Annotated in this window: 106 protein-coding genes, 1 tRNA gene, 3 rRNA genes and 2 pseudogenes (1 of these 112 running past the window's edge); 22 read left to right on the top strand and 90 right to left on the bottom strand. The window is 70.6% G+C overall.

Annotation, left to right across the window (positions count from 1 at the left end; genetic code table 11):
* Positions 1 to 190, bottom strand: partial view of an ATP-binding cassette domain-containing protein gene (locus J1M46_RS02520; RefSeq protein WP_342384236.1) — the start only. Its footprint begins 551 nt before the window's first position; 190 of the gene's 741 nt are visible here — the first part of the coding sequence; it begins with the start codon at positions 188 to 190; its stop codon lies beyond the left edge, outside the window.
* 115 nt (positions 191 to 305) lie between these two features.
* Between J1M46_RS02520 and J1M46_RS02515 the strand changes: the two genes are divergently transcribed.
* On the top strand, positions 306 to 770 hold the full coding sequence (locus J1M46_RS02515) for a DUF3054 domain-containing protein (protein ID WP_206446384.1): 465 nt from the start codon (positions 306 to 308) through the stop codon (positions 768 to 770).
* A complete protein-coding gene (locus J1M46_RS02510; RefSeq protein ID WP_206446383.1) occupies positions 767 to 1,255 on the top strand; it encodes a GrpB family protein in 489 nt (162 codons plus the stop codon). The genes J1M46_RS02515 and J1M46_RS02510 overlap by 4 nt, the downstream gene beginning before the upstream one ends.
* A gap of 16 nt (positions 1,256 to 1,271) precedes the next feature.
* Here the strand turns inward: J1M46_RS02510 and J1M46_RS02505 are convergent, their stop codons facing one another.
* On the bottom strand, positions 1,272 to 4,067 hold the full coding sequence (locus J1M46_RS02505; RefSeq protein ID WP_342384235.1) for a DNA methyltransferase: 2,796 nt from the start codon (positions 4,065 to 4,067) through the stop codon (positions 1,272 to 1,274).
* A gap of 145 nt (positions 4,068 to 4,212) precedes the next feature.
* On the opposite strand from J1M46_RS02505, the gene J1M46_RS02500 reads away from it, so the two are divergent.
* Both J1M46_RS02500 and J1M46_RS02495 read left to right on the top strand, forming a co-directional pair.
* Positions 4,213 to 5,031, top strand: coding sequence for a MetQ/NlpA family ABC transporter substrate-binding protein (locus tag J1M46_RS02500; protein WP_206446382.1), 819 nt, complete (start codon positions 4,213 to 4,215; stop codon positions 5,029 to 5,031).
* Between the two features lie 37 nt (positions 5,032 to 5,068).
* Positions 5,069 to 5,983: an alpha/beta fold hydrolase gene (locus J1M46_RS02495; RefSeq protein WP_206446381.1), complete on the top strand. Its 915-nt coding sequence runs from the start codon at positions 5,069 to 5,071 to the stop codon at positions 5,981 to 5,983.
* Positions 5,984 to 6,423: 440 nt separating this feature from the next.
* On the opposite strand, the gene J1M46_RS02490 is transcribed toward J1M46_RS02495, so the two are convergent.
* From J1M46_RS02490 to J1M46_RS02460, 7 genes are all read right to left on the bottom strand, one after another.
* Positions 6,424 to 7,389 carry an ArsA family ATPase gene (locus tag J1M46_RS02490; protein ID WP_206446380.1) on the bottom strand — a complete coding sequence of 322 codons (966 nt, stop codon included), beginning with the start codon at positions 7,387 to 7,389 and terminating at the stop codon, positions 6,424 to 6,426.
* Complete coding sequence (locus tag J1M46_RS02485) at positions 7,380 to 7,673, bottom strand: cory-CC-star protein (protein ID WP_342384234.1); 294 nt, start codon at positions 7,671 to 7,673, stop codon at positions 7,380 to 7,382. Before J1M46_RS02485 ends, J1M46_RS02490 begins: the two co-directional genes overlap by 10 nt.
* Before the next feature lie 3 nt (positions 7,674 to 7,676).
* Entirely contained in the window at positions 7,677 to 9,404 is a 1,728-nt protein-coding gene (locus tag J1M46_RS02480) for a carbon starvation CstA family protein (protein WP_206446379.1), read from the bottom strand.
* A 180-nt stretch (positions 9,405 to 9,584) separates the two neighbouring features.
* Positions 9,585 to 11,150 (bottom strand): molybdopterin-dependent oxidoreductase, encoded by a 1,566-nt coding sequence (locus tag J1M46_RS02475; RefSeq protein ID WP_206446378.1) that lies wholly within the window; start codon positions 11,148 to 11,150, stop codon positions 9,585 to 9,587.
* Positions 11,151 to 11,262: 112 nt separating this feature from the next.
* A complete protein-coding gene (locus J1M46_RS02470) occupies positions 11,263 to 12,018 on the bottom strand; it encodes a group I intron-associated PD-(D/E)XK endonuclease (RefSeq protein ID WP_206446377.1) in 756 nt (251 codons plus the stop codon).
* Positions 12,019 to 12,155: 137 nt separating this feature from the next.
* Positions 12,156 to 12,229, bottom strand: a tRNA-Pro gene (locus tag J1M46_RS02465).
* A gap of 124 nt (positions 12,230 to 12,353) precedes the next feature.
* On the bottom strand, positions 12,354 to 13,838 hold the full coding sequence (locus tag J1M46_RS02460) for a S10 family serine carboxypeptidase-like protein (RefSeq protein WP_206446376.1): 1,485 nt from the start codon (positions 13,836 to 13,838) through the stop codon (positions 12,354 to 12,356).
* 64 nt (positions 13,839 to 13,902) lie between these two features.
* Here J1M46_RS02460 and J1M46_RS15890 point away from each other — a divergent pair.
* Positions 13,903 to 14,079 (top strand): annotated as a pseudogene (locus tag J1M46_RS15890) (MmcQ/YjbR family DNA-binding protein); the annotation flags it as partial.
* Between the two features lie 54 nt (positions 14,080 to 14,133).
* Here J1M46_RS15890 and J1M46_RS02455 read toward each other — a convergent pair.
* From J1M46_RS02455 to J1M46_RS02440, 4 genes are all read right to left on the bottom strand, one after another.
* Complete coding sequence (locus J1M46_RS02455; RefSeq protein WP_206446375.1) at positions 14,134 to 15,330, bottom strand: acetyl-CoA C-acetyltransferase; 1,197 nt, start codon at positions 15,328 to 15,330, stop codon at positions 14,134 to 14,136.
* A gap of 75 nt (positions 15,331 to 15,405) precedes the next feature.
* Positions 15,406 to 15,897 carry an FBP domain-containing protein gene (locus J1M46_RS02450; protein ID WP_206446374.1) on the bottom strand — a complete coding sequence of 164 codons (492 nt, stop codon included), beginning with the start codon at positions 15,895 to 15,897 and terminating at the stop codon, positions 15,406 to 15,408.
* 93 nt (positions 15,898 to 15,990) lie between these two features.
* Entirely contained in the window at positions 15,991 to 17,466 is a 1,476-nt protein-coding gene (locus J1M46_RS02445) for a glyceraldehyde-3-phosphate dehydrogenase (protein WP_206446373.1), read from the bottom strand.
* 73 nt (positions 17,467 to 17,539) lie between these two features.
* Positions 17,540 to 18,337: a siderophore-interacting protein gene (locus J1M46_RS02440; RefSeq protein WP_206446372.1), complete on the bottom strand. Its 798-nt coding sequence runs from the start codon at positions 18,335 to 18,337 to the stop codon at positions 17,540 to 17,542.
* 110 nt (positions 18,338 to 18,447) lie between these two features.
* Here J1M46_RS02440 and J1M46_RS02435 point away from each other — a divergent pair, with 110 nt between their 5' ends.
* From J1M46_RS02435 to J1M46_RS02415, 5 genes and pseudogenes are all read left to right on the top strand, one after another.
* Complete coding sequence (locus J1M46_RS02435; protein ID WP_206446371.1) at positions 18,448 to 19,722, top strand: MFS transporter; 1,275 nt, start codon at positions 18,448 to 18,450, stop codon at positions 19,720 to 19,722.
* A complete protein-coding gene (locus J1M46_RS02430) occupies positions 19,709 to 20,044 on the top strand; it encodes an ATP-dependent Clp protease adaptor ClpS (protein ID WP_206446370.1) in 336 nt (111 codons plus the stop codon). The genes J1M46_RS02435 and J1M46_RS02430 overlap by 14 nt, the downstream gene beginning before the upstream one ends.
* A gap of 27 nt (positions 20,045 to 20,071) precedes the next feature.
* Positions 20,072 to 20,608, top strand: a complete 537-nt coding sequence (locus J1M46_RS02425) for a DUF2017 family protein (protein ID WP_206446369.1) — start codon at positions 20,072 to 20,074, stop codon at positions 20,606 to 20,608.
* A 63-nt stretch (positions 20,609 to 20,671) separates the two neighbouring features.
* Entirely contained in the window at positions 20,672 to 21,550 is an 879-nt protein-coding gene (gene pdxY, locus J1M46_RS02420; RefSeq protein WP_206446368.1) for a pyridoxal kinase PdxY, read from the top strand.
* A gap of 159 nt (positions 21,551 to 21,709) precedes the next feature.
* Positions 21,710 to 21,901 (top strand): annotated as a pseudogene (locus tag J1M46_RS02415) (transposase); the annotation flags it as partial.
* Between the two features lie 143 nt (positions 21,902 to 22,044).
* Here the strand turns inward: J1M46_RS02415 and J1M46_RS02410 are convergent.
* From J1M46_RS02410 to dapA, 12 genes are all read right to left on the bottom strand, one after another.
* Positions 22,045 to 22,692 (bottom strand): RecX family transcriptional regulator, encoded by a 648-nt coding sequence (locus J1M46_RS02410; protein ID WP_206446367.1) that lies wholly within the window; start codon positions 22,690 to 22,692, stop codon positions 22,045 to 22,047.
* Entirely contained in the window at positions 22,689 to 23,759 is a 1,071-nt protein-coding gene (recA, locus tag J1M46_RS02405; RefSeq protein WP_206446366.1) for a recombinase RecA, read from the bottom strand. Before recA ends, J1M46_RS02410 begins: the two co-directional genes overlap by 4 nt.
* Before the next feature lie 172 nt (positions 23,760 to 23,931).
* Positions 23,932 to 24,153: a DUF3046 domain-containing protein gene (locus tag J1M46_RS02400; protein ID WP_206446365.1), complete on the bottom strand. Its 222-nt coding sequence runs from the start codon at positions 24,151 to 24,153 to the stop codon at positions 23,932 to 23,934.
* 12 nt (positions 24,154 to 24,165) lie between these two features.
* Positions 24,166 to 24,495, bottom strand: a complete 330-nt coding sequence (locus tag J1M46_RS02395) for a helix-turn-helix domain-containing protein (RefSeq protein ID WP_092914849.1) — start codon at positions 24,493 to 24,495, stop codon at positions 24,166 to 24,168.
* 120 nt (positions 24,496 to 24,615) lie between these two features.
* Positions 24,616 to 25,185, bottom strand: coding sequence for a CinA family protein (locus J1M46_RS02390; RefSeq protein WP_206446364.1), 570 nt, complete (start codon positions 25,183 to 25,185; stop codon positions 24,616 to 24,618).
* Positions 25,182 to 25,781 (bottom strand): CDP-diacylglycerol--glycerol-3-phosphate 3-phosphatidyltransferase, encoded by a 600-nt coding sequence (pgsA, locus tag J1M46_RS02385; protein ID WP_206446363.1) that lies wholly within the window; start codon positions 25,779 to 25,781, stop codon positions 25,182 to 25,184. Before pgsA ends, J1M46_RS02390 begins: the two co-directional genes overlap by 4 nt.
* A gap of 62 nt (positions 25,782 to 25,843) precedes the next feature.
* Positions 25,844 to 28,819: an FtsK/SpoIIIE family DNA translocase gene (locus J1M46_RS02380; RefSeq protein WP_206446362.1), complete on the bottom strand. Its 2,976-nt coding sequence runs from the start codon at positions 28,817 to 28,819 to the stop codon at positions 25,844 to 25,846.
* A 79-nt stretch (positions 28,820 to 28,898) separates the two neighbouring features.
* Positions 28,899 to 30,143, bottom strand: coding sequence for an ABC transporter permease (locus J1M46_RS02375; protein ID WP_206446361.1), 1,245 nt, complete (start codon positions 30,141 to 30,143; stop codon positions 28,899 to 28,901).
* Positions 30,140 to 30,835, bottom strand: a complete 696-nt coding sequence (locus J1M46_RS02370; protein WP_206446360.1) for an ABC transporter ATP-binding protein — start codon at positions 30,833 to 30,835, stop codon at positions 30,140 to 30,142. The genes J1M46_RS02375 and J1M46_RS02370 overlap by 4 nt, the downstream gene beginning before the upstream one ends.
* The gene (locus J1M46_RS02365) at positions 30,835 to 32,034 is read right to left on the bottom strand and encodes an efflux RND transporter periplasmic adaptor subunit (RefSeq protein ID WP_206446359.1); all 1,200 of its coding nucleotides are present in this window, start codon (positions 32,032 to 32,034) and stop codon (positions 30,835 to 30,837) included. Before J1M46_RS02365 ends, J1M46_RS02370 begins: the two co-directional genes overlap by 1 nt.
* 374 nt (positions 32,035 to 32,408) lie before the next feature.
* Positions 32,409 to 34,082: a ribonuclease J gene (locus J1M46_RS02360; RefSeq protein ID WP_241248982.1), complete on the bottom strand. Its 1,674-nt coding sequence runs from the start codon at positions 34,080 to 34,082 to the stop codon at positions 32,409 to 32,411.
* Between the two features lie 134 nt (positions 34,083 to 34,216).
* Positions 34,217 to 35,188, bottom strand: a complete 972-nt coding sequence (gene dapA, locus J1M46_RS02355; protein WP_206446358.1) for a 4-hydroxy-tetrahydrodipicolinate synthase — start codon at positions 35,186 to 35,188, stop codon at positions 34,217 to 34,219.
* Positions 35,189 to 35,322: 134 nt separating this feature from the next.
* On the opposite strand from dapA, the gene J1M46_RS02350 reads away from it, so the two are divergent.
* Entirely contained in the window at positions 35,323 to 35,868 is a 546-nt protein-coding gene (locus tag J1M46_RS02350) for a GNAT family N-acetyltransferase (protein WP_206446357.1), read from the top strand.
* 84 nt (positions 35,869 to 35,952) lie between these two features.
* On the opposite strand, the gene J1M46_RS02345 is transcribed toward J1M46_RS02350, so the two are convergent.
* Genes J1M46_RS02345 through dapB form a run of 4 tightly spaced genes read right to left on the bottom strand, consistent with a single transcriptional unit; the run spans position 35,953 to position 38,672 of the window.
* A complete protein-coding gene (locus tag J1M46_RS02345) occupies positions 35,953 to 36,492 on the bottom strand; it encodes a dihydrofolate reductase (RefSeq protein WP_206446356.1) in 540 nt (179 codons plus the stop codon).
* Positions 36,493 to 36,520: 28 nt separating this feature from the next.
* Positions 36,521 to 37,366 carry a thymidylate synthase gene (locus J1M46_RS02340; RefSeq protein ID WP_206446355.1) on the bottom strand — a complete coding sequence of 282 codons (846 nt, stop codon included), beginning with the start codon at positions 37,364 to 37,366 and terminating at the stop codon, positions 36,521 to 36,523.
* On the bottom strand, positions 37,363 to 37,971 hold the full coding sequence (locus J1M46_RS02335) for a hypothetical protein (protein ID WP_241248981.1): 609 nt from the start codon (positions 37,969 to 37,971) through the stop codon (positions 37,363 to 37,365). The genes J1M46_RS02340 and J1M46_RS02335 overlap by 4 nt, the downstream gene beginning before the upstream one ends.
* Positions 37,968 to 38,672, bottom strand: coding sequence for a 4-hydroxy-tetrahydrodipicolinate reductase (gene dapB, locus J1M46_RS02330; RefSeq protein ID WP_206446354.1), 705 nt, complete (start codon positions 38,670 to 38,672; stop codon positions 37,968 to 37,970). Before dapB ends, J1M46_RS02335 begins: the two co-directional genes overlap by 4 nt.
* Positions 38,673 to 38,727: 55 nt before the next feature.
* Here dapB and J1M46_RS02325 point away from each other — a divergent pair, with 55 nt between their 5' ends.
* Positions 38,728 to 39,189, top strand: a complete 462-nt coding sequence (locus J1M46_RS02325; protein ID WP_342384232.1) for a GNAT family N-acetyltransferase — start codon at positions 38,728 to 38,730, stop codon at positions 39,187 to 39,189.
* Here J1M46_RS02325 and J1M46_RS02320 read toward each other — a convergent pair.
* The 10 genes from J1M46_RS02320 to J1M46_RS02275 all read right to left on the bottom strand — a co-directional run bounded on the left by J1M46_RS02320 (position 39,183) and on the right by J1M46_RS02275 (position 51,460).
* The gene (locus J1M46_RS02320) at positions 39,183 to 39,785 is read right to left on the bottom strand and encodes a histidine phosphatase family protein (protein WP_206446353.1); all 603 of its coding nucleotides are present in this window, start codon (positions 39,783 to 39,785) and stop codon (positions 39,183 to 39,185) included. The genes J1M46_RS02325 and J1M46_RS02320 overlap by 7 nt on opposite strands.
* 71 nt (positions 39,786 to 39,856) lie before the next feature.
* On the bottom strand, positions 39,857 to 41,230 hold the full coding sequence (locus tag J1M46_RS02315) for a M16 family metallopeptidase (protein ID WP_206446352.1): 1,374 nt from the start codon (positions 41,228 to 41,230) through the stop codon (positions 39,857 to 39,859).
* Positions 41,231 to 41,315: 85 nt separating this feature from the next.
* The gene (locus J1M46_RS02310; protein WP_206446351.1) at positions 41,316 to 43,604 is read right to left on the bottom strand and encodes a polyribonucleotide nucleotidyltransferase; all 2,289 of its coding nucleotides are present in this window, start codon (positions 43,602 to 43,604) and stop codon (positions 41,316 to 41,318) included.
* A gap of 252 nt (positions 43,605 to 43,856) precedes the next feature.
* Entirely contained in the window at positions 43,857 to 44,126 is a 270-nt protein-coding gene (rpsO, locus tag J1M46_RS02305) for a 30S ribosomal protein S15 (RefSeq protein ID WP_092914884.1), read from the bottom strand.
* A gap of 135 nt (positions 44,127 to 44,261) precedes the next feature.
* Positions 44,262 to 45,509: a PrsW family glutamic-type intramembrane protease gene (locus tag J1M46_RS02300; protein WP_206446350.1), complete on the bottom strand. Its 1,248-nt coding sequence runs from the start codon at positions 45,507 to 45,509 to the stop codon at positions 44,262 to 44,264.
* Positions 45,510 to 45,567: 58 nt separating this feature from the next.
* The gene (locus J1M46_RS02295) at positions 45,568 to 47,079 is read right to left on the bottom strand and encodes an aspartate ammonia-lyase (RefSeq protein WP_206446349.1); all 1,512 of its coding nucleotides are present in this window, start codon (positions 47,077 to 47,079) and stop codon (positions 45,568 to 45,570) included.
* A 91-nt stretch (positions 47,080 to 47,170) separates the two neighbouring features.
* Positions 47,171 to 48,463, bottom strand: a complete 1,293-nt coding sequence (locus tag J1M46_RS02290) for a kynureninase (RefSeq protein WP_206446348.1) — start codon at positions 48,461 to 48,463, stop codon at positions 47,171 to 47,173.
* Positions 48,460 to 49,524 (bottom strand): hypothetical protein, encoded by a 1,065-nt coding sequence (locus J1M46_RS02285; RefSeq protein ID WP_206446347.1) that lies wholly within the window; start codon positions 49,522 to 49,524, stop codon positions 48,460 to 48,462. Before J1M46_RS02285 ends, J1M46_RS02290 begins: the two co-directional genes overlap by 4 nt.
* Positions 49,521 to 50,390 carry a tryptophan 2,3-dioxygenase family protein gene (locus J1M46_RS02280; RefSeq protein ID WP_206446346.1) on the bottom strand — a complete coding sequence of 290 codons (870 nt, stop codon included), beginning with the start codon at positions 50,388 to 50,390 and terminating at the stop codon, positions 49,521 to 49,523. Before J1M46_RS02280 ends, J1M46_RS02285 begins: the two co-directional genes overlap by 4 nt.
* Positions 50,391 to 50,518: 128 nt before the next feature.
* Complete coding sequence (locus J1M46_RS02275) at positions 50,519 to 51,460, bottom strand: N5-glutamine methyltransferase family protein (RefSeq protein WP_206446345.1); 942 nt, start codon at positions 51,458 to 51,460, stop codon at positions 50,519 to 50,521.
* A 24-nt stretch (positions 51,461 to 51,484) separates the two neighbouring features.
* On the opposite strand from J1M46_RS02275, the gene J1M46_RS02270 reads away from it, so the two are divergent.
* The gene (locus J1M46_RS02270; protein WP_206446344.1) at positions 51,485 to 52,798 is read left to right on the top strand and encodes a M20/M25/M40 family metallo-hydrolase; all 1,314 of its coding nucleotides are present in this window, start codon (positions 51,485 to 51,487) and stop codon (positions 52,796 to 52,798) included.
* A gap of 4 nt (positions 52,799 to 52,802) precedes the next feature.
* Here J1M46_RS02270 and J1M46_RS02265 read toward each other — a convergent pair whose 3' ends face one another.
* The 8 genes from J1M46_RS02265 to J1M46_RS02230 all read right to left on the bottom strand — a co-directional run bounded on the left by J1M46_RS02265 (position 52,803) and on the right by J1M46_RS02230 (position 60,271).
* Positions 52,803 to 53,216, bottom strand: a complete 414-nt coding sequence (locus J1M46_RS02265; protein ID WP_206446343.1) for a hypothetical protein — start codon at positions 53,214 to 53,216, stop codon at positions 52,803 to 52,805.
* A 573-nt stretch (positions 53,217 to 53,789) separates the two neighbouring features.
* A complete protein-coding gene (gene der, locus J1M46_RS02260) occupies positions 53,790 to 55,346 on the bottom strand; it encodes a ribosome biogenesis GTPase Der (protein WP_206446342.1) in 1,557 nt (518 codons plus the stop codon).
* Positions 55,339 to 56,025, bottom strand: coding sequence for a (d)CMP kinase (cmk, locus tag J1M46_RS02255; RefSeq protein ID WP_206446341.1), 687 nt, complete (start codon positions 56,023 to 56,025; stop codon positions 55,339 to 55,341). The genes der and cmk overlap by 8 nt, the downstream gene beginning before the upstream one ends.
* Positions 56,022 to 57,101, bottom strand: coding sequence for a prephenate dehydrogenase (locus J1M46_RS02250; protein ID WP_342384231.1), 1,080 nt, complete (start codon positions 57,099 to 57,101; stop codon positions 56,022 to 56,024). The genes cmk and J1M46_RS02250 overlap by 4 nt, the downstream gene beginning before the upstream one ends.
* Positions 57,102 to 57,140: 39 nt before the next feature.
* Positions 57,141 to 57,908, bottom strand: a complete 768-nt coding sequence (locus J1M46_RS02245) for a pseudouridine synthase (RefSeq protein ID WP_206446340.1) — start codon at positions 57,906 to 57,908, stop codon at positions 57,141 to 57,143.
* On the bottom strand, positions 57,905 to 58,576 hold the full coding sequence (gene scpB / locus J1M46_RS02240) for an SMC-Scp complex subunit ScpB (protein ID WP_206446339.1): 672 nt from the start codon (positions 58,574 to 58,576) through the stop codon (positions 57,905 to 57,907). Before scpB ends, J1M46_RS02245 begins: the two co-directional genes overlap by 4 nt.
* Positions 58,563 to 59,414, bottom strand: a complete 852-nt coding sequence (locus J1M46_RS02235; RefSeq protein ID WP_206446338.1) for a segregation/condensation protein A — start codon at positions 59,412 to 59,414, stop codon at positions 58,563 to 58,565. The genes scpB and J1M46_RS02235 overlap by 14 nt, the downstream gene beginning before the upstream one ends.
* Before the next feature lie 8 nt (positions 59,415 to 59,422).
* Positions 59,423 to 60,271 (bottom strand): ParA family protein, encoded by an 849-nt coding sequence (locus tag J1M46_RS02230; RefSeq protein WP_206448532.1) that lies wholly within the window; start codon positions 60,269 to 60,271, stop codon positions 59,423 to 59,425.
* 527 nt (positions 60,272 to 60,798) lie between these two features.
* Here J1M46_RS02230 and J1M46_RS02225 point away from each other — a divergent pair.
* The 3 genes from J1M46_RS02225 to J1M46_RS02215 are packed head-to-tail and all read left to right on the top strand — an operon-like array spanning position 60,799 to position 63,003.
* On the top strand, positions 60,799 to 61,395 hold the full coding sequence (locus J1M46_RS02225) for a hypothetical protein (protein ID WP_206446337.1): 597 nt from the start codon (positions 60,799 to 60,801) through the stop codon (positions 61,393 to 61,395).
* Positions 61,383 to 62,081, top strand: a complete 699-nt coding sequence (locus J1M46_RS02220; RefSeq protein WP_206446336.1) for an ATP-binding cassette domain-containing protein — start codon at positions 61,383 to 61,385, stop codon at positions 62,079 to 62,081. The genes J1M46_RS02225 and J1M46_RS02220 overlap by 13 nt, the downstream gene beginning before the upstream one ends.
* Positions 62,074 to 63,003, top strand: coding sequence for a hypothetical protein (locus J1M46_RS02215; RefSeq protein ID WP_206446335.1), 930 nt, complete (start codon positions 62,074 to 62,076; stop codon positions 63,001 to 63,003). The genes J1M46_RS02220 and J1M46_RS02215 overlap by 8 nt, the downstream gene beginning before the upstream one ends.
* Positions 63,004 to 63,086: 83 nt before the next feature.
* Here the strand turns inward: J1M46_RS02215 and J1M46_RS02210 are convergent, their stop codons facing one another.
* Positions 63,087 to 64,112, bottom strand: a complete 1,026-nt coding sequence (locus J1M46_RS02210) for a 1-aminocyclopropane-1-carboxylate deaminase (RefSeq protein ID WP_206446334.1) — start codon at positions 64,110 to 64,112, stop codon at positions 63,087 to 63,089.
* A 33-nt stretch (positions 64,113 to 64,145) separates the two neighbouring features.
* Positions 64,146 to 64,529: a VOC family protein gene (locus tag J1M46_RS02205; RefSeq protein ID WP_206446333.1), complete on the bottom strand. Its 384-nt coding sequence runs from the start codon at positions 64,527 to 64,529 to the stop codon at positions 64,146 to 64,148.
* Positions 64,530 to 64,559: 30 nt separating this feature from the next.
* On the opposite strand from J1M46_RS02205, the gene J1M46_RS02200 reads away from it, so the two are divergent.
* A complete protein-coding gene (locus J1M46_RS02200) occupies positions 64,560 to 65,249 on the top strand; it encodes a nucleotidyltransferase domain-containing protein (RefSeq protein WP_206446332.1) in 690 nt (229 codons plus the stop codon).
* A gap of 3 nt (positions 65,250 to 65,252) precedes the next feature.
* On the opposite strand, the gene J1M46_RS02195 is transcribed toward J1M46_RS02200, so the two are convergent.
* The 8 genes from J1M46_RS02195 to J1M46_RS02160 form a co-directional block, all read right to left on the bottom strand.
* A complete protein-coding gene (locus J1M46_RS02195) occupies positions 65,253 to 66,218 on the bottom strand; it encodes a tyrosine recombinase (RefSeq protein WP_206446331.1) in 966 nt (321 codons plus the stop codon).
* 24 nt (positions 66,219 to 66,242) lie between these two features.
* A complete protein-coding gene (locus J1M46_RS02190; protein WP_206446330.1) occupies positions 66,243 to 66,857 on the bottom strand; it encodes an NUDIX domain-containing protein in 615 nt (204 codons plus the stop codon).
* A gap of 4 nt (positions 66,858 to 66,861) precedes the next feature.
* On the bottom strand, positions 66,862 to 68,532 hold the full coding sequence (locus J1M46_RS02185) for a CTP synthase (RefSeq protein WP_206446329.1): 1,671 nt from the start codon (positions 68,530 to 68,532) through the stop codon (positions 66,862 to 66,864).
* A gap of 92 nt (positions 68,533 to 68,624) precedes the next feature.
* Entirely contained in the window at positions 68,625 to 70,334 is a 1,710-nt protein-coding gene (gene recN / locus J1M46_RS02180; RefSeq protein ID WP_206446328.1) for a DNA repair protein RecN, read from the bottom strand.
* On the bottom strand, positions 70,331 to 71,233 hold the full coding sequence (locus tag J1M46_RS02175; protein ID WP_342384230.1) for an NAD kinase: 903 nt from the start codon (positions 71,231 to 71,233) through the stop codon (positions 70,331 to 70,333). Before J1M46_RS02175 ends, recN begins: the two co-directional genes overlap by 4 nt.
* Positions 71,230 to 72,012 (bottom strand): TlyA family RNA methyltransferase, encoded by a 783-nt coding sequence (locus J1M46_RS02170; protein WP_206448531.1) that lies wholly within the window; start codon positions 72,010 to 72,012, stop codon positions 71,230 to 71,232. The genes J1M46_RS02175 and J1M46_RS02170 overlap by 4 nt, the downstream gene beginning before the upstream one ends.
* 19 nt (positions 72,013 to 72,031) lie before the next feature.
* A complete protein-coding gene (locus J1M46_RS02165) occupies positions 72,032 to 72,199 on the bottom strand; it encodes a hypothetical protein (RefSeq protein ID WP_206446326.1) in 168 nt (55 codons plus the stop codon).
* The gene (locus J1M46_RS02160) at positions 72,196 to 73,191 is read right to left on the bottom strand and encodes an NAD-dependent epimerase/dehydratase family protein (protein WP_206446325.1); all 996 of its coding nucleotides are present in this window, start codon (positions 73,189 to 73,191) and stop codon (positions 72,196 to 72,198) included. The genes J1M46_RS02165 and J1M46_RS02160 overlap by 4 nt, the downstream gene beginning before the upstream one ends.
* Positions 73,192 to 73,272: 81 nt before the next feature.
* Here J1M46_RS02160 and J1M46_RS02155 point away from each other — a divergent pair, with 81 nt between their 5' ends.
* On the top strand, positions 73,273 to 74,013 hold the full coding sequence (locus J1M46_RS02155; protein ID WP_206446324.1) for a phosphotransferase: 741 nt from the start codon (positions 73,273 to 73,275) through the stop codon (positions 74,011 to 74,013).
* 85 nt (positions 74,014 to 74,098) lie between these two features.
* On the opposite strand, the gene J1M46_RS02150 is transcribed toward J1M46_RS02155, so the two are convergent.
* Entirely contained in the window at positions 74,099 to 75,121 is a 1,023-nt protein-coding gene (locus tag J1M46_RS02150) for an HAD-IIA family hydrolase (protein WP_206446323.1), read from the bottom strand.
* A complete protein-coding gene (locus J1M46_RS02145) occupies positions 75,121 to 76,098 on the bottom strand; it encodes a hypothetical protein (protein WP_241248980.1) in 978 nt (325 codons plus the stop codon). The genes J1M46_RS02150 and J1M46_RS02145 overlap by 1 nt, the downstream gene beginning before the upstream one ends.
* Here J1M46_RS02145 and J1M46_RS02140 point away from each other — a divergent pair.
* On the top strand, positions 76,051 to 77,238 hold the full coding sequence (locus tag J1M46_RS02140; RefSeq protein ID WP_206448761.1) for a hypothetical protein: 1,188 nt from the start codon (positions 76,051 to 76,053) through the stop codon (positions 77,236 to 77,238). The two genes, J1M46_RS02145 and J1M46_RS02140, sit on opposite strands and share 48 nt — an antisense overlap.
* Before the next feature lie 52 nt (positions 77,239 to 77,290).
* Here J1M46_RS02140 and rrf read toward each other — a convergent pair.
* The 20 genes from rrf to infC form a co-directional block, all read right to left on the bottom strand.
* Positions 77,291 to 77,407 (bottom strand): 5S ribosomal RNA (gene rrf / locus J1M46_RS02135).
* Between the two features lie 112 nt (positions 77,408 to 77,519).
* Positions 77,520 to 80,630: ribosomal RNA gene (locus J1M46_RS02130) — 23S ribosomal RNA — on the bottom strand.
* A 403-nt stretch (positions 80,631 to 81,033) separates the two neighbouring features.
* Positions 81,034 to 82,556, bottom strand: a 16S ribosomal RNA gene (locus tag J1M46_RS02125).
* The 16S, 23S and 5S rRNA genes sit together here, the layout of an rRNA operon.
* Before the next feature lie 752 nt (positions 82,557 to 83,308).
* Positions 83,309 to 84,607: a tyrosine--tRNA ligase gene (tyrS, locus tag J1M46_RS02120; RefSeq protein WP_342384229.1), complete on the bottom strand. Its 1,299-nt coding sequence runs from the start codon at positions 84,605 to 84,607 to the stop codon at positions 83,309 to 83,311.
* 10 nt (positions 84,608 to 84,617) lie between these two features.
* Positions 84,618 to 86,105 (bottom strand): argininosuccinate lyase, encoded by a 1,488-nt coding sequence (gene argH / locus J1M46_RS02115; protein WP_342384228.1) that lies wholly within the window; start codon positions 86,103 to 86,105, stop codon positions 84,618 to 84,620.
* Positions 86,102 to 87,031, bottom strand: coding sequence for an ornithine carbamoyltransferase (argF, locus tag J1M46_RS02110; protein WP_206446321.1), 930 nt, complete (start codon positions 87,029 to 87,031; stop codon positions 86,102 to 86,104). Before argF ends, argH begins: the two co-directional genes overlap by 4 nt.
* Positions 87,028 to 88,005 carry an acetylglutamate kinase gene (argB, locus tag J1M46_RS02105; RefSeq protein ID WP_206446320.1) on the bottom strand — a complete coding sequence of 326 codons (978 nt, stop codon included), beginning with the start codon at positions 88,003 to 88,005 and terminating at the stop codon, positions 87,028 to 87,030. Before argB ends, argF begins: the two co-directional genes overlap by 4 nt.
* The gene (gene argJ, locus J1M46_RS02100; protein ID WP_206446319.1) at positions 87,995 to 89,185 is read right to left on the bottom strand and encodes a bifunctional glutamate N-acetyltransferase/amino-acid acetyltransferase ArgJ; all 1,191 of its coding nucleotides are present in this window, start codon (positions 89,183 to 89,185) and stop codon (positions 87,995 to 87,997) included. The genes argB and argJ overlap by 11 nt, the downstream gene beginning before the upstream one ends.
* Positions 89,182 to 90,228, bottom strand: coding sequence for an N-acetyl-gamma-glutamyl-phosphate reductase (gene argC, locus J1M46_RS02095; RefSeq protein ID WP_206446318.1), 1,047 nt, complete (start codon positions 90,226 to 90,228; stop codon positions 89,182 to 89,184). Before argC ends, argJ begins: the two co-directional genes overlap by 4 nt.
* A gap of 42 nt (positions 90,229 to 90,270) precedes the next feature.
* Positions 90,271 to 90,939 (bottom strand): SIMPL domain-containing protein, encoded by a 669-nt coding sequence (locus J1M46_RS02090; RefSeq protein WP_206446317.1) that lies wholly within the window; start codon positions 90,937 to 90,939, stop codon positions 90,271 to 90,273.
* Positions 90,940 to 91,255: 316 nt separating this feature from the next.
* Complete coding sequence (gene pheT, locus J1M46_RS02085) at positions 91,256 to 93,775, bottom strand: phenylalanine--tRNA ligase subunit beta (RefSeq protein WP_206446316.1); 2,520 nt, start codon at positions 93,773 to 93,775, stop codon at positions 91,256 to 91,258.
* Positions 93,775 to 94,821 (bottom strand): phenylalanine--tRNA ligase subunit alpha, encoded by a 1,047-nt coding sequence (pheS, locus tag J1M46_RS02080; RefSeq protein ID WP_206446315.1) that lies wholly within the window; start codon positions 94,819 to 94,821, stop codon positions 93,775 to 93,777. Before pheS ends, pheT begins: the two co-directional genes overlap by 1 nt.
* A gap of 28 nt (positions 94,822 to 94,849) precedes the next feature.
* Complete coding sequence (locus tag J1M46_RS02075; RefSeq protein ID WP_206446314.1) at positions 94,850 to 95,791, bottom strand: amino acid ABC transporter permease; 942 nt, start codon at positions 95,789 to 95,791, stop codon at positions 94,850 to 94,852.
* Entirely contained in the window at positions 95,788 to 96,435 is a 648-nt protein-coding gene (locus J1M46_RS02070) for an amino acid ABC transporter permease (protein ID WP_206446313.1), read from the bottom strand. The genes J1M46_RS02075 and J1M46_RS02070 overlap by 4 nt, the downstream gene beginning before the upstream one ends.
* A 63-nt stretch (positions 96,436 to 96,498) precedes the next feature.
* Positions 96,499 to 97,431, bottom strand: a complete 933-nt coding sequence (locus tag J1M46_RS02065; protein WP_206446312.1) for a glutamate ABC transporter substrate-binding protein — start codon at positions 97,429 to 97,431, stop codon at positions 96,499 to 96,501.
* 40 nt (positions 97,432 to 97,471) lie between these two features.
* Positions 97,472 to 98,209 (bottom strand): amino acid ABC transporter ATP-binding protein, encoded by a 738-nt coding sequence (locus tag J1M46_RS02060; protein WP_274606902.1) that lies wholly within the window; start codon positions 98,207 to 98,209, stop codon positions 97,472 to 97,474.
* 77 nt (positions 98,210 to 98,286) lie between these two features.
* On the bottom strand, positions 98,287 to 99,099 hold the full coding sequence (locus J1M46_RS02055) for a TrmH family RNA methyltransferase (protein ID WP_206446311.1): 813 nt from the start codon (positions 99,097 to 99,099) through the stop codon (positions 98,287 to 98,289).
* Position 99,100: 1 nt separating this feature from the next.
* Positions 99,101 to 99,487 (bottom strand): 50S ribosomal protein L20, encoded by a 387-nt coding sequence (rplT, locus tag J1M46_RS02050; RefSeq protein ID WP_092914815.1) that lies wholly within the window; start codon positions 99,485 to 99,487, stop codon positions 99,101 to 99,103.
* 36 nt (positions 99,488 to 99,523) lie between these two features.
* Entirely contained in the window at positions 99,524 to 99,718 is a 195-nt protein-coding gene (rpmI, locus tag J1M46_RS02045) for a 50S ribosomal protein L35 (RefSeq protein WP_206446310.1), read from the bottom strand.
* Positions 99,719 to 99,727: 9 nt separating this feature from the next.
* Positions 99,728 to 100,912, bottom strand: coding sequence for a translation initiation factor IF-3 (gene infC / locus J1M46_RS02040; RefSeq protein WP_342384227.1), 1,185 nt, complete (start codon positions 100,910 to 100,912; stop codon positions 99,728 to 99,730).
* Positions 100,913 to 101,078: 166 nt separating this feature from the next.
* On the opposite strand from infC, the gene J1M46_RS02035 reads away from it, so the two are divergent.
* Positions 101,079 to 101,438, top strand: coding sequence for a DUF1844 domain-containing protein (locus J1M46_RS02035; RefSeq protein WP_206446309.1), 360 nt, complete (start codon positions 101,079 to 101,081; stop codon positions 101,436 to 101,438).
* A gap of 8 nt (positions 101,439 to 101,446) precedes the next feature.
* Here J1M46_RS02035 and J1M46_RS02030 read toward each other — a convergent pair whose 3' ends face one another.
* From J1M46_RS02030 to J1M46_RS02005, 6 genes are all read right to left on the bottom strand, one after another.
* Positions 101,447 to 102,274 (bottom strand): SseB family protein, encoded by an 828-nt coding sequence (locus tag J1M46_RS02030; protein WP_206446308.1) that lies wholly within the window; start codon positions 102,272 to 102,274, stop codon positions 101,447 to 101,449.
* A gap of 8 nt (positions 102,275 to 102,282) precedes the next feature.
* Positions 102,283 to 103,032, bottom strand: a complete 750-nt coding sequence (priA, locus tag J1M46_RS02025) for a bifunctional 1-(5-phosphoribosyl)-5-((5-phosphoribosylamino)methylideneamino)imidazole-4-carboxamide isomerase/phosphoribosylanthranilate isomerase PriA (RefSeq protein ID WP_206446307.1) — start codon at positions 103,030 to 103,032, stop codon at positions 102,283 to 102,285.
* 88 nt (positions 103,033 to 103,120) lie between these two features.
* Complete coding sequence (gene hisH, locus J1M46_RS02020) at positions 103,121 to 103,759, bottom strand: imidazole glycerol phosphate synthase subunit HisH (RefSeq protein ID WP_206446306.1); 639 nt, start codon at positions 103,757 to 103,759, stop codon at positions 103,121 to 103,123.
* 28 nt (positions 103,760 to 103,787) lie between these two features.
* The gene (hisB, locus tag J1M46_RS02015) at positions 103,788 to 104,387 is read right to left on the bottom strand and encodes an imidazoleglycerol-phosphate dehydratase HisB (protein WP_206446305.1); all 600 of its coding nucleotides are present in this window, start codon (positions 104,385 to 104,387) and stop codon (positions 103,788 to 103,790) included.
* Positions 104,388 to 104,396: 9 nt separating this feature from the next.
* Positions 104,397 to 105,476 (bottom strand): histidinol-phosphate transaminase, encoded by a 1,080-nt coding sequence (locus tag J1M46_RS02010; RefSeq protein ID WP_206446304.1) that lies wholly within the window; start codon positions 105,474 to 105,476, stop codon positions 104,397 to 104,399.
* A 73-nt stretch (positions 105,477 to 105,549) separates the two neighbouring features.
* Positions 105,550 to 105,903: a hypothetical protein gene (locus tag J1M46_RS02005; protein WP_206446303.1), complete on the bottom strand. Its 354-nt coding sequence runs from the start codon at positions 105,901 to 105,903 to the stop codon at positions 105,550 to 105,552.
* A 234-nt stretch (positions 105,904 to 106,137) separates the two neighbouring features.
* Between J1M46_RS02005 and lexA the strand changes: the two genes are divergently transcribed.
* Entirely contained in the window at positions 106,138 to 106,764 is a 627-nt protein-coding gene (lexA, locus tag J1M46_RS02000) for a transcriptional repressor LexA (protein ID WP_206446302.1), read from the top strand.
* A 2-nt stretch (positions 106,765 to 106,766) separates the two neighbouring features.
* Here lexA and hflX read toward each other — a convergent pair whose 3' ends face one another.
* A complete protein-coding gene (gene hflX, locus J1M46_RS01995; RefSeq protein WP_206446301.1) occupies positions 106,767 to 108,266 on the bottom strand; it encodes a GTPase HflX in 1,500 nt (499 codons plus the stop codon).
* A 27-nt stretch (positions 108,267 to 108,293) separates the two neighbouring features.
* Here hflX and J1M46_RS01990 point away from each other — a divergent pair, with 27 nt between their 5' ends.
* Complete coding sequence (locus J1M46_RS01990) at positions 108,294 to 108,899, top strand: class I SAM-dependent methyltransferase (protein ID WP_342384226.1); 606 nt, start codon at positions 108,294 to 108,296, stop codon at positions 108,897 to 108,899.
* On the opposite strand, the gene dapF is transcribed toward J1M46_RS01990, so the two are convergent.
* The 4 genes from dapF to J1M46_RS01970 all read right to left on the bottom strand — a co-directional run bounded on the left by dapF (position 108,883) and on the right by J1M46_RS01970 (position 112,623).
* Positions 108,883 to 109,740, bottom strand: coding sequence for a diaminopimelate epimerase (dapF, locus tag J1M46_RS01985; protein ID WP_446698587.1), 858 nt, complete (start codon positions 109,738 to 109,740; stop codon positions 108,883 to 108,885). The two genes, J1M46_RS01990 and dapF, sit on opposite strands and share 17 nt — an antisense overlap.
* Before the next feature lie 12 nt (positions 109,741 to 109,752).
* Positions 109,753 to 110,655: a tRNA (adenosine(37)-N6)-dimethylallyltransferase MiaA gene (miaA, locus tag J1M46_RS01980; RefSeq protein WP_206446299.1), complete on the bottom strand. Its 903-nt coding sequence runs from the start codon at positions 110,653 to 110,655 to the stop codon at positions 109,753 to 109,755.
* Positions 110,656 to 110,668: 13 nt separating this feature from the next.
* Positions 110,669 to 112,162: a tRNA (N6-isopentenyl adenosine(37)-C2)-methylthiotransferase MiaB gene (gene miaB / locus J1M46_RS01975; protein WP_206446298.1), complete on the bottom strand. Its 1,494-nt coding sequence runs from the start codon at positions 112,160 to 112,162 to the stop codon at positions 110,669 to 110,671.
* A 74-nt stretch (positions 112,163 to 112,236) separates the two neighbouring features.
* Positions 112,237 to 112,623, bottom strand: coding sequence for a hypothetical protein (locus tag J1M46_RS01970; protein WP_206446297.1), 387 nt, complete (start codon positions 112,621 to 112,623; stop codon positions 112,237 to 112,239).
* Between the last annotated feature and the right edge of the window lie 198 nt (positions 112,624 to 112,821).

Below are 112,821 nucleotides of genomic sequence, written 5' to 3'. Positions count from 1 at the left end.
CACGCCCGTCGGTGGGATGCGTCGCAGCATCGAGCAGGTTCAGCAGCGTCGACTTGCCGGCGCCCGACTCCCCCACGATGCCGATGATCTCGCCGCGCTCGATCTCGAGCGTGACCTCGTCGAGCGCGGTGACGTTGCCGTACTGCACCGAGACGCCCTCGAAGGCGGCGATGGGGCCGGACGACTGCACAGGAGTGCCTCTCTCGCGAGCATGGTGGGGTTGTTGCGCTGAGTACAACAATACCGGCCCGACATGCTTCCCCGCGCCACGCGCAGTGCGCCGATGTGATCGATACGGTCGACGTATGGCCCCGACGAACTCCCACGCGCGCGGGCGAGCCGGCGCCGCCCACCGGCGCCCCGCATCCGTCGCCTTCATCTGGAGCGCGCTCGCGGCCGACGCCGTGCTGGTCGTCGCCTTCGCAGCGATCGGACGGGCGACGCACGACGAGGGCGTGCTCGGGCCACTCGGCCTGGGCCTGGCCACGACGGCATGGCCGTTCCTCGCGGCGCTCGGCCTCGGCTGGCTGCTGTGCCTCGGCTGGCGCGCTCCCCTGGCTCCGCTGCGCGCCGGTGTGCCGATCTGGCTCGTGACGGTGGTGGGCGGGATGCTGCTGCGCGCGCTGAGCGGGCAGGGCACGGCGGTGCCATTCATCGTCGTGGCGACGCTGACCCTGCTCGCGCTACTGGTCGGCTGGCGCGCCATCGCGGTCTTCGTGCGGCGCGGCGGGCGCAATCGGGCCGCGACGGACGGCAGGGTCTCCTCATGACATCGGAGCAGCGCGTCGTCCTCGCCGCGAGCGAGCACGAGGAGTGGAGCCGCTTGGCGCGTGACATGGCGGGCCGGATCTCGAGGCTGCTGCCGGAGGCAGTAATCGAGCACATCGGCTCGACCTCCGTGCCCGACCTCCCCGCGAAGCCGGTGGTAGACCTCGCCGTCGGCATGCCCGCCGACCGCGTCGACGAGGCAACCGAGGTCTTGGCGCAGCACGGGTTCGACCATGAAGGTGGCCGGGCCGGCCATACCTGGCTGAGTTCGCCCGATCGCTCAGCTCGCGCCTACGTGATCCACGTCCTCGATCTCGACGGCACCGGCTGGGAACGGCGCCTGCGCTTCCGCGACATCCTTCGCACCGATGCGTCGGCTCGAGCCAAGTACCTCGCGGTCAAGCAGCGGTCTGCGGCCTCCTCCGTCGGATGGGACGACTACACGCAGTCGAAGACCGCGATCGTGTCGGAGCTGCTCGGGTCATGATGCGAAGAGCGCTCGGTCAAGCTTTGACGGCGGCGCGCTTGGTGCGAGGCTTCGGCTGAGTCGCAAGCTGGCCGGCAGCGATCATCCGCTCGTAGCTCTCGAAGAGGGCGCGCTGCCGATCGAGTTCATCGACGCTGCCCTTGAGGCCGAGCACCGCGTCGACCGCGGCGTCGAGCTTCCGGTGCGCCTGCAGCAGCTCCGGCGCCATCGCCAGCGGGTTGTAGTGATCGGCGAGCGACCGCTCGGGCCGGAGCGCACGGGCATCGAGCACGGTCTGACCGCCCGCGATCATCGCGGAACGTTGCGCGCTGCTCAGCGCAGGCAGCGGGAACGTGTTCCAGACCTGGGTGTTGGAAAAGCGCAGCCGAGATTCCAGCTTGCCACCGGTCGTGCGCAACCACGTCATGAAGAGCGACGACGAGATGACGGCGAACGCAAGCCCATCAGGATCCTCGGCGGTGTAGTTCAGATTGCTGCTGATGACCTCCGGACCGAAGCGCCCCGCGGGCAGGAACAGACGGTTCTCACTGGAGACGCTCGGCACCATCAGATGCGGAATCTCAGCGTGCGAGCGATACCAGAAGAGGTGCGGCGTCGCCGCGGCGTCTCTGGCCTGCTTCGCCTTGCTCTCCAGCCGCCAGGTCCGCACGGCATCGATCCGCGACTTGAGCCGCTGCGACTTCGCGAGGTCACCGGGATCGAGATCGACCAGCCATAGGCACCATCGCATCTCGCTGTGGATCAGCTCCCTCGCTCCCAAGTAGCGGCGCAGGTACTTCGTCGCGACAGGGTCCGATGCGAACTCCTGCGCCACATCCCGTTCGATGATCAGGTGCCCGCCGTCCCGAGGCACGTTGCCGAACACCATCGGCGGCAGGTCTGAGCCGATCGGCCCGCGGCTACGCTGCTCGACGAGCACTCTTGGACCGTCGACCAGATACCCGTTGATGCCGTGCTTCACCGGCACACGATGCGGTTCACCACGAAGCTCGTCATAGTCGAAGAGCCATGCGGCGCTGCTGGTGGCCCGGTCGAAGCCGACGACCACGCAGTGGACAGCTGCGGCGCCGGGCGCCTCGCTCGTCCAGGCGAACGTACGGTGCGCGAACTTGATGCGCCATCCGGCGCCGAACACAGCACCGAAGAGGGCGGGCACCGGCTCACCCTGCGTGATCGAGTTCGTGGAGACGAACGCGAACTGCCCGTCGTAGCCGTCACGCGCGAACAGGTCGAGCGACTTCGCATACCAGCCCGTTACGTAGTCGAGGCGTCCGATGTCCTTGCGGTGCCACGCGTCGCGGAGGTCTTGAGCCTGCTCCTCGCTGCGACTGGCATGCCCCAGGAACGGGGGGTTGCCCATGACGTGGAGCGACGTCGTCGGCGGCACCACAGACGTCCAGTCGACGCGCAGCGCGTTGCCGACGACGATCGTCTCGATCTTGTCGAGCGGCAGTGCCTCCGGCGCCTGGCCGAGCGCGAGCTCCATCGCCTTGTTCGCCTGGTGGTCGACCAGGTGCATCGCGGTGGCGGCGATGCGTGCCGGCCACTCCTCCAGTTCGATGCCGTGGAAGCTGCTGAGCCGCACCGGCAGGTCCTCATCGACGAAGGCCAGCGTCACGTCGGCGCTGCCCAACTGCTGGAGTCGCTGCAGGATCTCGAGATCGAGCGCGCGCATGTCGCGGTAGGTGACGACCAGGAAGTTTCCGCACCCGCACGCGGGGTCGAGGAGCCGCATCCGACCCATGTCGTCACGCAGCTTGCGCAGCCCCTTCGCATCGTGGAACCCGTCGGCGAAGCGCTGACGCAACTCGTCGAGGAACATCGGCCCAATGAGCTTCTGGATGTTGGTCTCGGTCGTGTAGTGCTCGCCGAGCTCGCGCCTCGCCTTCTTGTCCTTCACCGCCTGGAACAGCGAACCGAAGATGGCGGGCGAGATCTCAGACCAGTTGAACATCGCCGCCGCCAGCAGCCGCTCGCGCATCGTGCGCTCGAAGCTCGGGATGCTCAGCGGCTCCTCGAAGATGCCGCCGTTGACATAGGGGAACCGCTTGATCAGCTCGTCGAGGTTCGTCTGGCGCCGCTGCGGCTCGCGCCCCATCACCTGGTAGAGCAGGGACAACTGCGGCCCGAGGTCGCTGCCGTCCTCTGCAGTGCGGGTCTCGAGGAACTCGAGGAAGAGGTCGCGCTCCCATACGCCCGCGTCGTCGGCGTACAACGCGAACAGCGTGCGCACCAGGAAGACGCTCGCCTCGTGATCGTCGTAACCCGAGCCGCCGAGCGCCTCGTACAGCGAGGCCATGAGCCGGGCGGCGTCGATCGACGCCCGCTCCTGCTCCTTCGAGCCGAAGGCGCGCTGGCCGTAGCCGGCGAAGAAGGCCAGCCGGTCCGCGTGGTCGCGCAGCTCGGCGAGATCGAACTCGAGCACGTCGTCGCCCTCGGCGGCCAGGTCGAGGATCCGGAAGCGGCGGAAGTCCGAGGTGATGACCCAGTTCGGCACCTCTGGGTCGGAGAGCGCGTCGATGTAGTCGAGCGCCTGCCGCTCGGCCTCGGCGAGATCCTTGCCGGCGCTCTTCATCTCGATCAGCGCAACACCTGGGATGAGCGCGTCGATGTAGCCCTGGGCGCCTGTCGAGGAGCGGCGCGAGCGCTTCTCGTAGAACGCCGCGCGCGTCTTGGTGATGCCATAGACGCCGAGCAGGTCCCGCACGAACGACTGCGCATCCTGCCTCTCGTCACCCGGCGCATCCGCCCACTCGAGCGCGAAGCGCGCGGCGCGGTTGCGGATCTCGTTCAGCGAGAGGGATTTGGCCACAGCCCGACCCTATGCGAGCGCACCGACGGGGAGGTCGCCGCGCCGCGGCCGCTCGAACCAGCGCCCACCAGTCGCCTATACTGGACTGAGTTCAACAATCCCTCCAGCGCGCTGACCGCGCCGTCGAGCAGAGAGCAGCATCCCCATGAAGCACACCCGAATCGGCGCGCTCGCCGGCACCATCGTCGCCGCACTGGCACTGGCAGGCTGCAGCGCGGCCGCGCCGACCGAGAACACCGATGCGGCCGCCGAGCCGACCGTGCTCCAGGTCGCCGCGGTGCAGTCGCCGATGACCGACGTGGTGCTCGCCGCTGCCGAGGCGATCGAGGACGGCTATGAGATCGAGATGGTCGAGATCGCCGACTACATCACCGCCAACGTGGTGCTGCAGCAGGGTGAGGTCGACGCGAACTTCTCGCAGCACGAGCCCTACATGCAGGAGTTCAACGCCGGCAACGACGGCTCGCTCGTGGCAGTGCAGCCGGTGTACAACTTCGTGATCGCCTTCTACTCGAGCTCGATCGACGACATCGCCGACCTGCCGCAGGGCGCGACGATCGCCGTGCCGAACGACGGCTCGAACCTCGGCCGGGCGCTCGCGCTGCTCGACGCCGAGGGTGTCATCGGCCTCGACCCCGAGATCGACCCCTACCAGGCGACGATCGTCGACATCGCCGAGAACCCTAAGGACGTCGAGTTCCTGGAGGTGCCGATCTCGTCGCTGAACACCGCGTACGAGGAGGCCGACCTGACGTTCCAGTGGCCCTCGCACATCGCCGCTCTCGGCCTCAACCCCCAGGACGACGGCCTCATCACCGAGCTCGACGACCGCTTCACCCTGCAGCTCGCCGTGCTTGAGGAGAATGCGGACAGCGCGGCGACCGAAGCGCTGCGTGCTGCGTTCACGAGCGACGAGGTGCGCCAGGTGATCGAGGCGAACGAGACGATCGAGGTCAGCTTCTGAGCGACGCGCGCTCCCAGCAGGCGAGTACCCTCGCGGCGTGAAGCATGAGCCCACTGTGCCACTGCCTCTCGTCGCGCGCAGCGGCGGGGTCGCCCTGGCCGGCAGCCTCTGGGTGCCGGCCGGCGACCCGCTCGCGCTGCTCGTGATGCATCCCGGCTCGGGTCCCGCCGACCGCGACAACGGCGACCTCTTCCCGCGCATCCGCACTCCCCTGCTGCGCGCGGGCATCGCCGTCGCCTCGTTCGACAAGCGCGGCGTCGGCGGCTCCGAAGGCTCATGGCTCGAAGCAGGCATCGAGCGGCAGGCCGCCGATCTGCTCGCCGGCCTCGGGTCCGCCGCAGCGCACGTGCCCGGCGTGCCATGCGGCACCTTCGGCCACAGCGAGGGCGGATGGGTCGTGGTCGATGCAGCCGATCGCGCGGCGCTGGGCGAGATCGCTTTCGTCATCACGAGTGCCGGACCCGCCGTGCGCGCCGGCGTCGCCGAGCGATTCGCCAGCACACGCACACTCGACCGGATCGCGCGCAGCGATGCGGACCGTGCCCGAGCCGAAGCAGCGGTCGACGCGTTCTTCGCGCTCGCCGAGGCCGGTGCGACGCACGCGCAGATGCTCGCGCTCGTCGACGAGCGCGGCGACGAGCTGGCGCATCTGCTCGAGGGCGATGTCCCCGACGAGCGCCTCTGGAGCCTGTTCGTGCAGTTGGCCGCCTTCGACCCGCTGCCGCGCATGCGTTCCCTGCGCGTGCCGATGCTCGCGATCTTCGGCGCCGACGATGCGCTGACGCCCACCGCGGCGAGCGTCGAGGCGCTGCGCGCGGCCGTCGATCCGGCGCTGCTGCAGCTGGCCGTGCTGCCCGGCGCAGGCCACCGCATGGCGCACGCGGGCGAGCACGACTTCGCGGCCGGCTACCTCGAGACGATCATCGCCTTCGTGCTCACGCACAGCCGCTGACGCCGCCATCACGCCGCGTCTGCGTCGCTGCGAAGGTTCAGCCGTTCGATGCCCCACGAACTCATCGACCAGCGCCGCCAGCGCGCCGCTGCCGACGAGGTTTCCAGGCAGCCGCGGCACCTCTGCGATCGGCGCGCTCGCGTGCGCCAGGTCATCGAGACGAACGACACCCTCGAGGTACGTTTCCGAGCCGAACCGAGCGATCGGCGCGCCGCGCCTGGCTGAGCGCGCCTGGCGCTGCGCGCTTGCGTTCCATTTTCGATTCAACCGTGCCGGAATCGTCACATGAAGGCGAAGTTCTCGGATACAAGATGAGCGCTCAGTCTCGTCGGGCCGCCATCAACGCGCTTCGCAGGGCGTCGAGCGCAAGCACCGCGAAGCATCTCGACGCAGCCACAGCCATCGTCAGCACCTGAGACCGCGGTGCCGGCTCGGCTCGGCTAATCGATGAGCTGATCGGCGAGCGCCGCCAGCGCGTCGCCGCCGGCGAGGTCGCCGGGCAGCAGGGGGATCTGCGTGATCGGGATGCCCTCCGCGGCAGCGCGCAGCACCGCGAGGTGCTCTTCCTCGCGCTCGCGGCGCTCGGCGAGCACCGGCCCCGCATCGCTCGGCGACCGCCGGTTCACGACGATCGCGGCCGGGGCGATGCCGAGCGCGTCGAGCTGGCGCACGACCTCGATCGACTCCGCGACCGGCAGCCGCTCGGCGATGCCCACGACGATGAACGAGGTCTGCTCGGGGTCGGTGATGCTGGTGCGCATGTGCGCGAAGCGATCGCGGCGCGCGATCAGGGTGCGCCGCAGCTCACTGTCGGCGGTCGGCTCGGGATCCTTCGTGCCGACGACGCTGCGCGCCGCGGCGGCGAATCGCTCCGAGCGGTCGCGGCTGGCCAGCAGCGTCTCGGTCCAGCCGGTCAGCTGCTGCGGCAGTGCCAGCAGGCGCAGGGTGTGCCCGGAGGGCGCGGTGTCGAAGATCACGAGATCGTGCGTGTCGGCGCTGCTCTCGATCAGCTGCGCGATGCGCTCGAGCACGGCCGACTCATGGCTGCCGGGCGCGGAACGCGCCTGATCCAGGTGATCCCGGGCCGACTGGTGCAGGCGATCGGGCAGCAGCCGCGTCATCGTGTCGGCGACCGTCGCGAAGTGCCGGTCGATCGTCGACTGCGGGTCGATCTCGACCGCATCGACGAAGCCGGCACCGGCCTCGTAGACGCGCGTGGACGCATCCGAGAGCCTGTGATCCCACGCCTCGCCGAGGCTGTGCGCCGGGTCGGTCGAGACCACCAGCACCCGAGCGCCGTCCCGCGCACGGGCCAGGGCAAGCGCGGCAGCGACCGAGGTCTTCCCGACCCCGCCCTTGCCGCCGACGAACAGGATGCGCCGTGAGCGCGCGAGGTCTAGCAGCATGCGACGTGATCCAGGGGTGAGTCGGGGATGCCGATGCGGCGGTGCCAGGCGTGGAAATCCTGCCAGACGGCGGGCATCAGCTCGGCGGAGTAGTACGCCGCGGGGTCGGGAACGCCGAGCGCCTCCCCCAGCACGACGATCATGAACAGGTCGTCCTCATCGCGCTTCTCGCGCAGGAAGGTGTCGCGGTACGGGCCGACGTAGAACTCGTGCAGTCCGTCGCGCAGCGCGGCCCAGCGCCGGGAGAACTCCCCCCGGCGCTGGGTCGCGATGCTGTGCTTCACGCGTCAGACGTTCTCACGGACGGCCGTGAGCTCGGCATCCTCGTCCTCAGGCTCGGGCGGGTCCTTGAGCGCCCGTCGCATCGCGCCGACCGCCTCGACGGCGACCCAGACGCTCGCCACGATGATGATGACGTCGAGCGCGAACAGCAGCCAGTCCTCGTTGCCGGGCGCGGTGAAGCTGAACAGCTGCTCGATCGCCGCCCAGAACGACAGCACGAACACCAGCACGAGCGGGATGATGGCGGGCCACGGATTGCGCCGCTTGCGGATGAGCATCACCGCGATGATCGACAGCGTCAGCGACGCCATGATCTGGTTCGTGGTGCCGAACAGCGGCCAGATGCGCAGGCCGCCCTCGCCGCCGAGCCCCTGCGAGAAGGTGAGGCCGAGGCCGACCACGACGACCACCAGTGTCGCCGGGATCTTCGTGATCTTGACCTTCACCGCGTCGCCGATCTCCTGCACGATGAAGCGCAGCAGTCGCATGCCGGTGTCCATCGTCGTGGCGGCGAACAGCACCGCCATGGTGGCGAGCACGGTGGCGCTGAGCGATGCAGGCAGGCCGAGGCCGTTCTCCATCAGCGCGCCGCCACCCTGGACGAACGCGGTGACGCCGCCCGCGCCGAACTCGCTGTAGATCTCATTCCATTCGCCGACCGACTGGATGCCGCCGATCACGGCGAGGATGGTGCCGAGCGAGAGCATGCCCTCGCCGACTGCGCCGAAGTAGCCGACGAAGCGGGCGTCGGTCTCCTTGTCGATCTGCTTCGAGCTCGTGCCCGAGGAGACCATGCCGTGGAAGCCGGAGATCGCGCCGCACGCGATGGTGACGAACAGCAGCGGCACCATGCTCGGCGTGCCCTCAGGCAGGTTGCCGTTGATCATCGGGGCGACGATGTCGGGCGGGTTGGCCGAGAAGAGCGCACCGATGAGCACTGCGCCGAAGAGCAGGATCAGGCCGATGAACAGCTGCACGCCGTTGATGTAGTCGCGCGGCTGCAGCAGCACCCACACCGGCAGCAGCGAGGCGATCGCGCCGTAGATGAACAGCGCCAGGATCCAGAACGTCGCCGGCGACATGCCGAGGAAGGACTCCGGCAGCACGACCGGCACGCTGTCGCCCAGCAGGATCAGGGCGTACAGCGCGATGACGCCGACCACCGTGACGGGGATCAGCGGCCACTTCATCCGGTAGACGGCGACGCCGACGAGCAGCGCGACGATGATCGCGCCCCAGGCGGGGATGACGGCGCTGGGCGTGCTGATGAGCAGGTTCTTGATGACGACCGCGAAGGCGGCGATCACCATGAGCAGCAGCAGGAAGATGACGACCAGGAAGAGGTTCGCGCCGCGCTTGCCGATGTAGCGGCCGGAGAGTGCGCCGATCGACTTGCCCTTGTTGCGCAGCGATGCCCACAGCGCCCCGAGGTCGTGCATGCCCGCGAAGAAGACGGTGCCGATCGTCACCCAGAGGAGCGCGGGGAGCCAGCCCCAGATGACGGCGATCGCGGGACCCACGATCGGGGCGGCGCCCGCGACCGAGGTGAAGTGGTGGCCCCAGAGGATGAACTTGTTCGTCGGCACGTAGTCGATGCCGTCGTTCAGCTCGTGCGCCGGGGTCTTGAAGCCGGCGTTCAGCCGGTAGACCCGCTTGGAGAGGTATTTCGAGTAGAAGATGTATCCGCCGGCGAACATCGCCAGGCCAATGATCATGAGCACAAGGGAACCCATTGAGCTCTCCCCTTTCGCGGCGTGCGCCAATGCATGTCGTGAGCGGCACCTGGTGGTGCTTCCTATGAATGAGCCTAGCCTGACTCAGCCGTCGCTCAGGATCTCCCACGCCCGCGTTCCAGTTTCAGCGCCTGCATCGCGTTCATCCGCAACCCGCCGCGCGCTGACGCGGCTGATCGCTCAGCCCACCGTCACCGCGATCGTGTGCCAGCCCTCGGCGCCGTCGGGGACGACGGGCACGCGCGCTCCGGACTGCACCGTGCCCGCCGCATCCGTCGCCCGCACCGCCAGCTGGTGCTCGCCCGGCGCCGCATCCCACTCGTAGACCCACTGCACCCAGGTGTCGCTCGAGATCGCGCTGGCGAGGCGCGCTGGCTGCCATGCGCCGTCGTCGACGCGCACCTCGACGCCAGCGATGCCGGTGTGCTGCGCCCACGCGACGCCCGCGACCGGGATGACTCCCGCATCCGCTCGCCTGCCGGACCCTGGCACATCGATGCGCGAGCCGATCTTCACCGGTCCGCGCTCCGCCCAGCCGCGATTCGTCCAGTAGGCGCTCTCACGCTCGAAGGTGGTGACCTGCAGCTCGGTCACCCACTTGGTGGCGGAGACGTAGCCGAAGAGGCCGGGCACGACCATCCGCACCGGGAAGCCGTGCTCGGGCGGCAGCGGCTCGCCGTTCATGCCGACGGCGAGCAGGCAGTCGCGATCCTCCTCGAGCAGGATCTCGAGCGGCGTGCTGGCCGTGAACCCGTCGACGCTGCGCGAGAGCACCATGTCGGCGCCCGCCTGCGGCCGCGCCCGTGCCAGCAGCTCGCGGATCGGGTAGCCGAGCCAGACGGCGTTGCCGATCAGGTCGCCGCCGACCTCGTTCGAGACGCACGCGAGCGTGATCGCCGTCTCGGTCAGCGGCAGCGCGAGCAGCTCGTCGAACGACAGCTCGACCTCCTGCTCGACCATGCCGGTCACCCGCAGACGCCACTCGGCCGGGTCGACGGCGGGTACGCGCAGCGCCGTGTCGATCCGGTAGAACGCGTCGTTCGGCGTGATCAGCGGCGACAGGCCTTCGATGTCGAGCGATGCGGCCGGCGGGATCGGCGGGGCGGGCGTCGCGGGCGCCGGCAGGGCGATCGCCTCGCGGACGGCATCGACGGCGACGCTCGCGGCGTTGGCCAGGCGCGAGCCGATGCCGACGACGACCGCGGCAGCAGCGGTGCCGCCGACCAGCACGAGGAAGCCGCGACGGCTGACGGCGGTTCCGGATGCGTGCAGTCCGGAATCCTCCGTGTCCCGTTCGGCGCGTGCCGACCAGGTGCGGAGCCGGCCGATGGCCATGCGCAGCAGCAGGCACGAGCCGATCGTCCCCAGGACGGCCGGCACCGCCCACAGCGCGCTCGCCTCTGCCCTGGTGGTGACCGCGAGCGTGCCGACGCCGCCGACGACCAGCAGGAGCACGGCGCCCCACGGCGGTGCGACGAGCTCGAGCACCCCCGCGCCGGCCGCGAGCGCCGCGACGAGCAGCGCAAGCACGATCAACAGGAACACCTTGTCGCCGGTGCCGAACAGCGCGATGACCGCGTCCTTGACGCCCGCCGGCGCGAGGTCGATGACCAGCGAGCCCACCGCGAGGAACGGGCTGGCTTGCGGTGCGACGATGAGCGCCGCCAGCTCGGCCAGGGCGAGCCCGGCGGCGGCGCTCGTCAACCCCGCGAGCATCGCCCAGAGCGACCTCCGCTGCACGGTCATGCTGTGATCGTACGCGCCGGTCCTCACCGGGCACGGCGCGAGGCCGCTCGCCGTGCTGCGCGACCGCATCCAACTGAAACCGATCGACCGTGAGGAGTTCCAGGGTCGGTCGTCATGCGATGCCGCCCGACGCCGGCGGCGACCCGGTGAACCGCGTCGGTACGCGGAAGCGTTCATAGCCGCTCAGATGGATCATATGGAACCCGCCGACTTCGTCGATCGGTAGCAAGTAGAAATTGCAGTCACCATCGATGACGAAGAAGTCATCGATCTCGTCAGGGCTGTAGGTCGTGCGGCCACCGCGGCTGGTGGACAGATACACCTTCCAGGTGTCACCAGTCCGCGTGCGAGTCGATTTCACCTGCACACGCCGGAGGTCCGTCCGCGCGTTCGTGAGCAAGTCGTAGCGACAGGGCTCGAGCGGCCACGATACGTCGTAGCCGGAGAGCGTGAACCACGCCGCAGCGAGCATCGGCGCGGCGCGGCTCAGGTTGCCGATCATCGGCTCCGGCGGCGTGCGTTCGGCAGTCTCCCACTCCGACAGGTGAGCAGTATCCAGGCCAAGGCGAAGCGCATGGCCCTTCATGCGGGCCAGCTCGGAAGCGCTGTCACCGGAGAGCCCGGCTGCAACGTCTCTCCACGTGCTTCCAGAGGCAATCGCAGCTGCCAACTGCGCTTTGCTCCACCGCTGTTGCGACTCGAAGTGCGAGTACTCGATGCCGAGCAGGTCAGCACGTGCCCGGATCGATCGCATCGCACCGGCCGAAGTTCCCTGGAGCCCGAGCAGTCGAAGCGCTCCGCGCCATGAGCGGGCGTCACCGATCGCACGGTGGAGATCCTGATCGTTATAGCTGCGTTGACGAGACATAGGCGGACACTAGATCGTGCCGCAGACATCGATGGAGGACGACCCGCGAGTCGTGGCCTGCAGGACAGGCTTCCGAAACCACGAAGAAGTCCTGAGTCGCGACATCGTGTCAACGATGTCGCGACTCAGGACAACGGTCGGGCTGACAGGATTTGAACCTGCGACCCCATCACCCCCAGTGATGTGCGCTACCAAGCTGCGCCACAGCCCGTCGATCTCACGATCGAGTTGCCCGAAGGCAACCAAGAAAGACTACCGCATGTGGGGCGCGCCTCGGCACGCGCGGGGCGGGTCTCGATGCGCGGCCTTCGGCCGCTACTCGACCAGCAGCGGGGTCAGGAGCGCCGCCGCACGAAGTCGGCCAGGTCGGCCGACTGCGCGATGCGCGAGGGCTCGTGCACGTACATCATGTGGCCCGCCTCGTAGTAGCGGTGCTCGACGTTCTCGCGCAGCGCATCCGGGATCTGCAGGTGCGCGACCGACTCCTCCGCCGCCGAGAACGGGGTGGCGCCGTCGAACCAGCCGTAGGCGAAGTGCACCGCCAGGTGCGGGTTCTGCCGCATGGCGCGCGAGAGCTTGTCGATCACGAACACCGGCGCGTTCTCGAACTCCTTGTAGCTCCAATGCTCGTTGACGCCCAGGCCGAACACGTGGAAGGGCCCCGAGTCGCGCACCGCGAGCTCGTGGTGCAAGTAGTGCTGGTACGCGGCGGAGTACGGGCCGAGGATGGCGTCCATCGACGGATCGGCATCCATGTGCTCGGCGATGCCGCTCGCCGCTGGTCCCGTGAAGCGGGAGTCCAGCCGGCCGACCGTCAGCCTGCGGTCACGCAGCAGCTCGCCGAAGTAGCGCCAGTGCTCGATGCGCAGGTTGGCGCGGTCGACGTAGGCCTCGCTCAGGCCGGTCAGACGCGCGATCGTGCCCACCGCATCCGCCCGTTCGTCCTTCGTCAACCGGGCGCCGCGCCCCAGCACGTACGGGTAGTCGCGCGACGCGTAGGCACGGGCCTCGTCGACGACCTCCTCGAGCGAGCGCCCCTCGTGAAAGCCGTGCTGCCAGGCGGTCGCCCCGTAGAACGGCAGGTAGAGCGCGTGCGCGCGGTCGCCGCCGCGCTCGAAGTTGGCGGTCGAGAAGTCGAGCACGCTCGAGATGAGCAGCAGCCCGTTGAGGTACATGCCCAGCGACTCCTGCAGGTGCTGGGCGAGGCCGGCGGCGCGCGTCGTGCCGTACGACTCCCCCGCCAAGAACTTCGGGCTCAGCCAGCGCCCCTCGGCGCTCACCCACTGGCGGATGATCTCGGCCACCGACTCGATGTCAGCCGTGAAGCCGTGGAAGTCCTTTGCCTTCTGCCCCTCCACCGGCCGCGAGCGCCCCGTCGAGACCGGGTCGATGAAGACCAGGTCGCTCACCGTCAGCAGCGACTCGGGGTTGTCGGCGATCGCGTAGGGCGGCGGCGCGAGCTCGCCCGCATCGCCCATCACGACGCGCTTGGGGCCCAGCACACCCATGTGCAGCCAGACGCTCGCCGAGCCCGGCCCGCCGTTGAACGCGAACGTCACCGGGCGCGTCGTCGGGTCGGCGTCGTCGAGCGTGTACGCCGTGATGGCGACCTGCGCACGGGGCTTGCGGCCCTTGAAGACGTCGTCCTCCACCTTCTCCTCCCAGAGCACCACCCGGCCGGCGCGGGCCGTGTAGGCCAGCTCGCCATCGGGCGTGGCCAGCGTGTGGCGGGTGGTCACGAGCTCGTCGGTGACGGTCGGCGCTGCCTCGGCTGCGGTCGCTGGCTTGTCGGTCTCGGGCTTGGCGGCGTCATCACTCACGCGAGCGACCCTATCGAGCGGATGCGTAGGGTCGGGAGAGGCGGGACGCGATCTTGGAGGTCAGATGCAGGGTGCACTGCTGCAGCAGGTCGCGCGCGACGTCGCGGCGGCGCTGCCGGACGTCAGTCGCGGGCGGCCGTTCACGCCGCACCTCGAGGTGTGGAAGGTGCGCGGCAAGGTGTTCCTCATCGTCACGGAGGACGACCCGGAGTCGCAGATCATCACCGTGAAGGCCGACCCGCACCGAGCTCGCCGCGGGTGGCTCGCAGCCACCGCGCTGATGCAGCCGGCGGGTTCAGACCCGCTCGATCACCATCGCCGAGGCCATGCCGCCGCCCACGCACAGCGTGACGAGCGCCCGCTGCTGATCGCGCCGCTCGAGCTCGTCGAGCGCGGTGCCGATGAGCATCGCGCCGGTCGCGCCCAGCGGGTGCCCCATGGCGATCGCGCCGCCCGAGACGTTCGTGCGCTCCGGGTCGACGCCGGTCTCGCGCAGCCAGTGCAGCACGACGGATGCGAAGGCCTCGTTGATCTCGAACAGGTCGATGTCGTCCTGGCTCAGTCCCGCGCGGGCAAGCACGCGCTCGGTGGCGGCGACGGGCCCGGTGAGCATGAGCGTCGGGTCGGAGCCGACTGAGGTGGCGGCGACGATGCGCGCTCTGGGTGCGAGCCCCAGCGATTCCGCCGCGGCGCCGCTGCCGACCACCACGAGCCCCGCCCCGTCGACGATGCCGGAGGAGTTGCCGGCCGTGTGCACGTGCTGCAGCGAGCGGATCTCCGGGTGCTCGCGCCGCACGACGGCGTCGAAGCCGCTGGTGCCGAAGACCTCGAAGGCGGGCGCCAGCCCGGCCAGCGCCTCTGGCGTCGTGCCAGGGCGCATGTGCTCGTCGCGGTCGAGCAGCGGCACGCCGTCGGGCGTCGAGACCGGCACGATCGAGCGCTCGAAGCGGCCCTCGTCCCACGCGGCGGCGGCCCGCTGCTGCGACTGCAGCGCGTACGCGTCGACGTCCTCGCGCGAGAAGCCGTCCTTGGAAGCGATCGCGTCGGCGCTGACGCCCTGCGGGATGAGGCTCCAGGGCTTCAGGATCGTCGCATCGGTCGCGTAGGGGCCGCCGTCGGCGCCCAGCGGCACGCGCGACATCGACTCCACGCCGCCGGCGACGATCAGGTCGTCGAAGCCCGCGGCGATGCGGCCGGCGGCGGTCGTGACCGCCTCGAGGCCCGAGGCGCAGTAGCGGTTGACCTGCATGCCCGGCACGCTGTCGGGCAGGCCCGCGGCGTGCACGGCGGCGCGCGCGAGCACGCCGCCCTGCTCGCCCACCGCCGAGACCGTGCCGAGCACGACGTCGTCGATGCGCTCGGGCGCGACGCCGCGACCCTCGAGGGCTGCGAGCAGCCCGCCGGCGAGCTGCACCGGGTGCACCTCGGCGAGCGAGCCTCGTCGGCGGCCCCGCGGGGTGCGCAGCGCGTCGAGGATGAAGGCGTCAGCCATGGTGATCTCCCTGGTCGGTGGTCGGTGAATGGTGCAGCAGTCGAGCGCCGCCGATGCCGGTGAGCCTGCGCATCCTCACGGCTCCCGGATGGCGCGCTCGACGCGGGCGGTGAAGCGGGTGACGCGCTCGAGCAGCGCCTCGGCGCGCGCGGCGATGCGGTCGGAGGTGACCAGGTGCGGCGGGCCGGTGCGGATGATGTGCGAGCAGTCGAGCGCATCGCAGATGTAGGTGCCCATCGAGCTGCCGGTGTCGCCGTCGAGGCCGGCGAGCCGGGCGCTGAACATGCGCACCTGAGTTGCGGGCTGGGTCGAGTGGCACAGCGAGCACATCGCCGCGATGCCCGGGCGCAGACCGCCCGGCGCGCCCCGCACCACGACGCCGAGCAGCTCGTCGCCGCGCCAGTGCACCAGGTAGCCGAGCCGGCTCGAGTGCGGATCGCGCCAGCCGAGGTACTCACGATCGCCCCACATGGTCTCGTGCAGCCCCGGCATCGGCAGCTGCTCGAGCTCGCGCCGCGTCGCGTTCACGAAGCAGCTCCGCAGCTCGCTCTCGGTCACCTCGCGCATGTGCTCGACGCTATCGGATGCGTGTGCACGGCGAAGAGGGTTTGCCGCCGTCGGGCTTCCACCCAGGAGAGTCCCGACGGCGGCAAGTCTGTGTCAGGCCGGCAGCAGCTGCCGGGCCTTGGCCATCTGGTCGGCCATGTGCTCGATGACGCGGATCACCTGCGACGAGTAGCCGTACTCGTTGTCGTACCAGACGTAGAGCACCAGATGGCGGCCGGAGGCGATGGTCGCGAGACCGTCGACGATGCCGGCGCGGTTGTTGCCGACGAAGTCGGTCGAGACCACCTCGGCCGAGTCGGTGAAGTCGATCTGCGCCCGCAGCTCACCGGTCAGCGAGGTCTGGCGCAGCAGCTCGTTGACGGCGTCGCGGTCGACGCCCTGCTCGAGCGAGAGGTTGAGGATGGCCATCGAGACGTCGGGCGTGGGCACGCGGATGGCGTTGCCGGTCAGCTTGCCCTCGAGCTCCGGGAGCGCCTTGGCGACGGCCTTGGCGGCACCGGTCTCGGTGAGCACCATGTTGAGCGCCGCCGAGCGGCCGCGTCGCTGGCCCTTGTGGAAGTTGTCGATCAGGTTCTGGTCGTTCGTGTACGAGTGCACCGTCTCGACGTGGCCGTGCTCGATGCCGTACGCATCGTTGATGACCTGCAGCACCGGCGTGATCGCATTCGTGGTGCACGATGCCGCGGTGACGATGGTGTCGGCGGGGTCGATCGTCTCGTGGTTGACGCCGAAGACGATGTTCTTGAGCGGGTTCTTGCCGGGCGCGGTCAGCACCACGCGCTCGACGCCCGGCCGGCCCAGGTGCTGCGCGAGGCCGTCCTCGTCGCGCCAGCGGCCGGTGTTGTCGACCACTATCGCGCGCTGGATGCCGTGCTGCGTGTAGTCGACCGTCGTCGGGTCGTCGGAGTAGATGACCTGGATGAGCGTGCCGTTGGCGAGGATCGTGTTCGCCTCGGTGTCGATGTCGATGGTGCCCTGGAAGGCGCCGTGCACCGAGTCGCGGCGCAGCAGGCTCGCGCGCTTCTCGAGGTCGTCCTCGCCGCCGCGGCGCACCACGATGGCGCGCAGCCGCAGGCCCAGGCCGCTGCCGGCGTGGCCGATGAGGATGCGGGCGAGCAGGCGCCCGATGCGCCCGAAGCCGTAGAGCACCACGTCGGTCGGCTCGTCCTGCGACCAGGAGGGCAGCTCGGCCAGCTGCTCTCGCACCCAGGCGTCGAAGCCCTCGGTCGGCGCATCGACGAGGATGCGGCCCAGGTCGAGCGAGATGCCGCGCAGCCCGAGCTCGTCGACGAGCCGCAGCACGGCCATCGAGTGCTCGATGCTGAGCACGTGCTCGCCGATGCGGCGGGCCCACTTGTGCGCCTTCATGATGTCGATCGGCGACTGGTTCACCAGCTTCTTGCCGTGCACGTGGGTGACGACGTCGCGCTCCCGGTACAGGCGGCCGATGATCGGCACGGCCAGCTCAGCGAGGGCGACGCGGTCGAGCCACGCCTGGTGGGCGCTGTCGACGGGCAGAGAAGAGGCGGTGGGCACGTCTTCACGATAGGCAAGCGGATGCGTCCACATCGGCCCGCAGGCACGTCAGGTTGCGTGCAACGTGACAGTGGCGAAAGTTCAGGGGAACTTTCGCCCGTTCGGCTCAGGAGACGTAGGCCTTGCCGAGCTTCCAGTAGCCGGTGAAGGTGATGCGGCGCTTGTCCATGCCGCGGTCGCGGACCAGGTGCCGCCGGGCGCCGGTCGCGAGCGCCTGCTCCCCCGCCGAGTACGCGTAGCCGAGGTCGTCGGCGATGCGCAGCCCTCGCAGCTCCTCGAGGGCCGCGTCGCCGGCGCGCGCGTCGCCGCGCTCGATCCAGCGCACGTCGACGCCCGCCGGCGCCGTCACCGGCTGGATGTCGTCGCGGTGACCGACCTCGATCATGGCGACCCCGCGCATCCGCTCGTCGAGCGATGCGCAGATGCCGGCGATCGCCGGCAGCGCCGACTCGTCGCCGACCATCAGCACCTCGCCGGCCTGGCCGTCGTCGTTGTAGAGCAGGCCCTCGTCGAGCAGCACCGCGCGCTCGCCGCGCTCGGCGCCCATCGCCCATGCGGCGCCGGGGCCCGGGTCCTCGTGGCAGACGAAGTCGATGTCGAGCTCGCCGGCCTCGAGCCGGAAGTCGCGCACCGTGTAGTTGCGGATCCAGGGGCGCTGCGAGGAGCGCATCGCGAGGTACTGCGGGAACCAGGTCGCCGGGCTGTTCGGGATGCGCAGCTCGTCCTGCCCGTCGCGGCGCATGAAGAAGCGGAACCACTGGTCGTAGCCCTGCGGCGTCATCGCCGAGACCTCGTCGCCGCCGAGCGTGACCCTGCGGATGTGCGGGGACAGCTGCTGGTTCTCGAGCACCTCGAGCTCGATGAACTTCGGTGCGACCGCCGCGACGCGCTCGGGACCCGCCATGTCTGCCTCCGGGTTCTGCAGTGGGTGTGCGCCTCCAAGTGAGGCAAGCCTTACCTGACCAATGTAGCAACCCGGAGCGCCCCAGCGCATCCGCGTACGCTGGAGCCAGCATGCAGCTCTCTCCCCCGCGCCGGTTCCTCGCGCTGTTCACCCTCGCGCTCGGCGGCTTCGGCATCGGCACCACCGAGTTCGCGACCATGGGCATCCTGCCGCTCGCGGGCGTCGACCTGGTGCCCGGCTTCGAGGCCGACCCCGCCGGCGGCATCGCGCACGCGGGCTGGATGATCACCGCCTACGCGCTCGGCGTCGTGGTGGGCGCGCCACTGGTGTCGATCTGGGCGGCGAAGCTGTCGCAGCGCACGCTCGTGCTGCTGCTCACCGCCGCGTTCACGATCGCGAACCTCGCGAGCGGCCTGATGCCGAGCTTCGAGCTCACGACCCTCGCCCGCTTCGTCGCCGGCATCCCGCACGGCGCCTACTTCGGCGTCGCCGCACTGCTGGCCGCCCGCATCATGGGCCCGGGCCGCCAGGGCGCGGGCGTCGCGCTGGCGCTGTCTGGCCTCACGATCGCCAACATCATCGGCGTGCCGCTGGGCACCTGGCTCGGCCAGGTCGCCGGCTGGCGCTGGACCTACGTGGCGGTCGCCGTCATCTTCCTCATCACGCTCGTGCTCGCGTGGCTGGTGCTGCCGCGCGTGCCGGGCGATCCCACCCGTGACGCCCGCAGCGAGCTGCGCGCGTTCCGCAAGCCGCAGCTGTGGCTGATGATCGCGGTCGGCTGCATCGGCTTCGGCGGCTTCTTCGCCGTCTACTCGTACGCCGCCGAGATCGTCACGCGGGTGGCGGAGCTGCCGCCGTCGGCGATCGCATGGCTGCTGGCGACCATCGGCGTGGGCATGACTATCGGCAACATCATCGGCGGCTGGGCAGCCGACCGCAGCATGCGGCGCACCATCATCATCACCTTCCCCGTGCTGATCGGCTCGCTCGCGCTGTTCGCGATGCTCGGCTGGCAGCCGGTGGCGATGTTCGCGCTCGCGTTCATGATCGGCGGCGCCGGCTCAGTGCTCAACCCGACGATCCAGGCGCGCATCATGCGCATCGCCGGCGACGCGGCGCTGCTGGGCGCCGCCACCAACCACGCCGCCTTCAATGTCGGCAACGCCCTCGGCGCCGCCCTGGGCGGTGCCGTCATCGCGGCGGGCCTCGGCTACCTGGCGCCCGCCTGGCTGGGCGTCGGCCTCGCGAGCGCCGGCTTCCTGCTGGCGCTGTGGAGCCTCGCGATCGACCGCGGGGCGCCCGACACCGCCGCGCACACGGTCGTCGCGACCGTGCTCGGCCCCACCACCGCGGGCATCGAGGTGATCCACCATGAACGACCTTGAGCAGCAGCGCACGTCTGCGCCGGGCACCACGCTGGCATCGGCCGAGCAGGACGCCGCGCAGGATGCCGCGCTGGCCAGCGGTGACTGGGCGACGGTGCTCTGGGACGACCCCGTCACGCTGCGGCCCTACGTCGTGCGCATCCTCATGCGCCGCTTCGGCCACAGCGCCGCCCGCGCCGACGAGCTCACCGCGCAGGCCGAGCGCGAGGGCCGCGCCGTCGTCGCCCAGGGCGCGCGCGAGGAGCAGGAGATGCACGTGGCCGGCCTGCACGCCGACGGCCTGGTCGCGACGCTCGAACGGATGCCCGGGGGCGCCCAGTGAAGGCCGCCCGGTGACGGCGCCCAGCGAATGCAGCCCGATGCAGGCCGCGCTGTGAAGGCCTGGCGCCGCGACGGCGACGGCGCGGTCTGCGCGATGCTGCCGGAGGAGGCCGACATGCTGGCCAACCTCGGCAGGCAGGTGCTCGGCCTGCACCGCGCCGTCGTCGACGGCCGGGCGATCCTCGACGACCCCGTGATGCAGCGCCTCTACCCGAGCGCATACGAGGGCGACAACGACGCGGCCGAATTCCGCCGACTGGCCACGTCCGACATCGCCGCCGACCGCATCCGCACCATGGCCCGCATGGTCGCCGATCTCGAGACGGCGCTGCCGGCCGAGGGCGACGAGCGCGAGGCGGCCGAGCTGCAGCTGGCCGTCGACGCCGAGGGGGCGGATGCGTGGCTGCGGTCGCTCGGCGAGGTGCGGTTGGTGCTGCACGTGCGCACCGGGCAGGACAGGGGCGAGCTCACCCCCGGCGTCACCGACGAGGACATCGCGCAGCTGCAGGACGTGGTCAGCTGGCTCGGCTTCGCGCAGCAGACGCTGCTGGAGGCGCTCGAGTGAGCCGCCCGGGCTGAGCCGGGCTCGCGGACAGACGCCGCCCGCCGGCGGTGGAAGAATCGCAGCATGAGGTTCCTGTCGATCCAGTCGCACGTCGCCTACGGGCACGTGGGCAACTCCGCCGCCGTCTTCCCGCTGCAGCGCATCGGGCACGAGGTGTGGCCGGTGCTCACGGTCAACTTCTCGAACCACACCGGCTACGGCGCATGGGGCGGGCCGGCCATCCCGGCCGACGACGTGCGCGCCGTCGTCGCGGGCATCGAGGATCGCGGCGTGCTCGGCACGCTCGACGGCGTCCTCTCGGGCTATCTCGGCGGCGAGGAGATCGTCGATGTGGTGGTGGATGCGGTGGGTCGCGTCAAGGCCGCGAACCCAGGTGCGTCATTCACGTGCGACCCCGTGATGGGCAATGCGAACTCCGGCTGCTTCGTCGCACCGACCATCCCCCCGCTGATCCGCGAGAAGGTCGTGCCGGTGGCCGACATCATCACCCCGAACCAGTTCGAGCTCGGCTTCATGACCCACACGGAGCCGGACACGCTGGCGTCGACGCTCGAGTCGGCCGACCGGGCCCGCGACCTCGGCCCGCGCACGGTGCTCGTGACGAGCGTGCTGCGGCCCGATCGCGAGACGCTGCCGGACGGCGAGGGCGGCACCATCGGCACGATCGAGATGCTCGCCGTCGACGACGCGGGCGCCTGGATCGTGCAGACGCCGCACCTGCCGTTCAAGGCGAACGGCTCCGGCGATGTCACCAGCGCGCTGTTCACCGCCCACTACCGCGAGACCGGGTCGGCCGCGACCGCGCTGGAGCGCACCGCCTCGAGCGTGTTCGACCTGCTGCAGGCGACGATCGACTCGGGCGAGCGCGAGCTGCGCATCGTGCAGGCGCAGGACGCGTTCGCGAACCCGCGCATGCAGTTCGCGTCACGCCAGGTGCGCTGAGCCCGCGCGCAGGTATAGGGCGATTCGCTCTTGCCGGGGTTCCGCAGCTGGTAGGCATTTTCGGCCGCTCGGCGGTGGCTGATTCGCGTGATTCCGCGGTTCTTGGCGTCGACGAGCGGCAGATTCTGTAGGCACACGACTGTCGGAGTGTCGGACTGGGTCGTCAAACACCGGGCACGGATCCTCGCCGCGATCGAGCACAACCTCTCCAACGGCCTCATCGAGTCGACCAACACCAAGATCCGACTCATCACCCGGATGGCATACGGCTTCAAATCACCCGAAGCACTGATCGCCCTCGCCCTGCTCAACCTCGGCGGCCACCGCCCCACCCTCCCAGGCCGAAACTGACCCACAGGTACGTCAGGAGAGCCAACAATCCTGGTCGTCTTCATGCGTCGAACCTAGCCCGATCACAGCCGCCGAAACTGGGCGAAGGCTGGAAGCCGTCCGACAGCCGGGGCCGGATGAGGGCGCCGGATCGCGCGGCACTGTCAGCGGAAGCGCGGACCCCGTGCGCGCGTGCGCTCGATCGCGATGCGGACGGTCGCGCCGCCGAAGCCGCGGCGCTGGAGCCAGCCCGAGAGCCGGCGCTCTGCCGTCTCGTCGTCGAGGCTGCCGAGCCGGCGACGCCGCTCCGCAGCCGCGTCGATGGCGCGCTGCAGCTCGTCGTCCTGGTCGGCGCGCTCGAGGACGGCGGGGTCGAGGCCGCGCTTGCGCAGCTCCGCGGCTATGCCGCGCTCCCCCAGGTGCTTGCGCTCGCGCAGCCGCTCGGCGAGGTCCTCGGCCAGCTGCGCGTCGTCGACGAGGCCCTCGGACTCGAGCCGCTCGAGCACCGCCTCCCGCACCTCGGGAGCGACGTCGCGGCGCTCGAGGGTGCGGTCGAGCTCCTGCCGGCTCGCCGCCCGTCTGCCGAGCGCGCGCAGCGCGATGGAGCGCGCAGCCTCCTCATCGACCGGCTCCGGCTCGACGGCTGCCTCGGGATCGGCCTCGATCACGTGATCGTCGGCGGCGCGGGCGCGCCGGGAACCGCTGCTCCGCACTCCCGGCGGCGGCGCCCAGGCCTCTGCCGGGTCGTCCTCGCGAGAGGCGACCCAGGCGGAGAGCTGCGTGACGCCGGCCAGCCGGCTCTGCTCGCTCACGCTCCCTGGCGCTCCTGGCGGCGCGCGTCGAGCGACTCGACGGCGGCCGGCTCAGCGGCGACGGCCTTGCCGGCGCCGATGCCGAGCTTCTGCAGGATCTGCAGCTCGATCTTGGCGGCCAGGTCGGGGTTGTCGATCAGGAACTGCCGAGCCTTCTCCTTGCCCTGGCCGAGCTGGTCGCCGTCGTAGGTGTACCAGGCGCCCGACTTGCGCACGATGCTGTGCTCGACCCCGAAGTCGATCAGGCTGCCCTCGCGGGAGATGCCGACGCCGTAGAGGATGTCGAACTCCGCCTGCTTGAAGGGCGGTGCCATCTTGTTCTTCACGACCTTGACGCGGGTGCGGTTGCCGACCGCGTCGGTGCCGTCCTTCAGCGTCTCGATGCGGCGGATGTCGAGGCGCACCGAGGCGTAGAACTTCAGCGCCTTGCCACCGGCGGTGGTCTCGGGGCTGCCGAAGAACACGCCGATCTTCTCGCGCAGCTGGTTGATGAAGATCATGGTGGTCTGCGTCTGGCTCAGGCCGCCGGTGAGCTTGCGCAGCGCCTGCGACATGAGGCGCGCCTGCAGGCCGACGTGGCTGTCGCCCATCTCGCCCTCGATCTCGGCGCGCGGCACGAGCGCGGCGACGGAGTCGATGACGATCAGGTCGATCGAGCCCGAGCGCACGAGCATGTCGGCGATCTCGAGCGCCTGCTCGCCCGTGTCGGGCTGCGAGACCAGCAGCGCGTCGATGTCGACGCCGAGCTTCTTCGCGTACTCCGGGTCGAGCGCGTGCTCGGCGTCGATGAACGCGGCGATGCCGCCGTTGCGCTGCGCGTTCGCGATGGCGTGCAGCGTCAGCGTGGTCTTGCCGGAGGACTCCGGGCCGTAGATCTCGATGATGCGGCCGCGCGGGAGCCCGCCGACGCCGAGTGCGACGTCGAGGGCGATGGAGCCGGTCGGGATGGTGGCGACGGGCGCGCGCTCGTCGCTGCCGAGGCGCATCACCGACCCCTTGCCGAACTGACGGTCGATCTGCGCGAGCGCCGCCTCGAGCGACTTGTCGCGGTCTGCAGGTGTGGGCATTGCTGGCCTTCCGTTCGCAGTGCTTGGCTGATGTGCGCTCACGGTACGACGGGCCGCTGACATGCGTGCGACCCGCACTGCCGCCTGTGGAAAGCGGACCTCTCGCGTGCGCTCAGCCTACGCGCTGATCGAACCTATCTTCGAACGCCGGATCGGCGTGTCGCCGGTTGGCTCAGCGCTGCGGCTCGCGCAGGCCCCGGCCGTGCCGCCGCTCGGCGGGCACGTCCTTGGCGTCGCAGATCGCCGACCACACCTGCCGCGCCGGCACGCCGGCTGCGAGCGCCTCGGCGCCGGTGCGGCCGCCGAGGCTCCTCAGCGTCAGGTCGGTCATCAGCACCGACCCGAGCGCGCCGAACTCCTCCGAGATCGCGATCTGCAGCTCGCTCGTGCGCATCCCCCGATGCCTCTAGTGCACCGCGGCGTCGAACTCGGCCACCATGTCGGCCGGCAGCGTGTCCGGCACGGGCGAGGTGAGCGAGTCGAACTCGCCGAAGCTCAGGCCCTCGAGCACTGCGAGACGGTCCCCCACCTCTCGCAGCACGCTCGACAGCGGCACGTCGAGCGCGTCCGCGACCGACGCGAGGATCTCGCTCGAGGCCTCCTTCTGGCCGCGCTCCACCTCGCTCAGGTAGCCGAGCGCCACCGAGGCGCGCGAGGCGACCTGACGCAGCGTCCTGCCCTGGCGCAGCCGCGTGTCGCGCAGCACATCGCCGATCTCCTGTCGAACCAGCACCATGGTCTCCCCCTTCACCCTGGTCGGATGTATCAGCCTAGTCGCAGCTCGTCTGCGTTCTGCCGAGTTGTCCACGAAGTTGATAACACCACTGTCACATCTTGCATTCCACGCCGGCCCTGGTCACGGTGTGGATTCGCTGTGGATCCGCAGGTCCGTGCGGTCGAGCGCGGCATCGAGCGCCTGCAGCGCAGCGCGCAGCGCGGCGTGCCGCACGACCTCCCGGTCGCCCGTCTCCAGATGCGATGACGACTGGGCGACCCGGCCGTGCACGGTGTCGATCTCCACCCCGATGTGGAACTCCCCCGGCGGATGCCCGTCCTGCGCCCCCGGCCCCGCGACACCGGTGGTGGCGACGCCGATCGTGCAGGCCGAGCGGTCGAGCGCGGCCAGCTGCCGCACGCCGCGCGCCATCGCGATCGCCACGTCCGGGTCGACGGGGCCGCGCTCGCCCAGCAGCGCCGCCGGCACCCGCAGCACCTCGTGCTTCATCTCGGTGGCGTAGGCGACCACGCCCAGTCGCAGCACCGCGGACGCGCCCGGCGTGCGCACCAGCGTCTCGGCGACCAGCCCTCCGGTGAGCGACTCCGCGACCGCGATCGTCACGCCGCGCGCCGCGGCGCGGGCGAGGATCGAGCCGGCCAGCTCGAGGTCGGCATCCTGCGCGCCCGCGCCGAGTCGCGCATCCGTCATCGTGCCCTCACCGCATGCACCACGAACTCGAGCCCGGAGTAGATCGTGAGCGCCACCGCGATCGTCATGGTGACGACGCAGATCCAGACGCCCGGCTCCCCCAGCCACGCCTGCAGCGGCAGGAGGGCGAGCGGCAGCGCGATCGCCTGCGCCATGGTCTTCGCCTTGCCGGCCCAGTCGGCCGCGATCACCGTGCGCGAGGAGACCACCAGCCGGTAGACGGTGATGCCCCACTCGCGCAGCAGCACAACAGCCGTGATCCACCAGGGCAGCTCACCCAGGATGGACAGCACGACGAAGGCGCTGCCGGTAATGGCCTTGTCGGCGATCGGGTCGATGAGCTTGCCGAAGTCGGTGACCAGGTTGCGGCCGCGCGCGATCTTCCCGTCGACGAAGTCGGTGGCGATCAGCACCGCGAACAGCAGCGCGCCGAGGGTGCGGGCGAGGCCGGCATCGGGATTCGTGAGCGCCACCGCGATGAACACCGGCGTCAGCAGGATGCGCACCACCGAGATCAGGTTCGGCACGCTCGCCACGCTCGCCGGCGTGTCGCCGCGACGCCAGACGCGCCCGCGCCACGGGCTCAAGATCCCCATGAGTGCAGGCTACCCAGTCGCGGCTGGTCGTCGTCCCAAGTCGGGCTCGGTCGCGACCGGGCTCAGTCGCGACCGGTCAGCGACCAGGCGTCCTCATCGTCGTCGCCGTCGGCCTCGACGACCTCGAGCCCGTCGCGATTCGCCTCGTCGAAGGGGTCGCTGTAGCGGTCGTCGGTCTCGACCCAGGCGCCGCTATCGTCGGCGTACGGGTCGGTGCTGGCGGATGCGTCGGTGTCGGCGGGTGCGTCGGGCTCGGCCGGCGAGGACGCGGGCGCGGGCGCGGACTGCGCCGGCGCCGACGGGGCGGGCGCCTGCTGCGGCGCCGGTGCCGGGGCCGAGGGGGCTGCCGAGGGCCCGGCGCCGCGCAGCTCTGCCAGCACGGCGGCAAGGCCGTCCGGCGGCACGAGCACGTCGCGGGCCTTCGAGCCCTCGGAGGGGCCGACGATCTCGCGCGACTCCATCAGGTCCATCAGGCGGCCCGCCTTGGCGAAGCCGACCCGCAGCTTGCGCTGCAGCATCGATGTGGAGCCGAACTGGGTGGAGATGACGAGCTCTGCCGCGGCGCACAGGTCTTCGAGGTCATCGCCGATGTCGGCGTCGATCTCACGCTTCTCGGCGACCTCTGCGACGTCGTCGCGGTACTCGGGCCGCGCCTGGCCGGTGACGTGCTGCACCACCCGCTGGATCTCGGCCTCCTCGACCCAGGCGCCCTGCACGCGCATGGCCTTGTTGGCGCCCATGGGCAGGAAGAGCCCGTCGCCCTGGCCGATCAGCTTGTCGGCACCGGGCTGGTCGAGGATGACCCGCGAGTCGGTCACCGAGGACACCGCGAACGCGAAGCGGCTCGGCACGTTCGCCTTGATGAGGCCCGTGACGACGTCGACCGAGGGCCGCTGGGTGGCGAGCACCAGGTGGATGCCGGCGGCGCGCGCGAGCTGGGTGATGCGCACGATCGAATCCTCGACGTCGCGCGGGGCGACCATCATCAGGTCGGCGAGCTCGTCGACCACGACCAGCAGGTAGGGGTAGGCCTTCAGCGTGCGCTGGCTGCCGGCGGGCAGCACGATCTCGTTCGCGCGCACCGCCGCGTTGAAGTCGTCGATGTGCTTGTAGCCGAACGACGCGAGGTCGTCGTAGCGCATGTCCATCTCCTTCACGACCCACTGCAGCGCCTCCGCTGCCTTCTTCGGGTTCGTGATGATGGGAGTGATCAGGTGCGGCACGCCCTGGTAGGCGGTGAGCTCGACGCGCTTCGGGTCGACGAGCACCATCCGCACCTCGGCGGGCGTGGCGCGCATGAGCAGGCTCGTGATCATCGAGTTGACGAACGACGACTTGCCCGAGCCGGTGGAGCCCGCGACCAGCAGGTGCGGCATCTTCGCGAGGTTGGCGACCACGTAGCCGCCCTCGACGTCCTTGCCGATGCCGATCGTCATCGGATGCTTCGAGTCGGCGGATGCGCGCGAGCGCAGCACGTCGCCGAGCTTGACCGTCTCGCGGTCGGGGTTCGGGATCTCGATGCCGATCGCGCTCTTGCCGGGGATGGGCGAGAGGATGCGCACCTCGTTGGAGGCCACCGCGTAGGAGAGGTTCTTCGACAGCGCGGTGACGCGCTCCACCTTCACGCCCGGCGCGACCTCGACCTCGTAGCGCGTGACGGTCGGGCCGCGCGAGAATCCCGTCACCTTGGCATCGACGTTGAACGACGAGAGCACCTGCGTGATCGCGGCGACGATGTCGTCGTTGGCCTGCGAGCGCGCCTTGGGCGGATCGCCCTGGCCGAGCGAGGCGATCGACGGCAGCCGGTAGGGGCGCTCGCGCACGGGTGCGGGGGCGGATGCGGTGGCCTGCGCCGCGCCGTCGGCCGCCGGCACCTCGCCGGCGATCTCACCCGTGTGCTTGCGCATCGCCTCCTCGGCGTGCTCGAGGTCGGCGAGCACCGAGGTGGCGTAGTGCTCGTGTTCGTCCTCGCCGGGGCCGGCCGGCAGCGGCTCGACCGGAGCCGCGGGGACGCGGCCGACCTTGGTGGTCGGCTGATCCCGGTCGATCACCACGGGGCTGTCGTAGGCCTGCTCGTGGTCGAGCGCGTCGAAGCCCAGGTCGTCGATGCCGCCGTCCTCGTAGGGCGGGTCGACCTCGCGACCGGTGGCGTTGCGGCGCCAGAAGGGCAGCGAATCGGCGCCCTCGACGGGCTCCTCGTCGGCGGCCTCCCCCTTCGCGAGCTCCTTCGCCTCCTTGCGCGCGCGCCGCGCCTGTTCGCGCTCCTCCGCGCTCGATGTGTCGACGCCGAAGAGGTAGCCGTACAGGTCGGTCAGCCGCTCCGGGATGCGGTTCGGGGCGGTGCGGGTGATCACCAGCACCGCGAGCAGGGCGACGAGCCCTGCGACGATGCCCGCGCCGATCGGCGTCAGCAGGGCGGCGAGCGGCGCCGAGGCGACCCAGCCCAGGATGCCGCCCGCGTTCGCCAGCGCAGGCATGCCCTGCGACGCATCCGGCATGCCTGTGATGACGTGGCAGAGGCCGGCGACCGAGATGAGCAGCAGCGCCAGGCCGACGCCGACCCGACCGTTGTCGCTGACGGAGGCGGGGTGGCGGAACATCCACAGCGCGAGCAGCACGAACACCACCGGCAGCGCGATCGCCACCTGGCCGAAGAGGCCGCCGAAGGTGTACGCCGAGATCGCCTGCGCGACCGGGTTGGCGGGCAGGATCCACTCGACGATCGCGCCGAAGACGGCGAGGATGGTGAGGAAGAAGGGCACGCCGTCGCGGCGCTCGTCCTTCGCGAGCGACTCGCGGCCGAACACGCGGGCCGCGCCACCGGTGGCGTGCGCGAGGCCCATCCAGGCGCGCAGGCCGATGCCGGGGCCGTCGTCCTCGAACACGGGCTGCGCCTTCGCGGCGCGGGTCTGCCGCTGCACCTTGGTGGTGGCGCCGGTGGTGGTGGCGCCGGTCGAGGCACCGCCCGACGAGGCCTTCGCACGGCTCTTGGGCGCGGTCTTGGGCGCCGTGGGGCGCGTCGGCGTGGGTCTCGACATGCGCACACCCTAATTCGTGCCGCCGACACGCGGCCGGAGGCACTCCGGATGCCGCGGAATCCGCGCAGGCGCGCGGGAATCAGAAGCGGATCGCCTCGATCACCTTCGAGCGCACCGCGATCGTGGCGGGGATGCTGCCGGCGATCGCGCCGACGACCGCCGAGACGAGCAGCCCGGTGATCGCGGCGGCCATCGGGAAGCCCGGCAGCTCGCCGCCCGACAGGCCCTGCGTCAGCAGCTCCTGCACGACCGGCAGCCGGTAGGCGAAGATGCAGACGGCGATGCCGATGCCGCCGGCCACCACGGTGCCGACCACCGACTCGAGCATGACGGCGACGAAGATGCGGCCGCGGCTGGCTCCGAAGGCTCGGCGGATGCCGAACTCGCGCACGCGCTGCCGGATCGAGACGACCGCGACGGTGATGAGGCCGAGCGCACCGAGCAGCAGGATGACCGCTGCGGTGCCGACGAGCGTGAGCTGCAGCGGCAGCAGCGGGTCGTAGTCGTCGCCCCACGCCTGCCAGTCGCTGCGCTGCGTGTCGACGCTCCAGCCCGGCAGCGCCCCGGTGAGGTCCTGGTTCAGCATCCGCTTGCCGTCGTCGGCCAGCTCCACCGGCACCCAGGCCTCCAGCCGCGGCGGGTTCATGTACGACATCGGCCCGCTCGTCTCGGGCACGCGCAGCAGGTCGCGCGGCAGCATCCACGCCTGCGGCCACTCGTCCTGCGAGCCGCGGTCGACGACGCCCACGACGACGGCCGTCGCGCCGCCGAGCTCGACCGTGCGCGCCGCCTCGAGGCTGCCGCCGATCGCGGCGAGCATGCCGCGGTTGACGACCACGGCGGGCGCGAGCCTCGCGCGGTCGCTCTCGACCAGGAAGCGGCCCTCGGCGACGGCCAGGTGCCGCATCACCGCGTGGTCGGGCTCGACGCCCTGCACGCCGACACCCTGCGTGCCCGAGACGCCCTGGAACATGACCTGCGCATCCGTGATCACGCTCGAGTACGCGATCTCGTAGCGCTCGACGGCGGCATCCATCGCGTCGATGATCGCGAGCGAGTCGGCGCTCGAGGGCGTGCCGGGGCCGGCGAACGGGTCGCCGCCCGGCTGCGCCTCCTGCCACAGGTTCACCTGGAGCGTGGCCGCCCGGCCGCTCTGCGACTCGAACGAGACCAGCAGCGTCGAGCGGGCCAGCTCGCCGATGGCGACGGATGCGGTGAGTGCGGCGATCGCGACCGTCACGCCGATGAGGCTCATCAGCACGCGGCCCCGGTGGATGCGCAGCTCGGTCCAGGCGTCCTGGATGGCGGCGACGACGTCGGTCATGCCGCCACCTGCTCGGTCGCCTCGAGCCGGCCGTCGACGATGCGCAGCATGCGGCGGGCGCGGGCGGCGACGGCGACGTCGTGCGTGATCGTGACGAGCGCGGCGCCGGCGTCGGCGGCGACCTCGTCGAGCAGATCCATGATGCGCCCTCCGGTCTCGATGTCGAGCGCGCCGGTGGGCTCGTCGGCGAGGATGAGCCGGGGGCTGCGCACGAGCGCCCTGGCGATCGCGACGCGCTGCTGCTCGCCGCCGGAGAGGTGGGTCGCCTTCGTGTGGATGCGGTGGCTGAGGCCGACGCGGTCGAGCATCTCGCTCGCCAGCCGGTGGCGCTGCCAGTAGCGCCTGCCCGCGCCGTAGTGCAGCGGCACCGCGACGTTCTCTGCCGCGGTGAGGCCCTCGATGAGGTTGAACTGCTGGAAGACGAAACCGACGCTCGCGCCGCGCAGCCGGTCGCGCATCCGCCCGCCCATGAGCGCGACGGGCTCCCCGTCGAGCTCGACGATGCCGGTGGTGGGCTGGTCGATCAGGCCCAGGATGTTCAGCAGCGTCGACTTGCCGGAGCCCGAGCGGCCCACGATCGAGACCCGGTCGTGCGCCGCCACGTCGAGGTCGACGCCCTTCAGGATCTGCAGCGCGGGCCCGTCGATGGTGGCGAACTGCCGGGTGACGCCGCGCAGGTGCAGCAGCGGCATCAGAACCCGCAGACGGCCGGGTCGGCGGTGGCGGGGTCGGCGCAGGGATCGACGGCGCCGGGCACGAACTGCAGCACCTCGTCGCCCTCGGACAGGCCCGCGCGCACCTCGACCGAGGTGCCGTCGCTGATGCCCAGCTCGATGCGCACCTCCTCGGGCTCGCCCGGCGTGCCGTCGCTGCCGACCGTCGGCCGGTAGACGATGCCGGCGTCGGCGCTGCCGAGCACCGCCGTCGTCGGCAGCACCAGCACGTCGGAGGCGGAGCCCGCGGCGAGCTCGAGCTTCGTCGACAGGCCCACGAACACGCGCACATCGTCGGGCACCGCGCAGGTGAGGGTCGCGCTCGCGCCGGTGGCAGCCTCCTCCCCCGTCGGCTGGCGGATGGCGACGTCGGCGCACTCGAAGGGCGCGGGGCCGGAGTCGATCGTGACGGTCGCCGACTCGGGCAGGCTCGTGAGCCGGTACTGGTCGGCGGCGCCCACGGAGGCGCGCACCAGATGCTGCGGCGGCTGCACGGCGCCCGCCTCGCCGGCCAGGTCGATCATCTGCCCGGCGAGCAGGTCGAAGCCGACCAGCGTGCCGGTCGCGGGCGCGCGCATGCTCCAGATCGCGGCGCTCGGCTCGCCGAGGTTGCCCTCGGCATCGGGCTCGGGCTCGGACTCGACCCGCACCGTGAAGAGCACCTCACCCTCGGCGACCTCGAGCCCGTCGTCGTAGTAGACGCGGGAGACCATGCCGGACTGCGTCGAGCGGATGGGCACCGCCTCGACCGGCACGACGGTGCCGTCGATCGAGACGGCATTCTCGATCGAGCCGCGCTCGACCATCGCCACCGGCTCGTCGAACATGGCGCCCGCCATCGGGCCCTCGGCGACCGCCGGCTCGCCCGAAGGGAAGAAGGCGAGTTTGACGAGCGCGATCGCGATGATCGCCGCCACGCCGATCTTCAGCATCGGCAGCACCCAGGTGCGCCAGGCGCCCGGGCCGCGGGCGGCCTTCTCGGCGCGGTGCAGCTGCTTGCGCTCCAGCGTCTCGAGCCGGTGCTGCTGCTTGGCCTGCCGCCGCGCTTCGCGGGGGCTCGCGGCGGCGTGCGAGGCGGGCGCGAACGCCTCGTCCATCGGTGAGCGCCCAGGGACGTGCTCGGCGGTCTGCTGGTGCGCGTCGGTCTGCGGGTGCGCGTCGTCGTGCTGCTCGGCCACGGCGTGGTCCTCTCGGCTGCCTCCTGCGGAGGAGTGGCAGCGCCGTGGTGCGTCGGCGCCCTGCCTGCCAACCTAGGGCAACCGTGCGCATCCGGCACTCATCCTGTCGGATGAGATCGGCCGCCGGCGTCGGCGCGGTCGCGCGCTGCGTGAGGGAACGTCTGCGCGGGGACCCCTTCGGGATCGGAGGACCCGTTGCGGCAAGCGCTGGACCCCTCCGAGATCCGGGGACCCGTTCGAACGGGTCCCTCGATCCCGAAGGGGTCCGCGAAGCAGCAGCTCAGGGCGGTCGAGGCGAAGCAGCAGCTCGCGGCGGTCGAGCTCAGGGCGGTCGAGGCGAAGCAGCAGCTCGCGGCGGTCGAGCTCGCGGCGGGCTACACCTCGATGACCACCGGCACGATCATCGGGCGGCGGCGGATGCGCGTGCCCACCCAGCGGCCGACGGTGCGGCGCACCACCTGCTGGTACTGCTGCGTGTCGCGCACGCCCTGCTCGCCCGCCTCGGCGAGCGCCTTGACGATCTTGGGTCGGATGTCGTCGAAGACCTTGTCGTCCTCGGCGAAGCCGCGCGCGTGGATCTCGGGGCCGACGATGACCTTGCCGGTCTGCGGCTCGAGCGCGATGAAGATGGAGATGAAGCCCTCCTCGGCGAGGATGCGGCGATCCTTCAGGTCGGCCTCGTCGAGGCGGCCCACCGACGAGCCGTCGACGTACACGAAGCCGATCTCGAGCTGGCCGGCGACGGTGATCCGGTGATCCTTCAGATCCCACACCGTGCCGTTCTCACCCACGTGCGCGCGCTCGCGCGGCACGCCGGTGTCGATCGCCAGCTGCGCCGCCGCGTGCAGGTGGCGGTACTCGCCGTGCACGGGGATGACGTTGGCCGGACCGAGGATGTTGTAGCAGTAGAGCAGCTCGCCCGCCGAGGCGTGGCCGGAGACGTGCACCTTGGCGCTGCCCTTGTGGACGACCTTCGCGCCCAGCTGCATGAGGCCGTTGATGATGCGGAAGACCGCGTTCTCGTTGCCCGGGATGAGGCTCGAGGCGAGGATGACGGTGTCGTCCTCGCCGACCTCGATGCGGTGCTCGCCGTTGACGATGCGGCTGAGCACGGCCATCGGCTCGCCCTGCGAGCCGGTCGACATGAAGACGACCTGGTTGCGAGGCATCTGCTCGGCCTTCTTCTGGTCGACCACGACGCCGTCGGGCACGATCAGGTAGCCGAGGTCGGCGGCGATGCCCATGTTGCGCACCATCGAGCGGCCCACGAAGGCGACCTTGCGGCCGTTCTCGGCCGCCGCATCCAGCACCTGCTGCACGCGGTGCACGTGGCTCGAGAACGAGGCGACGACGACCAGTCCCGTGGTCTTGGCGATCACCTGCGAGATGACGGGGCCGATCTCGCGCTCTGGGGCCGTGAACCCCGGGACGTCGGCGTTCGTGGAATCGACCAGGAACGCATCCACCCCCTCTTCTCCGAGGCGGGCGAAGGCGCGCAGGTCGGTGATGCGGTCGTCGAGCGGCAGCTGGTCCATCTTGAAGTCGCCCGTGTGCAGCACCAGGCCGGCCTTGGTGCGGATGGCGACCGCGAGCGCGTCGGGGATGGAGTGGTTGACCGCGATGTACTCGGTCTCGAACGGCCCGAGCTGCTCGATCTGCCCTTCCTTCACGGTGTGCGTGTAGGGCTTGATGCGGTGCTCCTTGAGCTTCGCCTCGATGAGCGCGAGCGTCAGCTTCGAGCCGAGCAGGGGGATGTCGGCCTTCAGTCGCAGCAGGTAGGGCACGGCCCCGATGTGATCCTCGTGGCCGTGCGTGAGCACGACGCCGACGACGTCGTCGAGGCGGTCGCGGATGGGCCCGAAGTCGGGCAGGATCAGGTCGACGCCGGGCTGGTGCTCCTCGGGGAAGAGCACGCCGCAGTCGACGATGAGCAGCTTGCCGTCGAGCTCGTACACCGTCATGTTGCGCCCGACCTCGCCGAGGCCGCCGAGCGGGAACATGCGGAGTGTGCCTGCCTTCAGCGGGGCAGGCTGGATGATGGCCGTCATAGGGCCCTCCTTCGTATTTGGCTCACCCGGTGATGCAGTGGTGGGTGAGCGGATGTGGTGGGTTGCGCGCAGCTCGCGCGCTCTGTCGTGTGTGGGGCATCCGTTCGATGCCGGTGTGTGCAGCCGGCTCGTCGCTATCGCGTCGTGCCGTGCACCTTGGGGAGCGCACCGCCTGCCGCAGCGTTGCGGTCGGGACGGAACTCGCTCAGGTCGAGGCCGTCGACACCCGTGACGAGTGCGAGCTCGTCTTCGATGAGCGCCGCCTCGGTGTCCTCCGGACCGACCAGCGGCAGGCGCACGCGCGGGCTGCCGATGCGGCCGAGGCCGTGCAGGATGTACTTCGCTGCAACGGTACCAGGCACATGCGTCATGACCGCCCGCACAAGCGGCTCGAGCGCCTGGTGCTGCGCCTGCGCGGTGTGCAGGTCGCCCGCGTTCACCGCGTCGATCATGGTGCGGTAGGGCTTGGCCGCGACGTTGGCGGTCACGCCGATGAGGCCCGAAGCGCCGATGGCCAGGTGCGGCAGCACGTTGGCGTCGTCGCCCGAGAAGTAGAGCAGATCGGTCTGGTTGAGCACTCGGCTGACCTCGGCGAAGTCGCCCTTGGCGTCCTTCACCGCGACGATGTTCGGGTGCTTGGCGGCCCGCAGGATCGTCTCGTAGCGGATCGGGATGCCCGTGCGGCCGGGGATGTCGTAGAGGATCACCGGCAGGTCGGTGGCGTCGGCGATCATGCGGAAGTGCGTCAGCACGCCCGCCTGGGTGGGCTTGTTGTAGTAGGGCGTGACGATCATGACGCCGTCGGCGCCGGCCGCCTCCGCCTGCTGGTTCAGATCGATGGCGTGGGCGGTCTCGTTGGAGCCGCCGCCCTGGATCACCTTGGCGCGGTCGCCCGCGACCGACTTCGCGACCTCGACGAGCTTGATCTTCTCGGGGTCGGTGAGGGTGGAGGTCTCGCCGGTGGTGCCGGAGACCACGATGCCGTCGACACCGTTTGTCGCGCAGTCGTCGATCAGCCGCTCGACGTCGTCCCAGTCGACCTCGCCGTCGGCGCGGAAGGGGGTGACGAGCGCAACCAGGACCTGGCCGAAGGGGTTCTCTCTCACTCACCCAGGGTACAGCGCCCGGTTGCACGGTTCTGAGCAGAGGAGATGTTCCCAGCAGAGGACGATCCGTCCTCCTCTCGTGACGGATCGCCCATCGCTCCTCAATTGGGGACGCCGCATCGTACGATCGGCGGATGGGTGGGCGAGCGTCGGTGCGACTGGTGGAGCCGAGCGAGGCGCGGCACGCGTCGTGGCTCGCGTCGATGCGCGAGTTCGGCGGCGCGGTGCTGCACTGCTACTCGACCTTCGGCTTCGAGATCGACGAGCTCACGACCGCGGAGGGCTTCGCGCGCTGGCTCGAGCTCCAACGACTGCAGCAGCGCCGGGGGCTCGACGGCCGCGTGCCCGCGACCTGCTGGTGGATCGTCGACGAGGCTGCGCCCGGCGAGGTGCTCGGCTCCATCCACCTGCGGCACGTGCTCAACGACTGGCTGCTCGCAGAGGGCGGCCACATCGGCTACGGCGTGCGGCCGGCCGCACGTGGTAGCGGGATGGCGAGCGCCGCGCTGCGGCTGGTGCTCGAGCGGGCACGCGCGATGGGCATCGAGCGGGTGCTGATCTGCTGCGACGACAACGCGCCCTCGCGCGCCACGATCGTGGGCGCGGGCGGCGAACTCGAGGACGTGCGCACCGGCGCGGACGGCGGCCGCGTCGAGCGCTACTGGATCGATCTGCGCTGAGGCCGGCGCGCCGACGAGCGTCGACCGGCTGGGGCAGCGCGACCGGCTGCAGCCGCGCCGACGGGCGTCGACCACCGGGCTGCTTCAGCCGCGGGCGCGCTCGAGGGTGCGGTAGGCGTAGCGCAGCCCCGAGGTGCTCTCGTGCCACCCCGTGGCCGGGTCGCGCGCGGTCTCGCGCCACAGCGCATCCGCCGTGCCCGTCACAGGCTCGGGGGCGGTGGTGTCTCCGGATGCGTCGAGGTCGATGTCGGTGATCTCGAGTCGGTCGGCGCGATCGATGGCGTCGCGGTAGACGCGGCCGCCGCCGATGATCCACACCTCGCCGTCGGCGCCGCCCGCTTCGGCGAGCAGCGCGCGGGCCGCGGACAGCGCCTCGTCGAGGCTGCCGACCGTGCGGGCGCCGGCCGCGCCGTAGTCGGAGTTGGAGGTGATGACGATGTTGTCGCGGCCCGGGAGCGGCCGGAAGCGCTCGGGGAACGATTCCCACGTGCGCCGGCCCATGATCACCGGGTGGCCCATCGTGACCGCCTTGAAGCGCGCCATGTCCTCCGGCAGGCGCCAGGGCATGTCGCCGGCCTCACCGATGACGCCGCCGCGCGCCTGCGCCCAGATCATGCCGAGCATCCGCCTGCCCTCCCCCGCCGCTCGCTGCTCAGACCGCGACCGGCGCCTTGATGCCGGGGTGGTGCTCGTAGCCGACCACCTCGAAGTCGTCGAGCGTGTAGTCGAGGATGCTGTCGGGCGTGCGGGTGAGGCGCAGCGTCGGCAGGGCGTACGGCTCGCGGGCGAGCTGGCGCTCGACCTGCTCGACGTGGTTGTCGTAGATGTGGCAGTCGCCGCCGGTCCAGACGAAGTCGCCCACCTCGAGGCCGGTCTGCTGCGCGACCATGTGGGTCAGCAGCGCGTAGCTGGCGATGTTGAAGGGCACGCCGAGGAACATGTCGGCCGAGCGCTGGTACAGCTGGCAGCTCAGGCGGCCATCGGTGACGTCGAACTGGAAGAACGCGTGGCAGGGGGCGAGCGCCATCTCGGGGATGTCGGCCGGGTTCCAGGCGGAGACGATGTGGCGGCGGCTGTCGGGGTTCGTGCGGATCGACTCGACCACCTGCGCGATCTGGTCGATCGTGCCGCCGTGCGGGTCGGGCCACGAGCGCCACTGCACGCCGTAGACCGGGCCGAGCTCGCCGTCCTCGTCGGCCCACTCGTCCCAGATGGTGACGCCCTGGTCGCGCAGCCACTGCACGTTGGTCTCGCCGCGCAGGAACCACAGCAGCTCGGCCGCGATCGATTTGAAGTGCACGCGCTTGGTGGTGATGAGCGGGAAGCCCTCGCTGAGGTCGTAGCGCAGCTGCCGGCCGAACACGCTGCGGGTGCCCGTGCCGGTGCGATCGCCCTTGTGCTCGCCGTTGGCGAAGACGTCGGCGAGCAGCGCCTCGTAGGGGTGGGCGGATGCGTCGGGTCGCGCGGGCGCGCCCGTGGCGGTCGTGTGCTCAGTCATGGTGCCTCCTGTGCTCCAGTCTCCCGCAGCTTCCGCAGTTCGAGCGCCTTGCGGGCAGCCATGCGGGCGCGCTTGCGATCGCGCGCGGCGTCGTATGCCATCGACAGCCGCAGCCACGACTGCCAGGACCCGGGGTGCGCCTCCACGTCGGCCTTCGCGACCGGGAAGGCATGCTCGGCGGCGGCCGTGTCGGCGCGGCCGGACGCGGTGGCCGGCAGCGGCGCGGGCATGCCGCCCTCGGCGGCGAGGGCCCGCACGGCACGGTCGAGGCGGATGCCGAAGACGAGCTCGGACGCGAGCGCCCACGCGCCGACGATGGTGAAGACCGCCAGCGCGACGCCCACCACGATGCTCAGCGGCGTGCCGGTGAGCAGGAAGCCGATCGCGAGCCCGCCGGCGACCACCACGTAGAGGGCGAGCGCCGCCGCGATCACGAGGGCGAGCGCCCTGGCGGTGCGGGTGCGAGCGGCGGGGCCGGCGCCGGGGCCGGCGCCCGGACCGGCGCTCGCACCAAGCGTCCCGGGTATGCCGTCAGCGGACGTGCCTGCAGCGGACATGCCGGCAGCGGGCTGGTCGGTGGCGGGGCCGTCGCTCGGGTCGCTCACGCGAGGCCCAGCAGGTCGCCGATGCCGACCGTCACGCCAGGCTGCGGCTCGGCGCGCAGCGCCAGCAGGATGCCCGCCGAGTACGAGTCGCTCGAGGAGGTGTCGTGGCGGATCGTGAGCGTCTCGCCGACGCCGCCGAAGATGACCTCCTGGCGGGCGACGACACCGGGCAGCCGGATGGCGTGCACGGGCACGCCCGCGATGATCTCGCCGCGGCCGGGCTCGTCGGGCGTCGCCGGCCGGAAGCCGCGCACCGCGCCGATCGCCTCCGCGGTGCGGGTGGCGGTGCCGCTGGGGGCGTCGCGCTTGCGGTCGTGGTGCGCCTCGACCACCTCGACGGCCTCGAAGTGCTGCGCCGCGATGGTCGCCAGGTGCGTCTCGAGCACGCTGCCGAGCGAGAAGTTGGGCACGATGCGGATGCGCTGGGCACCTCGGTCACGGAGGGCGCCGATGCGCTCGTCGCTCCAGCCGCTGGTCGCGATGACGAGCGGCGTGCCCGCCTCGGTCGCTGCCTCCACGAGCTTCGCGCTGGCGGCCAGCACGGTCGCGTCGAAGACGACGTCGAGCCCCGTGAGCTCGAACCCCTCGCGCACGTCGATCTCGACCGGCTCGAGGTCGTCGGCCTCCTGCGCCAGCCGCAGCGCGAGCGAGCCGAGCCGCCCGGTGGAGCCTGCGATGCCGACGCGCCTGGTTCCTGCCATGGCATCAAGCCTACGGCCACCGGGGAGCGGGTCGGGGCGGTCGTAGAGTTGCCGGGTGCCCATCACGATCGCTCCCGAGGACCCGGCGACCGAGGTCGCCCAGTCGCTGCTGCAGGCCTACTTCACCGACCGCGCCATCACCTTCATCGGCGGCGTCTACACGCCGAAGCCCGCCGATCCGGCGACGCTCCGCGCGCCCGATGGCGCGTTCCTGGTGGCCTGGCGTGACGACGAGCCGGTCGGCTGCGGCGCCCTGCGGCGGCTCGCGCCGGAGCGCTTCGAGGTGAAGCACCTGTACGTCGCGCCGGCCGGCCGCGGTCGGGGCACCGGCGCAGCGCTGCTGGCCGCGCTCGAGGCGCGCGCCGTCGAGCTCGGGGCGAGCGAGGTCGTGCTCGACACCAACAAGGCGCTCGCGGCCGCCAACGGCCTCTACGCGAGCCGCGGCTACGCATCCATCGCCGCCTACAACGACAACCCGAACGCGACGAGCTGGTTCCTGAAGCCGCTCGCTCAATAGGGCTGCGGGAGCGGCATGCCGGTGCGCTCCTCGGCGGGCAGGTGGCCGAGGTCGTTGTGCACCACGAGCTGCGGCGGCTTGCCGGTGCGGCGGCGGATGATCGTGAGGCCGCAGTTGGCCTGGTTGAGGCTCATCCACTGCCACTCGGGCGACTGCATGACCTCGCGCACGAACCAGCCGATGACGAAGTTGTGGGTGACCAGCAGCTCGTTCACGTCGCCGCGCGAGGGGCGCAGCCACTGCTCCCCCGCGTCGTGCATCTGCGCCGCGCCGGCCTCGGCCTCCTCGGGGCGGACGCTCTCGAGGAAGCGGTGGAAGCCCGCCGGCGTGTGCTCGGTCTTGCCGGAGGGGATGCAGTCGAGCAGCAGCGACGACTTCTCGAACTCGACCGCGGGCAGCCGCTGCTGCATGATCGACGCCGTCTCGGTCGCGCGGGTGAGCGGCGACATCCACGCGTGATCGAAGTGCACGCCCGAGAGCCGCTGCGCGATCGCCTGCGCCTGCCGCACGCCTCGGGCGGAGAGCTTGCCGTCGTCGACGCCATGCTCCGCATCGAGCTGCTCACCGTGTCGGACGAGGTAGAGCAGGTGCGCCATCATTCCTCCGGGTGGGCGCGCCGATGCGCCCGATCGTCGATTGCTGCGGGCACGCCAACGCGCCCTTCTCACTAGCGAGCGGCTGGGACCGCTGCCTCCACCGTATCCCGCCCGCCGCTGGACACGAGCGCCTCGAGCCCCTCCGGCACCTGCCCGACCGCCGAGATCGAGCGTGCGCCGCCCGCGAGCTCCGCCGCCAGGGCGCGCACATCCGCGTCGGTGACCCGCTCGATGCGCTCGAGCGTCGCGTCGATGTCGAGGTACTCGCCGAGCGTCAGCTCCGCCCGACCCAGCCGCGCCATGCGCGTGTCGCTCTCCTCGAGCGCGAGCGCCGAGCCGCCGGCCAGCTGGCCCTTGGCACGGCGCAGCTCCTCGTCGCTCGCGCCCTCCGCCAGCCGCTCGAGCTCGGCGAGCATGAGCGTGGCCACCTCGAGCGTCTTGTGCGGCTGGCAAGCCGCGGCCATGCCCATCAGGCCCGCGTCGGCGTAGCCGGAGGCGAAGGAGTAGACCGAGTAGGCCAGGCCGCGCCGCTCGCGGATCTCCTGGAACAGCCGGGAGGACATGCCGGCGCCCAGCACGGCGTTGAGCACCGCCATGGTGCTGCGGCGGGGGTCGATCGCGGTGAGCCCGGGCGTGCCGATCATGAGGCTGACCTGCTCGAGCGGGCGCCGCACGACCGTGAGCCCGCCGGCGGTGTACGGCTGCAGGGCGCCGTCGCGGCGCGCCTTGGGCTCCGCATCCGTGAGCGACCAGCCGTAGCGGCCCAGCGCCTCCTGCAGCTGCTCGACCACCGTGTCGTGGTCGACCGCGCCGGCGACCGTGACGACGAGGTCGCTCGCGTCGTAGTGCTCGCGGTAGTGCTCGGCGACCCGGTCGCGCGAGACGGCGCGGATCGACTCGTTCGTGCCGCCGATCGGGCGGCCCAGCGGCGCCTCGAGGCCGTGCACGAGCTCGCTCAGCCGCTCCCCCGCGACATCGCCGGGGTCGTCGTCGGCCATCGCGAGCTCTTCCAGGATGACTTCCCGCTCGTGCTCGAACTCGGTCGCGTCGAGCAGCGAGGAGGTCACCATGTCGGCGAGCACGTCGACGGCCATGCCCAGGTCGCGGTCGCGCACCTTGGCGTAGTAGCAGGTGTGCTCCTTGGCGGTGAGCGCGTTGTGCTCGCCGCCCACCTCGTCGAAGGCGACGGCGATGTCGAAGGCCGTGCGGGTGGGCGTGCCCTTGAACAGCAGGTGCTCGAGGAAGTGCGTCGCGCCGCGCGCGTCCTCGCGCTCGTCGCGCGAGCCCACCGGCACCCAGAAGCCCACCGAGGCGCTCGCCGCCCCCGGCACCTGCTCGGTGAGCACGCGCACGCCGCTGGGCAGCACGCTCCTGCGCACCACCGCGTCGCCCGCGGCGTTGATGACGATCTCTGGGGTCTCGAGCGGCAGGGCGACAGCAGGCATCCGTCGATTCTACCCGCGCATGCACAGACGACGGATGCCCCCACCCGGCCGGGTGAGGGCATCCGTCGTCGTGCCTGTGGCTCGGTTACTCCGCGGAGTCGGCCGAGACCGAGGACACCGAGGACTCGGCGTCGCCGGCTGCGGCGGTCGGGGCGACCGGCTCGCTGTCGTCGACGACCTCGAGCGAGAGCTTGCCGCGGTCATCGATCTTGGTGATCTGCACCTGGATCTTCTGACCGACCGAGACGACGTCCTCGACGGCCTCGATGCGCTTGCCGCCGTTGAGGGCGCGCATGGCCGTCACGTGCAGCAGGCCGTCGCGGCCGGGCATGAGCGAGACGAAGGCGCCGAACGACGCGATCTTCACGACCGTGCCGAGGAAGCGCTCGCCGGGCTCGGGGTTGGAGGGGTTGGCGATCGCGTTGACCGCGGCGCGCGCGGCCTCCGCCGAGGGACCGTCGACGGCGCCGATGTAGACGACGCCCGAGTCCTCGATCGAGATCTGGGCACCCGTGTCGTCCTGGATCTGGTTGATCGTCTTGCCCTTCGGGCCGATCAGCTCGCCGATCTTGTCGACCGGGATCTGCACGCTGATGACGCGCGGCGCGGTGGGCGCCATCTCGTCCGGGGCGTCGATGGCGGCGTTCAGGACCTCGAGGATCTTGGTGCGCGCCTCCTTCGCCTGCGTCAGCGCACCCGTGAGCACCGAGGCCGGCAGGCCCGAGAGCTTGGTGTCGAGCTGGATGGCCGTGATGTACTCCGGCGTGCCGGCGACCTTGAAGTCCATGTCGCCGAGCGCGTCCTCAGCGCCCAGGATGTCGGTGAGCGCCGCATAGCGGGTCTCGCCGTTCACCGTGTCGCTGACCAGGCCCATCGCGATGCCCGCGACCGGCGCCTTGAGCGGCACGCCGGCGTTGAGCAGCGCGAGCGTCGAGGCGCAGACCGAGCCCATCGACGTCGAGCCGTTCGAGCCCAGCGCCTCAGAGACCTGGCGGATCGCGTAGGGGAAGTCCTCACGGCTGGGCAGCACGGGCATGAGCGCGCGCTCAGCCAGGGCGCCGTGGCCGATCTCGCGGCGCTTCGGGCTGCCGACGCGGCCCGTCTCACCGGTCGAGTACGGCGGGAAGTTGTAGTTGTGCATGTAGCGCTTCGTGGTGACAGGGCTGAGCGAGTCGATCTGCTGCTCGAGCTTGAGCATGTTCAGCGTGGTGATGCCCATGATCTGGGTCTCGCCGCGCTGGAAGATCGCGGAGCCGTGCACGCGCGGCACGACGGCCACCTCGGCGTCGAGGGGACGGATGTCGGCGAGGCCGCGACCGTCCATGCGCACGCCCTCGGAGAGGATGCGTCCGCGGACGACCTCCTTGGTGACGGCCTTGTAGGCGCCGGAGACGTCGCCGGCGATGCTCGGCGAGAGCTCGCCGCGCTCGATGCGCTCGTTGATCTGCTGCTTGACCTGCTCCTTGAGCGCGTCGTCGGCGTCCTGGCGCTCGAGCTTGCCGGCGATCTGGTAGACCTCGGCCAGCCGGTCCTTGGCGATGCCGCGGACGGCCTCCAGGGCCTCGTCGGTGTACGGCGGGAAGAGCGGGTACTCCTGCGTCTCCTTGGCTGCGGTCTTGGCGACCTCCGCCTGGGCGGCGACGAGCTGCTTGATGAACGGCTTCGATGCCTCGAGGCCCTGCGCGACGACCTCCTCGGTCGGCTTCACGGCGCCGCCCTCGATGAGCAGCCACGAGTTGTCGGTGGCCTCGGCCTCGACCATCATGATCGCGACGTCCTCGACGCCCGCGGCATCGGTGACCACGCGGCCGGCGACGACCATGTTGAACACGGCCTGCTCGAGCTGCGAGTGCTTCGGGAAGGCGACCCACTGGCCGTCGATGAGCGCGACGCGCACGCCGCCGATGGGGCCGTCGAAGGGCAGGCCGCTCAGCTGCGTCGACATCGATGCCGCGTTGATCGCGAGCGAGTCGTAGATCTCGTCGGGGTCGATCGCCAGCACGGTGACGACGACCTGCACCTCGTTGCGGATGCCCTCCACGAACGACGGGCGCAGCGGCCGGTCGATGAGGCGGCAGGTCAGGATGGCGTCGGTCGAGGGGCGGCCCTCACGACGGAAGAACGAGCCGGGGATGCGGCCGGCGGCGTACATGCGCTCCTCGACGTCCACCGTCAGCGGGAAGAAGTCGAAGTGGTCCTTCGGGTGCTTCGAGACGCTCGTGGCGCTCAGCAGCATCGTCTCCTCGTCGATGTACGCGACCGCGGCGCCCTGAGCCTGCTGCGCGAGGCGGCCGGTCTCGAAGCGGACGGTGCGGGTGCCGAAGCGGCCGTTGTCGATGACGGCTTCGGCGAATGTGATCTCTGGACCTTCCATGAAGGTCACTCCTCTCCTGTGCCCAGCGAGGGCACGACAAGACGGTCGTGCGCCGATCGCGGCGCGGAGTGGTCATCAGTGGAGAGCGACGAAGCGAGTTCGGCATCCTCCACCAACGACCAGCTCTCGAGCGATTGCGAGTGGGGCGCGCGCCGACCGCAGACGCGGTCCGGGCAAGGCTACCAGCCCGGGCCCGCAAACAGCAGAAGGGCCGCCCCCGCGGGGACGGCCCTCCGTGAACGCTTGGGAAGGCTAGCGGCGCAGGCCGAGACGCTCGATGAGCGTGCGGTAGCGCGTGATGTCAACATCCTGGAGGTAGCCGAGCAGGCGGCGACGCTGACCGACGAGCAGCAGCAGACCACGACGCGAGTGGTGGTCGTGCTTGTGCTCCTTCAGGTGCTCCGTGAGGTCGAGGATGCGGCGCGACAGCATCGCGACCTGCACCTCGGGGCTCCCGGTGTCGCCCTCGTGCGTGGCGTACTCCTCGATGATGGCCTTCTTGATATCTGCGTTCAGGCTCATGTAGGGGCCCCTCTCTCCTCGCAGCGCGGTGCCCGGGCTGGATGCACGAGCGCTCTTTGTCCGCGGCCGATTCACGGCAACCGGCCAAGACTACCAGGTCACGGCGCCCTCCGGCGGCGCGGTTCCGAACGCCGGTCAGCGGCGCTGCGGCCAGGCCGGCTCCAGATCGCCGAAGCGCTGCACGCGCGTGCCCGCGTGCGCCGCCACGGGCATCCCCTGCTGCATCTGCACCGGCTGGCCGATCGCGACGGTCGCCATCGCGCGGCGCAGGTGCATGAGCTTCGCCAGCAGGCCCGCCTCGTCGGCCACGTGCCGCGCGCGGTCGCGCCCGACCAGCGCGTGCTGCCGGTGGTTGGCCAGCCGGGTGGAGGTCTGGATGTACTGCTGCATCTGCTTGCGCAGCCCGCGCCGCCTGCTCCAGTCCATCAGCAGCGAGCGCCCGTCGCCGGAGGAGAGCAGCTCGACCTCCTCGTAGCTGAACCAGCCGGCGCGGCCGTAGTCGTGCAGCCGCACGCGGGTGATCTGCTTCTCCTGCCGCAGCAGCAGCCACACGACCCCCGCCGCGAGCAGGCACAGCGGCACCTGCACCACCAGGTAGTAGACGAAGAAGCCGAGGGTGCCGCCCGGCACCCACCAGCTCGCCGAGTTCCACAGCGCGTGCAGCAGCGCCGAGACCAGGTGCCCGGCCGGGAACGCCAGCAGGATCCACCAGCGGCTGCGCAGCCTGGCAGCGAAGCCCAGCGCCAGGCCGATGCCGACGGAGGTGAAGATGGCGTGGGTGAGCGGGCTCATGATGCCGCGCATGAAGAAGATGAACGAGCCGTCGCCGCTCTCGCTGATCGAGGTGCCGAAGTAGAGGATGTTCTCGGTGAAGGCGAAGCCCGCCGCCGAGAGCGCCGCGAACACGATGCCGTCGACCGGGCCGTCGAACGCCTTCCGGAAGAACAGGAACATGATGACCACCGGGATGGCCTTCCACAGCTCCTCGGTGATCGGCGCCTGCACGACCGTCGCGTAGAACTCGAACTGCTCCTGCGACTGGAGGAGCGGCACCACGAGCGGCTGCAGCACCGTCTCGTTCACCCACAGCGTCAGCAGCACCGCTGCGATGCCGCCCCACAGCGCCGCGAACCACATCGCGATGCGAGGCTCCGGCTCCCAGCGGTCGATGGCGAGCACCGCCCAGATGACGAAGCCGAGCGGGAACAGCGCCATCAGGCCCGAGCCGGCGACCAGCGCCGAATCGCCGATCGCGCCGTTGAGGATGAAGATCACGGCCACCGATGCGAGCGCCAGCACGACGACGCCGATCACACCGGCGATGAACCCAACGTCGGGGCCGGACCGAGGCGCGAACGGGGACGGCTGGGCGGGGGCACTCACCCCGGGATCGTATCGGGCAGTGCCCCGCCTGGCCGCACCGCGCGGCGAGCGGCTCGGTTCAGGAGCGCTCGTCCTCCGGCAGCTGCTCGGGGACGATCACCGGCATCGCCTGCGTGACCGGCTGCAGGCCCGACAGGCGTGCAGGCGCGAGCAGCTTCTCCACCCGCTCACGATCCATCAGGCCGCTGTCGACGACCAGGTCGGCGATCGACTTGTGGCTGGTGAGCGCCTCGTGCGCGAGCTTCGCCGAGTCGGCATAGCCGAGGTAGGGCGTGAGCGCGGTGACGACGCCGACCGAGCTGCCGACCATCAGCGCCAGCCGCTCGTGGTTGGCCTCGATGCCGTCGATGCAGTTGACCCGCAGCGTCATGCACGCCTGCGTCATCCAGTGCAGGCTCTGCAGGATCTGGTGCGTGATGACCGGCTCGAAGGCGTTCAGCTGCAGCTGGCCGGCCTCCGACGCCGCCGTGACCGTCGCATCCGACCCGATGACGGCGAACGCGACCTGGTTCACGACCTCGGGGATGACGGGGTTGACCTTGCCGGGCATGATCGACGATCCGGCCTGCTTCGCCGGCAGGGAGATCTCGCCGAGGCCCGCCTGCGGGCCGGAGGAGAGCAGGCGCAGGTCGTTGCAGATCTTCGACAGCTTCACGGCGCAGCGCTTCAGCGCACCCGAGACCGTCATGAACACGCCGGTGTCGCTGGTCGCCTCGATGAGGTCGCTCGCGGTGACGATCGGCAGGCCGGTGAGCTCGGCCAGGTGCCGGCTGGCGGCCGCCGCGTAGCGCGGATCGGCGGTGATGCCGGTGCCGATCGCGGTGGCGCCCAGGTTGACCTCCGAGAGCCACTTGATGGTCTCCTCGAGCCGGTCGTAGTCCTCGCGCAGCGTCACCGCGAAGCCCCGGAACTCCTGCCCGAGGGTCATCGGCACCGCGTCCTGCATCTGCGTGCGGCCGACCTTGAGCACGTCACGGAACTCGACCGCCTTCGCGTCCAACGCATCCGTCAGCCTCGCCAGCTCGTCGAGCAGCCGGCGCAGCGTGAACGACATGGCGACCTTGATCGAGGTGGGGTAGGTGTCGTTCGTCGACTGCGAGCGGTTGACGTCGTCGATGGGGCTGAAGTGCTCGTAGGTGCCCTTCGGGTGGCCGAGCTCGACCAGCGCGGCGTTCGCGATCACCTCATTGGTGTTCATGTTGGTCGACGTGCCGGCGCCGCCCTGGATGACGCCCACCTTGAACTGGTCGTGCAGCTCGCCCGCCCGGATGCGCACGCAGATCTGGTCGATCAGATCGGCCTTGTCTGCGTCGAGCGAGCCGATCTCCTTGTTCGCCCGCGCGCACGCCTGCTTGACCACCGCGAGCGCGTTGACGAGGTCGGAGTAGACCGAGATGGAGCGGCCGGTGATCGGGAAGTTGATCAGCGCGCGCTCGGTGTGGATGCCCCAGTAGGCCTCGGCAGGCACGGGCAGCTCGCCGAGCGAGTCGCGCTCCATGCGGGTCGGGCCCGTGTACGTGCGCTCCCCCTGCGGTGCCGGGTCGAGCTTGTATGCGGGGACATCGGTCATTGCTGGCTCCATTGCCTGGTCAGTGCCTCGTGGGCGGCGGTCGATCGGTGCGGCTGGGTGGGACCGCGCCACGAGCCTAGCCCGGCGCGCATCACGATGCCCGGCGCCTCGCGGCGCGCATCGCCTCCCCCAGCGCGGCGATGCCGAGCTCGACCTCGGCGAAGGTCGTCGACAGCGGCGACAGGCCGATGCGGATGCCGTCGGGCGCCCGGAAGTCGCCGAGCACCCCCTGCTGCCAGAGGGCGGCGTTCACGGCAGAGAACGACGGATGCGTCACCGTCAGGTGACTGCCCCGGTGCGGCCCGGCGGGCGGGCTGGCGAGCACCGCGCGGTCGCCGTCCTCGCCGTGGGAGAGCACGTGCTCGTGCAGCGCCGCCTCGGCGAAGCCGGTGAGCGCGATCGACTTCTCGCGGATGGCAGCGATCCCCACCTGCTCGATCAGCTCGAGCATCGCCTCGAGCGCGACGGTGGCGAGCACCGGCGGGGTGCCGCTGAGGAAGCCGCGCAGGTCGCCGGCGGCGCGGTAGTGCCGCTCCATGCCGAACACGTCGGCGGCGCCCATCCACCCCTGGATGGGCTGGGCGAGCTCGCCCTGCAGCCGCTGGGCGACGTAGCCGAAGGCGGGCGAGCCGGGCCCGCCGTTCAGGTACTTGTAGGTGCAGCCGACCGCCAGGTCGACGCCGGCCGCGTCCAGCTCAGTCGGGATGACACCTGCCGAGTGACACAGATCCCACAGCATCAGGGCGCCCGCCTCGTGCGCGGCGGCGGTGATGGCGGGCAGGTCGGCGACGTAGCCGGAGCGGTAGGCGACGTGGCTGAGCAGCACGAGCGCGGTGCGCTCGCCGACGGCCTCCTGCACCTGCTCGAGGGTGACGCCGCTCGCGGGGTCGGCTTCGATCCAGCGGATGGTCATGCCGCGCTCGGCGGCGACGCCCTCGACGATGAAGCGGTCGGTCGGGAAGTTGTCGTCGTCGATGACGATCTCGGTGCGCGCCGGGTGCGCCGCCAGCTGCGCGTCGACGGCGGCGCGCACGAGCTTGTAGAGCAGCACGGTCGTCGAGTCGCCGATGAAGGCCTGGCCGGCGGCGGCGCCGACGAGCGCGCCGAGGCGGTCGCCGAGGGCGAAGGGCCGCTCCATCCACTGCTCGTCCCAAGCGCGGATGAGGCGGCCGCCCCAGTCGCGCTCGACGAAGCCGGCGAAGCGCTCAGGCAGCGACGCGAGCGGGCGCCCGAGCGAGTTGCCGTCGAGGTAGGAGACGACGTCGCCGCCGCGCACGAAGGCGCTCGTGTGCGCGGCGAGCGGGTCGGCGGCGTCGAGCTGCGCCGCCAGGGCGGCGGTGCCGCCGTCGGCAGGTGCGGCGGCGCCGGGGTCTGCGGTGGTCATGCGTCCTCCTCCGTATCGAATTCCTCCAGGTCGACGTCCTCCGTGTCGAACCAGGTGTACGGCAGCGAGCCCGCCCGGTGCAGGTTCGCGACGACCGACTCGTCGTCGTGCACCTGGGCAAAGAAGATGCCGAGCGTCGGCCCGGGCGGCAGCAGCCACTCGGCGAGCAGCGCGTCGACGAGCGCGGTGCCCTCGATGCCCGCCTGCCGCAGCGCGGCGATCTCGTTCGGGTCGATGGTGAAGCGGCGCAGGCCGTTGCCGAGGTCGGTGCCGTACGCGACCGCTCCCCCGCTCGCGGCGAATCGCGCCAGGTTGTCGGTGGCGCGGGCGAAGCCGAGCTCGTCGCCGTCGCGGCCGTGCATCGCGAGCGTCGAGATCCAGGTCTGACTCGCGGCCGCGGCGCGGATGACGTCGTCGCTCAGCCGCTCCGTCCAGGGCGTGTGCGCGAGCACGTCGACCCCTGCCGCCAGCGCCCGCTCGACCTGCCCGTGACCCTGCGCGTGTGCGACGAGCGGCAGCGCCACGGCGCGCGCCTCCGCCGCGAGCGCCCCGAGCAGCGCGTCGTCGGGCACCGGCCCTGCCTCGCTGTTGAGCGTGACCTTGATGGCGGATGCGCCTGCCGCGGCCTGGGCGCGCACCGAGCGCGCCGCGGCGGCCGGGTCGGCGAGCTCGGCGACCGAGCCCGGCGGCGCCCACGAGCGACCGGACGGGTAGCCGCCGGCCGCCGCGTGGAAGGGGCCGGCGAAGCGCGCGTCGAGCCCGCGGTGCGCGCTGTGCGCCGCATCGATCAGCCCCGGGAGCGCTTCCGGCGCCCAGCCGAGATCGAGCATGCGGCCGAGCGCGCTCGGCCCCGACAGCGCGGCGTCGGCGAGCCCCAGGTGCACGTGGGCGTCGGTGATCGGCGGCAGCAGCGCGCCCTCGATGCGCCGGAGTCGCCGCGGCAGTGCCTGGCCCTCCGGCACGAGCCGCATCCCGGTGTCACTGAGCTCGACCACCGCATCCGTCACCCAGTGACCGCCGATGCGCGCCCGATCCACCCGGGCGATGATCGGGAGGCTCACTCCTCGATCCGGGTGCGCACGACGTAGAGCTCGGGGAAGAAGGTGAGCTCGAGCGCGCGCTTGAGGAAGTCGACGCCGCTCGAGCCGCCGGTGCCGTGCTTCATGCCGATCGTGCGGGTGACCGTGCGCAGGTGGCGGAAGCGCCAGAACTGGAAGTTGTCCTCGAGGTCGACGAGCTCCTCGCAGGCCTCGTAGGCGCGCCAGTCCTCGTCGACGTCGGGTCGGCCGGCGTCCTCGTAGATCTTCTGGAACACCGGCACGAGCGCCTCGGTGTAGACGTGCGCCTTGGTGACGTCGCGCTCGAGGAGCTCGGCGGGCACGTCGTGGCCGCGGCGGGCGAGCAGCCGCAGGAACTCGTCGTACAGGCTCGGCCGGTGCAGCTCGGCCTCGAGCGCCGCGTGATCGGCCGGGTTCGATTCGAACACCTGCAGCATGCGGGCGTGCTTGTTGCCGAGCGCGAACTCGACCTGCCGGTACTGGGCGCTCTGGAAGCCGGAGGCGCTCGCGAGCGAGCCGCGGAACTGCGCGTACTCGGTGGGCGTGAGGGTGGCGAGCACCGACCACTGCTGCGTCAGCACCTCCTGGATGTGCTTGACGCGCGCGATGCGCTTGAGCGCCGCGCCCAGGTCGTCGCTCGCCAGCAGCCGGCGGGCGTCGTCGAGCTCGTGGATGACGAGCTTGAGCCACAGCTCGGTGGTCTGGTGCTGGATGATGAACAGCAGCTCGTCGTGGTGCTCTGGGCTGCTCTTGGGGTGCTGCGAGGCGAGCAGCGTGTCGAGGCCGAGATAGCTGCCGTAGGTCATGCGCTCGCGCAGGTCGGTGACGACGCCCTCCTCGATCTCGCGGGTGTTGTCCTCGACGCTCACGGCAGCCTCCTCGTTGCTGGGTCGCCCCACGGTAACGCGCCGGGCGGGCGCTTCGTCAGGGCGGCGTTCACGGTTCGACGGACACGGATCGGCGGCCACGCTTGAGCCGCCACGGATCGGCGGCGCGCTCACCGGGTGGCGATGAGCGCGGTCGCGCCGATCTCGTCGTCGCTGCGCACCTCGATCGCCGAGAAGCCGACCGCTTCGAGGATCGCCGCCGCCGTCTCCACCTGGTGCGGGGCGACCTCGGTGACGGCGATGCCGCCGGTGCGGAGGTGCGCGGCCATCGCGGTGGCGTGCTCGCCGAGCGGGTCGAGGCCGTCGATGCCGCCGTCGAGCGCGAGCGCCGACTCGTACTCGAGCGTGTCGTGCGGCAGGTGCACGAGCTCGGCGGTGGGCACGTAGGGCAGGTTGGCGGCGATGACGTCGAAGAGGGCGGATGCGCTGCTGCCGGCAGGCGCGCCGGCGCCGGTCGCGTCGGTGCCGGTCACGTCGGCGCCGGTCGCGTCGGCGCCGGGTCTCCCAGTGCCGGGCGTCCTGCTGCCGGCCGGCGGCAGGCCGTGCAGCGCCTCGATCTCGTTCGCGCGCACCACCACGGCTCCCGGCAGGTTGACCTGCGCGCAGCGCACGGCGGCCGGGTCGGCGTCGATCGCCACCACCTCGATGCCCGGCACGCGGTGCATCGCGAGCGCCGCGATGGCGCCCGTGCCGCACCCGAGATCGAGCAGGCGCGGTGCGGGATCGCCGGGCGCGCGCCGGTCGGCGAGCTCGCGCAGCCGGTCGGCGACGATGGTCGCCAGCAGCACGGTGCGGCGGCGGGGCACGAACACGCCCGCGTGCACCGCCACGCGCAGCTCGGCGAAGGCGGCGCTGCCGACGATGTGCTCGATCGGCTCGCCGAGCGTGCGGCGATCGACCCAGGCGGGCAGGATCGCGAGGTCGTCGTCCGCCTCGGCAGCAGCCTGCAGCTCTGCCAGCTCCTCCTCGGCGAACACGCTGCCGGCGCCGCGCAGCTTGGCGAGCAGCTCGGCTTCCTCGGCGTCATAGCCATGCGGTGCAGCGGGTTCCATCGGTGCCGACGATAGCCTGCGCGGGTGCAGATCGCCGATGACGCCACCGAGCACCTGATCGCCCTCGTGCGCGTGCCCACCGAAGCCCCCGAGCAGCTGCCCGCCTTCCGCGCGGCGCTCGAGGAGCGCTTCCCGCAGCTCTTCGCCGCCCTCGAGGCCGAGTGGATCGGCGACACGATGCTCGCCCGCTGGCCCGGCCGCGGCGAGGGCGCGCCGGCGCTGCTGATGGCGCACCAGGATGTCGTGCCCGCGCCCGACGGTGACGGGCTCGCCGGGGCGGCCTGGACGCATCCGCCCTACTCCGGCCACCGCGACGAGACCCACATCTGGGGCCGCGGCACCCTCGACGACAAGGGCTCGCTCGTCGCCATCTGCGTCGCGATCGAGGTGCTGATGGAGGCGGGCTTCGTGCCGGCGCGCGACGTGTGGCTGGTGTTCGGGCACGACGAGGAGACCATGGGCACGGGCGCCGCGTCGGCCATCGCCGAGCTCGAGCGGCGCGGTGTGCGGCCGGCGTGGGCGCTCGACGAGGGCGGGGCGATCATCGAGCCGCCGATCGCGGGCGTGACCCGCGATGTCGCCGTGGTGGGGGTGGCCGAGAAGGGCTTCGCCAACGTGCGGATGCGCGTGGCGCAGACGGGCGGGCACGCCTCGACCCCGCCGGCGCTGCCCGCCACCTCGCGGCTGGCGCGCGCCATTCGGCGGCTGGACTTCGCCAAGTGGCCGCGCTCGCTGCCCGAGCCCGCGTTGCGCATGCTCGAGCTGCTGGGTGCCGAGGCCGAGGGTGTGCAGGGCGCGGTGCTGCGGAACGTGCGGCGCTCGCGGCCGCTCGTGGAGCGCATCCTGGCGCGCCAGGACGAGACGCGCGCGATGCTCGCGACCACGGCGGTCGTGACGCAGCTCTCGGGCTCGGCGGCGGCGAACGCGCTCGCGGAACAGGCGGTCGCGGTGGTGAACGTGCGCATCGCGCTGGGCTCGTCGGTCGAGGAGACCGTCGCGTTCATGGAGCGGGCGATCGCCGACGAGGCGGTCGAGCTGACGGTGCTGCACGGGCACGGGCCGAGCCCCGAGAGCCCCTCGAACGGCGCCGGGTGGGATGACATCGTCGCGGCGATCGCGCGACTGCGTCCGGATGTGCTGACGGTGCCCTACGTCATGCTCGGCGGCACCGACGGCCGGCACGCGCACCGCATCACCGACCGCGTCTACCGCTTCGCGCCGTTCGAGATGACCCGCGAGGAGCGGCTCACGCTGCACGCGCGCGACGAGCGCATCCGCATCGACACCTGGCTGGCCGGCTGCCGCTGGTATGCCGATCTGATCGAGCAGAGCTGCTGAGCCCTCAGCCGCGGCGCGCCAGCCAGACGTGCATGCCCGCAGCACCGAGCACCCCGCCGAGCACCAGCAGCGCGGGGACGAGCGCGACGAGCACCTCGCCCGTGCTCCGAGCCCACAGCCAGGCCACCAGCACGACGGTGCCAGTCGCTATGTGCACTCCCCACCAAGCGCTCGGGCGACTGGTGCGAAGCCAGCCGCCGTTGACTCCGGCGGCCAGCAGGATGATCACTGCCATCGCCACGACGAGCAGCCAGAGGGGCGGCTGCAGGTCGAACGGCGCGCCCGCCAGCACATACAGCGGCAGCCATGCGGTCATGCCGTAGCGGCAGGCGATCATGAGGGGCGTGACGGGCGGTGTGTCATAACCGTCATCGATCCGCCCGCTGACCGGGTTCGGAATCCGTGCGGTCTGCTCCATTGCACCGCCCCTCCTGCGGTCACCCTAACTGGTGCGGCGAGGCGGCGATCGGCAGAATTCGGTTGCCGGGCGCTGGTGGCTGGATTCTCCCGACATAGCCGGTGAGCGCCGAGGCTTGCCTTCACGCGGAGGCGCCACTCACGTGCGGGAGCCGCCGCTCACCTGCCGGAGCCGCCACTCACCTGCCGGAGCCGCCGCTCACCTGCCGGAGCCGCCACTGACCTGCGGGAGCTGCCGCTCACCTGCGGGAGGCGCCAATCACATGCGGGAGGCGCCACTCAGATGCGGGGGGCGCTGGGCAACTGAGGCCGATACGCCGGTCCGAGCCGACCCTGTAGTAACACGACCCCCACACGCCCAACCGTCAACTTCCGCGCCACCGCGCGGAATCCCGGGCAACGTGTGCTCACCAGTTGCGGAACTCCGGTCTTGCACGGCGCGCGTTGGAGCCAACCGCCGTATACCTGCAGCTGGCCGGCGGCTACGTGCGGCGGGTGCGCTTCTCGCGCCCCTCGGCCGAGACGGCCTCGGCGCGTTCATGGCGAAGGCCCGAAAGGGCCTTCGCGTCAGCGCCTACCGGCGCTGCCTCTTTTCACGAACGCGCATGTTCACCACGATCGGGCTGCCCTCGAAGCCGTAGTCCTCGCGCAGACGGCGCGTGATGAAGCGCCGGTACTGCGGGTCGAGGAAGCCGGTCGTGAACAGCACGAAGGTGGGCGGCCTGGTCGAGGCCTGGGTGGCGAAGAGGATGCGCGCCTGCTTGCCGCCGCGCAGCGGGTGCGGGTGGGCGGCGGTGAGCTCGGCGATGAAGGCGTTGAGCTTGCCGGTGGGGATGCGGGTGTCCCACGAGTCGAGCGCCGTCTCGAGCGCGGGCACGAGCTTCTCGAGGTGGCGACCTGTGCGGGCGGAGATGTTGACCCGCGGTGCCCAGTCGACGTGCGCGAGATCCTTCTCGATCTCGCGCTCGAGGTAGCGGCGGCGGTCGTCGTCGAGCTGATCCCACTTGTTGAACGCGAGCACGAGGGCGCGGCCCGATTCGAGCACCAGGTCGATGATGCGCACGTCCTGCTCGCTGAGCGGCTCGGTCACGTCGAGCAGCACGACGGCGACCTCGGCCTTCTCGAGCGCCGCCTGCGTGCGCAGCGTGGCGTAGAAGTCAGCGCCCTGCTGCAGATGCACGCGGCGACGGATGCCGGCGGTGTCGACGAAGCGCCAGACGCGCCCGCCGAGCTCGATCTGCTCGTCGACGGGGTCGCGGGTGGTGCCGGCGATCTCGTTGACGACCACGCGCTCCTCCCCCGCGGCCTTGTTGAGCAGGCTCGACTTGCCGACGTTGGGGCGGCCCAGCAGCGCCACGCGGCGCGGGCCGCCGAGCTCCTCCTTCGCGACCGCCGAGATCGCGGGCAGCTTGGTCATGGCCAGGTCGAGCACGTCGGCGACGCCGCGGCCGTGCGCCGCCGAGACGGGGTGGGGCTCACCCAGGCCGAGGCTCCACAGCGACGATGCCTCCAGGTCGCGGCGCGCGTCGTCGGCCTTGTTGGCCACCAGGATGACCGGCCGGTTCGACTGCCGCAGCATCCGCACGACGTGCTCGTCGGTGGAGGTGGGGCCGACGTTGACGTCGACGACGAACAGCACCGCGTCGGCGAGCTCGACGGCGATCTCGGCCTGGATGGCGACCGAGCGGTCGATGCCGCGCGCGTCGGGCTCCCAGCCGCCGGTGTCGACGAGCGTGAAGCGACGCCCGTTCCACTCCGCCTTGTAGGAGACGCGGTCGCGGGTGACGCCCGGGGTGTCCTCGACGACGGCCTCGCGGCGACCGAGGATGCGGTTCACGAGCGCCGACTTGCCGACGTTCGGGCGGCCGACGATCGCCAGCACCGGCAGCGCCGGCATCACGCGGATGGCGTCGGCGCCCACTTCGGCGAGATCCAGCAGCGCGGCGTCCTCATCGTCGAGCTCGTAGCCGGAGAGCCCGGCGCGCAGCGCTGCGACCCGCGCCTCGTCGGTCTCGTAGGCGTCCTGCTCGATCGCCGGGCCCGCCTCGAGCGGACCGTCGAAGTCGTCGGAGAGGGTGGGCTCGGTGGGTTCAGTGTTCTCGGTGGGCTCGGTGCCCTGGGTGTCAGTCATGCTGCTCCTCGCTCGTGAGCCGGACGATCGCATCGACCGTCTCATCGAAGGTGAGATGGGTGGAGTCGACCACCGTCACGCCGTCCGCGGCGTTGAGGAAGTCGACCACACGGGAATCGGAGGCGTCGCGCGCCGCGAGGCGCGCGCCCACCTGCAGCTCGTCGCCGCCGACGTCGCCGAAGCGCCGGCGCACGCGCACGGCCTCGTCGGCGGTCAGCAGCACGCGCACGTCGGCGTCGGGCGCGACGACGGTGGTGATGTCGCGGCCCTCGGCGACGATGCCGGGGGTGGCTGCGGCGATGATGGCGCGGAAGCGCACGTTGACGGCCTCGCGGGCGGCGGCGGTGCGGGCGACGCCCGAGACGGCGACGGAGATGCGCTCGGTGCGGATCTCCTCGGTGACGTCGTGCCCCTGGATCGCGACCCGCTGCCCGGTGACGTCGACGGTGAGCTCGAGCGAGTCGAGCGCGCCCAGGCTGCTGATCACCGTCGGCTCGTCGTCGGTGTCGCCGCCCTGCTCGAGGATGAGCCAGGTGAGCGCCCGGTAGGCGGCGCCGGTGTCGAGGAACTGGAAACCCAGCTCGCGCGCCACCGCGCGCGCCACCGACGACTTGCCGCTGCCGGCGGGGCCGTCGATCGCAACGACGACCGCGGTGCCGCTCGTGTCGGCGCCGCTCACGCGAGCACCTGCCAGCCGAGCTGCTCGAGCGCCTCGTGCAGCCGCTGCACCGCCTCCGGCAGCACCGTGATCTCCACGACGCCGAACTGCGCGCCCTCGGCGTGCTCGATCCGCACGTCCTCGAGGTTCACGTCGGCGTCGCCGATGTCGGCCAGCAGCCGCGCCAGCTGGCCCGGCCGGTCGTCGATGCGCACCTGCACGAGCGTGAAGCGCGTGTGCGTGCCGTGCTTGCCCGGCAGGCGCGAGACGCCGTCGTTACCGGCACGCAACGCATCCGCCATCGTCTTCCGGCTGCCGGATGCTTCCGGGTCGTCGAGCGCGTCGACGAGCGTCGCGAGGTCGGTCTGCAGTGCGCGCAGCTGCTCGACGATCGCGGGTGCATTGGCGCCCAGGATCTGGATCCACAGCGCCGGGTCGCTCGCGGCGACGCGGGTGACGTCGCGCACGCCGCCGCCGGCGAGGCGCAGCGCCTCGTCGGGCGCGTCGGCGAGCCGGGCGGCCATCAGCGAGGAGACCAACTGCGGCACGTGGCTGACGATCGCGACCGCACGGTCGTGCTCGTCAGGGGTCGACTCGATAGGCACGGCGCCCAGGTCGAGGATGAGGTCGTCGACGAGGCTGCCGCGCTCGTACGAGATGCCCTCGTGGCTCGCGATCACCCAGGGGCGGCCGACGAACAGGTCGCCGGTGCCGGCGATCGCGCCGCTCTTCTCACGGCCCGCCATCGGGTGGGTGCCGAGGTAGCGGCTGACGTCGGCGCCCATCGCCCGCAGCTGGGCGAGCGGCACGGCCTTGACCGACGCGACGTCGGTGACCACCGCATCCGGGAACGCCTCGAGCTCGGCCGCCACGACCTGCGCCGTGACATCCGGCGGCACGGCGACCACGATCAGCTCGGGCGCATCGCCCGGCTCGGCCACCCGGCCGGCGCCGTAGTCCGCGGCCAGCCGCATGGCGGTCGGCGAGGCGTCGTGCAGCTGCACCTCGACGCCGCGGGCGGCGAGGCCGAGGCCGATGGAGGTGCCGAGCAGCCCGGTGCCGACGATGCGCACGGGGCCGCGCAGTCGGTGGGTCACGAGTGGCTCCTGGATCGGGGGCTGGATGGCTGCTGCTGCCTAGGGCGCCGACCTCGAGAGTGTGAGGATCGCGCCGCGCTCTATCGTACTGAGTTCGCGCACCCGCCCCGCGCGGAGGGTGCCGAGGTGGAGCGGGCCGAACGAGCGCCGCACGAGCTCGACCACCGGGTGCCCCACGTGGTCGAGCATGCGCCGCACGATGCGGTTGCGGCCCGAGTGCAGCGTCAGCTCGACCATCGAGTGGCCCTTCGACGGGCTGCCGATCAGCCGCGCGGCGTCGGCCCGGATGCTGCCGTCGTCGAGCTCGAAGCCCTGCAGCAGCTGGCGGATGACGCGCTGGTCGACCGCGCCCCGCACCTTCGCGACGTAGGTCTTCTGCACCCCGAAGGACGGATGCGCAAGCACGTGCGCGAGGTCGCCGTCGTTGGTGAGGATGAGGAGGCCGGAGGTGTCGGCGTCGAGACGGCCGACGTTGTAGACGCGCTCGTCGATGTCGGCGACGAACTCGCGCAGGTCGGGGCGGCCGCGCTCGTCGCTCATGGTGGAGACGACGCCGGTGGGCTTGTTGAGCATCAGGTAGCGCTTGGTGGTGTCGAGCTGCACCGCGGTGCCGTCGACGGTCACCTGCGCCTCCGGCTGGATGCGGGTGCCGAGCTCGGTCACGACCCGCCCGTCGACGGTGATGCGGCCGGCGACGATCATGTCCTCGACGACGCGGCGGCTGGCGACGCCTGCTGCGGCGAGCACCTTCTGCAGGCGCTCGCCCTCGGCTGCCGGGCTGCCGCCCGTGGTGCTGGGGTCGCTCATGCGAACATATCCTCTTCGCCGTCGGGCAGCAGCGGCGAGATCGGCGGCAGCTCGTCGAGCGAGTTCAGGCCGAGCTGCGTCAGCAGCAGCTCGGTGGTCTCGTAGTTGATGGCGCCGGTCTCGCTGTCGGCGAAGGCTTCGCGGATGAGCCCGCGGCCGAGCAGCGTGCGCACCACCGAGTCGACGTTGACGGCGCGGATGGCCGCGACGGCGCCGCGCGTGATGGGCTGCTTGTAGGCGATCACGGCGAGCGTCTCGAGCGCCGCCTGCGAGAGCTTCGTGGGCGTCTGCGTCAGCACGAAGTCGGCGGCGTCGACGTCGTAGGCGTCGCGCACGTAGATGCGCCAGCCGCCGCCCACCTCGCGCAGCTCGAAGCCGCGCTCGGGGCCTGCCGGCCGATCCCCCACCGGCTTGCCGTCGTAGTCGTCGCGGAGCGCCTCGATCGCCGCCTTCACCTGCTTGACCGGCGCGCGCAGCGCGGTCGCGAGGTGCACGGCGCCCTGCGGCTCGTCGGCGACCATCAGGATCGCCTCGATGCGGCGCTCGAGCGGCAGGTGCGAGCGGTCCTCCACCGGGGCCGCGGCCTCGGTGACCTCCTCGCCCTGCTGCGCCGACGCATCCGCCTGTGTCTGCGTCGCTGTCTGCGTCTCGGTCTCAGGCATGGTCATAGTCTGCCCCCAAGCTCACGAGGTCCTCGTCGCGGAAGTCGTGGCCCGTCCAGCTGAGCGAGAGCTCGCCGAGCGGCTCGAGCTGCTCGAAGGTGATCGCGGCGTGGCGGTAGAGCTCGAGCACCGCGAGGAAGCGCGCGACGATGACCCCGCGAGTGGCCTCGCCGGCGATCAGCTCGCGGAACGTGGTGGTGCCCTTCGAGCGCAGCATCGAGACGATGTGCGCGGCCTGCTCGCGGATCGACACGAGCGGCGCGTGCAGGTGCGTGAGCCCGACGGTCGGGATCTCCTTGGGCGTGAGCGCCAGCAGCGCGAGGGCTGCGAAGTCGTCGGCCGAGAGCGTCCACCGCAGCTCGGGCGTGCGCTGCCGGAAGCGGTCCTCGAGCCGCACCGAGCGGGCGTGGCGGCTCGACTCCGCGCCGATGCGCTCGGCGGCCCACAGCGCCGCCTGCTTGAACGCGCGGTACTGCAGCAGCCGCGCGAAGAGCAGGTCGCGGGCCTCGAGCAGCGCGACGTCCTCGCTGTCGACGACGTCGCCGGCGGGCAGCAGCGAGGCGATCTTGAGGTCGAGCAGCGTCGCGGCGACGACGATGAACTCGCTCGCCTGCTCGAGCTCCTCCTGCGTGTCGAGCGTGCGCACGTAGGCGATGAAGTCGTTCGTGACGCGGCTGAGCGCGATCTCGGTGACATCCATCGAGCGGTTGCCGATGAGCGTCAGCAGCAGGTCGAAGGGCCCGTCGAAGTTGTCGAGCGCGAGGCGGAAGCCGCCCGTCTCGTCGGCGGCGCCCGACGTCTCCGCCTCGGCGGGTGCGGCGTCGGCCGCGTCAGGCGATGGCACAGCCCACGTCAGGCGATGGCGCCGCGGGCGATCAGCTCGCGCGCGAGCTGGCGGTGCACCTCTGCGGCGGCGTGCTCGGGCGCGAACTGCGTCACGGGCACCCCGGCGACGGATGCGTCGGGGAACTTCACGGTGCGGCGGATGACGGTGTCGAGCACGGTGTCGCCGAAGGTCTCGACCACACGCTCCATGACCTCGCGTGCGTGCAGGGTGCGGGAGTCGAACATCGTGACCAGGATGCCGTCAAGCTGCAGCGCCGGGTTCAGGCGGTCCTGCACCTTCTCGATCGTCTCCTTCAGGAGCGCGACGCCGCGGAGGGCGAAGTACTCGCTCTCGAGCGGGATGAGCACGCCGTGCGCGGCGGTGAGCGCGTTCACGGTGAGCAGGCCGAGCGAGGGCTGGCAGTCGATCAGGATGAGGTCGTAGTCGTCGGCGACGCGGCGCAGAACCCGGGCGAGGATCTGCTCGCGGGCGACCTCGTTGACGAGGTGCACCTCGGCCGCCGACAGGTCGATGTTGGCGGGGATCACGTCGAGCCCCTCGACCGAGGTCGATTGGATCGCCTCGCGGGGGTCGATCTTGGGGTTGAGCAGCAGGTCGTAGATCGTGGTCGCGTCGTGGTTGTCGACGCCCAGGCCCGCGCTCAGCGCGCCCTGCGGGTCGAAGTCGACGGCCAGCACGCGGCGGCCGTACTCGGCGACGGCGGCGCCCAGGTTGATCGAGGTGGTCGTCTTGCCGACGCCGCCCTTCTGGTTGCACATCGTGATGATGCGCGCGGGGCCGTGCGACTTCAGCGGCGCAGGCACGGGGAACTCCTGCACCGCACGCCCGGTCGGCCCGAGCGTGGGCGCCTCCATGCCGGCCAGGGTCTCGGTGCTGTTGCTCACGGTTCCGAGTCTAGGAACCCCCGCCGACTTCCCCCGGTAGCCCGGCGCGGCGTGTATCTCAACCTCTGGTTGAGGCTCGCCCCTGCCTGATGCGCTCGTCGAGGAGGCCCGAAGGGCCGCCCCGACGCCGCGCATCCTGAGCCGCCGCGCGTCACGAGCAGAGGAGATCTCGGCGGCCCTTCCGAGCAGAGGCTGGATTCGGCCTTCCGGCCGACTCTCCCCTCCCAGTGACGCGACCCTCAGCTCCAGGCGACGATGCCATAGACGGATGCCGTCGGCAGCCTCGACCGAACGCTTCCTCCCAGGAGGAGCCCATGCCGATGTCGAACTCCGCCGCCTCGAGGCGGCCGTCGGCGCCCGTGATGCGTTAGAGCAGCGAGGCCGAAAAGGCCCTTCGGCGTGGATCATCTCACCGGTCTGTTGCCGAGACAACGCCCGAATGCTACAGTTCGCGCAAATCGCGAGTTCCGTGATTCTGCAACCTCAATGGAGAGATTATGCACAACTATGAAGAACCGGCGACGCACGCGAGGCGTCGACCGTTGGCTCTGATCGGCCTGATCTCCGGCTTCATGGTACTGACGAGTTCGATCCTCATCCCGGAGGCTGCCTTCGCGAGCAGCCCCGACGAACCCGCCGAAGTCGAGGGGCTGACGGCAGAACAGTTGCAGGTCATCGACGCTTGGACTGCGAACGCGCACTCAACGTCCGGCGTGGCGCGAGTAGCGCCGACTGGCATGGCGACGACAAACGGCATGGCGTCGACGCAAGCGACCTACAGCATGGAAGTCAGCCTCTATCGCGGATCGTGGTTGGCCTGGGCGGACGAGCGCGTCTACTGGCGCTACACCGGGTACACCATCCTCTCCAGCTCCGGCTACCAGAGCACCGGCGCGATCTTCCCGAACAACGTCACAGCGTTGGGCACGAGTCGCATCTCTACGACGTCGTCCAAGCACAGCTGGCGCGGTCGCTACATGGTCGGTGCAGGCGTTCCCACGCCGTGGGGTAACGCGAACGTGTACAACTGGACGTCAACCGCTCGCATTGACGTCCAGAAGAGCGGGGCGTACAACGGGTGGTGGATCAACTGACCGCAGCGGATGAGTCCCCTGACCTCATCATCGAGGAGTTGAGCAAGGCTTACCAGCGGTCGGTTCTCAACGGGGCCTCCGCTAGCTTCCCGTCGGGGCATGTCGTCGCGATTCTCGGCGAGAATGGCTCGGGCAAGACGACGCTGTTCAAATGCATGCTCGGACTGGAGTCCTTCAGTGGCTCCGTGCGGTTCGGGGGCGCAATGAGCGGGCGGTCGCTCGCTGGCGGCGACATCTTCGGCGTCTTCGACGAATCGACGATGTATCCGACTTGGACGGTGGCCAAGAACATCGAGTACCAATTGAACGATGGGACAGCGGCATCCTCGCCAACAGTGCGGAGCCTGCTCCCGAAAGACCTCTTGGTTGCGCGCGCTGGCAGGCTCTCCGCTGGCCAAACGCGGCTGGTGCTCATCGCCATCGCTGTGGCGAGCAGCGCCAAGGTCCTGCTGCTGGATGAATTCAGCAACGGTCTTGACCGGTCGACTCGAGCGCGCGTGCGGGGTGCGCTCGAGTCTGTCGTCGACTCCGGCCGCACGGTCATCGCATCCGGCCATGATCTTGCCGTGTTCGAAGGGTTTGCCGACCGCCTCTACATCCTGAAGGACGGTGTGCTGCACGACGGGACTGCGCACTACGAGAGGACGGCGAGCCTTGAAGAGACGTACGACTCGTTCCATGAGTGAGATCCGCCGTGAGTTGAGGTGGGCGTGGAACTCAAAACTCATTCTCGTGCTGTTGCTCGCAGCGGCAGCCGCAACAGGCTGGAACACTGTCTCCAACTCGAGTTTCGCGTCCGCTGAGGTCGGCCAGTTCCTCGCCACGGTTGAGGAGTATGAGCAGGCCGGAGAGTCCGTTGAGGCCGCTTTGCAAGCGCCAGTGTCGATCGAGACCGGGCCCGGCGGGGCTGAGATCACCAACAACCCGCTGCGATACGACTACGACCGCGCGTCGGTCGCACTTGGCAACATGTCGGCTCTTGGCTCTGCGCGCTCAGCGATTGCGCTGTCCACCGTCCTCTTCTTCCCCGTCCTCGGCATGCTGCTGGGCGTGGGCCTTGCAACGCACGACGCGCGGAGTCGGTCCATTCGCGTTCGCTGGCCCCAGTCGGGCCTCGTCGCCTTCGTTGCTGCAAAGACGATGACGCTGCTGCTGCTCGTCTTCCTGACCTGCCTGGCAACCCTCGCGGCTTCCTCCGCAGCAGGCGCAATCGCGACGTTGCTCGTCCCAGGCGTGGCTGGCGACTCAGGCGTCACAGCCGCAACGCCGCGCATCGACGGCGGGATCTTGTTGTCCATCGCCTACTCGCTCGGCGTCGGCGGGGTGTTCGGGCTTGCGGCCTTCGCGATCGCGTCTTGGGCCCGCGAGCGTGCATTCACCATGTCCGGCTTGGTGCTCGCCTACTTCCTGATACCGATCCTCGGCCCATTGGACCCGCGGAACCTCATCTTGGTTGTTGGTCGGGACATCTTGGAGTTCACCGGTTCGTTCCGCCCAATGGCGATCCTCGGGCCGAGTCCGATGCTGGGCTTAGCCATCGGCGGTCTGCTCTGTGCGGTCGCCATGGCAGCGTCCATCACCGCTTGGTTGCAACGGGCTCGGTACTGATACGAAGCCGTCTACGACCGACCAGTGCTGCCTCCGCCCTCGGTCGGCCAACCAGGCTCTTCTCATCCTGTGACCGACCCCGCTCAGCTCCAGGGGAAGATGCCCGAGTAGGCGTTGAGCGCAGGCTGGCCGCCGAGGTGGGCGTAGAGCACCGTCGAGCCCTTCGCGATCGCGCCCGAGCGCACCAGATCGATGAGCCCCGCCATCGACTTGCCCTCGTAGACCGGGTCGATGATCATGCCCTCGGTCCTGCCGGTCGTGAGGATCGCATCCACCGTCGACGCCACCGGGATGCCGTAGAGGTCGCCGGCCCAGCCCTCGAGCACGGTGATCTCGTCGTCGCGCAAATCGCGCTCGAGGCCGATGAGCTGCGCGGTGTGCCGGGCGATGCGGGCCACCTGGTCGCGCGTCTTGTCGATGGTGGCGGATGCGTCGATGCCGAGCACGCGGCGCGGTCGCCCGCCTGCGTCCTCCAGGGCGGCGAACCCGGCGATCATGCCCGCGTGGGTCGAGCCGGTCACCGTGCAGACCACGATCGTGTCGAAGAAGACGCCCAGCTCGCGCTCCTGCTCGGCCACCTCGTAGGCCCAGTTGGCGAAGCCGAGCCCGCCGAACGGGTGCTCGCTGGCGCCGTCGGGGATGCCGTAGGGCGTGCCGCCTGCCGCCTCGACCTCCGCGAGCGCCTCCTCCCACGAGGAGCGGATGCCGATGTCGAAGCCTGCCGCGTCGAGCCGTGAGTCGGCGCCCATGATGCGCGAGAGCAGCAGGTTGCCGACCTTGTCGTTCACCGGGTCGTCCCAGTCGACCCAGCGCTCCTGCACCAGCCGGCACTTGAGGCCCAGCTTCGCGGCCACCGCGGCCACCTGCCGGGTGTGGTTCGACTGGTAGCCGCCGATCGACACGAGCGTGTCGGCACCGGAGGCGAGCACGTCGGGCACGATGTACTCGAGCTTGCGGGTCTTGTTGCCGCCGAACGCGAGGCCCGAGCTCACGTCCTCCCGCTTGGCCCAGACCGCCGCGCCGCCGAGATGCTTGGTCAGGTTGTCGAGCGGATGCACGGGGCTCGGCCCGAAGGTCAGCGGGTATCGGTCGAAAGCGGCGATGCTCATGACCAGACCATAGCGCCCGCGCGGCCGCGCCACTCAGAGCGCGGCGTAGAGGTCGACGCCGCGGCCGTCCGGGTCGGCGACCGTCGCGTAGCGCTGCCCCCACGCGGCGTCCCACGGCTCCCGCACGACCCGGTGGCCGAGCCCCACGAGCCGCGCGACGGTCGCGTCGACCTCCGCCGCGCTGTCGCAGCGGGCGGCGAGCGTGTGGCTCTGGCCGGGCTCACGCCGGTAGTCGGGGTCGAACGAGCGGATGGTCGCCTCGGTGTCCCACATGAGCCGCAGCCCACCGGGCAGCGTCGCCTCGGCATGCGGCTCGTCGTCCGCCTCCGCCGGGATGTCGAGGCCGAGCGCCCGATAGAACGCCAGCGTCGCGGGCATGTCCTGCGCCACCATGCCGATGGCATCGATCGTGATCATGCGCACACGCTACGCCGGTATCGTCGCCCCATGCAGCACCTCGAGATCGCCCGCCGCTTCGTCGAGCAGGAGTTCCCCGGCGCCGACAGCGCAGTCGTCGCGGGCAGCACCGCGAGCGGACGGCGCACCGCCACCAGCGACATCGACCTGCTGGTCCTCGGGCCCGAGGGAATGCTCGGCGACGCAGACTCCCTTGCGGCGAACTACGCCTTCGAGGGCGAGGCGATGGAGGTGTTCGCGTACACCGAGGCGGGATTCGACCGCTGGGCGAACCGCGGGGTCGAGGAGGCGCGGCCAGTCATCGTCGACATGCTCGTCGGAGGCACCGCGGTCCTCACAGGACCGACCCTGCTGCGGCTCCGGCCGGACTGGGCAGCAGTGCTCGCCCGCGGGCCGGTCGTCGACCGCCGACGCCTCGATCTCATGCGCTATGCGGTCACGGATCTCCTCGATGATCTCCTCGACGCGCACGACGCGCTCGAGCAGCGCACGATCATGGCGTGCCTGTTCGAAGATGTCGCTGCGCTCGCACTGCTGGCGAACGGCCGCTGGCTCGGACGCGGCAAGCACCTGGTGCGTCGCCTGCGGGCGTGGAGCCCGGATCGCGCGAACGCGCTGGCAGCACCGCTGCTCGCCGGCGATGCGAGCGCGTTCGGCATCGCGGCGGGGCACGAGCTCGAGCGCGCCGGAGGCCGCCTGCGCGAAGGTTTCGTCCGTTGACGCTCAGCGCGCCCGCGGGTGCGCCGTCGTGTACATGTCGCGCAGCGTGTCGGCGGTGACATGCGTGTAGATCTGCGTGGTCGCCACCGAGGCGTGGCCGAGCAGCTCCTGCACCACGCGCACGTCGGCGCCGCCCTCCAGCAGGTGGGTCGCGAAGGAGTGGCGGAAGGTGTGCGGCGAGACGCCCGTCACCCCGGCCTCCTCGGCCACCCGCTGGATGATCTCCCACGCCGCCTGGCGGCTCAGGCGCCCGCCCCGGGCACCGAGCAGCAGCGCGGGCGTGCCGCGCCCCTTCGCGGCGAACGCCGCCCTCCCCCGCACCAGCCACGCATCCGTCGCCGCCCGCGCATAGGAGCCCACCGGCACCAGCCGCTGCTTCGTGCCCTTGCCGGTGACGCGCAGCAGCCCGTGCTCCGCGATCGCGGCCACGTCGTCGACGTCGAGCGCGATGAGCTCGGAGATGCGGGCGCCGGTGGCGTAGAGCAGCTCGAGCAGGGCGCGGTCGCGCAGCCGGGCCGGGTCGACCGCCGCGCCGTCGCTGACCGCGCTCGCGTCGGCCGCGCCGCCATCGGCGGCGCCATCCGCGTCCCCGCCGGCGACTTCCAGCATCCGCTGCATCTGCGACACCGAGATCGCCTTCGGCAGTCGGGAGGGCAGCTTCGGCGGCCGCTGCTCCTTCGCCACGTCCTCCTCCGCGACCTGCTCCTCGACGAGCCAGCGGTGCAGCGCCTTCACGGCCGACAGGTGCCGCGCCACCGAGGAGGCGGCCAGGCCGCGGTCGGCGAGCGAGCCGCGGAACGCCGCGACGTCCTCGCCCGTGATGGCCGACGCATCCGTCACCCCGCGTGCCTCGAGCACCGCCAGGTAGCCGGTGAGGTCGCGGCGGTAGGCGGCGACCGTGTGCTGCGAGAGGCCGCGCTCGATGGCGAGCTGTCGCAGCAGCCGGTCGACGGCCTGCTGGGGTGTCACGGGCGCTGCCGCCTCACGCGCGCATCATGCCCGGGCGGATGCGTGCCAGTCGAAGGGCACGTCGGCGGGCTGCGCGTCGAGGCGGCGGGCACGCAGCTGCGTGAGCGCGAGCAGCGCCGCCAGCAGCGTGGCGTTGTGGAGCCGCATGGTGGCCGCCGCCTCGAGCACCTCGTCGAGCGGCACCCAGCGGCGCTCCATCTCGGCCTCCTCGTGCTCGCGCGCGAAGGCGTCGGGCAGCTCACGCACGTCGGTGGCCAGGTAGACGCGGATCATCTCGGTCGAGCCGCCGCCCGTGGTGGAGACGTCGACGAGCGTGCGCCAGGTGCCGGCCTCCAGGTCGGTCTCCTCGGCCAGCTCGCGCTGCGCGCCGAGCAGCGGATCCTCGCCTGCGATGTCGAGCAGGCCCGCGGGCAGCTCCCAGAGCGTGCCGCCCGCCGGGTGGCGGTACTGGTGCACGAGCATGAGCTCGTCGGCCCCGTTCACGGCCACGACCGCGACGGCACCGGGGTGCACGACGACCTCGCGGCGGATCCGCTGCCCGCCCAGCTCGAACTCCTGCGCCTCCACGTCGAACACGCGGCCGTCGAGCAGCCGCTCGCGCGCGAGCACCGGCTGCGCGCCGAGCGTGTCCTCGATCATCGCGCTACTCGGCAGCGCCGTCGGCGTCGCCCTCGTCGGTCTCGTCGAACAGCTTCGAGGCGCGCTGGCGGTCGAGCGCCGCCTCGACGAGGCCGCGGAAGAGCGGATGCGCGTGGTTGGGCCGGCTGCGCAGCTCCGGGTGCGCCTGGGTGGCGATGTAGAAGGGGTGGCCGGGCAGCTCGACGTACTCGACGAGCTTGTCGTCGGGCGAGGTGCCGGAGAAGGCCAGGCCCGCCGCCGCGATCTGCTCGCGGTAGGCGTTGTTGACCTCGTAGCGGTGGCGGTGGCGCTCGTGCGAGACCTCCGCGCCGTAGAGCCGTGCGGCCAGCGAGCCCTCGGCGAGCTTCGCCTCGTAGAGGCCCAGGCGCATGGTGCCGCCGAGGTCGCCGCCGTGGATGTGCTGCTCCTGCTCGGCCATCGTGGCGATCACCGGCGCGGGCGTCGCCTCGTCGAACTCGGTGGACGACGCGCCCTCGATGCCGGCCAGGTTGCGCGCGGCCTCGATCACCATGCACTGCAGGCCGAGGCAGATGCCGAGCGTGGGGATCTCGTTCTCGCGCGTGAACTTCAGCGCGCCGAGCTTGCCCTCGATGCCGCGGATGCCGAAGCCGCCGGGCACGACGATGCCGTCGAGCTCGCCGAGCGCCGCCGCGGCGCCCTCGGGCGTCTCGCAGTCGTCGGAGCGGATCCAGCGGATGTCGACCTTCGTCTGGTTGGCGAAGCCGCCGGCCTTGACCGCCTCGGTGACCGACAGGTACGCATCCGGCAGGTCGATGTACTTGCCGACCAGGCCGATCGTCACCTCGTGCTTCGGCTGGTGCACGGCGTCGAGCACCGGCTGCCAGTGCGACCAGTCGACGTCGCCAGCGGTGAGGCCCAGCTGCCGCATGATGTAGGCGTCGAGCTGCTGCTCGAACAGCGTCGTGGGGATGTCGTAGATCGAGGGCAGGTCGACGGTGTTGACGACTGCCTCCTCCTCGACGTCGCACATGAGCGCGATCTTCTTGCGGTTCGAGTCGCTCACCGGCCGGTCGCTGCGCAGCACGAGCGCGTCGGGCTGGATGCCGATCGAGCGCAGGGTCGCGACCGAGTGCTGCGTGGGCTTCGTCTTCTGCTCGCCGGAGGCGCCCAGGAACGGCACGAGCGAGACGTGCACGAAGAACACGTTCTGGCGGCCCAGCTCGTGGCGGATCTGCCGCGCCGACTCGATGAACGGCTGCGACTCGATGTCGCCGACCGTGCCGCCGATCTCGGTGATGATGACGTCGGGCTGCGGGTCCTGCTCGGCCTGCAGCCGCATGCGGCGCTTGATCTCGTCCGAGATGTGCGGGATGACCTGCACCGTGTCGCCGAGGTACTCGCCGCGGCGCTCGCGCTCGATCACGCGCGAGTAGATCTGGCCGGTGGTGACGTTCGCCGCCTGCGAGAGGTTCACGTCGAGGAAGCGCTCGTAGTGGCCGATGTCGAGGTCGGTCTCGGCGCCGTCGTCGGTGACGAACACCTCGCCGTGCTGGAACGGGTTCATCGTGCCCGGGTCGACGTTCAGGTACGGGTCGAGCTTCTGCATCACCACGTGCAGGCCGCGCGCGGTGAGCAGATTGCCGAGCGAGGCGGCGGTGAGGCCCTTGCCGAGGGAGGAGACGACACCTCCGGTGACGAAGATCTGCTTGGTCACCTTGGCCGCCGGCGCTGCGGGAGCGCTCCGGCCGGGGGTTTCCGTGGGCTGCTGGTCAGCGTCTGGCTGGGCGAGGTTCACGGGTTTCGAGCCTATCCCACCGCTCGCGCATCGGCGAGCAACTCACGGGCGTGCGCGAGGGCGGTGTCGGATGCGGTGCCCGAGAGCATGCGGGCGAGCTCGGCCAGGCGCTCCTCACCTTCGACCGCCGAGACCTGCGACGCCGTGATGCGACCGTCGGTGCCCTTCTCCACCCGCACATGGTGCTCGGCGAAGGCGGCGACCTGCGCGAGGTGGGTGACGACGATCACCTGGCAGTGCTCGGCGAGCTGCGCGAGACGGCGGCCGATCTCGATCGCCGCGGCTCCGCCGACGCCGGCGTCGACCTCGTCGAAGACCATGGTCGGCACGCTCTGCTCCGCCAGCGAACCCGCCGCGAGCGCCACTTCGAGCGCGAGCATGATGCGGCTGAGCTCGCCCCCGGAGGCGCCCTTCTGCACCGGCCGCGGTTCGGCGCCCGGATGCGGTGCGAGCAGCATCCTGATGCGGTCGTGGCCGCTCGCGCCCAGGGTCTCCGTCTGCGCGACCTCGATGACCAGCCGCGCGTTCGGCATCGCGAGCGCCCGCAGCTCGGCGCCGACGGCCTCCTCGAGCCGTCGGGCGGTGTCCTGCCTCAGCGCGCTCAGCCGGTCGGCGAGCGCGGTCGCGGCCGCCAGGCAGCGCTCCTCCTCGGCAGCCAGGCGGGCGAGCTCATCGTCGTCCCCGTCGAGCTCGACCAGCCGCAGCGCAGCCTGCGGGGCCGCCTCGAGCGCCACCTCGAGCGGTCGTCCGAGCCTGCGCTCGAGCCCCGACAGATCGGCGCGCCGATCCTGCACCTCGTCGAGGCTGCGCTCCGGGCGCTCCAGATCGTCCAGTGCCTTCACGATCGACGCGGAGGCCTCCTGCAGCAGCGCATCCGCCTGCACGAGCAGCTCCAGCGCCTCTGCGAGCGCCGGGTCATCGGTGGTCGCACGCTCGACCAACCGGCGCGCTGTCCCTGCGAGCGTCACTGCGTCAGGGGCGTCGTCGTCGCTCAGCAGCGCAGCGTGCGCGTCGGCGAGCTCCATCCGCAGCCCCTCGGAGTGCTCCAGCCGGTTCGCGATCGCGGCCAGCTCCTCCTGCTCCCCCGGCTGCGGGTCGAAGGCCTCGAGCTCCTCGAGCTCCGCACGCAGCGATGCGGCCTCGGCGGCTCGCGCATCATGCTCGGTGCGGATGCGCTCCGCAGCGTCGCGCGCATCGGTCCAGGCCGCGTGCTCACGGCGGTACGCGTTGAGCAGCTCGCCGAGCGGCGCCCCGGCGGCCCGGTCGAGCGCCGCCGCCTGGGCCTCGGCGGAGCGCAGCCGCTGCTGGTCGGCCTGCCCGTGCACCGCCACCAGACGGTCGGCGAGCTCGCGCAGCAGCCCCGCCGGCACCGCGGCGCCGCCGGCCTGCGCGCGCGAGCGCGCGGCGCCGTCCGGCCCGCGCGAGAGCGCGCGCCCGAGGATCAGCTCGCCGTCGTCGAGGCTGCCACCGGCATCCTCGACGAGAGCCACGGCATCCGCATCATCGACGAGCCAGACGCCCTGCACGGCGGCGCGCTCCTCCCCGGCGCGGATCACGCCGCCGTCGGTGCGCTCACCGCGCAGCAGCGCGAGCGCCTGCACGACCATCGTCTTCCCAGCGCCGGTCTCGCCGGTGATCGCGGTGAAGCCGGCGCCCAGCGGCACCCGCGCATCGTCGATCACGCCCAGTGAGCGGATCGTGAGCTCGTCGAGGCGCGTCACGGCCGCTTCCGCCGGAAGCCTTCGACGGGCAGGTGGAACTTCGCGACCAGCCGGTCGGAGAAGGGCGCGCGCGTCAGCCGCGCGAGCCGCAGCGGCCGGCCGTCGCGCGTGCCCTCGACGCGCGAGCCCGGAGGCAGCTCGAACGAGCGGCGCGAGTCGCACCACAGCACGGCGGCGCTGGTGGAGTCGTCGGCGATGGTCACCGACATCGTCGATGTCGGCGCGACCACCATGGGGCGGGTGAACAGCGCGTGGGCGCCCAGCGGCACCATCAGCAGCACCTCGGCGGTCGGCCAGACGATGGGGCCGCCGGCCGAGAACGAGTACGCCGTCGAGCCGGTCGGGGTGGCGAGGATGACGGCGTCGGTTCCGAACGACGAGATCGGCCGGTCGTCGATCTCGAGCAGCGTCGAGATCATGCGACCCGAGCCGGCCTTCTCGATCGCGGCCTCATTGATCGCCCAGGTCTCGTGCACCTGGCGGTCGCCGTCGAACACGCGCACGCACATCACCAGCCGGTGCTCGACCTCGTAGTCCGCCCGCAGCGCCCGCTCGACGACCTCATCGATATCGGCCATCTCTGCCTCGGCCAGGAAGCCGACGTGGCCGAGGTTGATGCCCAGCAGCGGCGCGTCGATGTCGCGCTGCAGCTCGGCGGCCCGCAGGATCGTGCCGTCGCCGCCGAGCGTGATGATCAGCTCGATCTCTGGGATGTCGGAGGGCTCGTACGGCTCCACCGCGTCGAGCCCCGAGCGGCCCTCGAGCAGCACACCGCGGTCGTCGGCGAGCACGACCGGCGTCACGCCGGCGGCCAGCAGCCGCGCCGCGATGCTCGCCGTCGTCTGCACCGCCTCGGCGCGCCCGGGGTGGAACGCGAGCAGGAACCTGCGAACGCTCACCGCGCCTCCTTCGACAGCCTGACGGACTCCTCCAGCCATTGTGTCGGATTCCCGCCCGCCGTCGCCGACAGGTGCGCGAGGTACTCGAGGTTGCCGCGCCCGCCGATGATGGGGCTGCCGATCAGCCCCGCGGTGCCCAGCCCCGCATCCCACGCCGCCCAGAGCACCTGCTCGATGGCCTGCGCGCGCAGCGTCGGGTCGGTCACGATGCCCTCGCGCACGCCCGTGCGGCCCACCTCGAACTGCGGCTTGATGAGCACCACCCAGTCGGCGTCGGGCGCGGCGACGCCGGTCAGCGGCCCGATCGCGAGCCCGAGCGAGATGAACGACAGGTCGGCGGTGATGATCGACGGCGCGGGCTCGATCGAGCCAGGTGCGAGCTCGCGCACGTTCTGCCCCTCGATGAGGGTGATGGGATGCGCGGCCACGTCGAGCTGGAACTGGCCGTGCCCGACGTCCAGCGCCGTCACGTGCGCGGCGCCGCGCGCGAGCAGCACCTGCGTGAAGCCGCCGGTGGAGGCGCCCGCGTCGAGCGCGTCGCGCCCGGAGGGATCGATGGCGAAGGCGTCGAGCGCGGCGAGCAGCTTGTGCGCCGCGCGTGAGACCCACGGATCGCCGCCTTCGACCGAGAGCTCGGCGTCGGGGCCGACCTTGTGGCTTGCCTTCACGACGGCATGCCCGTCGACCGACACGATCCCGGCAGCGATCTGCTGCTGCGCCTGCGTGCGACTGCGCGCGAGACCGCGCTCGACGAGCGCCTGGTCGAGCCGCAGCTGCATCGGCGCGCTGGCTGCCGGCTCAGCCACGCACGGCGCCCAGCTCGGCCTGCAGCTTGTCGTGGATGCGCGCGAGCTGCTCGGCGCGCTCCTCGAGCGGCTGCTGCTCGAGCAGGTCGAGCTCGTCGACGAGCCCATCGGTGGCGTGCTCGTCGGTGCCGCCTGCGTGCTGGCCGTGCGCTTCGGTCATGACAGCGAGGCTAGCGAATCGATGGCCGCCAGCTCGTCGGCGCGCGAGAGCCTGTGGGGAGCGGGCCGGTCCAGACCGAGCGCACGCTCGTCGGCGAGCACGGCCTCGAGGGTCTCCCGCAGCGGGCGGTGCGTGCCGCCGGCCGCGCGGTAGCGGTCGCTCGAGCGCTGCGCATGCGGGCCCAGCTCGGCCGGCAGCGTCAGCGGCAGTGCACGCGGCCCGGCCCAGTGCTCGATGCCGAGCGCGGCGAGCTGCTCGTCGCTCGCCCGCGCCAGCTCACCCGTGTGCCCGGCGATCTCCCGCGCGAGCGCGATGTGGTCGTGCAGCCCGCCCGCTGCTCCGACGGCGTTCACGATGTCGCTGTGCGTCGGCGCTTGCTCGACCAGGAAGTCCACCAGATCGCGCACGTCGATCGTCTGCGTCGGCTGGTCGCGCGCCGGCACGAGCACCGGATCGCCGCCCGCGAGCGCGAGCCGCGCCACCCAGTAGCCGAAGCGGCCGCTCTCGTCGCCCGGCCCGCCGATGAGCCCGGGCCGCACGATCGCGAGCCGCTCGCCCAGCCGCTCGCGTGCGACGCGCTCGATCCACGCCTTCGCGCCGCCGTACTCCTCACCGCTCACGTCCTCCGGCACCAGCTCGTCGTCCTCGGCGGCGCCGACGGGCGCTCCCTCCAGCCGCTGCGCCGAGACCGAGGAGACGAAGGTCCAGTGGCGCGCGCGATCGGCGAGCGCGTCGAGCGCTCCTGCCGCATGCGCCGGCAGCCGGGTGACGTCGACGACCTCGTCCCACTCCCCCGTGAGCCCGGCATACGCATCCGCTCGCTCCCGGTCGCCGACCACCAGCCGCGCCCCCTCAGAAGCGTCGCCGCCCTCGCCACGGGCGAGGCACGTCACGTCTGCCCCGCGCGCGAGGTGCGCCTGCGCGATGCGCCGGCCGAGCCATCGGGTGCCGCCGAGCACGAGCACGCGCCCGAGCGTTCGCTCACGTGTCATGCCGCAAGCAGACCACGTCGGCGCCGCCGGCTCCAGGTCGTTCGCCGTCGGCGCAGTCCAGCCGTTCGCTAGCGTCGTCCTGTGCCCTCCGTCCTCGCCGCGCCCCCGCCCGCCGGCACGCCGGTGCCGCCCGCGATCGCGCGGCTCGCCGAGCACCACCCGGTCGAGCTGGTCTGGCAGAACGAGACCGGTGGCATCACCGCCCGCATCGACCGCCCGAGCGGCTCGGTCTACGTCAAGTGGAGCCCGGCCGGCTCTGGCGAGTCGCTCGCAGACGAGGCAGAGCGGATGCGCTGGCTCGCCCAGGCGGGTTCGCTGACGGTGCCGAGGGTGGTCGCGCACGCCGCCGATGCAGCCGGCGCGACGCTCGTGACCGCCGCGATCGACGCGGCATCGATCGTCTCCGCCGCGGGGCTGCGCGATCCGGAGCGCGCGGCGGCCGCGCTCGGCGAAGGGCTGCGGCGCCTGCACGCTCTGCCGGTCGCCGGCTGCCCGTTCCCCGCCCCCGACTGGACCGCATCCGCCCTCGACCACGCATCGGCGATCGGCGGCACCGGTCCGGACGACCGGGTCGTCTGCCACGGCGACCCGTGCGCGCCGAACACGCTCATCGCCGACGGCCGCTTCGCGGGTCTGGTCGACCTCGGGCGCGTCGGCGTGGGCGACCGCTGGTCGGATCTCGCGATCGCCTCGTGGTCGCTGGAGTGGAACGGGCTCGCCGAGGCCGAGCCCGCCTTCTGGCGCGCCTACGGCATCGAGCGCGATGCCGTACGCGTCGCTCGCTGGCGGGCGCTGTGGGATCCGCCAGTCGACGACGACTGAGCAGCGTGGCTAGGGTCGACGACGACGACTGAGCAGCGCGGCTGCGATCGTCGACGACGACTGACCCGCGTCGCGGCCACCGCCGCTACAGCGCAAGCAGCTCGTCGGCGATGCGCAGGCCCAGCACGGGGCGGTCAGCGGTCCACACGGCGGCACAGGCGGCGCGGATCGTGTCGACCGGCCGCTCGCCCGCGCGCACGAGCGTGATGTCGATGCCGCTGCGGCGCACCGCCGCCTTGCCGACTTCGAAGTAGGTGTCGCCGGTCGAGCGCTCGAGCGTCTCCCGCAGCGGCGCGATGGGCTCGGTCAGCCCCCGCAGGTCCTCGATGATGTGATCGGGCCGCATCGACTCGTCGGCGCCGATGAGGTGCGCGCCGCGGTCGACGCCGGTGAGCACCATGATCGAGCGCATGCCCGCCCGGCGAGCACCGAGGATGTCGGTGTCGAGGCGGTCGCCCACCATCGCCGGTGCGGCGGCGGCGAAGCGCTCGGTCGCCACGTCGTACATGTGGCGCTCGGGCTTGCCTGCGAAGTCGGCGAGCCTGCCGACGGCGGTGTGCACCGCCGAGACGAGCGTGCCGTTGCCGGGCGCGATGCCGCCAGCGACCGGGATCGTCCAGTCGCCGTTGGTCGCCACCCACGGGATGCCGGTGTGGAGCGCGAACGAAGCCTCGGCGAGCTCTTGCCAGCCGACCGAGGGGTGGAAGCCCTGCACGACCGCCTTCGGCTGCTCGGCGGCGGTACGCACGACCTGCCAGCCGCGCGCCTCGACCTCGACGACGATGCCGGCGCCGCCGACCACGAGCACGCGGTCGCCCGGCTCGAGGTGCTGCGCGAGCAGCCGCATGGCCGCCTGCGGGCTGGTGACGACGTCATCGGCCGTGAGCTGCAGCCCGAACGACGAGAGGTGCTCCGCGACCTCGGCGTCCGTGCGCGAGGCGTTGTTCGTCAGGTACACCGGGCGGATGCCCGCGCCATTGATGCTCTCGACGGCGTGCGGGATGGCATCGGGTCCCTTGTAGACAACCCCATCGAGGTCGAGATACAGGCAGTCGACGCCGTCGATCGGCGTGGGCTCCGGCGGGGCGGCTTTGCGGAACAGTGCCATCAGCGCGCGCCTCCGTCGCGCTGGGTCTCCCCCGCTCCGTCCTGGCCGGCCTCGTCGGTGCCGGCGTCCTCGGTGCCGGCAGGCTCGATGAGGTCGTCCCCGAAGAGCGCATCGCCGAACAGCGCGTCGTGCTGCTCGTCAGCCGGTGCCTCAGCCGCAGCGTCGACCGGAGCATCGATGACCGAAGTCTCGGCCGTCGGCTCGGTGGCGTCGGGCAGCTCCGCGTCGGCGCTGTCGTCCGAGTTCGCGGAGCCAGCCTCGCCCTCAGGGACGTCCGCCGCCTCGACCATGGCCGACTCGGTCGAACCGAGTGCCGTCTCATGCGCCGCATCGTGCTGCGCAGACTCTGCGTCCTCCGCGCCATCGGGCTCGAGCTCAACGCCCTCATCCCCGACAGCGGCCTCGACGGGCTCGCCGCCTTCGGTGCTGATGCCGACGAACTCGAGCTCGCCCGGGGCCAGCGCGGCCTCGAGGGCATCGATCGCCCGGTCGGCGAGCGCGTACCACTCCGCAGCCTCGTCGTCGCGGCCGAGCTCTTCGAGCACGCCGGCGAAGCTCGCGAACAGCGCAGGGCTGTACTCGAACGCCTTGTCCTTGCGCAGCTCGGGGATCCGCAGCTCCTCGAGCGCGGCATCGGGCTGACCGAGATCGAGGCGCGCCCCCGACTTGACGATCGCCAGCTCGACCCGCACCGGGGTCTCCAAAGTGGATGCGTCCACAGACCGGGCGAGCTCCAGCGCCTTCTCGGGGCGGCCGAGTCCGCGCTCGCAGTCAGCCATCAGCGGCAGCTGGTCGTCGCGACCGGTGATGCGGCGGTAGGTGCGCAGCTCGCGCAGCGCCAGCGCGAAGTCGCCCAGCTGGTAGGCGGTGATCGCGAGCGTCTCGCGCACGACGCCGATGCGGCCGGCACGGCGGGCCGCCGTGAGTGCGTGCTGGTGCGCGAGCTCCGGATTCTCATCGATCAGCTGACCCGCCATCGCCATGTGCTTGGCGACGTACTCGGCGTTCTCTTTCGTGAGGGTCTTCAGCTGCGCACGCGCGCCGATGTCGAGATCCTCTGCCTGGATGTCGTCAGGCAGTTCGGGAGCGACGAAGTCGTCGTCGCGCACCTGCTTGAAGCTCTCGCCGGAGCCATCGCCACGGTGCTCGAAGTCACGCCCGGGGCGCGCTGCGTCACGCTGCGGCCCCTGGTTGCGCGTGCGCTGGTCGTCGCGGCGTGCCTGGTCGCCGCGGCCGTGCGGGCGAGCGCCGTCGCGCTGCGGACGGCTATCCCGCTGAGGGCGCTGGTCGCGGTCGCCGAAGCGCCGCTCGCCATCACGCGGCCTGCGGTCGCCGAACGGACGATCGCCATCCCGTGCTGCGCGACGGTCACCATCACGCGGAGGCCTGCGGTCACCATCGCGCTGCGGACGCTGGTCGCGGTCGCCGAAGCGCCGCTCACCGTCACGCTGCGGACGACGGTCACCGTCGCGCTGCGGCCGGTTGTCCCGATCGCCGAAGCGCCGCTCGCCATCACGAGCGGGCTTGCGGTCTCCGTCGCGCTGCGGACGCTGGTCGCGGTCACCGAAGCGTCGCTCGCCCTCGCGCTGCGGACGACGGTCACCGTCGCGCTGCGGCCGGTTGTCCCGATCGCCGAAGCGCCGGTCGCCATCACGCTGCGGACGCTGGTCACGATCGCCGAAGCGGCGCGCGCCATCGCGCTGGCTGCGATCGGCATTGCCCGAAGGGCGGCGGTCCCCATCGGGACGGTACCCGCGGTCGCCGGGGCGGAGCTTGCGCTCGCTCTCGCCGAAGCTGCGAGCGCCATCCCGCTGCGGACGCTGGTCACGATCGCCGAAGCGACGGTCGCCGTCACGCTGGGGCCGCTGGTCACGATCGCCGAAGCGACGGTCACCGTCACGTTGCGGCCGGCGGTCGCCGTCACGCGCGGGCTTGCGGTCGCGGTCCCCGAAGCGGCGGTCGCCGTCGCGCTGGGGACGGCGGTCACCGTCCCGCTTGGGTCGGCCTGCGTCACCGGAGTTGCGGCGGCGGTCGTCGTCGCGACCCGAACTGCTACGGTCTGCCTCGTCGTTCACGGCACGATCCTCTCCACCACGTCGGCGCTTGCACAACTGTAGGACAAATGAAAAAAGGGGCCCCAGAATAATCTGGGGCCCCTTTCCAAAAGAAGTCCGGCGGTGTCCTACTCTCCCACAGGGTCCCCCCTGCAGTACCATCGGCGCTGAGAGCCTTAGCTTCCGGGTTCGGAATGTGACCGGGCGTTTCCCTCTCGCTATGGCCGCCGAAACACTATTGATGTTTCGATCTGCACAGCTCTCCGCAATGAAGCGAAGGGCTGCGGTTCTCGACCGTACATCGAGAACCACAAAGTGGACGCGAGCAGCAAGCTCATATATATGTTATCAAGTCATCGGCTTATTAGTACCGGTCAGCTTCATGGGTCTTTAGTCCCCACTTCCACATCCGGCCTATCAACCCAGTAGTCTAGCTGGGAGCCTCTCGCCCGAAGGCACGGAAGTCTCATCTTGAGGCCGGCTTCCCGCTTAGATGCTTTCAGCGGTTATCCATCCCGAACGTAGCTAATCAGCGGTGCTCCTGGCGGAACAACTGACACACCAGAGGTTCGTCCAACCCGGTCCTCTCGTACTAGGGTCAGATCCTCTCAAACTTCCAACGCGCGCAGCGGATAGGGACCGAACTGTCTCACGACGTTCTAAACCCAGCTCGCGTGCCGCTTTAATGGGCGAACAGCCCAACCCTTGGGACCTACTCCAGCCCCAGGATGCGACGAGCCGACATCGAGGTGCCAAACCATGCCGTCGATATGGACTCTTGGGCAAGATCAGCCTGTTATCCCCGAGGTACCTTTTATCCGTTGAGCGACAGCGCTTCCACAAGCCACTGCCGGATCACTAGTCCCGACTTTCGTCCCTGCTCCAGTTGTCACTGTCACAGTCAAGCTCCCTTGTGCACTTACACTCGACACCTGATTACCAACCAGGTTGAGGGAACCTTTGGGCGCCTCCGTTACTTTTTGGGAGGCAACCGCCCCAGTTAAACTACCCACCAGGCACTGTCCCTGAACCGGATTACGGTTCGAAGTTAGATATCCAGAGTGACCAGAGTGGTATTTCAACATTGACTCCACCCGAACTAGCGTCCGAGCTTCACAGTCTCCCACCTATCCTACACAAGCCACACCGAACACCAATACCAAGCTGTAGTAAAGGTCACGGGGTCTTTCCGTCCTGCTGCGCGTAACGAGCATCTTTACTCGTAGTGCAATTTCGCCGAGTTCGCGGTTGAGACAGCTGGGAAGTCGTTACGCCATTCGTGCAGGTCGGAACTTACCCGACAAGGAATTTCGCTACCTTAGGATGGTTATAGTTACCACCGCCGTTTACTGGGGCTTAAATTCTGAGCTTCGCTTACGCTAACCCTTCCTCTTAACCTTCCAGCACCGGGCAGGCGTCAGTCCGTATACATCGACTTGCGTCTTCGCACGGACCTGTGTTTTTAGTAAACAGTCGCTTCCCACTGGTCTCTGCGGCCTTCGAACGCTCGGGAAGCAAGTTCCGTCACGCCTCAGGCCCCCCTTCTCCCGAAGTTACGGGGGCATTTTGCCGAGTTCCTTAACCACGATTCTCTCGATCTCCTTAGTATTCTCTACCTGACCACCTGAGTTGGTTTGGGGTACGGGTGACTAAAACCTCGCGTCGATGCTTTTCTTGGCAGCATAGGATCACAGACTTCCCTCTAGGGTTCGGCAAAGCTCTCAGGCTATGTGTGGGACGGATTTGCCTATCCCACGCCCTACGGCTTACCCGGACTCAACCATCGGCCCGGTTCTGTTACCTTCCTGCGTCACACCTGTTAATACGCTAGCCGCCCCAGCATAGGGTCGAGTGCTAGGCCAAGGACGTCACCCCGAAGGGATCGGTCCAAGGATTCGGACTCTTAGCATTACTGGTTTGGCTTGGGCGGTTTTTCGTCAGTTCAGGAGTATCAACCTGATGTCCATCGACTACGCCTGTCGGCCTCGCCTTAGGTCCCGACTTACCCAGGGAAGATTAGCTTGACCCTGGAACCCTTGGTCTTTCGGAGGACTGGTTTCTCGCCAGTCTTTCGCTACTCATGCCTGCATTCTCACTCGTGTAGCGTCCACGGCTGGATTACTCCGCCGCTTCACTCGCCACACGACGCTCTCCTACCAATCCGTACGCCTGGACAGCAAAGCTGCCGAGCTGTTGTACGAATTCCACGACTTCGGTGATGTGCTTGAGCCCCGTTAAATTGTCGGCGCAGAATCACTTGACCAGTGAGCTATTACGCACTCTTTCAAGGGTGGCTGCTTCTAAGCCAACCTCCTGGTTGTCTAAGCAACTCCACATCCTTTTCCACTTAGCACACGCTTAGGGACCTTAGTCGGTGGTCTGGGTTGTTTCCCTCTCGACGATGAAGCTTATCCCCCACCGTCTCACTGCTGCGCTCTCACTTACCGGCATTCGGAGTTTGGCTGACGTCAGTAACCTTTTGGGGCCCATCGGCCATCCAGTAGCTCTACCTCCGGCAAGAAACACGCAACGCTGCACCTAAATGCATTTCGGAGAGAACCAGCTATCACGAAGTTTGATTGGCCTTTCACCCCTATCCACAGCTCATCCCCTCAGTTTTCAACCTAAGTGGGTTCGGTCCTCCACGAGCTTTTACACTCGCTTCAACCTGGCCATGGATAGATCACTTCGCTTCGGGTCTAGGACATGCGACTGAATCGCCCTATTCAGACTCGCTTTCGCTACGGCTTCCCCACTCGGGTTAACCTCGCCACATATCGCTAACTCGCAGGCTCATTCTTCAAAAGGCACGCTGTCACGGCTACTAGGGCCGCTCCAACGGTTTGTAAGCAAACGGTTTCAGGTACTATTTCACTCCCCTCCCGGGGTACTTTTCACCTTTCCCTCACGGTACTTGTCCGCTATCGGTCATCTGGGAGTATTTAGGCTTACCAGGTGGTCCTGGCTGATTCACACGGGATTTCTCGGGCCCCGTGCTACTTGGGATGAACTTCGCGCCATTGCGCGGTTTCGGCTACGGGATTGTCACCCTCTGTGATGGACCTTTCCAAGTCCTTCGCCTACCGCGGTCTGTAACGCTTGCTGCTCGGCAGAGCAGCTGAAATGTCCCACAACCCCGATCGTGCAACGCCTGCCGGCTATCACACACGATCGGTTTAGCCTCTTCCGCGTTCGCTCGCCACTACTTACGGAATCACTGTTGTTTTCTCTTCCTGTGGGTACTGAGATGTTTCACTTCCCCACGTTCCCTCTACCCGCCCTATATATTCAGGCGGGAGTCACTGGGTCGGCACGCCGCCCAGCGGGGTTTCCCCATTCGGAGACCCTCGGATCAAAGCTCGTTTATCAGCTCCCCGAGGATTATCGCAGATTACTACGTCCTTCATCGGCTCCAGATGCCAAGGCATCCACCGTTTGCTCTTAGAAACTTGACCACATACATGAGTATTGGTTAATCGGCAGCCCGAAGGCTGCTGACCAATGATCTATTAATAGATCTTGTGATCCGAGCCGAAGCTCGAATCTAAGATGCTCGCGTCCACTGTGTAGTTCTCAACTTACGGTCGGTACCGACGACTTCAGCGCATGTGCGCTTTCAGCCGGCCGGTCCGAGGGTTCTTCAGACGCCAAAAGGCGCCGTCCGGTCCCTCAGGACCCAACAGCGTGCATGCACCCGATCTCCCGTGCCCGACTGTTCCAGACTGCTTGCGCAGCCGTACTGGTTCGGACTCGATCGTTCGAGTGCCAATGTCAATGTTCCACCCATGAGCTGACCACCGGTCGACGTATGCGACCGAAGTGGCTCTGCGCCGGCTGTGCCGGCGAGATGCTCCTTAGAAAGGAGGTGATCCAGCCGCACCTTCCGGTACGGCTACCTTGTTACGACTTAGTCCTAATTACCGATCCCACCTTCGACGGCTCCCTCCAAAAGGTTAGGCCACCGGCTTCGGGTGTTACCGACTTTCATGACTTGACGGGCGGTGTGTACAAGGCCCGGGAACGTATTCACCGTAGCGTTGCTGATCTACGATTACTAGCGACTCCGACTTCATGGGGTCGAGTTGCAGACCCCAATCCGAACTGAGACCGGCTTTTTGGGATTCGCTCCACCTTGCGGTATCGCAGCCCATTGTACCGGCCATTGTAGCATGCGTGAAGCCCAAGACATAAGGGGCATGATGATTTGACCTCATCCCCACCTTCCTCCGAGTTGACCCCGGCAGTATCCCATGAGTTCCCACCATTACGTGCTGGCAACATAGGACGAGGGTTGCGCTCGTTGCGGGACTTAACCCAACATCTCACGACACGAGCTGACGACAACCATGCACCACCTGTATACGAGTGTCCAAAGAGTTCGCTGTCTCCAGCGCGTTCTCGTATATGTCAAGCCTTGGTAAGGTTCTTCGCGTTGCATCGAATTAATCCGCATGCTCCGCCGCTTGTGCGGGCCCCCGTCAATTCCTTTGAGTTTTAGCCTTGCGGCCGTACTCCCCAGGCGGGGAACTTAATGCGTTAGCTACGACACGGAGACCGTGGAATGGTCCCCACATCTAGTTCCCAACGTTTACGGCATGGACTACCAGGGTATCTAAGCCTGTTTGCTCCCCATGCTTTCGCTCCTCAGCGTCAGTAACGGCCCAGAGATCTGCCTTCGCCATCGGTGTTCCTCCTGATATCTGCGCATTCCACCGCTACACCAGGAATTCCAATCTCCCCTACCGCACTCTAGTCTGCCCGTACCCACTGCAAGCCCGAGGTTGAGCCTCGGGATTTCACAGCAGACGTGACAAACCGCCTACGAGCTCTTTACGCCCAATAATTCCGGACAACGCTTGCACCCTACGTATTACCGCGGCTGCTGGCACGTAGTTAGCCGGTGCTTTTTCTGCAGGTACCGTCACTTTCGCTTCTTCCCTGCTAAAAGAGGTTTACAACCCGAAGGCCGTCGTCCCTCACGCGGCGTTGCTGCATCAGGCTTGCGCCCATTGTGCAATATTCCCCACTGCTGCCTCCCGTAGGAGTCTGGGCCGTGTCTCAGTCCCAGTGTGGCCGGTCACCCTCTCAGGCCGGCTACCCGTCGTCGTCTTGGTGAGCCATTACCTCACCAACTAACTGATAGGCCGTGAGCTGATCCTTGACCGAAGTTCTTTCCACCTTCAGGAGATGCCTCCGAAGGTCGTATCCGGTATTAGACGCCGTTTCCAGCGCTTATTCCAGAGTCAAGGGCACATTGCTCACGTGTTACTCACCCGTTCGCCACTAATCCAGAGGAGCAAGCTCCTCTTTCATCGTTCGACTTGCATGTGTTAAGCACGCCGCCAGCGTTCGTCCTGAGCCAGGATCAAACTCTCCGTAAAGAATTTTGCGTACCAAACCGGGGAAAGCCGGATGGCAGCGAGTTTGATGCTGACAAAATAGACTGTCTACTGACAATCTGTCTTATCCAAAGGAATCGTTCTGCCTAAAAGGCAGGACGAGTTAATATTTTGGCATTTGACATTGTGCACGCTGTTGAGTTCTCAAGGATCGGACGCTCTCGCGCTTTCCCTTCCGGGTCTGCGTCGAGGCAACTTCTCAATCATAACCACTTCTCGGAGAGTGTCAATTCGACACGCCGTGCGGAGTTTGACTCCCACCGGACTCGCAGTTGAGTTCCGGATCGTGGCAACCTGTCTAGGTTACACGTTCCGGAGTGACTGTCAAGTCGGCTTCTGCCTGACTCGCAGTCAAGTCCCGGTTTGTGGCAACCTGTCTAGGTTACACGCTCCGGAGTGACTGTCAAGTCGGCGTGTCGCGCTGGCCGGCCGCCGTAGCTGCCGTCCGTGCGCTCCGCACGTTCATCGTTGAAGTGGATTGTCACCATACTCGCGTTTCGGCCCAACACGCAAATTGCGTGGTGCCTCACGGCGAGGAGGTGGTCCCTCTTGATCCGCTGGCCTCTCGGCTCTGCGTCTTTGGGGTGACAGGTAGAAACATTACATGGACGCTGGCCCCAGGGCACAAAACGCCAGCATCCCGGGCGTGTCGCTCAGTGTTTCAGCGGAAAACGAGAACGGGGGGCCCGTAGGCCCCCCGTTCTCACTCCCTCGTCCAGCACGCCGTCGATGCATCAGACGCCGGTGTCGATGCCGGCCAGTGTCTTCTTGCCGCGGCGCAGCACCGCGAACCTGCCGTGCAGCAGCCGCCCTTCCAGCGTCGCGGCGGCATCGTCGATGCGCTCGTTGTTGACGCTCACCCCACCCTGGGCGATCGCGCGCCGGGCATCGGAGAGCGTGTCGACCAGACCGGTCTCCTGCAGCAGCTGCAGCACCGGCGCATCCGGCGTCGCCGTCGCGTGCTTGTCGAGCGACGCGACCGCCGCAGCGAGGGTCGACGCGTCGAGCGCGGTCAGGTCACCGGAGCCGAACAGCGCCTGCGAGGCATCGATCGCCTGCTGCGTCGCCTCGACCCCGTGGATGAACGACGTCGCCTGGATCGCGAGCTCCTTCTGCGCTTCCCGGCGGAAGGGTGCGTCGGCCGTCGCCCGCGCGAGCTCATCGATGCGGCTGGAGGGCAGGAACGTGAACGACTTCAGCAACTGCACGACGATCGCGTCGTCCTGGTTGAGCCAGAACTGGTACATCGCGTAGGGCGTGGTGAGGTTGGCGTCGAGCCAGACCGCGTTGCCCTCGCTCTTGCCGAACTTCTTGCCGTCGGCGTCGGTGATCAGCGGCGTGCCGATCGCATGGGCGTGCACGCCCTCCGCCTTCCGCACCAGCTCGGTGCCGGCGGTCAGGTTGCCCCACTGGTCGCTGCCGCCGGTCTGCATGATGCAGCCGTAGCGCCGGTGGAGCTCGAGGAAATCCATGCCCTGCAGCACCTGGTAGCTGAACTCGGCGTAGGAGATGCCCTCATCGGACTCCATGCGCGAGGCGACCGCGTCCTTCTTCAGCATCGTGCCGACGCGGAAATGCTTGCCGATCTCGCGCAGGAAGTCGACGGTCGACAGCGGCGCCGTCCAGTCGAGGTTGTTCACCAGCTGCACGGGGTTGTCACCCTCGGCCGAGAGGAAGCGCAGCATCTGGTCGCCGAGGTAGGTCACCCACTCGGCGACGGTCTCGCGCTCGTTGAGCTGCCGCTCGCTGGTGGGCTTGGGGTCGCCGATCAGACCGGTCGATCCGCCCACCAGCGCCAGCGGCCGGTGCCCGGCCAGCTGCAGGCGGCGCATGACGATCAGCTGCGCGAGGTTGCCCAGGTGCAGGCTCGGCGCCGTGGGGTCGAAGCCGCAGTAGAAGGTGATCGGATCGCCGCCGAGCGCGGTCTCGAGGGCCTCGGCGTCAGTGGAGACGTGCACGCTGCCGCGGTACTGGAGCTCGTCCCAGACATTGCTGAATGCCGGGTCGAGCTGGATGGGCGCGGTTTCGATCACCTGCACGAATCTACCCGAGGAGTCGTTCGCCGAGCGCCGCCAGGCGGGCGTCCAGCGCGCGCCGCTGCTCGGCGACCGCCGAGCCGGCGGTGCCGCCGATGCCGGAGCGCGCCGCGATCGCGCCGTCGACGGTGAGCACCTCGCGCACCTCGGGCGTCAGGTGCTCCGAGACCGATCGGTAGTCCTCGTCGCTCGCCTCGTCGAGCTCGATGCCGCGCTGCTCGCACAGCCGCACCAGCGCGCCCGAGATCTCATGCGCGTCACGGAACGGCACCCGCCGCTTCACCAGCCATTCCGCCACGTCGGTCGCGAGCGCGTAGCCGGCGGCGGCACCCGAACGCATCCGCTCTTCGTCGAAGTCGAGCGTGGCGACCATGCCGGCGAAGGCGGGCAGCAGCACCTGCAGCTGGTCGACCGCGTCGAAGACGGGCTCCTTGTCCTCCTGCAGGTCGCGGTTGTAGGCCAGCGGCAGCGCCTTCAGCGTCGCGAGCAGACCGGCGTGATCGCCGATCAGGCGGCCCGCCTTGCCGCGCGCGAGCTCGGCGATGTCGGGGTTCTTCTTCTGCGGCATGATCGACGAGCCCGTGGAGAAGCCGTCGTGCAGGCGGGCGAAGCCGACGTCGCGGGTCGACCAGAAGATGACCTCCTCGGCCAGTCGCGAGAGGTCGATCGCCGTCATCGTCAGCACGAACGTGAGCTCGGCGACCACGTCGCGGGCGGCAGTCGCATCGATCGAGTTGGGGCTGGGTGATGCCAAGCCCAGCTCGCGCGCGACCAGCGCCGGGTCGAGGCCGAGGGTCGAGCCGGCGAGAGCCCCGGCGCCGTAGGGCGACTCCCCCGCGCGCACCCGCCAGTCGGCGAGCCGCTCGAGGTCGCGCAGCAGCGGCCAGGCGTGCGCGAGCAGGTGGTGCGAGAGCAGCACCGGCTGCGCGTGCTGCAGGTGGGTGCGACCGGGCATCGGCGCATCCGGGTGGGCGTCGGCCTGCATGCGGAGCGCCTCGATCACCGCGCGGATGCCGCGGGCGACCTCCTCGGTCTCCTCCAGCATCCACACCCGTACGAGGGTGGCGATCTGGTCGTTGCGCGAGCGGCCGGCGCGCAGCCTGCCGCCCAGCTCGGCACCGGCGATCTCGATCAGGCCGCGCTCGAGCGCGCCGTGCACATCCTCGTCGGACTCCGCCGCGACGAAGGCACCCGTGCGCACACGATCGCTCAGCTCGTCGAGGGCGGCGCGCATGGCTGCCAGCTGCTCGTCGTCGAGGAGCCCGGCGGCGTGCAGCGCGACGGCGTGCGCCTTCGAGCCGCGGATGTCGAGCTGCGCGAGCCGCCAGTCGAACTGGGTCGACTTCGACAGCCGTGCCATCTCGGGGCTCGGGCCGGAGGCGAAGCGGCCGCCCCAGAGCGAGCCCTCGTTGGTGCCGTGCTGCTCGGTGCCGGTCGACTCGGTGCCGTTCGACTCGGTGCCGTTCGACTCGGTGCCGTGCTGCTCGGCGCTCACGCGTCGGCCTTCTCGAGCAGCCAGGCGAGCAGCGCCTTCTGCGCGTGCAGGCGGTTCTCGGCCTCGTCCCAGATGATCGACTGCGGTCCGTCGATGACGTCGGCGGTCACCTCGAAGCCCCGGTCGGCGGGCAGGCAGTGCATGAAGACCGCATCCGGCTTCGCTTGATCCATCAGGGCCTGATCGACCTTGAATCCGCCGAACGTGGCGACCCGCTCGGCCTTCTCGTCCTCCTTGCCCATCGAGACCCAGGTGTCGGTGACGACGATGTCGGCACCGGCGACGGCCTCGGATGCGCTGCTCACCACGGTCGCGCTGCCGCCGGTCTCGCTTGCGATGCGCTGGGCGTCGGCCACGACGGCCGGCTCGGGCGAGTGCTCGGCCGGCGAGCCCACGCGCACGTGCATGCCCGCGGTCGCGCACGCGAGCAGGTAGGACTGCCCCATGTTCGAGCGGCCGTCGCCGACGAAGGCGACCGTGAGCCCGGCGAGCTCGCCCTTGTGCTCCTGCATGGTGAGCAGGTCGGCGAGCAGCTGGCAGGGGTGGAAGTCGTCCGAGAGCGCGTTGACGACCGGCACCGTGGTGCCAGCGGCCATCTCCTCGAGCCCCGCCTGCGCGTAAGTGCGCCAGACGATCGCTGCCACCTGCCGCTCGAGCACGCGCGCGGTGTCGGCGGCGGTCTCCTTGCCGCCCAGCTGGCTCGAGGCGGTGGAGATGATCAGCGGCGAGCCGCCCAGGTCGCTGATGCCGACGTGGAAGGAGACGCGCGTGCGAGTCGAGGACTTGTCGAAGATGACCGCGACCGACTTCGGCCCCGCGAGCGGGCGCTCGGCCCAGCGGTCGCGCTTCATCCGCACGGCGCGCTCGAGCACCTCGCGCTGCTCGGCGGGGCTGAGGTCGTCGTCGCGGAGGAAATGGCGCGTCATGGGTGCTCCCTGTCGGAGGGGGTGAGGACGGTGCCGGATGCGGCGGTGTCGGATGCGGTGGTGCCGGATGCGCGCACGACTTCGGTGCCGGAGCCCGCGGTCGTGAAGATCTCGGTGAGGATCGAGTGGGGCGAGCGGCCGTCGATGATGGCCGCCTTCGGCACGCCCGCGCGCACCGCGCTCAAGCACGCCTGCATCTTGGGGATCATGCCCGACTCGAGGCTCGGCAGCAGCGCCTCGAGCTCCGTGTCGGTGATCTCGCTGATGAGCGAGTCGCGGTCGGGCCAGTCGCGGTAGAGGCCCTCGACGTCGGTGAGGATGACGAGCTTCTGCGCGCCGAGCGCGGCCGCCAGGGCCGCGGCAGCCGCATCCGCATTCACGTTCAACGACTCCCCCGGCGCGTCGCCATCGGGGGCGATCGACGAGACCACCGGGATCAGGCCCGCCTCCAGCAGCCGCAGCACAGGAGCCGGGTCGACGGCGATCACGTCGCCCACCTGGCCGAGGTCTTGCATCTCGCCGTCGACGACGGTGCCGCGCCGGCGGCCGGTGAACAGCCCCGCGTCCTCGCCCGAGAGCGTCGCCGCGAGCGGCCCGTGCCGGTTGATGAGCGAGACGAGCGTGCGCGCCACCTGGCCGGTGAGCACCATGCGCACGACGTCCATCGCCGCGCGGCTGGTGACCCGGTAGCCGCCGCGGAACTCGCTCTCGATGCCGTGGATGCGCAGCGCCTCGTTGATCTGCGGGCCGCCGCCGTGCACGACCACCGGCTGGATGCCGACGTGGCGCAGGTAGACCATGTCCTCGGCGAAGGCGCGCTGCAGCTCATCGCTCACCATGGCGTTGCCGCCGTACTTGACGACGATCGTCGCGCCGCGGAACCGCTCGAGCCACGGCAGCGACTCGATGAGCGTCTCGGCCTTGCGGGCGGCGTCGGCCGCGCGGTCTGCATCGCCCATGGCGCTAGCTCGCATATGCGGAGTTCTCGTGCACGTAGTCGTGGGTGAGGTCATTGGTGCGGATGCTCGCGGTCGCGTCACCGGCGAAGAGGTCGATGACGATGTGGGTCGCGCGGGGCGCCAGGTCGACCTCCTCGCGCGGGCGGTCGGGCTCTCCCGCGTGGCAGAGCCGCACGCCGTTGAAGGAGACGTCGACCGCGTACGGGTCGAAGGCCGCATCGGTGGTGCCGATCGCGGCGAGCACGCGGCCCCAGTTGGGGTCGTTGCCGAAGATCGCCGCCTTGAACAGGTTGGAGCGGGCGACCGAGCGGGCGACCACCACGGCCTCGTCCTCGCTCGCGGCCTGGCGCACCTCGATGGTGATGTCGTGGCTGGCGCCCTCGGCGTCGAGCTGCAGCTGCTGGGCGAGGTCGTCGCAGACCTGCGTCACCGCGGCGGTGAGCCCGGCCTCGTCGGCGGTGGCGCCCGAGGCGCCGCTCGCCAGCAGCAGCACGGTGTCGTTGGTGGACATGCAGCCGTCGGAGTCGAGCCGGTCGAAGGTGACGCGGGTCGCGGCGCGCAGCGCCCGGTCGAGCACGTCGGCATCGGCGACCGCGTCGGTGGTGAGCACGACCAGCATGGTCGCCAGGCCCGGCGCGAGCATCCCGGCGCCCTTGGCCATGCCGCCGACGGTGTACCCGTCGCCGGTCGCCGGGTCCGCGCCGTGGGCGATCGCCTGCTTGGGCACCGAGTCGGTGGTCATGATCGCCTGCGCGGCCCGCAGCGCGGCCGCGTCGTCCGCACTGTCGTGCGCCAGCGCATCCGCACACCCCTCGACGCCCGCGAGCACGCCCTGGCGGAAGGTCTCGTCGCCGACGCCGATCAGGCCGGTCGAGCACACCTGCACCTCGATCGCGCCGATGCCCAGGCGCTCGGCGACGCGCTCGGCGGTCTGGTGGGTGGTCTGGAAACCGAACGCGCCCGTGAAGCAGTTGGCGCCGCCGGAGTTGAGGATGACGGCGCGGGCGCTGCCGCCGGCGAGCGCCTGCTCGCTCCACAGCACCGGGTTGGCCTTGGCGCGGTTGGAGGTGAACACGCCGGCGGCATCGGAGCGCGGGCCGTCGTTGACGATCAGCGCCACGTCGAGCGCGCCGGTCGACTTCAGCCCGGCGGCGACGCCCGCGGCGCGGAAGCCCGCCGCGGCGGTGACGCTCACGGGGCGAGCCCGTCGACCGAGAGGCCGAGCTGCTCGTCGAAGCCGAGCGCGATGTTCGCCGACTGCACGGCGGCACCGGCGGTGCCCTTGCCGAGGTTGTCGATCGCGGCGATCACGACCACGCGGCCGGCCGCCTCGTCGAGGCCGACGCCGAGGTGCACCGAGTTCGAGCCCAGCACGTCGGCGGTGCGCGGGTAGCTGCCGGCGTCGGTGATGTGGATGAAGGTCTCGTCGCCGTAGGCGGTCAGCCACGCCGAGCGCACCTGCTCGGCGGTCGCATCGCCCACGAGCGGCGCGGTGACGGTCGCGAGGATGCCGCGTGACATGGGCACCAGCACCGGCGTGAAGGAGTGACGGATGTCGCTGCCGCCGGCGGTGCGCAGGTTCTGCGCGATCTCGGGCAGGTGCCGGTGGGTGCCGCCGACCCCGTACGGCGTGGCGGAGCCGGTGAGCTCTGCCGCCAGCAGATGGGTCTTGGCGGCGCGGCCGGCGCCGGAGGAACCGACGGCGAGCACCGAGGTGATCGCGGTCGTGTCGATGAGGCCGGCCGCGACGCCCGGCGCGAGCGCGAGCGTGACGGCCGTGGCGTTGCAGCCGGGCACGGCGATGCGGCGGGCGGCGCGCAGCTCGCGGCGCTGCCGGCCGCCGTCGGCGAGGATGAGCTCTGGCATGCCGTAGGGCCAGGTGCCGGCGTGCTCGGTGCCGTAGTACTGCTGCCACTCCTCGGCGCGCTCGAGCCGGTGGTCGGCGCCGGCGTCGACGACGAGCGTCGACTCGGGCAGCTGCGCGGCGATCGCCGCCGAGTGCCCGTGCGGCAGTGCCAGGAAGACCACGTCGTGCCCGGCGAGCACCTCGGGCGTCGTCTCCTGGAACGTCAGCGATGCGAGGGAGCGCAGGTTCGGGTGCACGGCGACGAGGGGCTGCCCGGCGTTCGAGTGCGCGGTGACCGTGCGCACCTCCAGCTCGGGGTGCTGCGCGAGCAGCCGCAGGAGCTCGCCACCCGCGTACCCGCTCGCGCCTGCGACGGCGACGGAGAGGCTCATGCGTCCAGGCTACTCGGCCGCCGATCCCCGGGACGACCCGAATCAGATAGCGTGCCGCTGCGGCTCGGCGACGAAGCGCACCTCGACGGCGGCGTGCACCTCGAGCTCGCCCGCCTCGAGGGAGACGGCCGGTGCGGCATCGGCGGAGGCCATCGCCATCGTCGCCACGCGGCCCTTCGGCATCGGCGGCCCCGGCGGCGTCGTGCCCGGCTCCTGGATGCCGTCGACCACCGGCGAGCCGAGGCCCGCCGCCGACGCGTAGTCGCCGGCCCGCTCGACCGCGTCGGCGATCGCGCGGGTGCGCGCCGCCTTGGCGAGCGCGCGCTGGGTGTCCTCCGAGAGCGACCACTCGATGCCGCCCACCTCGTGGGTCTGGTGGATGCCGACGCGGCCGATCCAGGCGCCGAGCGCCTCGAAGTCCTGGAAGCGCACCGTCACCGACGCCGAGGCGGTGTAGACCGAGTTGCGCGGCTGGCCCTCGCCCACCCACTCCTGGTGATGCGAGATCCACACGCGGTCAGCGTGCCACGACTCCGCCGCGCCGGCGCGCTCGTGCGCCTTCGCGTCGCTGACCAGCCGCTCGTGCGCCTCGCTGACCGCGCCCATCGCGGCCTCCGCGCTGGGCGCGCTCCAGCGCGACTGCACCGTCACCGTCGCCCGTTCGGCGCTCGCGCGCTCGAGGGCCGTGCCGCAGACCGTGATCGCCACCATGGCCGGATGCTACTCCCGAAGCCTGGCGACCGGGGCGCTGCGGGTTGACGCCGGACAACATGTGCACGCGCGTGCTGCGGTGAGGAGCGCGGACTTGGCCGAGATCCGGGGTTGCCGCCCGCTTCCGCGCCGCAGCGCGTGCACATCTCAGCCGCTTCCGCAGCATGACCCTGCCGACGCATCCGCCCGCGCAGCTCGAGCGCGCACCGGGAGCGCCCGTCGCGGATCGCGGTGCGCCGACGGGAGCGCCGGCGCGGATCGCGCTGAGCCGACGGGAGCGCCGGCGCGGTTCGCAGTGCGCCGACGGGACGGCGCGCTACTCCCGCAGCTTCGCCCCGAAGCGCTCGGTCGCGACGGCGAGGCCCGCGAGCTTCGTCTCCGATGCCTCGGCGGCCGTGAGCGTGCGGTCGGCGGCGCGGAAGCGCAGCGCGAAGGTGAGCGACTTCTCGTGCTCGCCGAGCCCGCCGTGATCCGAACCGGTGGAGCGGTAGTCGTCGACCAGCGCGATGTGCTCGAGCAGCGCGCCCGCGCCCTCGCGCACCGCGCGGCGCACCTCGCCAGCGGGCACGTCGATCGGCACCACCAGCGAGAGATCCTGCGTCGCGGCCGGCACGGGGGCGATGACCTGCGTCTCGAGGCCCACGCGGGCGAGCCGGATGAGCGCGCTCAGGTCGAGCTCTGCCACCGCGACCACGCGGGGCAGGTCGGCCTCCGCCGCGATCGCGGGCAGCAGCTCGCCGGCCACACCGACGACCGTCTCGCCGACCAGCAGCTCGGCGGCACGGCCCGGGTGCAGCCAGTCGCGCTGCGCCTGGCGCACCTCGAGCTCGAGGCCCGCGGTGCGGGCGATGCGCTCGGCGGACTCGATGGCGTCGGCGATGCCGAAGCGCTCGGCCGGGCGGCCGGGCTGCTTGCGCACCCGCTCCCCCAGCAGCACCACGGCCGCATGGTCCGGCTGCGCCGGCAGCCGGTCGAGCTCGGCCAGCACGTCGTCCGCCGGACGCGCGGCGGCGCCGGGCAGCTCGGCCGTGCCGTGGCCGTCCACCGCATGGAAGACACGGCCGAGCTCGAACAGCGCGAGGTCGGTGAGCCCGCGCCCCAGGTTGCGGTGCGCGGTGTCGAGCATGCCCGGCACGAGCGCGGTGCGCAGCCAGGAGCGCTCGGCGTCGAGCGCGTTCTCGAGCCGCACGGGCTCGGCGCCCGCCATGCGCGCCTGTTGCTCGGAGACGAACGGTGCCACGAGCACCTCCGTCAGCCCGGACGCTGCGAGGCCGTTCGCGACGGCGCGGCGCAGCCGCTGGGCGCGCGTGAGGCCGCGCCCGGGTGGGGCGACCGGCAGCACCGAGGGGATGCGGTCGAAGCCGACGATGCGCGCGATCTCCTCGACGAGGCTCTCGCGGTCGACGATGTCGGGGCGCCAGGTGGGCGGCGTGACCGTCCAGGTCGGCGCAGTCGTCGCGCCATCCTCGACGCGCGCGCCGATCGCCAGCAGTGCTGCGCGGGCCTCGTCGTCGGTGTAGTCCGCGCCCATCAGGGTGCGCCAGAAGCCCACCGGGATGCTGATCGGCTGCATCTCGGGCACGCCGCCGATCTCGGCGCCGTACGCGGTGTCGAGGGTGCCGCCGGCGAGCTCGACGAAGAGCTGCGCAGCGCGCGCCGCGGCTGCGTCGGCCACGGCCGGGTCGACGCCGCGCTCGTAGCGCTTCGAGGCCTCGGAGATCAGCCGATGCCGGCGCGACGCACGGCCGATCGTGACGGCGTCGAAGGTCGCCGCCTCGATCGCCACTTCGGTGGTGGAGGCATCCATCTCGGTCTCGGCGCCGCCCATCACGCCGGCGATGCCGATCGCTCCGCGGTCGTCGGTGATGAGCAGATCCTCTTCGCTCAGCGCCCGGTCGACGTCGTCGAGCGTGGTGATGCGCTCGCCCGGCTGCGCGCGGCGCACGGTGATGCCGCCGCGCAGCTTGCCGAGGTCGTAGCCGTGCAACGGCTGGCCGAGTTCGAGCATGACGTAGTTGGTGATGTCGACGCCCAGCGAGATCGAGCGCATGCCGGCCAGGCGCAGCCGCCCCGCCATCCACGCCGGCGTCGGGCGCGACTGGTCGATGCCGCGCACGATCCGCACCACGAAGCGCGAGCAGCCGACGTTGCCGCGGATCGGCGCGTCGTCCTGCACCGCTAGCGGGAAACCGCTCGGGGCGGCGGATGCGTCGCCCCGGCCGACCGCGCGGCGCGCGGTGTCGGCGGGGTCGGTGAACGGGCGTCCGGTCGCGGTGGCGAGCTCGCGCGCGATGCCGCGGATGGAGAGCGCGTAGCCGCGATCGGGTGTGACGTTGATCTCGACGGCCTGGCCGTCCAGACCGAGCAGCGCCAGCGCATCCGCCCCGACCTCGCCCTCGATGCCGGCCTCGTCGAGGCGCAGGATGCCGTCGTGGTCGTCGCCGATGCCGAGCTCGCGCACCGAGGCGATCATGCCGTCGGAGACGTGGCCGTAGGTCTTGCGCGCGGCGATCTCGAAGTCGCCGAGCGCAGAGCCCGGCAGCGTCACGACGACGCGGTCGCCGGCGACGAAGTTGAGCGCCCCGCAGACGATGCCGCGCACGCCGCCGTTGGCCTCGCCGACGTCGACCTGGCACCAGCGGATGACCTTTCCGTTCTTCTGCGGCTCGTCGACGAACTCGAGCACGCGGCCGACCACGATCGGCCCGCGCAGCTCGCCGCCGTGCACCGCCTCCTCCTCGAAGCCGACGCGCACGAGCTGCGCGTGCAGCCACTCGGCGGCGTTCTCCTTCGGCAGCTCGACGTGCTCCGCGAGCCATGACAGCGGAATCCGCATCAGATCACCATCCCGAACTGCTCGGTGAAGCGCACGTCGCCCTCGATCATGTCGCGCATGTCGTCGAGCTGGTAGCGGAACTGCAGGGTGCGCTCGATGCCCATGCCGAACGCGAAGCCCGAGTACACCTCGGGGTCGAGGCCCGCCGCGCGCAGCACGTTGGGGTTCACCATGCCGCAGCCGCCCCACTCCACCCAGCGCGGCCCGCCGCGCATGCCGGGGTGCCAGACATCCATCTCGGCGCTCGGCTCGGTGAACGGGAAGTAGTTGGGGCGCAGGCGGATCTTCGCCTCCTCGCCGAACATGATGCGGGCCAGGTGCTCGAGCGTGCCGCGCAGGTGGGCCATCGTGATGCCCTTGTCGATCGCGAGGCCCTCGATCTGCGTGAAGACCGGCAGGTGCGTGGCGTCGATGTCGTCGGTGCGGTAGACGCGGCCGGGGGCGACGATGTAGATCGGCAGCTCGCGGGTGAGCATCGAGCGCATCTGCACCGGGCTCGTCTGCGTGCGCAGCACCATGTGCCGGTCGGCGGGCGCGACGTAGAAGGTGTCGGACTCGCCGCGCGCGGGGTGGTCGGGGTCGACGTTCAGCGCGTCGAAGTTGTACCACTCGTGCTCGAGCTCCGGGCCCTCTGCGACCTCCCAGCCCATGCCGATGAACACATCGCTCATCTCATCCACGAGCATCGTCAGCGGGTGCCGTCCACCGGCAGAGCGGATGCGCGGCACGGCAGTGACGTCGACGCGCTCGGCCTCGAGCTGCGCGCGCTCCTCGGCCGCGGCGAGTTCGCCCTGGCGGGCGGTGATCGCCTCGCCGACGCGGCCGCGGCCGGCGCCGATGACCTGGCCGGCCGCCTTGCGGTCCTCGGGTGCGATCTCGCGCAGCGAGCCGTTGAGCGAGGCGAGCTCGCTCCCCTGCCCGTTGTGGGCGGCCTTCGCCGCCTGCAGCTCGGCGGTGGTCTGGGCGGCCTCGATCGCTGCGAGCGCCGCGGTCACCGCGGCGTCGACGCGCGCGCCGAGGTCGGCGTTCTCGTCGGGGTGTGACACCCGACGATCCTACCGGCGGTCGCGTTGCTCAGCCGCCCAGCGTGCCGCCCGCGCCCGGAGGCTGCGGCGGCCCATCCGTGTCGGCGGTGCGCTGCGCGCGGATCGCCGTGGTCGAGACCGGGATCGCCTCGGTCTTCGTGCCGTCGAGGTTCGGCCCGCCCTTGCGGGGCCGCGAGACGCGCTTGTGCAGCCAGCGGACGATCGCCGAGAGGCTGAGGTTGACCGCGAGGTAGATCGCGAGCATCACGAAGAACATCGACAGGGCGTACGGGCCGCCCTCCCGGTCGTAGAAGTCGACGAGCTGGCGACCGATGCGGAGCATCTCCTCCGACCCGACGATGTAGCCGAGCGAGGTGTCCTTCAGCAGCACGATGAGCTGCGCGAGGATGATCGGCAGCATGATGCGGAACGCCTGCGGCAGCTCGATCTCGAGCGTCGTGCGCAGCGGCGTCAGCCCGATCGCGAGCCCGCTCTCGCGCTGGCCCTTTGGCAGCGACGCCATCCCGGCGCGCAGCGCCTCGCCGATGATCGCGCCGTTGTAGACGATCAGCGCCCACACGACGGCCCAGTAGGCGCCGGAGGCGAAGACGATGAGGATGAACAGCATCATCAGCAGCACGGGCATGCCGCGGAAGAACTCGAGCACGACGGTCGTCGGGATGCGCACCCACCGGGAGTACGCGTTCCGAAGGATCGAGAAGACGACGCCCAGCACGATGGCACCGACGGCCGCGATGCCAGCGATCGACAGCGTCGTGCCGAGGCCGAACAAGAGCCCACGCGCGCCGAACCACAAACGCTCGTCGGAGAAGATGTCCCAACGATCCTGGTAGAACGCGCCGCCGAGCCACAGCTGGTAGACCGCGAGCGCCACTGCGGCGACTGCCGCGACCGCGAAGACGATCGACATGATCCGGGATCGCCGGATCGCGTTCGGGCCGGGTGCGTCGAAGAGGACGGAACCGCTCATCGCTGCACGCTCCACTTCCGCTCGAGGTGGTCGACGAGCTGGCCGAGCGGCACCGTGATGATCAGATAGCTGAGCGCGATGCCGATGAAGACCTCGAGCGCCTGGTCGCCGTAGACGTTGGCCAGCCGCTGCGCCACGGAGGTGAGCACGAAGACGAAGAAGCCCATCGCGACCGAGGTGTTCTTGGTGAGCGCGATGACGACGTTGATGAGGGGCGGGAGCACGCTGCGGAACGCCTGCGGCAGCACGACGAGCCCCATCGTCTGCCCGAAGCCGAGCCCGATCGAGCGCGATGCCTCAGCCTGCCCGATGGGGACGGAATTGATGCCCGAACGCACGGCTTCGGCGAAGAACGCGCTCGTGTAGTACGTCAGCGCGAGGATCGCGCCGAGCGTGAAGTCGAAGATGAAGCCAAGCTTCGGGAGCACGAAGGCGGTGAAGAAGAACACCAGCGTCAGCGGGGTGTTCCTCGCGACCTCGGTCCAGATGGCCGCGACCACGCGCAGCGCGGCCACCGGCGAGACGCGCATGCCCGCCAGCAGGATGCCGATCGGCAGCCCGATGAGCGTGACGACGCCGGTCAGCATCAGCGTCATGCCCATTCCCTGCAGCCACAGCGGCAGGTTCTCGAAGATTGCTTGCATCAGCCCCTCATCCGGAGGCCGGATGCGGGAGGTCGCCCTCCCGCATCCGGTTCGGGTGATCGATCAGTAGCGGTCGGGTGCGGGGAACTCCGGCGTCGGCAGCACGACACCGGCCGTCTGCTCCCAGAGGGACGCCATGCGACCGTCCTCGTAGGCGGCCTCGAGCGTGTCGTTGATGAAGGTGCGGAACTCGTCGTCGCCCTTCTCCAGGCCGATGCCGTAGGGCTCATCCGTGAACGTGTCGCCGTCGGCGACGAGCTCGAACTCACCCTGGTTCTGGTCGACGAAGCCGGCCAGAATCACGTTGTCGGTCGTGACCGCGACGACCTGACCGTTGCGCAGCGGGTCGAGGCAGTTCGAGTAGGCGTCCGTCGCCTGCAGGTCAGCGTCGTACTCGTCGACGATGTGCGCGGCGGGCGTCGAGCCCTCGACCGAGCAGACCGGCTGGCCGGCGAGATTCTCCGGGCCCATGATGCCCTCGGGGTTGCCCGACTGCACCATCAGCGCCTGGCCGGCGAGGTAGTACGGGCCCGCGAAGTCGACCTTCTCCTTGCGGGCGTCGTTGATCGTGTAGGTCGCGACAACGATGTCGACGTTGCCGTTCTCGATAAACGTCTCGCGGTTCGCGGAGACGGTCTCCTCCCATTGGATGTTCTCGAACGGGATGCCGAGCTCGGCCGCGATGAGCGAGCCGACGGCCACGTCGAAGCCCTCAGGGCTGCCGTCAGGACCGACGAGGCCGAACAGCGGCTGGTCGTACTTCGTGCCGATCGTGATCGAGCCCGCTTCGGCGAACTCGGCCATCGAGGTGCCCTCCTCGAACTCGGGCGACTCGACGACCTCGAGGCCGTAGGGGTGCTCGCCGCTCGCGGCACCGCTCTCCTCGGGCGCCTCAGCGGGGTCGGACGACGTGGTGCCGGCCGGGCCGCCGCACGCGGTGAGCGCGAGGACGGCGAAAGCAGCGACGCCGAGCGTCACCTTGCTCTTGCTGCGCATGGTGCTTCTCCTTCAGTGGTGATGGATGGTGTGGGACAGGTCAGTGCGTGAGGATCTTCGAGAGGAAATCCTTGGCGCGCGAGGTCTGGGGGTCCGTGAAGAACGCCTCCGGCGTGGAGTCCTCCATCACCTTGCCGTCCGCCATGAACAGCACACGCTCCGCCGCCTTGCGGGCGAAGCCCATCTCGTGCGTGACGACGACCATCGTCATGCCGCCGTGGGCGAGCTCGACCATGACGTCGAGCACCTCGTTGATCATCTCCGGGTCGAGCGCGCTGGTGGGCTCGTCGAAGAGCATCAGCTTCGGCTCCATGGCGAGCGAGCGAGCGATCGCGACGCGCTGCTGCTGACCGCCGGAGAGCTGCGCGGGCATCTTGTGCGCCTGGTTGCCGATGCCGACCCGGTCGAGCAGCGTCATCGCGTGCTCCTCGGCTTCCTTGCGCTTCTTGCCGCGCACTTTGATGGGGCCGAGCGTCACGTTCTCGAGGATCGACTTGTGCGCGAAGAGGTTGAACGACTGGAAGACCATGCCGACGTCGGCTCGCAGTTCCGCGAGGGCTCTGCCCTCCTTGGGCAGCGGCGTGCCGTCGATGCGGATCTCGCCCGAGTCGATCGTCTCGAGCCGGTTGATCGCGCGGCAGAAGGTCGACTTGCCCGAGCCTGACGGACCGATGACGACGACCACTTGTCCCTTGGGGATGGTGACATCGATGTCGTTGAGTACATGGAGTTCGCCGTAGTGCTTGTTGACGTGGTCGAGCTCCACCAGTGGCTGCATGCGCTCATCAAAGCACGACCGCTGTCGCAATGATGCGCGCTCGCACAGATTGCAATGAAACGGTTACACGACGCCCGTTACACGCCGCGCAGGGCGAAGGCGCTCTGGTAGAGGCAGACGGATGCCGCGGTGGCGAGATTCAGCGACTCCGCGGCACCGTAGACGGGCAGCCGGGCGGCCCGGTCGGCCAGAGCCAGCGTGGCCCGATCGAGGCCGCGAGCCTCGTTGCCGAACAGCCACGCGGTGGGGAGCGCGAGCGCACCGGCGGCCTGCAGCGCGGTGAGGTCCTCCCCCGACACGTCGGCGGCCAGCACCTGCATGCCCAGCGCGCGGGCCGCATCCACCGCATCCGCGGTGCTCGCCCCGACTGAGACGTCGATGTGGAAGAGGGAGCCAGTGGTGGAGCGCACGACCTTCGGGCTGTAGGGGTCGACCGAGTTGGCCGTCACGATGACGGCGGATGCGCCGGCCGCGTCGGCCGCGCGCAGGATGGTGCCGAGGTTGCCCGGGTCGCGCACCTCGTGCAGGATCGCGACGAGCGGGTGCGCAGCTGCTGCGGCGCGCGCCATCGCATCCTCGAGGCGCACGGGCGACTGCTTCGCGACGGCGACGACTCCCTGCGGGTGCACGGTGTCGGCGATGGCCGCAAGGGCGCGCTCGGAGACCTCGGTGACGGGTGCGTGCTGCGCTGCGGCGGCGATCAGCTCGCCATGGCGCTCGCGCGCTGCCTCGGTGGCGAAGACGTCGACGAGCAGCGCAGGCTGCCAGCGCACGAGTTCGTCGAGGGCGGCCGGTCCCTCCAACAGGAACAGCCCGGTCTGTGACCGGGCTGTTCGCTGCTGGAGCTTGGCAGCCTCACGCACGCGGGGCGCACGGGGGCTGTCGAGCAAATCAGGCTGCGTTCTTGGGCGCCGAGGTGTCGGCCGGCAGGGCTGCCTTGGCCGCCTCGACGAGTGCCGTGAACGTTGCTGCGTCGTTGATCGCCATGTCGGCGAGCATGCGACGGTCGACCTCGATGCCCGCGAGGCCGAGGCCCTGGATGAGGCGGTTGTAGGTCAGGCCGTTCTGGCGCGACGCGGCGTTGATGCGCTGGATCCACAGGCGGCGGAAGTCGCCCTTCTTGGCCTTGCGGTCGCGGAACGCGTACACGTGCGAGTGGAGCAGCTGCTCCTTCGCCTTGCGGTAGAGGCGCGAGCGCTGACCGCGGTAGCCCGAGGCCTGCTCGAGGATGACGCGACGCTTCTTGTGGGCGTTGACCGCCCTCTTGACACGTGCCATGAGTCTGTTCTCTCTATCTCTTCTTCGTCGCCCGCGTCAGCGGCCGAGCAGCTTCTTGATGTTCTTGGCGTCGGCCGGTGCGAGCACCACGTCGCGGTTGAGGCGGCGGGTCTGGACCGACGACTTCACCTCGAGGTTGTGGCGCATGCCTGCGCCCTGCTTGACGACCTTGCCGCTGCCGGTGATCTTGAAGCGCTTCTTCGCACCTGAGTGCGTCTTCTGCTTGGGCATTCTTCTCTCCTACTCAGATGCTGGCTCGCCAGCGGGCTGTGCCGCGGGCTTGGCCTTGGGCGTCGCGGGCTTGGCGTCCGCCGCAGCTGCTGCGGGCTTCGCCGCAGGCTTCGGGGCGCCGGGCTTCGCGGCGGGCTTGGGTGCTGCCGAGGCAGCGGGCTTGGCGGCCGCGGGTGCCGCAGCGGGCTTCGCCGCAGACGGTGCCGCAGCGGGCGTGGCCGCAGCGGGAGCTGCCGACGGCGGACGCGGTGCACCGGCCGGGCGGGGTGCGCCCGCCGGCGTCGGCTGCACGGTGCGTGCCGTCTGCTTCGGGCGCGAGTCGGTGCTGCGCGGCGCCGAACGCGGCTCCGGACGCGAATCCGTGCCCGGACGCGACGAGGAGCTCGGACGCGACGCGGACGAGGAGGAGGACGGTCGCGAGGAGGACGCGGACGCGGGGCGGCTCGAGCGGATGGGCTCGGGCTCGCTGCGGGTGCGGCTCTGCGCGGGCAGGGTCGGGCGCGCGGGGCGCTCGGCCTCGATCGCAGCCTGGTGCGCAGCCTGCTTCTCCGCCTCGATGCGGCGCTTCTCCTGCTGCTCCTTCTTGTGCGCGATGCGCGCCGCGTTCTGCTCGGCCTTCGCATCCGACTTGGAGCGCAGGGGCCCGACGATCATCACCATGTTGCGGCCGTCGATGGTCGGGTTCGACTCGACGGTGCCGTGCTCCTGGATGTCCTCGGCGAAGCGCTGCAGCAGCCGCACGCCCAGCTCCGGGCGCGACTGCTCGCGGCCGCGGAAAAGGATCATGGCCTTGACCTTGTCGCCACCCTCGAGGAAGCCCTGGGCACGCTTGCGCTTCGTCTCGTAGTCGTGCTCGTCGATCTTCAGGCGGAAGCGGACCTCCTTGAGGTCGGTGTTCACCTGGTTGCGCCGGGCATCCTTGGCCTTCTGCGCCTGCTCGTACTTGAACTTGCCGTAGTCCATGATCTTGACCACGGGCGGGCGCGAATCCGGCGAGACCTCGACGAGGTCAAGCTCTGCCTCACGGGCAAGACGAAGGGCATCCTCGACCCGGACGACGCCGACCTGCTCGCCGGCAGGGCCGACCAGTCGGACTTCGGGAACGCGGATACGCTCGTTGGTGCGGGGATCGCTGATCGCGGGCTCCTTCTCATCGAATGCTGTGTGCTGGTGCACGGCGAGAAGAGCAGCCACGTCGCGGTCGCTGCCGCATGGCTCAGCACCTGCGACGACGAGCGTCTGGTGCTGCTGACCCGGTAGCCTTGAAGCGGCTGCGGGTGGGATTGCTCCTCTTTCACCTCCGGGCGAGAGCCCGAAACCTGCAAAAGCCTACCAGAGACCTATCTTCGGGAGAAGAGCCATGACTGACACCGCCCAGCACACCCATGACGACGACGGCCTCGAGGAGGCTCGCGACATCGCGGAGGTGCCGGCGGTCGAGCTCATCAACACCGTCGCGATCCACCTGCTGAGCGCCGCGGCAGTCAAGGTCGGCCTGGCCGACGACCCCGAGCAGCAGCTCGACCTCGACGAGGCGCGCAAGCTCATCAACGCGCTCGCCGGACTCGTCACCGCCGCCGCCCCCGAGGTGGGCAGCATGCACGCCGCACCGCTGCGCGACGGGCTGCGCTCGGTGCAGCTGGCGTTCCGCGAGGCCAGCTCCATGCCCGACGCCCCCGGCAAGGGCCCGGGCGAGAAGTGGACCGGCTCGGTCATCTGAGCCGCAGGTCAGCCGCGCGACTGCCACTCGCCGCGCGTGATCGCGAGGACGGCGGGTGCCACGAGCGGCACGCGCGCCGCTCCCCCGTCCCAGCGGTGCATCCGCACGGCGACGCTCGCGATGCGCTCGCGCACCGCCTCGACCTCGCCGAGCGCGTCGGCGGCCGCCCGCAGCTGCGCGGCGGCGTCCTCCGCCGCATCGACGAGCGCGTGCACCTCGAGGTCGGCGCCGGCCAGCCGGCCGCGCGGGTCGCCGGTCGCCAGCACGATCGCCTGCACCGAGGGCTGGGCGAACATCGCTGCTTCGACGGCCGCGTGCACGGCCGCGTCCTCCACGCCCCACGACCAGGACGCATCCGTCAGCAGCGCCTCGAGCATCGTGCGCGTGAGCACGAACTCGCTCTCGCTGCCGGGGTCGATGACGACGCGGGCGGGCCCGTCGAGGGCGGCCGCGGCGGCGCGCTGCACGCTCGTGGGCACGGGGCGGGCCTTCGCGTTCCAGGCCTGCATCGCGCCGACGTGCGAGAACATCGGGAGGATGCCGGCGCCGTCCGGCCCCTGCACGGTGACGATCGAGAGCTCCTGGGTCTTGTCGATCGTGCGACCGCGCTCGTCGACGCCGGTCTCGCCCGCGGCGGCCAGCAGCGGCACCAGCAGCCGCTCGCCGCGCAGCGCGTCGACGACCAGCGCCCGAGCACCGGTGCCCTCGGCCAGCGCGGCGACCGCGTCGAGATAGCCCGCCGGCGCCGAGCCGTCGTCGCCGGCGTAGGCGGTGTCGTGGTGGGTGAACGTGCGCCCCTCCCAGGGGCGCCCCGCCGAGTCGGCAGCGCGACTCACGGCGCCCCCTACTGTCCCGCGACGTCCAGCGCGGCGACCAGCGTGAAGGCGCCGGCGTAGAGCGCCTTGCCGACGATGGCGCCCTCGACGCCGTGCGGCACGAGCTCGCGGAGCGCGGCGATGTCGTCGAGGCTGGAGACGCCGCCGGAGGCGACGATCGGCCTGTCGGTGCGGTCGGCGACCTGCTTGAGCAGCTCGATGTTCGGGCCCTTGAGCGTGCCGTCCTTCGTCACGTCGGTGACCACGTAGCGGCTGCAGCCGGCGGCCTCGAGGCGTTCCAGCACGTGCCAGAGGTCGCCGCCGTCCTGCGTCCAGCCGCGCGCAGCCAGCGTGGTGCCGCGCACGTCGAGGCCGACGGCGATCTGCTCGCCGTACTCGGCGATCGCCGAGGCGGTCCACTCGGGGTTCTCGAGCGCCGCGGTGCCGAGGTTGATGCGCTTGACGCCCGTGGCAAGTGCAGCCTCCAGCGAGGCTTCGTCGCGGATGCCGCCGGAGAGCTCGACCTGCACGCGGCCCCTGATCGCCTTGATGACCTTCTTGATCACCGCGCGGTTGTCGCCGCGGCCGAACGCCGCGTCGAGGTCGACGAGGTGGATCCACTCGGCGCCCTGGCGCACCCAGTCCTCAGCCGCGTCGACTGGGCTGCCGAAGGAGGTCTCGGTGCCCGCCTTGCCCTGCGTCAGCCGCACGGCCTTGCCGTCGGCGACGTCGATGGCGGGCAGCAGCTGCAGCTTGGGCGACTGGTTGAAATCGGTCATGGGGTGGTGCCTTCTTCGGGTGCGGGTGGTGCGATCGCGCAGTGGGCTGCGGCGTGCGATCAGCCTCAGCGATCGTACTCGCGAGGGGTCAGAGTCCGCGAACCCAGTTCGTCAGCAGGCGGATGCCCGCCTCCCCCGACTTCTCGGGGTGGAACTGCGTCGCCGCCAGCGGGCCGTTCTCGACGGCCGCGATGAAGCGCTCGCCGTGCTCTGCCCAGGTGACGCGCGGCTGCCGGATGCGGGGGTGCGGGTCGATGTGCCACTCGGTGGCGGCGTAGGAGTGGACGAAGTAGAAGCGCTCGTCGTGGAGCCCGGCGAAGAGCTCGGAGTCCTCCGGCGCGTCGACCTCTGCCCAGCCCATGTGGGGCAGGATGTCGGCCCGCAGCCGGCGCACGGTGCCGGGCCACTCGTCGAGCGCGTCGGTGTGGACGCCGCCCTCCTCCCCAGAGGAGAACAGCACCTGCATGCCGACGCAGATGCCGAGCACCGGCCGCGTGCCGGCGAGCCGCCGCCCGATGAGCTCGCCGCCGCGGATGGCCTGGATCCCGGCCATGCAGGCGGCGATCGAGCCGACCCCGGGCACGACCAGTCCGTCCGCCTCCATCACCGTGGCGCGGTCAGCGGTCAGCGACACCTCGGCACCGGCCGCCTCGAGCGCCTTGGCGGCCGAGTGCACGTTGCCGAGCCCGTAGTCGAGCAGCGCGACCCTGGGTCGAGCGGCGGTCACAGCGTGGTCCTCATCACAGTGCTGCGCGCTACAGCGCGCCCTTGGTCGAGGGTACGCCCGTGACGCGCGGGTCGGTCTCGACCGCGACGCGCATGGCGCGGGCGAACGCCTTGAACTCGGCCTCGGCGATGTGGTGGGGGTCACGACCGGCCAGCACCTCGACGTGCGCGGTGATGCGCGCGTTCAGCGTGATCGCCTCGAAGGCGTGACGCACCAGCGAGCCGGTGAAGTGCCCGCCGATGCGGTGCAGCTCGAAGCCCGCGGGCTCCCCCGTGTGCACCAGGAACGGGCGCCCGGAGAGGTCGACGACGGCGCGCGCGAGCGCCTCGTCGAGCGGCACCGTCGCGTCGCCGTAGCGGCGCACGCCGGCCTTGTCGCCGAGCGCCTCCTGCAGCGCAAGCCCGAGGGCGATCGCGGTGTCCTCGACGGTGTGGTGGGCGTCGATGTCGATGTCGCCGGTGGCCTGCACGTCGAGGTCGATGAGGGAGTGCTTCGAGAAGGCGGTCAGCATGTGGTCGAAGAAGGGCACGGTCGTCGAGATCGACGAGGTGCCGGTGCCGTCGAGGTCGAGCGACAGGCGGATGCTCGACTCGCTCGTGGCGCGCTCGATGGTTGCGGTGCGGGGCATGCTTCGATCCTATTCTCCGGTGAGCTCGGCCATCGCCGCCAGCACAGCGGTCGTCTCCCCGGGCGTGCCTGCCGTGATGCGCAGGGTGCCCGGCAGGCCGACGTCGCGCACCAGGATGCCGCGGTCGAGCAGCGCCTGGAAGACGGCCTTCGGGTCGTCGATCCTGCCCACCAGCACGAAGTTGGAGTCGGATGGGTAGGGCTGCAGTCCCAGCGCCGTCAGCTCGTCGACGATGCGGTCGCGCTGCTCGCGCAGCGAGTCGACGCGCGAGAGCATCTCATCGCTGTGCCGCAGCGCCGCGACGGCGGCCGCCTGCGTGATCGCCGAGAGGTGATAGGGCAGCCGCACGAGTCGCAGCGCGTCGATGACCGCCGGGTGCGCGGCGAGGTAGCCGACCCGGATGCCGGCGAAGGCGAAGGCCTTGCTCATCGTGCGAGAGACGAGCAGCCGCGGGAAGCGCTCGAGCAGCGTCAGCGCCGTCTGGCCGCGGTCGTGGGCGAACTCGGCGTAGGCCTCGTCGACCAGCACGATGCCGCGCGCGGACTCGGCGGCCGCCTCGATCACGTCGAGCCCGATCGCGGTGCCGGTGGGGTTGTTCGGCGAGCACAGGAACACCACGTCGGGGTCGTGCTCGGCGATCGCCGCTCGGACGGCATCGGGGGTGAGGGTGAAGTCGTCGGCGCGCGGCACCGGGACCCACCGCATCCCCACACCCTGAGCCAGGAGCGGATACATCGAGTAGGTGGGCGTGAACGAGAGCAGGGAGCGCCCAGGGCCGCCGAACGCCTGCAGCACGTGCTGGAGCACCTCGTTGGAGCCGTTGCCCGCCCAGATCTGCTCGGGCTGCAGGCCGTGGCCGAGGTAGTCGGCGAAGCCGGCGCGCAGCGTGTCGAACTCGCGGTCGGGGTAGCGGTTCGCGTCAGGCAGCGCGCGTGCGATCTCCTGCACGATGTCGAGGGCGACCGCCTCGGGCACGCGATAGGCGTTCTCGTTGACGTTCAGCCGCACCGGCACCTCGAGCTGCGGGGCGCCGTAGGGCGTCAGCCCGCGCAGGTCGTCGCGGATCGGCAGGTCGTCGAGGCTCGTCACCGAACCAGCCTAGGCCGATGTCAGATGCCGTGCACAGCGCGCGATCGAGGGCACGCCGTCAGCGGAGCGGCGTTCAGTGCGTGTACTGCGCGGGGATGGCCAGCTGCTCGCCGGGCTGGATCGCGCCGGCGATGCCGTTGAGCATCTCGATCTCGGCGACCACATCGCGCGGGTCGGCGCCGGGGGCGACCGACTGCGCGATCTGCCACAGCGACTGACCGGGCTGCACGCTCACGTACTCGAACGTGCCGGACTGCGAGGACGCCGAGGCGACCGCGCCGGCGAGTGCATCGCCGAGCACACCGATGCCCGCGAGCGAGCCGGCGGCGATGACGGGAGCGGCGACGAGCAGCGCAAGAGCGCGGCGGCCACGGGCGGTCATCCGCACGCGGATCGTCGGCGTCGTGGTGGTGGCGATCGCAGTCATCGGTACTCCTCTGGTCTGGGATCCGCGGGCGATGCTCGGCCGGGAGCACCGCCCGCGAATCTCTGTTTCGAACCTATCTTCGATTGACCGGATGCGTCAAGCCCTGTCGCGGAGTTTCTCCACGACACGCTCGAACACCCGTTTGATTCCAGCGCCCTGTCGGATACGCTTTCGAACCAAACGGAGTCAATCGCAGGCCACTGACATGGCCCGCGAGCGAGAGCGGAGCGGGCGATGACGAGGCAGCTGACCGAGAAGCAGCAGGCGATCCTGCAGTACATCCAGGGCGCGGTGCGCCAGCGCGGCTATCCGCCGAGCTACCGCGAGATCGGCGACGCCGTGGGGCTCTCGTCGCTCTCGAGCGTGACGCACCAGCTGGGGCAGCTCGAGCTCGCGGGCATCATCCGCCGCGACCCCTCGAGGCCGCGCACCATCGAGCTGCTGATCGCCGACGAGGCCGACGGCGCGGTCGGCAGCATGGAGCAGGCGACCTTCGTGCCGATGGTCGGTCAGATCGCCGCCGGCATCCCGATCACGGCGGAGCAGCAGGTCGAGGACGTCATGCCGCTGCCGAAGCAGCTCGTGGGCAGCGGCGGCGACCTCTTCATGCTGAGGGTGGTCGGCGAGTCGATGATCGACGCGGCCATCTGCGACGGCGACTGGGTCGTCGTGCGGCAGCAGCGCACCGCCGAGAACGGCGACATCGTCGCCGCCATGCTCGACGGCGAGGCGACCGTGAAGGTCTTCAAGCAGCGCGACGGCCACACCTGGCTGCTGCCCCGCAACTCGGCCTTCGAGCCCATCCTGGGCGACGAGTCCGAGGTGCTCGGCAAGGTCGTGGCGGTGCTCCGCTCAGTCTGAGGTCACGCGCGGAACTCGGCCAGCTGGCTGAGCACCGCCTCGGAGACCTTGGCGTCGATGCGGGTGCCGCCCTCCTCGTGCTGCTCGTGCACCACCTCGAAGCGGTCGTGCAGCATCGACACCACGTCGCCGCGGTCGTAGGGCACGAGCAGCGAGACCTCGACCTCCGGCCGCGGCAGCAGCTGGGCGATGCGCGCGAGGATCTCGTCGACGCCCTCGCCGGTGCGCGCTGAGGCGAAGATCGCGTCGGGCTGCAGGCCGCGCAGCACCAGCCGCTCGTCGTCGCTGATGAGGTCGGTCTTGTTGAACACCACGATCTCGGGGATGGAACGCGCGCCAGTCTCCCCCAGCACGTCGCGCACTGTCGCCATCTGCGCGGCGGGATCGGGGTGGCTGCCGTCGACGACGTGCACGATCAGCGCCGACTCCGCGACCTCCTCGAGCGTCGACCGGAAGGCCTCCACCAGCTGGTGCGGAAGGTTGCGCACGAAGCCGACGGTGTCGGCGATCGTGAAGTCCCTGCCATCCGCCGTGGTCGCGCGCCGCACGGTGGCATCGAGGGTCGCGAACAGCGCGTTCTCCACCAGCACCCCGGCGCCCGTGATGCGGTTGAGCAGCGACGACTTGCCGGCGTTCGTGTAGCCGGCGATCGCGACGCCCGGCACCTCGAAGCGGTCGCGATTCGCGCGCTTCGCCTGCCGCGCGGGCGCGAAGCCCTTGATCTGCCTGCGCAGCTTCGCCATGCGCGTGTGGATGCGGCGGCGGTCGAGCTCGATCTTCGTCTCACCCGGTCCGCGCGAGCCCATGCCGGCGCCCTGGCCGCCGACCTGGCCGCCGGCCTGCCTCGACATCGACTCACCCCAACCGCGCAGGCGCGGCAGCAGGTACTCGAGCTGCGCGAGCTCGACCTGCGCCTTGCCCTCGCGGCTCTTGGCGTGCTGGCTGAAGATGTCGAGGATGACCGCTGTGCGATCGATCACCTTGACCTTCACGCGGTCCTCGAGCGCGCGCCGCTGGCTGGGCGAGAGCTCGCTGTCGGCCACCACGGTGTCGGCGCCGAGATCCTTCACGACCTCGGCGAGCTCGTCGGCCTTCCCGCGGCCGACGTAGGTCGCGGGATCAGGGTTCGGGCGGCGCTGGAGCATGCCGTCGAGCACCTGGGCTCCGGCGGTCTCAGCGAGCGCCGCCAGCTCGCGGAGCGAGTTCTCGGCATCCTCTGTGGACCCCGAGTAGACCCCGACCAGCACGACGTTCTCGAGGCGCAGCTCGCGGTATTCGACCTCGGTGACGTCCTCGAGCTCGGTGCGCAGGCCGCCGACGCGGCGCAGTGCCGCGCGATCGGCGCGATCGAGCTGCTCGCCGTCCGCATCGCCTTCGACGGCGTCGCCGTCGAGCGCCTGCGCTCGCTCGTCGAGCACCGTGCCCTCTGCCGGCTGCGCCCAGGCGAGGATGCGCTCCATCGCGCGTCCGCCCTCCGGGATGCGCTCCTGCGGTTCTGCCATGTCGTGTCCTTCGCTACTGTCGAGTCCGTGCCGGACCACTACTTCTCCCCCGATCCCGCCGCGCCCCAGTCGGTGCGCACGATCCGGGTGCCGATCGACGGCGCCGAGCGGGAGATGGTGACCGCGACCGGGGTGTTCTCCGGCGACCGACTCGATGTCGGCACCGAGGTGCTGCTGGCTGCCGTGCCCGCTCCGCCCCAGACCGGGGAGCTGCTCGATCTGGGCTGCGGCTGGGGGCCCATCGCCGCGACGCTCGCGACCCGCTCCCCCGACGCGCACGTGTGGGCGGTCGACGTCAACGCTCGAGCGCTCTCGCTCGTGGAGCGGAATGCCGAGTTGCTCAGTCTATCGAACATCACCCCCGCGACACCTGAGCGGGTGCCGGAGGACGTGCGCTTCGCAGCCATCTGGTCGAATCCGCCCATCCGCATCGGCAAGCCGCAGCTCCACCAGCTGCTGGAGACCTGGATCCCGCGACTGGCCCCCGGCGCGACCGCATGGCTGGTGGTGCAGAAGCATCTGGGCGCCGACTCGCTGCTGCGCTGGCTGACCGAGCGCTTCGCCGACTTCGACGTCGAGCGCGCGGACTCCAAGCGGACGTACCGGATCATCGCCGTCACCGCACCGGACTGAGCCCCTCGCCGCGGAACACGAGCTCTGCCGGGCCGGTCAGCCAGGCGTGACCGCGCTCGTCGACCTCGACCTCGAGCCGGCCGCCCGGGACATCGACGATCCACCGGTCCGCCGCATCCCCTGACCAGTGGCGCGTCGCCATCGCAGCGGCGACCGCACCGGTGCCGCACGAGAGCGTCTCGCCGGATCCGCGCTCGTGCACCCGCATGCGGATCGAGCCGACGCCGTCGGCGATCGCGCCGGGGACCACGAACTCGACGTTCGCGCCGGATGCGGGGGCCGGGTCGAGTGCGGGCGCCGCGTGCAGGTCGAGCGCCTCGAGCTCCGCGTCGCTCGCCAGCGCGACGACCACGTGCGGGTTGCCCGTGCTGACGTCGAGGCCGGGACGGTCGACGTCGAGCCCGTCGGCCGCGACCAGGCGGTCGCCGCCGAGCTCGAAGGCGCCCAGGTCGGCGGCGAACAGCGAGCCTCGTCGCTCGACCCGCTTGATGCCAGCGCGGGTGGCGATGTCGATGCCCTCGCCGTCGGCGAGCTGGGCGAGCCGCGACTCCAGCAGGAAGCGCACGAAGACGCGCACGCCGTTGCCGCACATCTCGCTGAGCGAGCCGTCGGCGTTCCAGTAGTCCATCGCCCAGGTGCCCGCCGGTGCCGCATCGAGCGCCGCATCGCCGGTGGCGCCGGAGCGCACCGCGCGGATGACGCCGTCGCCGCCGATGCCGAACCGCCGGTCGGCGAGCGCGCGCACGCGCTCGGCGCTCAGCGGCTGTGCACCATCGGGATCGGCGATGAGCACGAAGTCGTTGCCGGTCCCGTGCCCCTTCGAGAACACGCCGGTCGCCAGTGCTGTCATGTCCTACAGCGTATCGAGCGCCCGCTGCGCGATGGCAGCCGCGTCCGCTGCCGGCGCAGCCGGGTAGCGCTGGAACCAGGAGACCTGCCGGCGCGCGTAGCGGCGGGTGAGCGCCTGCGTCTGCTCGATCGCCTCCGCCTCGGCGAGCGTGCCGTCGAGCTGGTCGAGCGCCTGCCGGTAGCCGATCGCCTGCTGCGCCGTGGTGCCGCGCTCGATGCCGGCTGCCCGCAATCGCCGAGCCTCCTCGACGATGCCGAGCGACCACATCCGCTCCACCCGCGCATCGAGGCGTGCGACGAGCTCGGCGCGCTCGACCCGCTGGTGCTGGATGATCGTCGGGCGCAGCAGCGCCTCCTCCGGGGGCAGCCCCACGCGGAACGGCTCGCCCGTGAGGGTGACGGCCTCCAGCGCTCGCACCAGCCGTCTGCCGTTGTGCGGACCGATGGCGGCGGCCGCGGCGGGATCCACGCGCAGCAGCCGCTCGTGCATCGAGGCGGCGCCGAGCTGCGTGAGCTCCGCCTCGAGCTGCGCGCGCAGCAGCGCGTCGGTGGCGGGGAAGGCGAAGTCGTAGAGCACGCTCGAGGCGTAGAGCCCGCTGCCGCCGACCAGGATCGGCACCGCGCCACGAGCCTCGATGGACTCCAGCGCTGCGAGCGCGGACTGTCGGTACCGCGCGACCGCGGCGTCCTGCCACGGCTCCAGCACGTCGAGCAGATGGTGCGGATGGCCACGGCGCTCGGCGATGCTCGCCTTCGCGGTGCCGATGTCCATGCCGCGGTAGAGCTGCATGGCGTCGCAGTTGACGATCTCTGCCGTGCCGCCGAGCTGCACGACCGCGTCGGCGATCTCGAGCGAGCGCTCGGTCTTGCCGGTGCCGGTCGCGCCGACGACGGCGATGAGCCTCACAGGCCGGCGCTGCTCACCGCACGCGCAGGGTGGGCAGGCCGAGCGAGACCGGGCCGCCGACAGCGGCGCCCGTCGCACCGGTGCTCGGCACCGCGCACGAGTCGTCCTGCGCGCGGTCCCACGCGTCGCCGGCACGGGTGCGGCGCAGTCTCGCAGGCTCGCTGTCGGCGATCAGGTGGAACGGCGCGGCGTGGGTCACGGTGGTCGTCACGATGTCGCCGGGGCGCGGCGCAGCCGGCCCCGTGAGCGCGCCGGGGCTGAAGTGCACGAGCCGGTTGTCCTGGGCCCTGCCGCTCAAGCGGTGGGTCTCCGCATCCTTCTTGCCCTCGCCGACCGAGACGAGCACCTCGACGGTGCGGCCGACCTGCCGCTGGTTCTCCTCGTGGGAGATGTGATCCTGCAACGCGGTGAGCCGCTCGAAGCGCTCCTGCACAACCGCCTTCGGCACCTGGTCGGGCATCGTCGCCGCGGGGGTGCCGGGTCGGATCGAGTACTGGAACGTGAACGCCGAGGCGAACCGCGAGGCCTCCACCACCCGCAGCGTCTCCTGGAAGTCCTCCTCGGTCTCGCCCGGGAAGCCCACGATGATGTCCGTGGTGATCGCGGCCTCCGGGATGCGGTCGCGCACCTTGTCGAGGATCCCCAGGAACTTCGTCGACCGGTAGGAGCGGCGCATGGCCTTCAGCACCCGGTCGGAGCCCGACTGCAGCGGCATGTGCAGCTGCGGCATCACCGCATCCGTCTCCGCCATCGCATCGATGACGTCGTCGGTGAAGGCGGCCGGATGCGGGCTGGTGAAGCGGATGCGCTCGAGCCCGTCGATCTCGCCGGCCGCGCGCAGCAGCTTGCCGAAGGCGAGCCGGTCGCCGAACTCGACGCCGTAGGAGTTGACGTTCTGCCCCAGCAGGGTCACCTCGATGGCGCCGTCGTCGACGAGCGCCTGCAGCTCGGCGAGGATCTCGCCCGGGCGGCGGTCGCGCTCTTTGCCGCGCAGCGAGGGCACGATGCAGAACGTGCAGGTGTTGTTGCAGCCGACCGAGATCGACACCCAGCCTGCATAGGTGGATTCGCGCTTGGTCGGCAGCGTCGAGGGGAAGACCTCGAGCGACTCGAGGATCTCGACCTCGGCCTCGCCGTTGTGCCGGCTGCGCTCGAGCAGGGTGGGGAGCGACCCGAGGTTGTGGGTGCCGAAGACCACGTCGACCCAGGGCGCGCGCTCGAGGATGCTGGCCCGATCCTTCTGCGCCAGGCAGCCGCCGACCGCGATCTGGAAGCCCTCGCGCTCTCGCTTGGTCTTGGCGAGGTAGCCGAGGTGGCCGTAGAGCTTCTGGTCGGCGTTCTCGCGCACGGCGCAGGTGTTGATCACCATCACGTCGGGAGCGCCGTCGAGGGCTTCGACGTAGCCCGCCTCCTCGAGCGAGCCGCGGAGCCGCTCAGAGTCGTGGACGTTCATCTGGCATCCGAAGGTCTTCACCTCGTAGGTGCGCTGCGCGAGGGTGGTGGACATCGCTCCAGGATACCGCCGGACGAGCGAGGCGCCCCGTGCCTCAGCACGGGGCGCCTCGACGCACAGGATGCGGTTCAGCCCTGGGTTGCCGTCAGCGTCCAGGTGCCGTCGGGCGACTCGCCCGAGAGGTCCATCTCGCCCCCCTCGGCGGTGCCCGTGAAGGTCACGTCGAAGGACTCGGAGTCCTGGTTCTGATCGGTGAGCTGGGTGATGGTCACCGTCAGGTTCGAGGGGTCGCCGGACCAGACGTCTGCGTCCTCATCGAAGGGCCCGCCGTCGCCGTCGTTCCAGTCGCTGATGTCGACGGTGCCGTCGGCGTTGAGCGTGAAGTCCATGGTGGCGAAGCCCGGGCCGAGCTCACCGCTCCACGACGTGCCAGCCAAGTCTTCCGATGCGGTGCCGCCGCCGGGCTCCTGCGTTGTGCCGCCCCCCGGCTCCTCGGTCGTCTGCGTGCCGCCCACGGGCGGCAGCTGGAAGCAGCCGGTCAGCGCGAGCAGCGAGGCGGCCGCGAGGGCCGGGACAGCAACAATCCGGCGCTCCTGACATACCTGTGGGCGCGTTGAGCGTGCCGTGACGGCCGCACGCCGTTCCCTGCCTAGTTTCTGAACTGTCAAAGGTACGGAAACGAGTGGTCAGGAGAACGGCGTGCGTGATGTCAG

The sequence above is a fragment of the Agrococcus sp. KRD186 genome (assembly GCF_017168255.1).
Taxonomy (GTDB): Bacteria; Actinomycetota; Actinomycetes; order Actinomycetales; family Microbacteriaceae; genus Agrococcus.
Note: the sequence above shows the minus strand (reverse complement) of the source record. Positions and strands in the feature narration are given on the sequence as shown.

Excerpts from the sequence above, each read along its gene's own strand:
- argF (WP_206446321.1), bottom strand. The coding sequence starts at position 87,031 with ATGACGCGCCATTTCCTCCGCGACGACGACCTCAGCCCCGCCGAGCAG.
- argB (WP_206446320.1), bottom strand. The coding sequence starts at position 88,005 with ATGCGAGCTAGCGCCATGGGCGATGCAGACCGCGCGGCCGACGCCGCC.
- J1M46_RS02375 (WP_206446361.1), bottom strand. The coding sequence starts at position 30,143 with ATGACCGACGTCGTCGCCGCCATCCAGGACGCCTGGACCGAGCTGCGC.
- rpsO (WP_092914884.1), bottom strand. The coding sequence starts at position 44,126 with ATGAGCCTGAACGCAGATATCAAGAAGGCCATCATCGAGGAGTACGCC.
- J1M46_RS02320 (WP_206446353.1), bottom strand. The coding sequence starts at position 39,785 with ATGGCGCACCTGCTCTACCTCGTCCGACACGGTGAGCAGCTCGATGCG.
- recA (WP_206446366.1), bottom strand. The coding sequence starts at position 23,759 with ATGCCCACACCTGCAGACCGCGACAAGTCGCTCGAGGCGGCGCTCGCG.
- J1M46_RS02455 (WP_206446375.1), bottom strand. The coding sequence starts at position 15,330 with ATGGCTGACGCCTTCATCCTCGACGCGCTGCGCACCCCGCGGGGCCGC.
- J1M46_RS02290 (WP_206446348.1), bottom strand. The coding sequence starts at position 48,463 with ATGACCACCGCAGACCCCGGCGCCGCCGCACCTGCCGACGGCGGCACC.
- J1M46_RS02075 (WP_206446314.1), bottom strand. The coding sequence starts at position 95,791 with ATGAGCGGTTCCGTCCTCTTCGACGCACCCGGCCCGAACGCGATCCGG.
- J1M46_RS02425 (WP_206446369.1), top strand. The coding sequence starts at position 20,072 with ATGCAGCCCGATGCAGGCCGCGCTGTGAAGGCCTGGCGCCGCGACGGC.
- J1M46_RS02345 (WP_206446356.1), bottom strand. The coding sequence starts at position 36,492 with ATGCTCGGCATGATCTGGGCGCAGGCGCGCGGCGGCGTCATCGGTGAG.
- J1M46_RS02475 (WP_206446378.1), bottom strand. The coding sequence starts at position 11,150 with ATGACCGTGCAGCGGAGGTCGCTCTGGGCGATGCTCGCGGGGTTGACG.
- J1M46_RS02215 (WP_206446335.1), top strand. The coding sequence starts at position 62,074 with ATGAGTGAGATCCGCCGTGAGTTGAGGTGGGCGTGGAACTCAAAACTC.
- J1M46_RS02390 (WP_206446364.1), bottom strand. The coding sequence starts at position 25,185 with ATGACGGATGCGCGACTCGGCGCGGGCGCGCAGGATGCCGACCTCGAG.
- J1M46_RS02160 (WP_206446325.1), bottom strand. The coding sequence starts at position 73,191 with ATGACACGTGAGCGAACGCTCGGGCGCGTGCTCGTGCTCGGCGGCACC.
- J1M46_RS02470 (WP_206446377.1), bottom strand. The coding sequence starts at position 12,018 with ATGTCTCGTCAACGCAGCTATAACGATCAGGATCTCCACCGTGCGATC.
- rpmI (WP_206446310.1), bottom strand. The coding sequence starts at position 99,718 with ATGCCCAAGCAGAAGACGCACTCAGGTGCGAAGAAGCGCTTCAAGATC.
- lexA (WP_206446302.1), top strand. The coding sequence starts at position 106,138 with ATGACGAGGCAGCTGACCGAGAAGCAGCAGGCGATCCTGCAGTACATC.
- J1M46_RS02190 (WP_206446330.1), bottom strand. The coding sequence starts at position 66,857 with ATGATCGAGGACACGCTCGGCGCGCAGCCGGTGCTCGCGCGCGAGCGG.
- J1M46_RS02060 (WP_274606902.1), bottom strand. The coding sequence starts at position 98,209 with ATGCAGCCACTGGTGGAGCTCGACCACGTCAACAAGCACTACGGCGAA.
- pgsA (WP_206446363.1), bottom strand. The coding sequence starts at position 25,781 with ATGGGGATCTTGAGCCCGTGGCGCGGGCGCGTCTGGCGTCGCGGCGAC.
- J1M46_RS02275 (WP_206446345.1), bottom strand. The coding sequence starts at position 51,460 with ATGGAACCCGCTGCACCGCATGGCTATGACGCCGAGGAAGCCGAGCTG.
- J1M46_RS02490 (WP_206446380.1), bottom strand. The coding sequence starts at position 7,389 with ATGCTGCTAGACCTCGCGCGCTCACGGCGCATCCTGTTCGTCGGCGGC.
- J1M46_RS02070 (WP_206446313.1), bottom strand. The coding sequence starts at position 96,435 with ATGCAAGCAATCTTCGAGAACCTGCCGCTGTGGCTGCAGGGAATGGGC.
- J1M46_RS02440 (WP_206446372.1), bottom strand. The coding sequence starts at position 18,337 with ATGGCGGGTCCCGAGCGCGTCGCGGCGGTCGCACCGAAGTTCATCGAG.
- J1M46_RS02380 (WP_206446362.1), bottom strand. The coding sequence starts at position 28,819 with ATGTCGAGACCCACGCCGACGCGCCCCACGGCGCCCAAGACCGCGCCC.
- J1M46_RS02500 (WP_206446382.1), top strand. The coding sequence starts at position 4,213 with ATGAAGCACACCCGAATCGGCGCGCTCGCCGGCACCATCGTCGCCGCA.
- J1M46_RS02350 (WP_206446357.1), top strand. The coding sequence starts at position 35,323 with ATGGGTGGGCGAGCGTCGGTGCGACTGGTGGAGCCGAGCGAGGCGCGG.
- pdxY (WP_206446368.1), top strand. The coding sequence starts at position 20,672 with ATGAGGTTCCTGTCGATCCAGTCGCACGTCGCCTACGGGCACGTGGGC.
- der (WP_206446342.1), bottom strand. The coding sequence starts at position 55,346 with ATGACTGACACCCAGGGCACCGAGCCCACCGAGAACACTGAACCCACC.
- J1M46_RS02205 (WP_206446333.1), bottom strand. The coding sequence starts at position 64,529 with ATGATCACGATCGATGCCATCGGCATGGTGGCGCAGGACATGCCCGCG.
- priA (WP_206446307.1), bottom strand. The coding sequence starts at position 103,032 with ATGACCGATTTCAACCAGTCGCCCAAGCTGCAGCTGCTGCCCGCCATC.
- J1M46_RS02265 (WP_206446343.1), bottom strand. The coding sequence starts at position 53,216 with ATGGAGCAGACCGCACGGATTCCGAACCCGGTCAGCGGGCGGATCGAT.
- J1M46_RS02210 (WP_206446334.1), bottom strand. The coding sequence starts at position 64,112 with ATGAGCATCGCCGCTTTCGACCGATACCCGCTGACCTTCGGGCCGAGC.
- J1M46_RS02170 (WP_206448531.1), bottom strand. The coding sequence starts at position 72,012 with ATGCAGCTGCGGCTCGACCAGGCGCTCGTCGAGCGCGGTCTCGCGCGC.
- J1M46_RS02315 (WP_206446352.1), bottom strand. The coding sequence starts at position 41,230 with ATGCCTGCTGTCGCCCTGCCGCTCGAGACCCCAGAGATCGTCATCAAC.
- J1M46_RS02090 (WP_206446317.1), bottom strand. The coding sequence starts at position 90,939 with ATGGTGGCGATCACGGTCTGCGGCACGGCCCTCGAGCGCGCGAGCGCC.
- J1M46_RS02480 (WP_206446379.1), bottom strand. The coding sequence starts at position 9,404 with ATGGGTTCCCTTGTGCTCATGATCATTGGCCTGGCGATGTTCGCCGGC.
- argC (WP_206446318.1), bottom strand. The coding sequence starts at position 90,228 with ATGAGCCTCTCCGTCGCCGTCGCAGGCGCGAGCGGGTACGCGGGTGGC.
- J1M46_RS02225 (WP_206446337.1), top strand. The coding sequence starts at position 60,799 with ATGCACAACTATGAAGAACCGGCGACGCACGCGAGGCGTCGACCGTTG.
- J1M46_RS02035 (WP_206446309.1), top strand. The coding sequence starts at position 101,079 with ATGACTGACACCGCCCAGCACACCCATGACGACGACGGCCTCGAGGAG.
- J1M46_RS02005 (WP_206446303.1), bottom strand. The coding sequence starts at position 105,903 with ATGACTGCGATCGCCACCACCACGACGCCGACGATCCGCGTGCGGATG.
- hisB (WP_206446305.1), bottom strand. The coding sequence starts at position 104,387 with ATGCCCCGCACCGCAACCATCGAGCGCGCCACGAGCGAGTCGAGCATC.
- dapB (WP_206446354.1), bottom strand. The coding sequence starts at position 38,672 with ATGGCAGGAACCAGGCGCGTCGGCATCGCAGGCTCCACCGGGCGGCTC.
- J1M46_RS02360 (WP_241248982.1), bottom strand. The coding sequence starts at position 34,082 with ATGACGGCCATCATCCAGCCTGCCCCGCTGAAGGCAGGCACACTCCGC.
- J1M46_RS02340 (WP_206446355.1), bottom strand. The coding sequence starts at position 37,366 with ATGACTGAGCACACGACCGCCACGGGCGCGCCCGCGCGACCCGACGCA.
- J1M46_RS02445 (WP_206446373.1), bottom strand. The coding sequence starts at position 17,466 with ATGTGGACGCATCCGCTTGCCTATCGTGAAGACGTGCCCACCGCCTCT.
- J1M46_RS02400 (WP_206446365.1), bottom strand. The coding sequence starts at position 24,153 with ATGCGCACGAGCGAGCTGCAGATCGCGATCTCGGAGGAGTTCGGCGCG.
- J1M46_RS02065 (WP_206446312.1), bottom strand. The coding sequence starts at position 97,431 with ATGCGCAGCAAGAGCAAGGTGACGCTCGGCGTCGCTGCTTTCGCCGTC.
- J1M46_RS02230 (WP_206448532.1), bottom strand. The coding sequence starts at position 60,271 with ATGGAGGCGCCCACGCTCGGGCCGACCGGGCGTGCGGTGCAGGAGTTC.
- J1M46_RS02510 (WP_206446383.1), top strand. The coding sequence starts at position 767 with ATGACATCGGAGCAGCGCGTCGTCCTCGCCGCGAGCGAGCACGAGGAG.
- J1M46_RS02395 (WP_092914849.1), bottom strand. The coding sequence starts at position 24,495 with ATGGTGCTGGTTCGACAGGAGATCGGCGATGTGCTGCGCGACACGCGG.
- J1M46_RS02515 (WP_206446384.1), top strand. The coding sequence starts at position 306 with ATGGCCCCGACGAACTCCCACGCGCGCGGGCGAGCCGGCGCCGCCCAC.
- hflX (WP_206446301.1), bottom strand. The coding sequence starts at position 108,266 with ATGGCAGAACCGCAGGAGCGCATCCCGGAGGGCGGACGCGCGATGGAG.
- miaB (WP_206446298.1), bottom strand. The coding sequence starts at position 112,162 with ATGTCCACCACCCTCGCGCAGCGCACCTACGAGGTGAAGACCTTCGGA.
- J1M46_RS02435 (WP_206446371.1), top strand. The coding sequence starts at position 18,448 with ATGCAGCTCTCTCCCCCGCGCCGGTTCCTCGCGCTGTTCACCCTCGCG.
- J1M46_RS02450 (WP_206446374.1), bottom strand. The coding sequence starts at position 15,897 with ATGCGCGAGGTGACCGAGAGCGAGCTGCGGAGCTGCTTCGTGAACGCG.
- rplT (WP_092914815.1), bottom strand. The coding sequence starts at position 99,487 with ATGGCACGTGTCAAGAGGGCGGTCAACGCCCACAAGAAGCGTCGCGTC.
- J1M46_RS02245 (WP_206446340.1), bottom strand. The coding sequence starts at position 57,908 with ATGAGCGACCCCAGCACCACGGGCGGCAGCCCGGCAGCCGAGGGCGAG.
- J1M46_RS02310 (WP_206446351.1), bottom strand. The coding sequence starts at position 43,604 with ATGGAAGGTCCAGAGATCACATTCGCCGAAGCCGTCATCGACAACGGC.
- J1M46_RS02165 (WP_206446326.1), bottom strand. The coding sequence starts at position 72,199 with ATGACCGAAGCGCACGGCCAGCACGCAGGCGGCACCGACGAGCACGCC.
- scpB (WP_206446339.1), bottom strand. The coding sequence starts at position 58,576 with ATGACCATGCCTGAGACCGAGACGCAGACAGCGACGCAGACACAGGCG.
- J1M46_RS02145 (WP_241248980.1), bottom strand. The coding sequence starts at position 76,098 with ATGGCGGGTCAGCTGATCGATGAGAATCCGGAGCTCGCGCACCAGCAC.
- J1M46_RS02430 (WP_206446370.1), top strand. The coding sequence starts at position 19,709 with ATGAACGACCTTGAGCAGCAGCGCACGTCTGCGCCGGGCACCACGCTG.
- J1M46_RS02370 (WP_206446360.1), bottom strand. The coding sequence starts at position 30,835 with ATGCCGCTGCTGCACCTGCGCGGCGTCACCCGGCAGTTCGCCACCATC.
- J1M46_RS02150 (WP_206446323.1), bottom strand. The coding sequence starts at position 75,121 with ATGGCACTGTTCCGCAAAGCCGCCCCGCCGGAGCCCACGCCGATCGAC.
- J1M46_RS02200 (WP_206446332.1), top strand. The coding sequence starts at position 64,560 with ATGCAGCACCTCGAGATCGCCCGCCGCTTCGTCGAGCAGGAGTTCCCC.
- pheT (WP_206446316.1), bottom strand. The coding sequence starts at position 93,775 with ATGCGGATTCCGCTGTCATGGCTCGCGGAGCACGTCGAGCTGCCGAAG.
- J1M46_RS02295 (WP_206446349.1), bottom strand. The coding sequence starts at position 47,079 with ATGACCGATGTCCCCGCATACAAGCTCGACCCGGCACCGCAGGGGGAG.